The 108,194-nt window shown below is 71.3% G+C and carries 106 protein-coding genes and 2 pseudogenes; 40 read left to right on the forward strand and 68 right to left on the reverse strand.

The window, feature by feature from the left end; all coding sequences use genetic code 11:
- Window positions 1-92 precede the first annotated feature (92 nt).
- Genes ACWEOE_RS29585 through mmsB form a run of 5 tightly spaced genes read left to right on the forward strand, consistent with a single transcriptional unit; the run spans window position 93 to window position 6,158 of the window.
- Window positions 93-770 (forward strand): L-ribulose-5-phosphate 4-epimerase, encoded by a 678-nt coding sequence (locus ACWEOE_RS29585; RefSeq protein ID WP_452014834.1) that lies wholly within the window; start codon window positions 93-95, stop codon window positions 768-770.
- A gap of 29 nt (window positions 771-799) precedes the next feature.
- Complete coding sequence (gene araA / locus ACWEOE_RS29590; protein ID WP_452014836.1) at window positions 800-2,305, forward strand: L-arabinose isomerase; 1,506 nt, start codon at window positions 800-802, stop codon at window positions 2,303-2,305.
- A 15-nt stretch (window positions 2,306-2,320) separates the two neighbouring features.
- On the forward strand, window positions 2,321-3,421 hold the full coding sequence (gene chvE / locus ACWEOE_RS29595) for a multiple monosaccharide ABC transporter substrate-binding protein (RefSeq protein ID WP_452014838.1): 1,101 nt from the start codon (window positions 2,321-2,323) through the stop codon (window positions 3,419-3,421).
- Window positions 3,418-4,938 carry a multiple monosaccharide ABC transporter ATP-binding protein gene (gene mmsA / locus ACWEOE_RS29600; RefSeq protein ID WP_452014840.1) on the forward strand — a complete coding sequence of 507 codons (1,521 nt, stop codon included), beginning with the start codon at window positions 3,418-3,420 and terminating at the stop codon, window positions 4,936-4,938. Before chvE ends, mmsA begins: the two co-directional genes overlap by 4 nt.
- Window positions 4,935-6,158, forward strand: a complete 1,224-nt coding sequence (gene mmsB / locus ACWEOE_RS29605) for a multiple monosaccharide ABC transporter permease (protein ID WP_452014842.1) — start codon at window positions 4,935-4,937, stop codon at window positions 6,156-6,158. The genes mmsA and mmsB overlap by 4 nt, the downstream gene beginning before the upstream one ends.
- A 547-nt stretch (window positions 6,159-6,705) precedes the next feature.
- Here the strand turns inward: mmsB and ACWEOE_RS29610 are convergent.
- The gene (locus tag ACWEOE_RS29610; protein WP_452014844.1) at window positions 6,706-8,367 is read right to left on the reverse strand and encodes a phospholipid carrier-dependent glycosyltransferase; all 1,662 of its coding nucleotides are present in this window, start codon (window positions 8,365-8,367) and stop codon (window positions 6,706-6,708) included.
- 294 nt (window positions 8,368-8,661) lie between these two features.
- A complete protein-coding gene (locus ACWEOE_RS29615; protein WP_452014846.1) occupies window positions 8,662-8,901 on the reverse strand; it encodes a hypothetical protein in 240 nt (79 codons plus the stop codon).
- A gap of 141 nt (window positions 8,902-9,042) precedes the next feature.
- Between ACWEOE_RS29615 and ACWEOE_RS29620 the strand changes: the two genes are divergently transcribed.
- Window positions 9,043-10,251 (forward strand): GNAT family N-acetyltransferase, encoded by a 1,209-nt coding sequence (locus ACWEOE_RS29620; protein ID WP_452014848.1) that lies wholly within the window; start codon window positions 9,043-9,045, stop codon window positions 10,249-10,251.
- A gap of 165 nt (window positions 10,252-10,416) precedes the next feature.
- Here ACWEOE_RS29620 and ACWEOE_RS29625 read toward each other — a convergent pair whose 3' ends face one another.
- From ACWEOE_RS29625 to ACWEOE_RS29650, 6 genes are all read right to left on the reverse strand, one after another.
- The gene (locus ACWEOE_RS29625) at window positions 10,417-11,319 is read right to left on the reverse strand and encodes a universal stress protein (RefSeq protein ID WP_452014850.1); all 903 of its coding nucleotides are present in this window, start codon (window positions 11,317-11,319) and stop codon (window positions 10,417-10,419) included.
- A 145-nt stretch (window positions 11,320-11,464) separates the two neighbouring features.
- Window positions 11,465-11,692: a hypothetical protein gene (locus tag ACWEOE_RS29630; RefSeq protein WP_452014852.1), complete on the reverse strand. Its 228-nt coding sequence runs from the start codon at window positions 11,690-11,692 to the stop codon at window positions 11,465-11,467.
- The gene (locus ACWEOE_RS29635; protein ID WP_452014854.1) at window positions 11,689-11,988 is read right to left on the reverse strand and encodes a hypothetical protein; all 300 of its coding nucleotides are present in this window, start codon (window positions 11,986-11,988) and stop codon (window positions 11,689-11,691) included. Before ACWEOE_RS29635 ends, ACWEOE_RS29630 begins: the two co-directional genes overlap by 4 nt.
- Window positions 11,989-12,072: 84 nt before the next feature.
- The gene (locus tag ACWEOE_RS29640; protein ID WP_452014856.1) at window positions 12,073-14,352 is read right to left on the reverse strand and encodes a GH92 family glycosyl hydrolase; all 2,280 of its coding nucleotides are present in this window, start codon (window positions 14,350-14,352) and stop codon (window positions 12,073-12,075) included.
- A gap of 175 nt (window positions 14,353-14,527) precedes the next feature.
- Window positions 14,528-15,421, reverse strand: coding sequence for an LLM class flavin-dependent oxidoreductase (locus ACWEOE_RS29645; RefSeq protein ID WP_452014858.1), 894 nt, complete (start codon window positions 15,419-15,421; stop codon window positions 14,528-14,530).
- 173 nt (window positions 15,422-15,594) lie between these two features.
- Complete coding sequence (locus ACWEOE_RS29650) at window positions 15,595-17,118, reverse strand: aldehyde dehydrogenase family protein (protein WP_452014860.1); 1,524 nt, start codon at window positions 17,116-17,118, stop codon at window positions 15,595-15,597.
- A gap of 165 nt (window positions 17,119-17,283) precedes the next feature.
- On the opposite strand from ACWEOE_RS29650, the gene ACWEOE_RS29655 reads away from it, so the two are divergent.
- Window positions 17,284-18,648, forward strand: coding sequence for an amidohydrolase family protein (locus tag ACWEOE_RS29655; protein ID WP_452014862.1), 1,365 nt, complete (start codon window positions 17,284-17,286; stop codon window positions 18,646-18,648).
- 149 nt (window positions 18,649-18,797) lie between these two features.
- Here the strand turns inward: ACWEOE_RS29655 and ACWEOE_RS29660 are convergent, their stop codons facing one another.
- From ACWEOE_RS29660 to ACWEOE_RS29675, 4 genes are read right to left on the reverse strand one after another with little or no spacing between them, the layout of a single operon-like run.
- Complete coding sequence (locus ACWEOE_RS29660) at window positions 18,798-19,802, reverse strand: LacI family DNA-binding transcriptional regulator (protein WP_452014864.1); 1,005 nt, start codon at window positions 19,800-19,802, stop codon at window positions 18,798-18,800.
- Between the two features lie 25 nt (window positions 19,803-19,827).
- Window positions 19,828-21,261, reverse strand: coding sequence for an NAD-dependent succinate-semialdehyde dehydrogenase (locus tag ACWEOE_RS29665; RefSeq protein ID WP_452014866.1), 1,434 nt, complete (start codon window positions 21,259-21,261; stop codon window positions 19,828-19,830).
- Between the two features lie 10 nt (window positions 21,262-21,271).
- On the reverse strand, window positions 21,272-22,516 hold the full coding sequence (locus ACWEOE_RS29670) for a M24 family metallopeptidase (protein ID WP_452014868.1): 1,245 nt from the start codon (window positions 22,514-22,516) through the stop codon (window positions 21,272-21,274).
- Window positions 22,509-23,456, reverse strand: a complete 948-nt coding sequence (locus ACWEOE_RS29675) for an NAD(P)-dependent oxidoreductase (RefSeq protein ID WP_452014870.1) — start codon at window positions 23,454-23,456, stop codon at window positions 22,509-22,511. The genes ACWEOE_RS29670 and ACWEOE_RS29675 overlap by 8 nt, the downstream gene beginning before the upstream one ends.
- A gap of 168 nt (window positions 23,457-23,624) precedes the next feature.
- On the opposite strand from ACWEOE_RS29675, the gene ACWEOE_RS29680 reads away from it, so the two are divergent.
- Both ACWEOE_RS29680 and ACWEOE_RS29685 read left to right on the forward strand, forming a co-directional pair.
- A complete protein-coding gene (locus tag ACWEOE_RS29680) occupies window positions 23,625-24,545 on the forward strand; it encodes an ABC transporter substrate-binding protein (protein ID WP_452014872.1) in 921 nt (306 codons plus the stop codon).
- Between the two features lie 195 nt (window positions 24,546-24,740).
- The gene (locus tag ACWEOE_RS29685; RefSeq protein WP_452014874.1) at window positions 24,741-26,000 is read left to right on the forward strand and encodes an MFS transporter; all 1,260 of its coding nucleotides are present in this window, start codon (window positions 24,741-24,743) and stop codon (window positions 25,998-26,000) included.
- 78 nt (window positions 26,001-26,078) lie between these two features.
- On the opposite strand, the gene ACWEOE_RS29690 is transcribed toward ACWEOE_RS29685, so the two are convergent.
- From ACWEOE_RS29690 to ACWEOE_RS29725, 8 genes are all read right to left on the reverse strand, one after another.
- Window positions 26,079-26,690, reverse strand: coding sequence for a hypothetical protein (locus ACWEOE_RS29690; protein ID WP_452014876.1), 612 nt, complete (start codon window positions 26,688-26,690; stop codon window positions 26,079-26,081).
- A 59-nt stretch (window positions 26,691-26,749) separates the two neighbouring features.
- Window positions 26,750-27,658 (reverse strand): LLM class flavin-dependent oxidoreductase, encoded by a 909-nt coding sequence (locus ACWEOE_RS29695; protein WP_452014878.1) that lies wholly within the window; start codon window positions 27,656-27,658, stop codon window positions 26,750-26,752.
- Entirely contained in the window at window positions 27,655-28,554 is a 900-nt protein-coding gene (locus tag ACWEOE_RS29700; RefSeq protein ID WP_452014880.1) for an alpha/beta hydrolase fold domain-containing protein, read from the reverse strand. Before ACWEOE_RS29700 ends, ACWEOE_RS29695 begins: the two co-directional genes overlap by 4 nt.
- On the reverse strand, window positions 28,551-29,678 hold the full coding sequence (locus tag ACWEOE_RS29705; RefSeq protein ID WP_452014882.1) for an NAD(P)-dependent alcohol dehydrogenase: 1,128 nt from the start codon (window positions 29,676-29,678) through the stop codon (window positions 28,551-28,553). Before ACWEOE_RS29705 ends, ACWEOE_RS29700 begins: the two co-directional genes overlap by 4 nt.
- Window positions 29,678-30,226 (reverse strand): YceI family protein, encoded by a 549-nt coding sequence (locus tag ACWEOE_RS29710; RefSeq protein ID WP_452014883.1) that lies wholly within the window; start codon window positions 30,224-30,226, stop codon window positions 29,678-29,680. The genes ACWEOE_RS29705 and ACWEOE_RS29710 overlap by 1 nt, the downstream gene beginning before the upstream one ends.
- Before the next feature lie 51 nt (window positions 30,227-30,277).
- Window positions 30,278-31,216 (reverse strand): VOC family protein, encoded by a 939-nt coding sequence (locus ACWEOE_RS29715; RefSeq protein WP_452014885.1) that lies wholly within the window; start codon window positions 31,214-31,216, stop codon window positions 30,278-30,280.
- 24 nt (window positions 31,217-31,240) lie between these two features.
- Window positions 31,241-31,867, reverse strand: a complete 627-nt coding sequence (locus tag ACWEOE_RS29720) for an isochorismatase family protein (RefSeq protein WP_452014887.1) — start codon at window positions 31,865-31,867, stop codon at window positions 31,241-31,243.
- A 61-nt stretch (window positions 31,868-31,928) separates the two neighbouring features.
- Window positions 31,929-32,939 carry an SLAC1 family transporter gene (locus tag ACWEOE_RS29725; RefSeq protein ID WP_452014889.1) on the reverse strand — a complete coding sequence of 337 codons (1,011 nt, stop codon included), beginning with the start codon at window positions 32,937-32,939 and terminating at the stop codon, window positions 31,929-31,931.
- Between the two features lie 333 nt (window positions 32,940-33,272).
- Here ACWEOE_RS29725 and ACWEOE_RS29730 point away from each other — a divergent pair, with 333 nt between their 5' ends.
- Window positions 33,273-34,130, forward strand: coding sequence for a hypothetical protein (locus tag ACWEOE_RS29730; RefSeq protein WP_452014891.1), 858 nt, complete (start codon window positions 33,273-33,275; stop codon window positions 34,128-34,130).
- Here the strand turns inward: ACWEOE_RS29730 and ACWEOE_RS29735 are convergent.
- From ACWEOE_RS29735 to ACWEOE_RS29745, 3 genes are read right to left on the reverse strand one after another with little or no spacing between them, the layout of a single operon-like run.
- Complete coding sequence (locus ACWEOE_RS29735; RefSeq protein WP_452014893.1) at window positions 34,121-35,500, reverse strand: hypothetical protein; 1,380 nt, start codon at window positions 35,498-35,500, stop codon at window positions 34,121-34,123. The two genes, ACWEOE_RS29730 and ACWEOE_RS29735, sit on opposite strands and share 10 nt — an antisense overlap.
- Before the next feature lie 22 nt (window positions 35,501-35,522).
- On the reverse strand, window positions 35,523-35,981 hold the full coding sequence (locus ACWEOE_RS29740) for a hypothetical protein (protein ID WP_452014895.1): 459 nt from the start codon (window positions 35,979-35,981) through the stop codon (window positions 35,523-35,525).
- A 39-nt stretch (window positions 35,982-36,020) separates the two neighbouring features.
- Entirely contained in the window at window positions 36,021-38,783 is a 2,763-nt protein-coding gene (locus tag ACWEOE_RS29745) for a helix-turn-helix transcriptional regulator (RefSeq protein WP_452014897.1), read from the reverse strand.
- A 697-nt stretch (window positions 38,784-39,480) separates the two neighbouring features.
- Between ACWEOE_RS29745 and ACWEOE_RS29750 the strand changes: the two genes are divergently transcribed.
- Together ACWEOE_RS29750 and ACWEOE_RS29755 are read left to right on the forward strand one after the other, a co-directional pair.
- The gene (locus tag ACWEOE_RS29750; RefSeq protein ID WP_452014899.1) at window positions 39,481-40,371 is read left to right on the forward strand and encodes a cupin domain-containing protein; all 891 of its coding nucleotides are present in this window, start codon (window positions 39,481-39,483) and stop codon (window positions 40,369-40,371) included.
- A 144-nt stretch (window positions 40,372-40,515) separates the two neighbouring features.
- Window positions 40,516-41,694, forward strand: a complete 1,179-nt coding sequence (locus ACWEOE_RS29755) for an alpha/beta fold hydrolase (RefSeq protein ID WP_452014901.1) — start codon at window positions 40,516-40,518, stop codon at window positions 41,692-41,694.
- A gap of 71 nt (window positions 41,695-41,765) precedes the next feature.
- On the opposite strand, the gene ACWEOE_RS29760 is transcribed toward ACWEOE_RS29755, so the two are convergent.
- From ACWEOE_RS29760 to ACWEOE_RS29790, 7 genes are read right to left on the reverse strand one after another with little or no spacing between them, the layout of a single operon-like run.
- Complete coding sequence (locus ACWEOE_RS29760) at window positions 41,766-42,275, reverse strand: ester cyclase (RefSeq protein WP_452014903.1); 510 nt, start codon at window positions 42,273-42,275, stop codon at window positions 41,766-41,768.
- Between the two features lie 21 nt (window positions 42,276-42,296).
- Entirely contained in the window at window positions 42,297-42,848 is a 552-nt protein-coding gene (locus ACWEOE_RS29765) for a YceI family protein (RefSeq protein ID WP_452014905.1), read from the reverse strand.
- On the reverse strand, window positions 42,845-43,930 hold the full coding sequence (locus ACWEOE_RS29770) for an LLM class flavin-dependent oxidoreductase (RefSeq protein ID WP_452014907.1): 1,086 nt from the start codon (window positions 43,928-43,930) through the stop codon (window positions 42,845-42,847). The genes ACWEOE_RS29765 and ACWEOE_RS29770 overlap by 4 nt, the downstream gene beginning before the upstream one ends.
- Before the next feature lie 50 nt (window positions 43,931-43,980).
- Window positions 43,981-44,817: an ABC transporter ATP-binding protein gene (locus ACWEOE_RS29775; protein ID WP_452014909.1), complete on the reverse strand. Its 837-nt coding sequence runs from the start codon at window positions 44,815-44,817 to the stop codon at window positions 43,981-43,983.
- Between the two features lie 31 nt (window positions 44,818-44,848).
- Complete coding sequence (locus ACWEOE_RS29780; RefSeq protein ID WP_452014911.1) at window positions 44,849-45,694, reverse strand: ABC transporter permease; 846 nt, start codon at window positions 45,692-45,694, stop codon at window positions 44,849-44,851.
- Window positions 45,691-46,503: an ABC transporter permease gene (locus tag ACWEOE_RS29785; protein WP_452014913.1), complete on the reverse strand. Its 813-nt coding sequence runs from the start codon at window positions 46,501-46,503 to the stop codon at window positions 45,691-45,693. Before ACWEOE_RS29785 ends, ACWEOE_RS29780 begins: the two co-directional genes overlap by 4 nt.
- A gap of 22 nt (window positions 46,504-46,525) precedes the next feature.
- On the reverse strand, window positions 46,526-47,554 hold the full coding sequence (locus tag ACWEOE_RS29790; protein WP_452014915.1) for an ABC transporter substrate-binding protein: 1,029 nt from the start codon (window positions 47,552-47,554) through the stop codon (window positions 46,526-46,528).
- A gap of 137 nt (window positions 47,555-47,691) precedes the next feature.
- Here ACWEOE_RS29790 and ACWEOE_RS29795 point away from each other — a divergent pair, with 137 nt between their 5' ends.
- Window positions 47,692-48,252, forward strand: coding sequence for a flavin reductase family protein (locus tag ACWEOE_RS29795; RefSeq protein ID WP_452014917.1), 561 nt, complete (start codon window positions 47,692-47,694; stop codon window positions 48,250-48,252).
- Window positions 48,253-48,299: 47 nt separating this feature from the next.
- Here ACWEOE_RS29795 and ACWEOE_RS29800 read toward each other — a convergent pair whose 3' ends face one another.
- The 3 genes from ACWEOE_RS29800 to ACWEOE_RS29810 all read right to left on the reverse strand — a co-directional run bounded on the left by ACWEOE_RS29800 (window position 48,300) and on the right by ACWEOE_RS29810 (window position 51,490).
- Entirely contained in the window at window positions 48,300-49,022 is a 723-nt protein-coding gene (locus tag ACWEOE_RS29800; RefSeq protein ID WP_452014919.1) for a Crp/Fnr family transcriptional regulator, read from the reverse strand.
- A 40-nt stretch (window positions 49,023-49,062) separates the two neighbouring features.
- On the reverse strand, window positions 49,063-49,953 hold the full coding sequence (locus ACWEOE_RS29805; RefSeq protein ID WP_452014921.1) for an SAM-dependent methyltransferase: 891 nt from the start codon (window positions 49,951-49,953) through the stop codon (window positions 49,063-49,065).
- 154 nt (window positions 49,954-50,107) lie between these two features.
- Window positions 50,108-51,490 (reverse strand): FAD-dependent oxidoreductase, encoded by a 1,383-nt coding sequence (locus ACWEOE_RS29810; RefSeq protein ID WP_452014923.1) that lies wholly within the window; start codon window positions 51,488-51,490, stop codon window positions 50,108-50,110.
- Between the two features lie 172 nt (window positions 51,491-51,662).
- On the opposite strand from ACWEOE_RS29810, the gene ACWEOE_RS29815 reads away from it, so the two are divergent.
- Window positions 51,663-52,127 carry a MarR family winged helix-turn-helix transcriptional regulator gene (locus ACWEOE_RS29815; protein ID WP_452014925.1) on the forward strand — a complete coding sequence of 155 codons (465 nt, stop codon included), beginning with the start codon at window positions 51,663-51,665 and terminating at the stop codon, window positions 52,125-52,127.
- A gap of 63 nt (window positions 52,128-52,190) precedes the next feature.
- On the opposite strand, the gene ACWEOE_RS29820 is transcribed toward ACWEOE_RS29815, so the two are convergent.
- From ACWEOE_RS29820 to ACWEOE_RS29845, 6 genes are read right to left on the reverse strand one after another with little or no spacing between them, the layout of a single operon-like run.
- Window positions 52,191-53,237 carry a HoxN/HupN/NixA family nickel/cobalt transporter gene (locus ACWEOE_RS29820; protein WP_452014927.1) on the reverse strand — a complete coding sequence of 349 codons (1,047 nt, stop codon included), beginning with the start codon at window positions 53,235-53,237 and terminating at the stop codon, window positions 52,191-52,193.
- Window positions 53,234-53,548 (reverse strand): hypothetical protein, encoded by a 315-nt coding sequence (locus ACWEOE_RS29825; protein ID WP_452014928.1) that lies wholly within the window; start codon window positions 53,546-53,548, stop codon window positions 53,234-53,236. Before ACWEOE_RS29825 ends, ACWEOE_RS29820 begins: the two co-directional genes overlap by 4 nt.
- A gap of 2 nt (window positions 53,549-53,550) precedes the next feature.
- Window positions 53,551-54,330 (reverse strand): MIP/aquaporin family protein, encoded by a 780-nt coding sequence (locus ACWEOE_RS29830; protein WP_452014930.1) that lies wholly within the window; start codon window positions 54,328-54,330, stop codon window positions 53,551-53,553.
- Complete coding sequence (gene nthA, locus ACWEOE_RS29835; protein WP_452014932.1) at window positions 54,327-54,971, reverse strand: nitrile hydratase subunit alpha; 645 nt, start codon at window positions 54,969-54,971, stop codon at window positions 54,327-54,329. Before nthA ends, ACWEOE_RS29830 begins: the two co-directional genes overlap by 4 nt.
- Before the next feature lie 2 nt (window positions 54,972-54,973).
- Window positions 54,974-55,297, reverse strand: a complete 324-nt coding sequence (locus tag ACWEOE_RS29840) for an SH3-like domain-containing protein (protein ID WP_452014934.1) — start codon at window positions 55,295-55,297, stop codon at window positions 54,974-54,976.
- Window positions 55,294-55,608, reverse strand: a complete 315-nt coding sequence (locus ACWEOE_RS29845; RefSeq protein ID WP_452015036.1) for a hypothetical protein — start codon at window positions 55,606-55,608, stop codon at window positions 55,294-55,296. Before ACWEOE_RS29845 ends, ACWEOE_RS29840 begins: the two co-directional genes overlap by 4 nt.
- 173 nt (window positions 55,609-55,781) lie before the next feature.
- Between ACWEOE_RS29845 and ACWEOE_RS29850 the strand changes: the two genes are divergently transcribed.
- From ACWEOE_RS29850 to ACWEOE_RS29875, 6 genes are all read left to right on the forward strand, one after another.
- Window positions 55,782-56,684, forward strand: coding sequence for an alpha/beta fold hydrolase (locus ACWEOE_RS29850; RefSeq protein ID WP_452014936.1), 903 nt, complete (start codon window positions 55,782-55,784; stop codon window positions 56,682-56,684).
- A gap of 578 nt (window positions 56,685-57,262) precedes the next feature.
- Window positions 57,263-58,978 carry a lectin gene (locus tag ACWEOE_RS29855; RefSeq protein ID WP_452014938.1) on the forward strand — a complete coding sequence of 572 codons (1,716 nt, stop codon included), beginning with the start codon at window positions 57,263-57,265 and terminating at the stop codon, window positions 58,976-58,978.
- A gap of 178 nt (window positions 58,979-59,156) precedes the next feature.
- On the forward strand, window positions 59,157-59,681 hold the full coding sequence (locus ACWEOE_RS29860; RefSeq protein WP_452014940.1) for a SigE family RNA polymerase sigma factor: 525 nt from the start codon (window positions 59,157-59,159) through the stop codon (window positions 59,679-59,681).
- Window positions 59,678-60,079, forward strand: coding sequence for a hypothetical protein (locus tag ACWEOE_RS29865; protein ID WP_452014942.1), 402 nt, complete (start codon window positions 59,678-59,680; stop codon window positions 60,077-60,079). Before ACWEOE_RS29860 ends, ACWEOE_RS29865 begins: the two co-directional genes overlap by 4 nt.
- Before the next feature lie 180 nt (window positions 60,080-60,259).
- Window positions 60,260-61,444: a hypothetical protein gene (locus ACWEOE_RS29870; RefSeq protein WP_452014944.1), complete on the forward strand. Its 1,185-nt coding sequence runs from the start codon at window positions 60,260-60,262 to the stop codon at window positions 61,442-61,444.
- A 290-nt stretch (window positions 61,445-61,734) separates the two neighbouring features.
- Window positions 61,735-62,979 carry a cytochrome P450 gene (locus tag ACWEOE_RS29875; RefSeq protein ID WP_452014946.1) on the forward strand — a complete coding sequence of 415 codons (1,245 nt, stop codon included), beginning with the start codon at window positions 61,735-61,737 and terminating at the stop codon, window positions 62,977-62,979.
- Between the two features lie 2 nt (window positions 62,980-62,981).
- Here ACWEOE_RS29875 and ACWEOE_RS29880 read toward each other — a convergent pair whose 3' ends face one another.
- From ACWEOE_RS29880 to ACWEOE_RS29890, 3 genes are all read right to left on the reverse strand, one after another.
- Entirely contained in the window at window positions 62,982-64,634 is a 1,653-nt protein-coding gene (locus tag ACWEOE_RS29880) for an MDR family MFS transporter (protein ID WP_452014948.1), read from the reverse strand.
- 35 nt (window positions 64,635-64,669) lie between these two features.
- The gene (locus tag ACWEOE_RS29885) at window positions 64,670-65,677 is read right to left on the reverse strand and encodes an NADPH:quinone reductase (RefSeq protein ID WP_452014950.1); all 1,008 of its coding nucleotides are present in this window, start codon (window positions 65,675-65,677) and stop codon (window positions 64,670-64,672) included.
- A 108-nt stretch (window positions 65,678-65,785) separates the two neighbouring features.
- Window positions 65,786-66,616, reverse strand: coding sequence for an alpha/beta fold hydrolase (locus ACWEOE_RS29890; RefSeq protein WP_452014952.1), 831 nt, complete (start codon window positions 66,614-66,616; stop codon window positions 65,786-65,788).
- 285 nt (window positions 66,617-66,901) lie between these two features.
- Between ACWEOE_RS29890 and ACWEOE_RS29895 the strand changes: the two genes are divergently transcribed.
- Window positions 66,902-67,264 (forward strand): VOC family protein, encoded by a 363-nt coding sequence (locus ACWEOE_RS29895; protein WP_452014954.1) that lies wholly within the window; start codon window positions 66,902-66,904, stop codon window positions 67,262-67,264.
- A 61-nt stretch (window positions 67,265-67,325) separates the two neighbouring features.
- On the opposite strand, the gene cynS is transcribed toward ACWEOE_RS29895, so the two are convergent.
- Together cynS and ACWEOE_RS29905 are read right to left on the reverse strand one after the other, a co-directional pair.
- Window positions 67,326-67,772, reverse strand: coding sequence for a cyanase (gene cynS / locus ACWEOE_RS29900; RefSeq protein ID WP_452014956.1), 447 nt, complete (start codon window positions 67,770-67,772; stop codon window positions 67,326-67,328).
- Between the two features lie 119 nt (window positions 67,773-67,891).
- A complete protein-coding gene (locus tag ACWEOE_RS29905) occupies window positions 67,892-68,788 on the reverse strand; it encodes a LysR family transcriptional regulator (protein WP_452014958.1) in 897 nt (298 codons plus the stop codon).
- 106 nt (window positions 68,789-68,894) lie between these two features.
- Here ACWEOE_RS29905 and ACWEOE_RS29910 point away from each other — a divergent pair, with 106 nt between their 5' ends.
- The 4 genes from ACWEOE_RS29910 to ACWEOE_RS29925 all read left to right on the forward strand — a co-directional run bounded on the left by ACWEOE_RS29910 (window position 68,895) and on the right by ACWEOE_RS29925 (window position 73,935).
- On the forward strand, window positions 68,895-69,713 hold the full coding sequence (locus ACWEOE_RS29910) for an SDR family oxidoreductase (protein WP_452014960.1): 819 nt from the start codon (window positions 68,895-68,897) through the stop codon (window positions 69,711-69,713).
- 235 nt (window positions 69,714-69,948) lie between these two features.
- On the forward strand, window positions 69,949-71,691 hold the full coding sequence (locus ACWEOE_RS29915; protein WP_452014962.1) for a thiamine pyrophosphate-dependent enzyme: 1,743 nt from the start codon (window positions 69,949-69,951) through the stop codon (window positions 71,689-71,691).
- Between the two features lie 90 nt (window positions 71,692-71,781).
- Complete coding sequence (locus ACWEOE_RS29920) at window positions 71,782-73,206, forward strand: UbiD family decarboxylase (protein ID WP_452014964.1); 1,425 nt, start codon at window positions 71,782-71,784, stop codon at window positions 73,204-73,206.
- A gap of 153 nt (window positions 73,207-73,359) precedes the next feature.
- Window positions 73,360-73,935, forward strand: coding sequence for a hypothetical protein (locus ACWEOE_RS29925; RefSeq protein WP_452014966.1), 576 nt, complete (start codon window positions 73,360-73,362; stop codon window positions 73,933-73,935).
- A gap of 821 nt (window positions 73,936-74,756) precedes the next feature.
- On the opposite strand, the gene ACWEOE_RS29930 is transcribed toward ACWEOE_RS29925, so the two are convergent.
- The 7 genes and pseudogenes from ACWEOE_RS29930 to ACWEOE_RS29960 all read right to left on the reverse strand — a co-directional run.
- Entirely contained in the window at window positions 74,757-75,533 is a 777-nt protein-coding gene (locus tag ACWEOE_RS29930) for an IclR family transcriptional regulator (protein WP_452014968.1), read from the reverse strand.
- Between the two features lie 14 nt (window positions 75,534-75,547).
- Complete coding sequence (locus ACWEOE_RS29935; RefSeq protein WP_452014970.1) at window positions 75,548-76,435, reverse strand: SRPBCC family protein; 888 nt, start codon at window positions 76,433-76,435, stop codon at window positions 75,548-75,550.
- Window positions 76,436-76,445: 10 nt separating this feature from the next.
- Complete coding sequence (locus ACWEOE_RS29940) at window positions 76,446-77,933, reverse strand: CoA-acylating methylmalonate-semialdehyde dehydrogenase (RefSeq protein ID WP_452014972.1); 1,488 nt, start codon at window positions 77,931-77,933, stop codon at window positions 76,446-76,448.
- Window positions 77,930-80,356, reverse strand: coding sequence for a xanthine dehydrogenase family protein molybdopterin-binding subunit (locus tag ACWEOE_RS29945; protein ID WP_452014974.1), 2,427 nt, complete (start codon window positions 80,354-80,356; stop codon window positions 77,930-77,932). Before ACWEOE_RS29945 ends, ACWEOE_RS29940 begins: the two co-directional genes overlap by 4 nt.
- Window positions 80,353-80,859, reverse strand: a complete 507-nt coding sequence (locus tag ACWEOE_RS29950; protein ID WP_452014976.1) for a (2Fe-2S)-binding protein — start codon at window positions 80,857-80,859, stop codon at window positions 80,353-80,355. The genes ACWEOE_RS29945 and ACWEOE_RS29950 overlap by 4 nt, the downstream gene beginning before the upstream one ends.
- A complete protein-coding gene (locus tag ACWEOE_RS29955) occupies window positions 80,852-81,745 on the reverse strand; it encodes an FAD binding domain-containing protein (RefSeq protein WP_452015038.1) in 894 nt (297 codons plus the stop codon). Before ACWEOE_RS29955 ends, ACWEOE_RS29950 begins: the two co-directional genes overlap by 8 nt.
- A gap of 89 nt (window positions 81,746-81,834) precedes the next feature.
- Window positions 81,835-82,332: pseudogene (locus tag ACWEOE_RS29960) on the reverse strand (amidohydrolase family protein); the annotation flags it as partial.
- A 47-nt stretch (window positions 82,333-82,379) separates the two neighbouring features.
- Here ACWEOE_RS29960 and ACWEOE_RS29965 point away from each other — a divergent pair.
- Complete coding sequence (locus ACWEOE_RS29965) at window positions 82,380-82,541, forward strand: hypothetical protein (protein WP_452015042.1); 162 nt, start codon at window positions 82,380-82,382, stop codon at window positions 82,539-82,541.
- Here the strand turns inward: ACWEOE_RS29965 and ACWEOE_RS29970 are convergent.
- Window positions 82,463-82,969 (reverse strand): annotated as a pseudogene (locus ACWEOE_RS29970) (CaiB/BaiF CoA transferase family protein); the annotation flags it as partial. The gene ACWEOE_RS29965 and the pseudogene ACWEOE_RS29970 sit on opposite strands and share 79 nt — an antisense overlap.
- 2 nt (window positions 82,970-82,971) lie before the next feature.
- The gene (locus ACWEOE_RS29975; RefSeq protein WP_452014978.1) at window positions 82,972-83,700 is read right to left on the reverse strand and encodes an enoyl-CoA hydratase/isomerase family protein; all 729 of its coding nucleotides are present in this window, start codon (window positions 83,698-83,700) and stop codon (window positions 82,972-82,974) included.
- Between the two features lie 121 nt (window positions 83,701-83,821).
- Here ACWEOE_RS29975 and ACWEOE_RS29980 point away from each other — a divergent pair, with 121 nt between their 5' ends.
- Window positions 83,822-84,703 carry a fumarylacetoacetate hydrolase family protein gene (locus ACWEOE_RS29980; protein ID WP_452014980.1) on the forward strand — a complete coding sequence of 294 codons (882 nt, stop codon included), beginning with the start codon at window positions 83,822-83,824 and terminating at the stop codon, window positions 84,701-84,703.
- A 45-nt stretch (window positions 84,704-84,748) separates the two neighbouring features.
- On the opposite strand, the gene ACWEOE_RS29985 is transcribed toward ACWEOE_RS29980, so the two are convergent.
- Window positions 84,749-85,639, reverse strand: a complete 891-nt coding sequence (locus tag ACWEOE_RS29985) for a hypothetical protein (protein WP_452014982.1) — start codon at window positions 85,637-85,639, stop codon at window positions 84,749-84,751.
- Between ACWEOE_RS29985 and ACWEOE_RS29990 the strand changes: the two genes are divergently transcribed.
- The 3 genes from ACWEOE_RS29990 to ACWEOE_RS30000 all read left to right on the forward strand — a co-directional run bounded on the left by ACWEOE_RS29990 (window position 85,610) and on the right by ACWEOE_RS30000 (window position 87,322).
- Window positions 85,610-85,885 (forward strand): aldo/keto reductase, encoded by a 276-nt coding sequence (locus tag ACWEOE_RS29990; protein WP_452014984.1) that lies wholly within the window; start codon window positions 85,610-85,612, stop codon window positions 85,883-85,885. The genes ACWEOE_RS29985 and ACWEOE_RS29990 overlap by 30 nt on opposite strands.
- Before the next feature lie 92 nt (window positions 85,886-85,977).
- Window positions 85,978-86,790: an alpha/beta hydrolase gene (locus ACWEOE_RS29995; protein WP_452014986.1), complete on the forward strand. Its 813-nt coding sequence runs from the start codon at window positions 85,978-85,980 to the stop codon at window positions 86,788-86,790.
- Window positions 86,791-87,130: 340 nt separating this feature from the next.
- Window positions 87,131-87,322, forward strand: coding sequence for a hypothetical protein (locus ACWEOE_RS30000; RefSeq protein ID WP_452014988.1), 192 nt, complete (start codon window positions 87,131-87,133; stop codon window positions 87,320-87,322).
- A gap of 66 nt (window positions 87,323-87,388) precedes the next feature.
- On the opposite strand, the gene ACWEOE_RS30005 is transcribed toward ACWEOE_RS30000, so the two are convergent.
- Window positions 87,389-87,760 carry a PASTA domain-containing protein gene (locus tag ACWEOE_RS30005; RefSeq protein ID WP_452014990.1) on the reverse strand — a complete coding sequence of 124 codons (372 nt, stop codon included), beginning with the start codon at window positions 87,758-87,760 and terminating at the stop codon, window positions 87,389-87,391.
- 36 nt (window positions 87,761-87,796) lie between these two features.
- Window positions 87,797-88,705 carry a LysR substrate-binding domain-containing protein gene (locus ACWEOE_RS30010; RefSeq protein ID WP_452014992.1) on the reverse strand — a complete coding sequence of 303 codons (909 nt, stop codon included), beginning with the start codon at window positions 88,703-88,705 and terminating at the stop codon, window positions 87,797-87,799.
- Window positions 88,706-88,790: 85 nt separating this feature from the next.
- On the opposite strand from ACWEOE_RS30010, the gene ACWEOE_RS30015 reads away from it, so the two are divergent.
- Window positions 88,791-90,128: an aspartate aminotransferase family protein gene (locus tag ACWEOE_RS30015; protein WP_452014994.1), complete on the forward strand. Its 1,338-nt coding sequence runs from the start codon at window positions 88,791-88,793 to the stop codon at window positions 90,126-90,128.
- Window positions 90,129-90,263: 135 nt separating this feature from the next.
- Here ACWEOE_RS30015 and ACWEOE_RS30020 read toward each other — a convergent pair whose 3' ends face one another.
- Window positions 90,264-90,743: a nitroreductase family deazaflavin-dependent oxidoreductase gene (locus tag ACWEOE_RS30020; protein WP_452014996.1), complete on the reverse strand. Its 480-nt coding sequence runs from the start codon at window positions 90,741-90,743 to the stop codon at window positions 90,264-90,266.
- A gap of 145 nt (window positions 90,744-90,888) precedes the next feature.
- Between ACWEOE_RS30020 and ACWEOE_RS30025 the strand changes: the two genes are divergently transcribed.
- On the forward strand, window positions 90,889-91,647 hold the full coding sequence (locus ACWEOE_RS30025; RefSeq protein ID WP_452014998.1) for a hypothetical protein: 759 nt from the start codon (window positions 90,889-90,891) through the stop codon (window positions 91,645-91,647).
- 68 nt (window positions 91,648-91,715) lie between these two features.
- Here ACWEOE_RS30025 and ACWEOE_RS30030 read toward each other — a convergent pair whose 3' ends face one another.
- The gene (locus ACWEOE_RS30030) at window positions 91,716-92,105 is read right to left on the reverse strand and encodes a hypothetical protein (protein WP_452015000.1); all 390 of its coding nucleotides are present in this window, start codon (window positions 92,103-92,105) and stop codon (window positions 91,716-91,718) included.
- A 139-nt stretch (window positions 92,106-92,244) separates the two neighbouring features.
- Between ACWEOE_RS30030 and ACWEOE_RS30035 the strand changes: the two genes are divergently transcribed.
- Entirely contained in the window at window positions 92,245-93,657 is a 1,413-nt protein-coding gene (locus tag ACWEOE_RS30035) for a lamin tail domain-containing protein (RefSeq protein ID WP_452015002.1), read from the forward strand.
- Window positions 93,658-93,699: 42 nt separating this feature from the next.
- Here the strand turns inward: ACWEOE_RS30035 and ACWEOE_RS30040 are convergent, their stop codons facing one another.
- Window positions 93,700-94,317: a class I SAM-dependent methyltransferase gene (locus ACWEOE_RS30040; protein ID WP_452015004.1), complete on the reverse strand. Its 618-nt coding sequence runs from the start codon at window positions 94,315-94,317 to the stop codon at window positions 93,700-93,702.
- A gap of 153 nt (window positions 94,318-94,470) precedes the next feature.
- Here ACWEOE_RS30040 and ACWEOE_RS30045 point away from each other — a divergent pair, with 153 nt between their 5' ends.
- Complete coding sequence (locus ACWEOE_RS30045; protein ID WP_452015006.1) at window positions 94,471-96,123, forward strand: ABC transporter substrate-binding protein; 1,653 nt, start codon at window positions 94,471-94,473, stop codon at window positions 96,121-96,123.
- A gap of 8 nt (window positions 96,124-96,131) precedes the next feature.
- Here ACWEOE_RS30045 and ACWEOE_RS30050 read toward each other — a convergent pair whose 3' ends face one another.
- From ACWEOE_RS30050 to ACWEOE_RS30070, 5 genes are read right to left on the reverse strand one after another with little or no spacing between them, the layout of a single operon-like run.
- The gene (locus ACWEOE_RS30050) at window positions 96,132-96,848 is read right to left on the reverse strand and encodes an SDR family NAD(P)-dependent oxidoreductase (RefSeq protein WP_452015008.1); all 717 of its coding nucleotides are present in this window, start codon (window positions 96,846-96,848) and stop codon (window positions 96,132-96,134) included.
- Window positions 96,849-96,850: 2 nt separating this feature from the next.
- Window positions 96,851-97,684: a polysaccharide deacetylase family protein gene (locus tag ACWEOE_RS30055; RefSeq protein ID WP_452015010.1), complete on the reverse strand. Its 834-nt coding sequence runs from the start codon at window positions 97,682-97,684 to the stop codon at window positions 96,851-96,853.
- Window positions 97,681-98,820 carry a C45 family autoproteolytic acyltransferase/hydolase gene (locus ACWEOE_RS30060; protein WP_452015012.1) on the reverse strand — a complete coding sequence of 380 codons (1,140 nt, stop codon included), beginning with the start codon at window positions 98,818-98,820 and terminating at the stop codon, window positions 97,681-97,683. The genes ACWEOE_RS30055 and ACWEOE_RS30060 overlap by 4 nt, the downstream gene beginning before the upstream one ends.
- A gap of 8 nt (window positions 98,821-98,828) precedes the next feature.
- Complete coding sequence (locus ACWEOE_RS30065; RefSeq protein WP_452015014.1) at window positions 98,829-100,130, reverse strand: MFS transporter; 1,302 nt, start codon at window positions 100,128-100,130, stop codon at window positions 98,829-98,831.
- A 22-nt stretch (window positions 100,131-100,152) separates the two neighbouring features.
- Window positions 100,153-100,872, reverse strand: a complete 720-nt coding sequence (locus ACWEOE_RS30070; RefSeq protein WP_452015016.1) for an SDR family NAD(P)-dependent oxidoreductase — start codon at window positions 100,870-100,872, stop codon at window positions 100,153-100,155.
- Window positions 100,873-101,005: 133 nt separating this feature from the next.
- On the opposite strand from ACWEOE_RS30070, the gene ACWEOE_RS30075 reads away from it, so the two are divergent.
- Genes ACWEOE_RS30075 through ACWEOE_RS30085 form a run of 3 tightly spaced genes read left to right on the forward strand, consistent with a single transcriptional unit; the run spans window position 101,006 to window position 102,546 of the window.
- The gene (locus ACWEOE_RS30075) at window positions 101,006-101,581 is read left to right on the forward strand and encodes a hypothetical protein (protein WP_452015018.1); all 576 of its coding nucleotides are present in this window, start codon (window positions 101,006-101,008) and stop codon (window positions 101,579-101,581) included.
- A 9-nt stretch (window positions 101,582-101,590) separates the two neighbouring features.
- Window positions 101,591-102,370 carry a methyltransferase domain-containing protein gene (locus ACWEOE_RS30080; RefSeq protein ID WP_452015020.1) on the forward strand — a complete coding sequence of 260 codons (780 nt, stop codon included), beginning with the start codon at window positions 101,591-101,593 and terminating at the stop codon, window positions 102,368-102,370.
- Window positions 102,367-102,546 (forward strand): DUF1345 domain-containing protein, encoded by a 180-nt coding sequence (locus ACWEOE_RS30085; protein ID WP_452015022.1) that lies wholly within the window; start codon window positions 102,367-102,369, stop codon window positions 102,544-102,546. Before ACWEOE_RS30080 ends, ACWEOE_RS30085 begins: the two co-directional genes overlap by 4 nt.
- Before the next feature lie 8 nt (window positions 102,547-102,554).
- Here ACWEOE_RS30085 and ACWEOE_RS30090 read toward each other — a convergent pair whose 3' ends face one another.
- Entirely contained in the window at window positions 102,555-103,139 is a 585-nt protein-coding gene (locus ACWEOE_RS30090; RefSeq protein WP_452015024.1) for a hypothetical protein, read from the reverse strand.
- A gap of 42 nt (window positions 103,140-103,181) precedes the next feature.
- Window positions 103,182-103,721 carry an ABC transporter substrate-binding protein gene (locus tag ACWEOE_RS30095; RefSeq protein ID WP_452015026.1) on the reverse strand — a complete coding sequence of 180 codons (540 nt, stop codon included), beginning with the start codon at window positions 103,719-103,721 and terminating at the stop codon, window positions 103,182-103,184.
- Window positions 103,722-103,811: 90 nt separating this feature from the next.
- Between ACWEOE_RS30095 and ACWEOE_RS30100 the strand changes: the two genes are divergently transcribed.
- Window positions 103,812-104,000: an isocitrate/isopropylmalate family dehydrogenase gene (locus ACWEOE_RS30100; protein ID WP_452015040.1), complete on the forward strand. Its 189-nt coding sequence runs from the start codon at window positions 103,812-103,814 to the stop codon at window positions 103,998-104,000.
- A gap of 425 nt (window positions 104,001-104,425) precedes the next feature.
- Window positions 104,426-105,217: a S1 family peptidase gene (locus ACWEOE_RS30105; RefSeq protein WP_452015028.1), complete on the forward strand. Its 792-nt coding sequence runs from the start codon at window positions 104,426-104,428 to the stop codon at window positions 105,215-105,217.
- 81 nt (window positions 105,218-105,298) lie between these two features.
- Here the strand turns inward: ACWEOE_RS30105 and ACWEOE_RS30110 are convergent, their stop codons facing one another.
- Window positions 105,299-106,498, reverse strand: a complete 1,200-nt coding sequence (locus tag ACWEOE_RS30110) for a hypothetical protein (RefSeq protein ID WP_452015030.1) — start codon at window positions 106,496-106,498, stop codon at window positions 105,299-105,301.
- Window positions 106,499-106,736: 238 nt separating this feature from the next.
- On the opposite strand from ACWEOE_RS30110, the gene ACWEOE_RS30115 reads away from it, so the two are divergent.
- Window positions 106,737-107,381 carry a DUF2716 domain-containing protein gene (locus ACWEOE_RS30115; protein WP_452015032.1) on the forward strand — a complete coding sequence of 215 codons (645 nt, stop codon included), beginning with the start codon at window positions 106,737-106,739 and terminating at the stop codon, window positions 107,379-107,381.
- On the opposite strand, the gene ACWEOE_RS30120 is transcribed toward ACWEOE_RS30115, so the two are convergent.
- Window positions 107,364-107,942, reverse strand: a complete 579-nt coding sequence (locus ACWEOE_RS30120; RefSeq protein ID WP_452015034.1) for a TetR/AcrR family transcriptional regulator — start codon at window positions 107,940-107,942, stop codon at window positions 107,364-107,366. The genes ACWEOE_RS30115 and ACWEOE_RS30120 overlap by 18 nt on opposite strands.
- Between the last annotated feature and the right edge of the window lie 252 nt (window positions 107,943-108,194).

Raw genomic sequence — 108,194 nt, forward strand, 5'->3', positions numbered from 1 at the left:
CGGCTCAGTCATGACAGCCATACCCGAAACCCCCGGGTCCTCCGATCCTACGAACGACCAGATCAAACCCGTACTCGAAAGGTAGGACAGTCATGTCGCTGACCGACGAACTGCTCGGCACCGTCGCCGAACTGCGCCAGACGGTGGCCGACCTGCACGGCGAGCTCACCCGTTACGAGCTGGTCGCCTGGACCGCGGGCAACGTCTCGGCGCGCGTGCCGGGGCGCGAGCTGATGGTGATCAAGCCGTCGGGCGTCTCCTACGACGAGCTCTCGGCCGACACGATGGTCGTGACCGACCTGCACGGGCGGCTGCGGCACGGGGATCTCGCGCCCTCGTCCGACACCGCCGCCCACGCCTACGTCTACCGGCATCTGCCCGAGGTCGGCGGGGTCGTGCACACGCACTCCACCTACGCCACCGCGTGGGCGGCGCGCGGTGAGCCGATCCCTTGTGTGCTCACGATGATCGCCGACGAGTTCGGCGGCGAGATCCCGGTCGGGCCGTTCGCGTTGATCGGCGACGACTCCATCGGCCGCGGCATCGTCGAGACCCTCAAGGCCAGCCGTTCACCGGCGGTGCTGATGCGCAACCACGGCCCGTTCACCGTCGGGCGCACCGCGCGCGACGCGGTGAAGGCGGCCGTGCTGGTGGAGGACGTCGCCCGGACCGTCCACAAGGCCTTCGAGCTGGGTGCGCCCACGCCACTGCCGCCCGAGGACGTCGACCGGCTCCACGCGCGCTACCAGAACGTCTACGGCCAGCGCTGAGCCACCCCGCGCAGGACACGAGGAGAAAAATGGCTTCACAGAACAAACCCCAGGTCTGGTTCCTCACGGGAAGCCAGGCGCTCTACGGCGAGGAGACCCTCGAGCAGGTCGCCGGGCAGTCGCTGGAGATCCAGCGGCTGCTGGCCTCGACCGGACGGCTGTCGGCCGAGCTCGTCGGCAAACCGGTGCTGACCGAGGCGGCGGCGATCCGCCGGCTGTTGCTCGAGGCCAACGCCGACTCCGAGTGCGTCGGCGTGATCGCCTGGATGCACACCTTCTCCCCCGCCAAGATGTGGATCGGCGGGCTCGACGCACTGCGCAAACCGTTGCTGCACCTGCACACCCAGCTCAACGAAGCGCTGCCGTGGCGCAGCATCGACATGGACTTCATGAACCTCAACCAGGCCGCGCACGGCGACCGCGAGTTCGGGCACGTGCTCACGCGGCTGTCCGTGCCGCGCAAGACCGTGGCCGGGCACGCGGGCGACCCGCTCGTCGTGGACCGGATCGACGCGTGGGCCCGCGCCGCGATCGGCGCGGACCACCTGCGTGAGCTGCGGCTGGCCCGCTTCGGCGACAACATGCGCGACGTCGCCGTGACCGAAGGCGACAAGGTCGAGGCCCAGCTGCGCTTCGGCGTCTCGGTCAACACCTACGGCGTGAACGACCTGGTCGCGCTCGTCGACGCCGTGTCCGAAAAGGACACCGACGAGCTGGTGGCCGAGTACGCCGAGGCCTACGCGGTGGTGCCCGAGCTCGCCGAAGCCGGCGCGCGCCACGACGCCTTGCGCTACGCCGCCAAGGTCGAGCTGGGGCTGCGGCGGTTCCTCGGCGACGGCGGCTTCGGCGCGTTCACCACGAACTTCGAGGACCTCGGCGGCCTGCGCCAGCTCCCGGGCCTGGCCGTGCAGCGGCTGATGGCCGACGGTTTCGGCTTCGGTGGCGAAGGCGACTGGAAGACCTCGGCGCTGCTCGCCGCGGTGAAGGCGATGGGCACCGGCACCGGCCGCGGCACGTCGTTCATGGAGGACTACACCTACCACTTCGGCCCCGGGGCGCCGAAGATCCTCGGCGCGCACATGCTGGAGGTCTGCCCGAGCATCGCCGCCGCCCGTCCGTCGTGCGAGATCCACCCGCTCGGCATCGGCGGCCGGGAAGACCCGGTGCGGCTGGTGTTCGACGCCGCGCCCGGCCCCGGCGTGGTGCTCGGCCTCGCCGATCTCGGCGACCGCTTCCGCCTGGTGGCCAACGAGATCGAGGTCGTCCCGCCCGACGAACCGCTCCCCCGGCTGCCGGTCGCCCGCGCGGTGTGGCGGCCCGCGCCTTCGCTCGCCACCTCGGCCGAATCGTGGATCACCGCCGGCGCACCCCACCACACGGTGCTGACCCAGGCCGCGCCGATCGAGACGCTGCGCGATTTCGCGGACCTGCTCGGCGTCGAGCTGCTGACCATCGACGCCGACACCACCCCGTCGGCCTTCGCCGACCGCATTCGCTGGAACCAGGCCTACCACCGGCTCGCCCAGGGCTTCTAGGAAGGAGCACGAACAATGAAGTTCAGCCGAGGGATCCGAGTTACTTTCGCTGCCGCGCTGGCCTTGACGCTGGCCGCGTGCGGGTCGAGCGTCAAGACGGCCGACCAGGCGCCGGCCGCCGGCTCGTCGGCCGGCGCGCTCGTCGGCGTCACGATGCCGACGAAGTCGTCGGAACGCTGGATCCACGACGGGGACAACATCAAGTCCGCGTTGGAAAAGCTGGGGTACAAGGTCGATCTGCAGTACGCCGAGAACGACATCCCCACGCAGGTCAACCAGATCGAGAACCAGATCACCAAGGGCGCGAAGCTGCTCGTGATCGCCTCCATCGACGGCACCGCGATCACCACACAGCTGCAGGAAGCCGCCGACCACAAGATCCCCGTGATCGCCTACGACCGACTCCTGCTCAACAGCCCGAACGTGGACTACTACGCCACGTTCGACAACTACAAGGTCGGGGTCGAGCAGGCGAACTCGCTGCTGAAGGGCCTGGGCACCGGACCGGGTCCGTTCACCATCGAGCTGTTCGGCGGTTCGCCGGACGACAACAACGCCACGTTCTTCTTCAACGGCGCCATGTCCGTGCTCAAGCCCCTCATGGACAGCGGCAAACTCGTGGTGAAGAGCGGCCAGACGACGTTCGCGCCGACCGCGATCCTGCGCTGGGACCCGGCCACCGCGCAGCGGCGCATGGAGGACCTGCTCACCAAGACCTACGGCGGTGGCGCGAAGGTCGACGGCGTGCTGTCGCCCTACGACGGCCTCTCGATCGGCATCCTCTCGGCGCTCAAGAGCAACGGCTACGGCTCCGCCGGCCAGCCCTACCCGGTCGTCACCGGGCAGGACGCCGAGGTGGCGTCGGTGAAGTCCATCATCGCCGGCGAGCAGTACTCCACGGTCTTCAAGGACACCCGCAAGCTCGCCGATGTCACCGTGAAGATGGCCGACTCCGTGCTCAAGGGCGGCAAGGCCGAGGTCAACAACACCACCGACTACGACAACGGCAAGAAGGTCGTGCCCTCCTACCTGCTGCAGCCCGTGGTCGTGGACAAGAGCAACTACCAGAAGGAGCTGCTCGACTCCGGCTACTACACCGCGGGGCAGCTGAAGTGACGGAACTGCTCGGCATGCGCGGGATCACCAAGACCTTCCCCGGGGTCACCGCGCTCGCCGACGTCACCCTTTCCGTGCGCGCCGGGGAGATCCACGCGATCTGCGGGGAGAACGGCGCCGGGAAGTCGACGCTGATGAAGGTGCTCTCCGGCGTGCACCCGCACGGCAGCTACGACGGCGAGATCCGGTTCGACGGTGAAGAGTGCGCGTTCGGCTCGGTGCGCGACAGCGAGCGCCGCGGCATCGTGATCATCCACCAGGAGCTCGCCTTGTGCGGGCAGCTGTCGATCGCGGAGAACATCTTCCTCGGCAACGAGCGGGCGCGGCGCGGGTTCATCGACTGGAACCGCACCAACCACGAGGCCGGCGAGCTGCTGCGGCGCGTCGGCCTCGCGGAGAACCCCGTGACGCCGGTGCGCGACCTCGGCGTCGGCAAGCAGCAGCTCGTGGAGATCGCCAAGGCGCTGTCGAAGCAGGTGAAGCTGCTCATCCTCGACGAGCCGACCGCCGCGCTCAACGACGACGACTCGGCGCACCTGCTCGACCTGCTGCGCGGGCTGCGCGACGAGGGCGTGACGTCGGTGATCATCTCGCACAAGCTCGGCGAGGTGATCGCGATCGCCGACACCGTCACGATCCTGCGCGACGGGCGCACGATCGAAACGCTCGACGCGGCCGGGCTCACCGAGGAGCGGCTGATCACCGGAATGGTCGGGCGCGACCTGGAGCACCGGTTCCCGCCGCGGGAGCCGGACATCGGCGAGGAGGTGCTGCGGATCGAGGACTGGACCGTGCACAGCCCCACCCAGCCGGGCCGGGTCGTGGTCGAGGGCGCCAACCTCTCGCTGCGGCGCGGCGAGGTGGTCGGCCTGGCCGGGCTGATGGGCGCGGGCCGGACGGAGCTCGCGATGAGCGTGTTCGGGCGCTCCTACGGCACCGGCATCTCGGGTCGGCTGATCAAGGACGGCGTGCCGATCGAGGTGCACTCGGTCCGCGACGCCGTGCGGCACGGCATCGCCTACGCCACCGAAGACCGCAAGCGCTACGGGCTCAACCTGATCGAGGACATCCAGCGCAACGTCTCCGCGGCCGGGCTGGGCAAGCTGGCGCCCCGCGGCTGGGTGAACGAACACGCCGAGCACGACACCGCCGCGCGCTTCCGGCGCGACCTGCGGATCAAGGCGCCGACCGTGCGCAGCGTGACCGGGAAGCTCTCGGGCGGCAACCAGCAGAAGGTGGTGCTGGCCAAGTGGATCTTCACCGACCCGGACGTGCTGATCCTCGACGAACCGACCCGAGGCATCGACGTCGGGGCGAAGTTCGAGATCTACACGATCATCAACTCCCTTGCCGCACAAGGGAAGGCGGTCCTGGTCATCAGCTCCGAGCTGCCGGAGCTGCTCGGCCTGTGCGACCGGATCTACGCGCTGTCCGCGGGCCGGGTGACCGGTGAGGTCACCCGGGCGGACGCGACCCAGGAGCTGCTGATGCAGTACATGACGAAGGAACGCCCATGACCACAACGGACACGGCCCGGCCCGCCACTGCACCGGCCGCGCCCGCGGGCCGCCGGATCTCGATCAACCCGCGCCAGAGCGGGATCTACGTGGCCTTCGCGCTGATCGTGGTGCTGTTCGAGGTGCTCACCGGCGGCGCGCTGCTGGAGCCGCAGAACATCTCCAACATCATCGTGCAGAACTCCTACGTGCTGATCCTCGCGATCGGCATGATCCTGGTGATCATCTCCGGCCACATCGACCTCTCGGCCGGGTCGGTGGTCGCGATGACCGGCGCGGTGTCCGCGGTGCTGATGGTGAACCTGCATGTGCCGTGGCCGCTCGCCGTGCTCATCACGCTGGTGACCGGCGCGGTGATCGGGGCGTGGCAAGGCTATTGGGTCGCCTACTTCGGCATCCCGGCGTTCATCGTGACGCTGGCCGGGATGCTGGCGTTCCGCGCGCTGACCCTGACCGTGCTGGGCAACCAGGGCATCGGCCCGTTCCCCGACGCGATCCGCACGCTGTCCAACGGCTTCACCGACGGCTACCTGGGCAACATCGGGCTCGGCCCGCTCGGCGGCGCCGACCTGGTGAGCCTCATCGTCGGGGTGCTCACGGTCGCCGCGATCGCGGTCACCCAGCAGCGCAAGCGTTCCGCGCGGCTCGGGTACGGGCAGGACGTGGACCCGTACCCGGTGTTCGTCGCGAAGGTGGCCGGGGCCGCCGTGCTGGTGCTCGCCGTGGTGGTGCAGCTCGCGCGGTTCAAGAACCTGCCGTGGGTGCTGATCCTGCTGGCCGTGCTGGTGGTCGGCTACTCGCTCGTCGCCGGGCGTTCGGTGTTCGGCCGGCACATCTACGCGGTGGGCGGCAACCTCCAGGCCGCGACCCTCTCGGGCGTCAAGGTCAAGTCGGTGGCGTTCTGGATCTTCGTGAACATGGGCGTGCTGGCGGCGCTCGCGGGGATCATCTTCGCCGGGCGCCTCAACCAGGCCGGCCCGACCGCCGGCGTGAACTTCGAGCTGGACGCGATCGCGGCGGCGTTCATCGGCGGCGCCGCGGTGCAAGGCGGTGTGGGCAAGGTCGTCGGCGCGATCACCGGTGGCCTGATCATGGCGGTGATCAACAACGGGATGTCCTTGATCGGCGCGCCGAGCGAGCGGGTGATGCTGGTCAAGGGCGTGGTGCTGCTGGCGGCGGTCGCGTACGACATCTGGACGAAACGCCGGGGCACGGCCTAGCGTCCTCAAAGCCAGATGAGCAGGGCGGCCGGGTCGAGCATGCCGTGGGGGCAGGTGGCGGTCCTGCCGAATCGGGTGACCATGGCGCGGGATTCGCTCGAGACGGTTTACGCAGCGTTCGACGATGTTGCGGCGTTTGCGGGCGAGGAGGCCGGACCGGTGGGCGCCCACCGGTCCGGCCGCGGCGTCGGTTGGCCTGCGGGTCATGGCGCTCGGGGATGGTCGCCGGGATGTGCCGTCGGTGCAGGGAGGAGCGAATAGCGCGGCTGGGGTAGCCCTTGCCGCATCCGGCTCGCTGTGCCCGCCGCACGACCCGGCCACCACCTCGGTTCGGCCTTGAACAACCTCCCGTCGAGCACCCGACGGTCATCAACCCGCGGACGCCCCGTCGCACCCGACACGGGAAGCAACGGCGCGATCGTCTGCCACCGCTCATCGGTCAACTCATGGCTACGCACCACAACCCAAGAGCAAAGCAGCTCACCCTCACCCACTTTGAGGACACGGCCTGGGGCCGGTAGCGGCCAGGCGACAGGGCGCTTGGCCGCTACCGCCGGAAGAGCGTGATGGAGTGGCCGACCTCGTCGATCGGGGTGCTGGTGGCGAGAAGTGCCTTCAGGTGGGCGTCGGCCTTGGCGATCGAGGAGTCGGACACGGCGAGGAGGCCGTGGACCTGATCCGATGGCACGCGCAGCGGGTCGGCGGCGGTGATCCCGTAGGCCGCGGGCACGCCGCTGCCCTTGTAGATCAGCCACACACGCTCTCCCGGGTGGCGGGTGCGCAGGCGCTCGGCGAGGCGGCCGAGGTCCTGGCCCCAGTCGACGTTCGAATCGTGCAAGCGCAGGTGCGTTTCGGCCGGGCCGCCGAAGGCCTCGTTCGAATAGGGCAGGTAGTACGGGAACGTGAGCAGCGAGCTGACGGCGGTGAACGCGACGAGCGCGGCGGCGCCGATGCGGGCCCAGTGGCGCCGCAGCACGACCAGGCCGGCCGCCGCGACGGCGAGGAACATCGGGAGGAACACCGTGTAGCGGACGCCGAAGTCGCGGCTGCCGGTCATGGCGGCGGCGAGCAGCACGGCGGACGGGATCAGCAGGTACGGCGCCGCGGGGCGCAGGCGGGGAATCGCGAGGAGCCCGGCGATGCCCGCGAGCCACAGCGCCAGCGTGGCGAGCGGGGTCTTCACCAGGATCGCGGCCGGGAGGTAGTACCAGAGCGCACCGAAGTACAGGCGGCCGAACAAGAAGCCGCTCCACACCTGGTCCTCGAAGCCGAACTGCAGGTGCATGCCGTCGAGGTACGGCCGCGGCAGCGGGAGCCAGTCGGCGAGCGCGCGCACACCGTTCAAGGCCGGGAGACCCGGCGGGGCCGACCAGCGCAGCCGCGGATCCACGGCGAGGTAGGCGGCCCACACCACGGCCACGGCGACCACCGCCACCCCCACGACCGCGGCGACGAGGCGCAGCGGCTTCGCGGCTGCGTCGCGGGTCCGGTCGTACCGCCACACGGACCACGCGGCCAGCAGCAGCACCACCGGTACGGCGGGCAGGGCACTCATCTTCGTCGCAACGGCCGCGCCGAGCGCGAGTCCCGCGAGCGGCAGGTACCCGGCGGGCCGGCGCCGGGCGCGCCACACGAGCCAGGCGGAGGTGAGCAGGAACCCGGCCATCGGCACGTCGAGCGTGGCGAGCGACCCGTAGGCGATGACGTCGGGCGAGAACGCGTAGAGCGCGAGCGCCATCAGCCCGCCGACCGGGCCGGCGAGGTCCCGCGCGAACGCGAACACGACGAGGCCGAACAGCAGCGTGAGCACGATCATCGGCAACCGCGCCAGGAGCATCACCTCGCCGGGGTCGGCACCCGACTCGTAGACCACCTGACGGCCGAGCTGGGTCTCGTCACCGGCGAACGCGGGGTCGAGGTGCACGCCCGCGAACGCCACGCCCGAGGCAATGATCAGCTTGCCCAGCGGCGGGTGCTCGGGGTTGTAGCGCAGGCTGTGCTGGTCGAGGTACACGACGGCCGCACCGACGTACACGGGCTCGTCGATGGTCGGCGTCTGCTCGACGGCCGTGGTGACCATCGCGAAGGCCATCTGGGCCAGCAACACGAAGCCGATGAGCGCCAGTGCCCACCGCCGCCACGGGGACCTGGCCGGGCTCCCGGGGGTCACCTCGGCCACGCTCGTCAGCGGGCTCGTCGGCGGCGGCACCCCGGTTTCCTTCCGTGCGAGAGAGCAGGTCAGGAGCCATGCTACGTCTCGTGCGATGGCACGACCGGGGTGCTGACGCACGACGAAGCCGAGGCCTGGCGTGAGCAAGAGCGCTACGGCCGGGATCACGACACCGGCGGTGAGATTTCGTCCGGGCAGGCGAACCCGATCCGTGCGCGCTACCGCCCGAGTTCCCCCGCCCGGAGACAGCGCGACCGCCGCAATGGCCCCTTCCCGCCACCCCAACCCCGCTCCGATGCCGAGCACGGCCCACACCGAGAGGCCAGGGCGGCCCTACAGAAGCAACAGCACCTGATGTTCGCCCCAAGGCGGTCGGCCGTGCTCCCAGTCAGGCGCGCCACGACCAACCCGGCGGCCACGATCGCGACCGGTGACGGCCGCGAGCGCGACGGCCGGCACCGACGGCAGGTGCTCCAGCCCATGCGCGACGAGCCCGCCCGCGACGGCCGCCACCCCGGCGGCGATCAGCACGAACAGCCAACCCACGACCTCGGCCCGGGGACGGTCCGCCATCGTGACCCCCTGTTCGTGCTGACGCCGAGGCGGACGTCAGCGCCGCGGCGCCGGGACCGGTCCCGGTAATTCGGTTGACCCGGCTTCGTTCCCCCGATGCAGTGTGGCGCGACGAGCCACCGACCCGAGGAGCCGACTGCAGTGGAGATCCGCGCGACGACCGAGCAGGACTTCGACGTGTTCGTCGCCACCGTGCACACCGCGTTCGCGCGCTTCCCGGGCACGCCCGACGAAGACGGAGGCGGGACGTGGTTGTCGTCGCTCGAGCCCGATCGCGGTTTGCTGGCCAGCCTGGACCAACGGCCCGTCGGCACGGCGGCGGCGCATTCGTTCGAGCTGACGCTGCCCGGGGACGTCGTGGTGCCGGCGCCCGGGGTGACGGCCGTCGGGGTGCTGCCGACGCATCGGCGCCGGGGTGTGCTCAGCGCGATGATGCGTCACCAGCTCACCGATCTGCGGGCGCGCGGGGAGGTGCTGGCGGTGCTGCTGGCGTCGGAGGCCCCGATCTACGGCCGGTTCGGCTACGGGCCCGCGACCTGCACCGGCCGGCTGACGGTGCCGAGCCGCCACCCCCTCGCCGTGACCCGTGGGGGTGCGGCGGCCGACACCGGGTCGATCGAGGTCCTGCGCAGGGCCGACTGCCTCGAGATCCTGGAAGACGTCTACGACCGCTACCGCCGCGCCCAGCCGGGTGCGCTGTCGCGGCCGCACTGGTGGTGGGCCCTGCGCGCCGGACAGCCGCCGATCGCGCCGGCGCCCCGCTACATCGCCGTGCACCGCGGTGCCGACGGTGTCCCGGACGGCTACGCGAGCTACTCGCTCGACGAGCCCGACACGCTGACGGTCGACGAGACCATCACGTCCGATGACACCGTTTTCACGGCCCTGGCCCGGTTTCTGCTCGACCACGACCTCATGGCCCGGGTCGTGTTCAAGCATGTACCGCCGTCGCACCCCTTGCGCTGGCAGCTCGCCGACTTCCGCGCGGGCGAGGTGAGCGGTGACACCGACTGGCTGTGGGTGCGGCTGCTGGACGTCCCGCGCGCGCTGACCGCCCGCGGCTGGTTCGCCGACGGGGAGCTCGTGCTCGACGTCACCGACCCGTTCCTCGACGAGCACCACCGCCACCGGCTGACCGTGCGCGACGGCCGGGCCGAGTGCGTGCCGACGGATCAGGTGCCCGACCTGTCACTGGACGTGCGGGACCTCGGCTCGCTCTACCTCGGGGGCACTGCGCCGAGCACGCTCGTGCGGGCCGGGCACATCCGCGCCCACCACCCGGGCGCGGCCGCTGCCGCCGACGCGGTTTTCCGGACCGAGCGCGAGCCGCACTGTCTGCACTGGTTCTGATCATCGCGGGCGGGCCAGGCACGCGGGCTGCTCGGCCGCCCCTGTCCTCGGGGCTGTGGTGTGGCGGACCGGGTGCAGCATCGCCCGCGCCCGGCTGGTTCTACAGTGGACACTCCAGGCCCGGACGTAGCCACTGGCGTCGCCGGGTGCGGTGCTTCGGCGAAATCAGTCCTGCAGGTCGGGGTTGCGCACGACGAGGACCGGGCACAGCGCGTAGGAGATCACGCTCTGGCTGGTGGAGCCCAGCGCCAGCCCGGCCAGCCCGCCGCGGCCGCGGGTGCCGACCACCAGCAGCTGCGCGCGGTCGGCGAAGTCGAGCAGGCCGTCGGCCGGGCGTTGCTTCACGACCACGCGCTGGACGGGCACGTCGGGGTATTTGGCCTGCCAGCCGGCGAGGCGTTGCGCGAGCAGTTCACGTTCGTGGGCCTCGATGGCGTCGGCGTCGCCGGAGGACCCGGCCTCCTCCATCACCGCGGCGAGGAACCCTTCTTTCCAGCAGTGCACGGCGATCAGCGGCGCCCCACGCCACGACGCCTCCTCGAACGCGGCGGCGATCGCCACTTCGCCCACGGGCGTCCCGTCCACGCCGACCACGACCGGCCCCTCGGTCGGCGGCTCGTCCTCGGCGGTGTGCGCCCGCACGAACGCCACCGGGCACTCCGCGTGCGCCGCCAGCGAAACCGACACGGACCCCAGCACGACCCTGCGCAGCCGGTGCAGGCCCTGCGTGCCCAGCACCAGCAGCCCCGCACCGGCCGACTCGGCCCGCAACGCCGCCGCCGGCTGCTCCGGCCGCAGCACGGCCTGCACCGCCACGTCGGGCGCCACCTCCGCGGCCGCCGCCCGGGCCCGCTCGAGCACCCGGTCCCCGCGCGCGCCCACGAACCGCTGCGCGTCCTCATACGTGGGCGCCGCGTGCGGATACGTCTCCGGAATCTCGTCCACGGCGTGCACCAGCCGCAACCCGAGGCGCCTCTCCCGCGCCACCCGGGCCCCCCACCGCACCGCCATCACCGACGACTCCCCCTCGTCGATCCCGACGACGACATCGGTGGGCGTGGAGGTCATGGCGTGCCTGCCTTCGGGTCGGCTGGGGGGTGGTTCGGACTGTAATCGGCGGGGGATGGCGGCGGAGGTGGCCAAGGGACCCTCGTCCGGGTGACTTTCGGCCGGGGTGTGTCGGGCCGGCTGCAGGGGAGGCAGCCGCGCCGGGTCACGCCAGCGGCACCGCCGGATCCCCGAGCACCACCAGTATCCGGGACGGCTCTTCTCCGCCGTCGCCGTAGATCGACACCCGGTTCAGCACCCGTTCGACCGGCAGCTCGAGCCGAAGCTGTCCGTTCGGGTCGTAGATCGCCAGGGATTGGCGAGGTAGTTCGATTTCCCCACGATGCGGGAGTTCGAGGCCGCTGCTGTCCGCGGGCTCTTCGACGCACGTCACGCCGATCGCCCGTTCGCCGCCTCGCGTACTCCCAGGTAGAGCGAGTCCTCGCCGACGTGAACGTTCTGTGCCGCGGCGTCCCACCCGGGGTGCTCGTTCTCGCTGTCAGGCGCCGAGATCACCACAAGTCCGAAGGCGAACCGGGCGATTCCGCCGCCGTGGAAGCCTTCGCCGGCCACGTCGACGGCTGTCACATCGATCATCACCGCAGCGCCTGCATCGGTCCGTTCACCACCACGGGAGGCGGGCGCCCGCCGCCGCACCGCGCAGCCGCGATGCCCGCCCCGGTCCACCACCCCACGAGGGCCGTTGTTCACAGTGGACCGGAGCGGCACCGGATCAGCGGCGATCCGGGAGCACAACCACGACAGTCAGCGAGCTCACGCCGGCGTGAGTGACGGCGGCAGTGCGCCGGCGCCCCACGTGCGGTTCGGCGTGGCGCTCATGCGCAGCACCAGCTCACCGCCGCGCACCACTTCGTCGTGGGTGAGCCACGCGCGGCGCAGCGGCTTTCCGTTGAGCGTCGCCGACGAGATGTAGACGTTCGTGGCCGAGTTGCCGACGGCCCGCACCGTGAAGGTCCTCCCCCGGCCGGTCGCGAACCGGGCGCGGTCGAACACCGGGCTGCCGATGATGTACACGCCGCTGGCGGGCGAGACGGGGTAGAAGCCCGCCGCCGCCAGTACGTACCAGGCCGACATCTGGCCGGCGTCGTCGTTGCCCGCGAGACCGGTGGCGCCGGTGCGGTAGGCGTGCTCGCAGACGTACCGCGACCACTTCTGAGTGAGCCACGGTGCACCCGCGTAGGTGAACATGAAGGGCATCTGCTGAACGGGTTCGTTGCTGTGGTTGTAGAACTCGTTCCACTTCATCATCACGTCCGGCGGCGTGTTCTCGAAGATGCCGTTGAGCCGGTCGACGAAAGCCTGACGCCCGCCGACGAGCTTGACGATCCCGCCGACGTCGTGGGGCACGAACCAGCCCTGCTGCTCGGGGTTGCTCTCGATGCACCCGTCGCCGTCGCCCATCCAGGTGCCGTCGGCGTTGCGGCCGCGGAACCAGCCGGCGTCGGTGTTGAAGAGGTTGCGGTAGTTCTGCGAAGTCGCATACAGGCGCTTCGCGTCGTCCTTCTTGCCCAGTGCTTCGGCGAACCGCGCGAGCGCGTAGTCAGAGTACGCGTTTTCCACTGTCGAGGAGAGGCTGTAGGTCACGCAGTACCCGAGCGAGGTCCAGTTCGCGAAGTCGGTGCGGTTGGACCGGTCGGCCGGACCGAGCGCGACCTCACGGCAGAAGCGGTAGGCCTTCTCGACGTCGAACCCGCGCAGCCCCTTGAGATACGCCTCGGCGATCACGTTGATCGCGGCGTCGCCGAGCATCGTGTCGGTGTCCTTGCCCAGCAGCTCCCACCTGGCCAGCCCCTTCGCGAGGCCGCGGTCGGTCAGCGACACCAGCGAGGAGATGGTCTCCTGCACCACGTCGGGGTCGATGATGGTGAGCAGCGGGAACTGCGCGCGGAACACGTCCCAGCCGCTGAAGAGCGTGCGGTGCGTGACGCCGTCGCGCACCGGCGCGGTGTCGCCCACGCGGTGGCGGCCGTCGACGTCGCCGAACAGGCGCGGGTCGATCATCGAGTGGTACAGCGCGGTTTCGAAGATCTTGCGCTGCTCGGCCGTGCCACCTTCGACAGCCACCTTGCCCAGTGCGTCGGACCACGTGCGGCGCGCCCCGGCCGCCACGGTGTCGAAGTTCCAGCTCGCCACGTCGTGGCGGAGGTTCCGGCGCGAGCCGTCGAGGTCGACGAACGACACGCCCGCGCGCACGGGCACCTGCTGGCCGGCGTGGACGGGGAACTCGACGAAGAACCCGAGCTGCGTACCGTCGCGCCGGCCGAGGTCGGTGCGCACGTCGGTGCCGTCCCAGGTGCCGAACACGGAGATCGGCTGGTGGAACTCCATCGTGAAGTACACGGTGTACGCGGGGCTCTGCGCGCCGCAGCCCCAGCCGCCACCTGTGTGGTCGCAGCGGATCCAGCCTTCGATCGTGGTGGCATCGACCTTGCGCACGTGCTGCGCGATCGAGTGCGAGCCGTCCGGCCCGATGCGGCGCGTGAGGTCGACCTTGACGCGGCCGGTGCCGGCGTCGTGGAAGGTGAAGCGCAGGAGCCCGGCGCGCTCGGCGGCGGTGAGCTCGGCGCGCACGCGGTAGCGGTCGAGCTCCACGGCGTAGTAGCCGGCGCGCGCGATCTCGGTTTCCTTGCGGTACGGGCTTTTCGCCTCGTCACGGCCGATCACCAGGGGGCCGGTCTGCGGCAGCACCTGGAGGTTGCCGAGGTCGCCGTAGCAGCCGACGCCCGACATGTGCAGGAAGCTGAAGCCCTCGATCGTGGTCATCTCGGCCGAGTAGCCGCTGCCGTTGTCCCCACCGGAGACGGTGTCCGGGCTCAGCTGCACCAGGCCGAACGGCGCGACCGCGCCGGGGAACGTCTTACCGCACGCCGTGTCGGCGGCGGTCGTCACAGATCCGATCATCGGGTCGACGGAATCCACCGGTTGGGGCGGGGCTGCGGCTGCGACGGCCGCACGGGGCAGCGCCGCCACGGCGACCACTCCGCCCGTGCCGACCATAAATCCGCGTCTGGACAGAGAACCCGCGTCGCTCATGCTTCGTTGCCTTCCGGAGGCTCGTGCAGTTGACGCCGACCACACTGGGCGACAAGACGAGCTGGGTCAAGCAAACATCGGATGTGTGATGTTTTCTGTCCACTCGTTTGTCCGCCACACACCACCCCGGTCCTCCACAGTGGACTTCGCGCCGACCGCACTACGGACCGCGCGGTCACCACCGCTGCCGGACCTGTGGGACGACATCCCGCGCGAACACGGCCACCTGGGCCGCGGAATTGTCCTCGGGCATGAACACGAAGCCGGTGAACGGATGCTTCGCGGCCACGTCCACCAGCAGCTCGGCCCACTCCGCGGCGGTCCCGCGCACGGGCTCGGCCCCTTGCTCGACCTGCGGCCGGCCCGGGGTCTCCGTGACAGTGCCGACGAGCTGGACGAGCCGGCGCACGGCGCGCGGGTCCCGGCCCGCCACCACGGCCGCGTCGTCGAGGGTCCGATGGGCCTCGGCCCACTTCTCATAGGGGAGGTACGAGGCGATCGGCGCCGCCCAGCCGTCGGCGATCCGGCCGGTCAACCCGAGCGATTTCGGGCCCTGTGCACCGATCCAGATCTCGATCGGGTGCGCGGGCGCCGGCCCCGGACTTGCTCCGGACAGCGAGTAGTACTGCCCGTCGAACCGGATCGGCGCACCACCGGGCGCCCACAGCGCCCGCAGCACGGTGACCGCTTCCTCGAGCGCGCCGTTCGCCTCGAGCGGACTGCGGCGGGCCACCCCAAGCTGGGTGATGGCGTCCCAGTACCCACCGGCACCCAGCGCCAGCTCGAAGCGGCCCCCCGACACGAGATCCAGCGCCGCGGCGGTCTTCGCGAGCAGCGCCGGCGGCCTCAGCGGCAGGCTCGCCACGTCGGGGAACACGGAGATCCGGCCCGTGGCCGCCAGCAGGTCGCCGGCCAGCACGAAGGTGTCCAGCTGGTCGGGTGCGAACGGCGCGTCCTGGATGCCGACGAGGTCGAGGCCGCCGTCGTCCGCGGCCGCGGCGAAGGCCCGGTTGGCCGCCAGGTCGGTGCTCGGCGTCAGCGCGACACCGAACACCAGGTCGTCACGCACGAGCTGCTCCGTCGAAGTCAACAGTCATTACCGTCAAGGACTATGCCCACAGCCGAGGGCACCTCGCTATTCGGCGGAGCGTCAATTTTTGTCGCGATCGGATCAGGGAGGCCCGGCGCCGCCGGACCTCCCCGTCGATCACCACCTGCGGCTACGCTCGGATCCGATCGGCGTCAGTCGACCGGCGGCCACACCGGGATCGGCCCACGGCCCGACGGGAACCGCACGTTCTTGGCCCGCACGAACTCGTGCAGGGTCTCGGCGGCGTTCTCCCGGCCGAACCCACTGCCCTTCACGCCGCCGAACGGCGAGCCGAGGAAGGAGCGGCGGACGTAGTTGTTCACGAACACCATGCCGGCCTGCAGGTCACGCGCGAGGTTCGAGGCGCGGAAGTGATCGCGCGTGATGAGCGCGGCCGTGAGCCCGTACGCGGTGCCGTTGGCGATGCGCACGGCTTCCTCGTCGGTGTCGTGGACCATGATCGACGCGACGGGGCCGAAGATCTCCTCCTGCGCGACGGTGTGGTCCGGTTCCACGCCGGTGAGCACCGTCGGCGGGACCCAGAAACCGCCGGCCAGGCGCTCGTCGTCCGGCAGCTCGGCCTGGAAGACGATCTTCGCGCCTTCCTTCACGGCCGTGTCGATGTAGCCGAGCACCTTCTGCTGCTGGCGGGCGTCGACCATCGCGCCGATGTCCGTGCCCTTGTCGAGCCCGTCGCCGACCTGCAGCTTCGCGGTGGCGGCCACGAACCGCTCCACGAACTCCTCGTGCAGCGACCGGTGCACCACGATCCGCGCGGTGGACGTGCAGGCCTCACCCTGGTTGTAGAACATGCCCTCGATCGCGACCGCGACGGCGACTTCCAGGTCGGCGTCGTCGAGCACGATCAGCGCGTTCTTGCCGCCGAGCTCCATCGTGGCGAACGTGAGGTTCTCCGCGGCGGTGCGCAGCACGGCCTGGCCCGTCTTGGTGGCACCGGTGAACGTGATCCGCTCGACGATCGGATGGCCGGCGAGCGCGGGGCCGGCCGACATGCCCGACACGGCGTTCACGACCCCCGCCGGCAGGACCTGGTTCACGAGCTCGACGAGCCGCAGCACGGCGAGCGGCGCCTGCTCCCCCGGCTTGATGACCACGGTGTTGCCCGCGGCAAGCGCCGGCGCGGTCTTCTTCGTGAAGTGCATCGGCGGCCAGTTGAACGGCAGGATCGCGGCCACCACCCCGTAGGGCTCGTAGTGCACACGCGCCTCGATGGGTCCCTGGTCGAGCACCTCGCCGTGGAGCGTCTCGGCCAGGCCGCTGAAGTAGTCGAACCCGGCGGAGCTGAACGCCACGTCGAATCGCTTCGCGTCGCGCAGCGGCTTGCCGACCTCCCGCGCCTCGAGCTCGGCCAGTTCGTCGGCGTGCTCGCGGATGAGGGACGCGACCTTGCGCAGCAGACCACTGCGCTCACGCGGGGTCAGCCGGCCCCACTCCCCCTCGTACGCCCGGCGCGCGTCGCGCACAGCCTGGTCGACGACGTCGTCGCTCGCTTCCACCACGTCGGCCAGGTGGCCGCCCGTGGCCGGTTCGAGCACGGCGAACGACGGCGCGCCCTCCGGCGTCACCCAGCTGCCGCCGATGAACGAGCCCCAGCGGGTGCGCGGCAGCGGGCCACGGCCGTCGGCCGGAAGGACGGGTTCCAGGGCGTCGGACATCGTGAGATCCCTTCGGTGGGCTGTGAACGTTTGCGGTGCTTCGCAGCCGAAGCCGCCATTGACCACAGCGTACTCAGCTCTTACGATATTGCAATCGTTTGCGGCCCGGTTGCTTCTTCGAGGCCGCGTTCGCACTGAGGCAACAGTTCGGCAGGAGGCAGTCGGATGAGGACTTTGCTCAGCGGGGGCGCCGTGGTGGCGCCGGGCCGTCCGGAACTTCTCGGCGGAGGCGACCTCCTGATCGACGGGACGACCATCGCCGAGCTCGGCCCGGCGGAAACCCTGAGCCGCGAAGGGGTCGACCGGGTCGTCGACACGACCGGCTCGATCGTGCTGCCGGGGCTGATCAACGCCCACCAGCACGACTGGTACCTCTACGGCAAGGGGCTCGGTTGCGACGTGCTGCTGGAGCAGTGGATCGCCGGCTGCCTCGTGCCGCTCAAGGACAACCTCGACGTGGACGACCTGCGGGTGGCCAGTGAGCTCGCCGCGCTGGACATGCTGCGCGGCGGCACCACCAGTTCGGTGAACCACCTCGTGAACGAGACGACGATCGCCGACGAGGAAGCCATCCTCGGGCCGGTGGCCGACACCGGCGTCCGGCAGTTCTTCGCGAAGGTCATCCGGCCGCACGACGCCCGCGACGGCTACGCGAGCGCGCGCGAGTCGTTCGAGAAGTGGGACGGTGCCGCCGAGGGTCGCATCCGCGTCGGGTTCGTGCTGGAGGCGACGGCCCACTGGGTCGCGCTGGGCACGAGCTCCGAGGAAATGGTGCTGGGCGGGCACGAGCTCGCGGTGGAGAAGGACACGTTCGTGACCTCGCACATCGCGGGCGGCACCATGTCCCGCAACGAGGGCTACCTCAAGTGGGTGCTGGAGACCGGCCGCACCGACGTGCAGTTCCTGCACCGCCTCGGCGTGCTCGACGACCGCTGGATCCTCGCCCACACCATCCACCCGCGCGGCAACGACCTCGATCTCATCGCGGCTTCGGCCAGCACCGTCGCGCACACCCCGAGCTCCGAAGCCGCCCGCGGCGCCGGCATCACGCCGGTGAAACACATGCTGGACAACGGCATCCGCGTCGCGCTCGGCACCGACGGCCCCATGGTCGACCTCACCAACGACATGGTCGAGCAGATCAAGTGGACGCGCCTGCTGCAGAACCAGCTCCACGAGCACCCGGGCTCGGTCGGCCTCGGCAAGCTCGTGACCATGGCCACGGCCGACAGCGCCCACGCCGTCCGCGCCGGTGGGCACCTCGGCAGCCTGGAGCCCGGCTACGCGGCCGACATCGCGGTCTTCGACCTCGCGACGCTGCACGCGGGCCCCGTGCACAACCCGCTCACGACCTTCGTCCACGCGGCGCGCGGCACGGACGCCAAGCACGTGTTCGTGAACGGCGAACAGTTGCTGGACGACGGCCGGTTCACCCGCGTCGACGAGCTGCACGTGACGGATCTGATGAAGCGCGCCGGCGACCGGGCGAAGGCATTGGGACGCCGGGCCGGGCTGCTGCCCAAGGAGTGACACCCGACATCGAAAGCCCTGGCTCGCATCGGTTGCGGGCCAGGGCTTTCGCAAGTGGAGATGCGGTCCGACCGCGGTTTCCTTTTCCGTCCCCGGGGCCGGGAAACCGAACCGTGGCACCGCCGGCATTTTCCGTGGTGCAGCGGGCGCTAACCCGGCACGGCCGCCGTCGAGTCGCGGCTGACCAGCTCGACCGGCAGCACCACACGTTTCGCGGGCGCGGCCGGGGAAGCGATGCGCTCCAGCAACAGCCGGGCGGCTTCACGGCCGATCTCGTAGTGCGGGATGCGCACGGTGGTCAGCGAGGGGCGCTGGCGGTCGACGAAGGGCATGTCGTTGAACCCCGTGACGGAGACGTCGCCGGGGACCGAGCGGCCGAGGTCGGCAAGTGCGGAGTAGCAGCCGAGGGCGATGAGGTCGTTGCCGGCCAGGATCGCGGTCAGGGTGGGGTGCGCGGCGAGCAGCCGCTGGGTCGCGGCGTGGCCCGCGGTCTCGGTGAAGGCGTCGGCGAACTCGACGGCCGCCTCCAGGCCCAGTGCCGTCGTGGCGTCGAGGTAGGCGCGGTAACGCTCCCAGCCCGTGGAGAGCTCGCGCGGGCCGGCGATGTGGCCGAGGCGCGTGTGGCCGAGGTCCGCGAGGTGTCGCACGAGCAGGTGGATGCCCGCGGCGTTGTCGGCCGTCACCGACGGGATGCCGCCGTTGTCGGTGCGCCGGTTGACGAGCACCGTGGGCACCGGCACGTCGCCGGCGAACGCGGCGGAGCGGCTGCTGGTGGCCAGGATGAACCCGTCGATCTGGCGGCCGCGCATGGCGGTGACGAGCTCGCGTTCGCGCTCGGGATCGCCGTCGGTGTTGCCGACCAGCGCCATGTACCCGGCGTCCCGCAGACCGTCCTCGATGCCGCGGACGATCGGCGGGAACACCGGGTTGCGCAGGTCCGGCACGAGGACACCGGCGACCGAGGACGTGCGCGTGCGCAAGCTGCGCGCGGCGGAGTTGGGCGCGTAGCCCAGGGCGCGGGCCGCCTCGGTGACCCGGCTCGCCGTGCGCGCGTTGACCATTCCGCGCGTGGCGGGGTTGAGCGCGCGGCTCGCGGTCGCGGCGTGCACCCCCGCCCGCTCGGCGACGTCCTTGATCGTCGGCGGCCTGTTCATCGTGCCAGCATAGAGCGGCCGGAGGTCACCAGGAGACGGCGACGTACTTGGACTCCGTGTACTCCAGCAGCCCTTCGTGGCCGCCCTCGCGGCCCAGCCCGCTCTGCTTCACCCCGCCGAACGGCGCGGCCGGCTCGGACACGAGGCCGCGGTTGAGCCCGACCATGCCGGACTCCAGTGCCTCCGAAAGCCGCAGGCCCCGCGCGAGGTCGCTGGTGTACACGTAGGACACGAGGCCGTGCTCGGTGTCGTTCGCGAGCGCGACGACCTCCTCCTCGGTGTCGAAGGTGACGATCGGCGCCACCGGCCCGAAGATCTCCTCCGCGAGCACGGGTGCGCCCGCCGGTACGTCGGCCAGCACGGTCGCCGGGTAGTAGAACCCGGTGCCCTCCGGGCGTTTCCCGCCGACGAGCACGCGGGCGCCGGCCTGGACCGTGCCCTCGACCAGCTCGGTCACCTTGTCCACGGCGGCCTCGTTGACGAGCGGGCCGAGCTCGATGCCGGCCTCGGTGCCCGGGCCGACGCGCAGCGCGCCCATCCGCCCGGCGAGCCGGCGCGCGAACTCGGGCGCCACCCCGCGCTGCACGAAGAACCGGTTGGCCGCCGTGCACGCCTGGCCGCCGTTGCGCATCTTGGCGACCATCGCGCCGTCCACGGCCGCGTCGAGGTCGGCGTCGTCGAACACGAGGAACGGCGCGTTGCCGCCGAGCTCCATCGACGTGCTGACCACGGTGTCCGCGGCCGTGTGCAGCAGGGCGCGGCCGACCTCCGTCGACCCCGTGAACGACAGCTTCCGCACGCGCGGGTCGGTCACCATGGCCGCGACGACCTTGCCCGACCGCGTGGAGGGCACCACGTTCACCGTGCCCGCGGGCGCACCGGCCTCTTCGAGGATCGCGGCGATCGCGAGCGCGGTCAGCGGCGTCTCCGACGCCGGCTTGAGGATCACGGTGCAGCCGGCCCCGAGCGCGGGCGCGATCTTGCGCGTGGCCATCGCCGCCGGGAAGTTCCACGGCGTGACGAGCACGCTCACCCCGATCGGCTGCCGCAGCACCAGGATGCGGTTCGCCCCGCCCGGCGCGGTCTGCACGGTGCCCGCCACGCGCACGGTTTCCTCGGCGTACCACCGGAAGAACTCGGCCGCGTAGTTCACCTCGCCCAGTGCGTCCGGCAGCGCCTTGCCGTTCTCGCGCACGATCAGCTCGGCGAGCTCGTCGGCGCGTTCGTGCATGAGCGTGAACGCCCGCTGCAGCACGTCGGCCCGCGCGCGGGGCGCGGTCGCACCCCACTCGGGCAGGGCCGCGGCGGCAGCGTCGACGGCGGCCAGACCGTCTTCGACACTGCCGTTGGCGACCGTGGTGATGGGTCCGGCCGTGGCCGGGTCGCTCACGGTGATGCGGGACCCGTCGGACGAGGACCGCCACTCACCGCCGATGAACAGTTCTTCGGGGACCTTCACGGGTGGCTCCTCAGTAGGGGTTGGCGACGAACAGGTCCTGCGCGGGGAACTTCGTGAGCACCTCGACGCCGGTCTCGGTGACCACGACCTCCTCCTCGATGCGCGCGGCGGAGAAGCCGTCGGTCGCCGGGCAGTACGTCTCGAGCGCGAACACCATCCCGGGCTTGATCTCGACGGGGTTGTCGATGCTGTTGAGCCGCGAGATGATCGGCCGCTCGTGCAGGCCCAGGCCGAGCCCGTGCCCGAACTGCAGCCCGAAGGCCGCCATCTCGTTCGCGAACCCGAACTCGGTGGCCGCGGGCCAGACCCGGGCGACGTCGTCGGTCCCGATGCCCGGCTTCACGGCCTCGATCGCCGCGTCCATCCACTCGCGCGCCTGCCGGTACGCCCCGCGCTGCACGTCGGTCGCGCTGCCGACGCTGAACGTGCGGTAGTAGCAGGTGCGGTAGCCGTTGTAGGACTGGATGATGTCGAAGAACGCCTGGTCACCCGGGCGGATGAGGCGGTCGGAGAAGTTGTGCGGGTGCGGGTTGCACCGCTCCCCCGACACCGCGTTGATCGCCTCGACCTGGTCGGAACCCATTTCGTAGAGCTGTTTGTTGGCCAGCGCCACGATCTCGTTCTCGCGCACGCCGGGCTTGAGCGCCTCGACGATGTCCTGGTACACCCCGTCGACCATCGCCGCGGCCTGCGACAGCAACGTGATCTCGTCCGACGACTTGATCTCGCGCGCGTCGAGCATCGCCTGCTGCGCGTCGACCACCGTGAGCCCCTGGCGCTGCATCTCGAACAGGAACGGCGGCTCCACGATGTCCACACCCACCGGCGAATCCGCGACACCGGCCTGCGTGAGCAGGTCCTTGATCTGCGTCACGGCGTCGCGCATCAAGCCGGCCTCGGGGGAGATCGCGCCCCGCAGGCCCAGCATGCCGGCGCGGCAGTTCTCCGGCTCGAGCCACGGCGAGTACAGCTGGTGGTGCTTGGCCGCGGAACCGAAGTCCCACAGCATGGGCTCACCGTCGCGGGTGAGCAGCGCGTAACGGGTCATCTTGTCGCCGAGCGCGCCGCCGATCCACGTCTGCGTGGTGTAGCGGATGTTGTAGAAGTCGAACAGCAGGAACGCGCCGCACTCCCCCGCGTCGAGCGAGGCCCGGGCTCGCGCGAGCCGGTAGTCGCGCAGCCGCGCGAAGTCCACGCGCTCCTCGAAGTCGACCGCGTTGTGTCCCGGGGCCGGGATCGGGCGACCGTCAGGCATTCTCGGGCTCCAGACCGTCGGTGACGTCGGCGTTCTCCGACACCAGCGTGATGCCCGAACGCCGCGCCTGCTCCTCGATCAGCACGGCGAAGTCCTGCTCCACCAGCCCGGCGCCGATCGCCTGCGCCACCAGCTGCGCGGTCGCCGCGGCCACCGGCATCGGCGCCTCGAGCTCGCGAGCGGCGGCCAGGCCGAGATCGAAGTCCTTGCGCAGCAACGGCATCGTGAACGTCGGGGTGAAGTCGAGGTTCACCAGCGCCGGCGTCTTGTACTGGCTGAAGACCGACCCCATCACGGAATCGTTGAGGAAGGCCATGAACGCCTCGCGCGTGACGCCGCCCTTCTCGGCCAGCACCGTGATCTCGGCCAGCGACTGGATCACCACACCGAGGAAGACGTTGTGGCAGATCTTCACCAGGCGCGCCACCTCGTCGTCGCCGACGTAGGTCACGCCGCGGCCGAGGGTGTCGAGGATCGGCTGCACCGCGTCGAACACCTCGCGCGGACCCGACACGGCGAGCGTCAGCTTGCCCGACGTGACCACCTTCGGGTTGCCGCTCACCGGCGCGGCCAGCAGTTCGGTGCCACGCTTGGCGGCCTCCACGCGGACGGCGGCCGAGGCCTCGGCCGACACGGTGGACGAGTCGATCACGACCTTCGGCGCCCGGTCCGGGTCGGTGAGCAGCCCGCCGTCGCCCGAGGTCACGTGCTGGAGGTCGGCCGAGGCCGACACCATGCTGAACACCACGTCGCGCCCGGCGAGGTCCACCGGCCGGTCGACGACCGTCGCGCCGTCGGCGACGAGCTCTTCGGCCTTGGCGCGCGTGCGGTTGCAGACGGCGACGTCGTAACCGGCCGCGAGCAACCGGCGCACGAGCGCCGCACCCATGCGGCCGGTGCCGATCCAGCCGATCGTGGGCCGGTCCGTGAGGGTCACCATGACATCTACCTCCGAGTACGCCAAAGCAGCTGCAGCCCGAGCAGCTGCAATCGATTGCAACCATCATGCGGTGCCAGCTAGGATCCGTCAAGTAGCCGAGGGAAAGCCGCGCTGCGAACGTCCGCAACGCCGGCACCCCCGTTCGACGTCCCCGAAAGGCGGCACCCCGTGCACTCGATCCAGCTGGGCACGTTCAGCCCCTCGGTCCTCCTGACGGTCGCCGCCGTCACCGGCACCCTGGCCGAGGCCGGGCTCGAGGTCACCGAGGTGCCGGCGAAAACATCGGCCCACCAGTTCGCGGACCTGTTCGACGGCCGCCTCGACGCCGCCTTCACGAACCCCGACAACGTGCTCGCGTACCGCTGTGTCGCCGGCAATCCCCTGGGCCGCACGGGTGATGTGCGAGTGCTCGGCGCGGTCGATCGCGGCCTCGGCCTGGGCCTGTTCACCGCGCCCGACGTCGCCGGACCCGACGTCGCCGGACCCGCGCGCGGCGGGCGGCTCGGCGTCGACGTGCCCGGCTCGGGGTTCGCGTTCATCGCCTTCGAACTGCTCGCGCGCGCCGGGCTGGTCCGCGACACCGACTACGAGGTGCTCAGCCTCGGCTCCACACCGAAACGCGCGCAGGCCCTCGTCGAGGGCGCGGTGGACACTACCGTGCTCAACGCCGGCTACGACTTGTTCGCCGAAGCCCGCGGGGCGCACCGCATCGCGTCGGTGACCGAGATCGGCCCCTACGCCGGGACCGTCCTGTGCGCCACCGCCGACGGGATCGCGGCCCACGGCGACGCACTGGCCGCCCTGCTCAGGGTCACCTCGACCGTGGCGTGGGAGCTGGCCGCGGGCCGGCACCGGGAAGTGGCCCTGGCCGCGGTGACCGACCGCCTCGGCCTCACCGGCCCCAGCGCCGAACGGCACCTGGCGACCCTGACCGATCCCGCGCAGGGGCTGGTGCCGGACGGCCGGCTGACCCGCGAAGAGCTCGACACCGTGGTCTACCTGCGCAATCGTCACTCCCGGTCCGACACCCCGGTCACCGCGGAAAAGGCGCTGGACAGCGGTCTCGTCGACACCTCGCTGCTGTCCTGAAAGCCGGCGAGGCGCAGGAATACTGCGATCGTTTGTCGCGCGAAACTTCACTGAAATCCCGGCTTTTCCGCGCTCAAACAGCTGGGTCACGCGGCAAAACCGCTGACCGCCATTGACCACGAGCTTTTCGGCGCCTACATTACTGCAATCGTTCGCAGCTGTGACGCCCGTCTCCGGCGCCCGGGAAGGCTCCCCATGAACACCTCACCGAGAACCACCGCGCCCCACGTTCCGGCGGTCACCCGCCGGGTTCCGCTCACCGTGTCGATCACCGGGTGGACGCTGCTCGTCCTGTCGTACCTGATCAACGCCATGGACCGGCAGGTCTTCTACCCGCTCCTGCCCGAGATCAGCGCCGAGCACGGCTTCAGCCTCTCCCAGGGCGGGCTTCTCGCGACCGGCTTCACCCTCGGTATCGCGCTGGCGGGCCTGCCGGCCGGGTACCTCGTCGAGAAGCTGCCCCGCAAGACGGTGCTGGTGATCAGCGTCTTCTTCTACTCGGCGGGCACGCTGGCGACGCCGCTCGCTTCCGGCTTCGCCGACATGGCCGTGTACCGGCTGATCTCCGGTGCCGGCGAAGGCATGCAGGCGACCGCGTTGTACGCGGTGGTCGGCTCGTTCTTCGTGCTGCGCCGCTCGTTCGCGTTCGGTGTGCTCGGCGCGGTGTTCGGCACCGGCGTGTTCCTCGGTCCCCTGGTGGGCACGGCGATCGCGCAGGACCTGGGCGGCTGGCACACGCCGTTCCTGTTCTACGGCATCGCGGGCCTGGTGATCACCGTCCTCATCGGACTGCTGGTCCGGCGCGGCGTGACCGACCTCGACGGCGGCGTGGTGCGCGGCGCCGAGCTGCCGACCGACCACGTGCCGAGCTCACCGTTCAACCGCAACACCGCGATGCTGTGCCTCGCCTGCATCGCCGGCGGGCTCGTGTTCTACGGCTACCTCGGCCTGTACCCGACATACCTGCGCCAGCAGCTGCACTACACCGCGGCCGAAGCCGCGCTCGCCACGAGTGTGGTCGGCGCCGGGGCGGCGACGTCGATCCTCACCGGCTGGCTCGCCGACCGGTTCAACCCGCGCACGATCTTACTCGTCACCTACGCCGGCGTGGCCGTGAGCGCGTGGCTCGTCTTCCACGGTTCCACCAGCCACGCGTGGCAGTACACGTGGTCCTTCATCTTCGCGGTGTTCGTGGCGGGCTCGCTGTTCACCACCCTCAACGCCACCATGCAGCGCGCGGTGCGCCCGCGCTACGTCGGTCGCGCGGCCGGGATGTTCGTGTCCTTCTACTACGTGGCGGCCGCGTTCTCCGGGCTGCTGTTCGCCCAGCTGGTCCAGGCGCTCGGCTGGACGGACGCGGCGCTGTGGCAGCTGACGATCCTGCCGCTGGCGACGCTGATCCCCTTGTGGTTCCTCGACTCCCGCAAGATGCTCGACCCGCGCCGCGACCGCTGACCCGACACGACCCGACCCGACGCGCGAACCCGAAAGGCCGGTCACGATTCCCGTGACCGGCCTTTCGGGTTCGTGCGCTCAGCGGCGCACGAGCTTGCGCCCGAGCTGCTTTTCCAGGTGCACCTCGATGAACACCCGCAGGTACGGGTCGTTTTCGTACATGTTGAAGGCTTCGGCCAGCTTCGGCTGCGGCTCGTCGGTCAGGAAGACGATGCGCCACATGTTGAGCGGGTCCTCCTCCGTGCCGCCCACGGAGTGCTCGACGTGGAAGATCGGCTGTCCGGTGCCGGCGGTGAACTCGCGGCCGTCGGGTGCGGTGAAGTGCTCCGCGCCGACGAAAAACGCCCGCTGGCTCTCGTGGTCGAGCCGGACGTGCTCGATGATCAGGTCGTAGTTGTCCGGGTCGGCCCAGCGGCGCTGCTGCGACACGCGGGTGAAGTCCTCGATCTGCCCATTGTGGACACTCGGGAACTTCTCGGCGCTGCCGGGCTTCACGACCGTCGGGATGTAGATGTCCGGTGCGGCCGCCTTGCGCTTCTCCATGTCCCACAGGTCGGTGCGGGTGTAGCTGAACGGCGGGGTCACCTCGTAGCGCTCGCGCAGCACGTCGTTGACGCGCACGGGGGTGAGCTCGGCCGTCGTGCTGCCCGCGGCGTCCCAGGCTTCCTTGATGATCGCCTCGTGGTCCATCGTTTTCCTTTCTCGTGCGGGGTGTCGTGCAGGGGGTTGTCTTCTCGAGCAGCGAACTCTCAACCCGAGTGCGCGGCGAGCTGCCGCCGCACCTCGGGCACCACTTCGCGGGCGAAGGCCTCGACCTGGTCGATCGCCTGTTCCTCGGGCCAGAACACGAACGTCGTGAACGGTTGTTCCCGGCCGAGACGGGCCAGGTGATCCGCCCACTGACGGGCCGTGCCGCGCACCGGGTCGGCACCGGAGTCCACCCGGAGCCGGCCCTTGTTCGCGGTGATCGTGCCGACCACCTGCGCGATCCGGCGCACCGCGCCCGGGTCGCGTCCGGCGCCCTCGGCCGCTTCGTCGATGATGCGGTTGGCCTCGCCCCACTTCTCGTACGGCAGGTACGACGCGATCGGCGCCGCCCACCCGTCGGCGATGCGGCCCGTGAGCGCGAGTGCCTTGGGGCCCTGCGACCCGGTCCAGATCTCGATCGGGTGCGCCGGGGCCGGGCCCGGCTGCGCGCCGTGGAGCGAGTAGTACTCGCCCTCGAACCGGATCGGCGCGCCGCCGTGGCGCCACAGCGCGCGCATCAGCACGATCGCCTCCTCCAGCGCGACGTTGGCCTCGGCCGGGCTGCGCCGCGCCACCCCGAGCCGGGTGATCGCGTCCCAGTAGCCCCCGGCCCCGAGCGCGAGCTCGAACCGGCCGCCCGACACCAGATCCAGTGCCGCGGCGGTTTTGGCCAGCAGGGCCGGTGGCCGCAGCGGCAGGTTCGCCACGTCGGGGAACACACTGATCTTCTCCGTGGCCGCCAGCAGATCACCGGCGAGCACGAACGTGTCGAGGTAACTCGGCACGTACGGGTGGTCCTGGATCCCGATCAGGTCCAGCCCCGCCTCGTCGGCGGCCCGGGCGAACCGCCGGTTGCCCGCCACGTCCTCGACCGGGGTCAGCGAGACCCCGAACTTCAGGTCCTTGCTCATGCCACGTGCTCCCGGACGAACGCGCCGATGCGGTCGACCGACGCCGCCGCCTCGGGCAGGAATGATGCGAAATGCTGCCAGATGTGCGGGGCGCCGTCAGTCTCGACCAGCTCCGAGTCCACACCCGCCGCCAGCGCGCGCTCGTGGAAGCGGCGCGAGTCGTCGATCATGACCTCCTCGGTGCCGACCTCGAGGTGGATCGGCGGCAGCCCGGTCAGGTCGCCGAACAGCGGCGACACGAACGGGTCTCGGGGGTCGTGGTCACCGAGGTAGCCGGCCGCGAACGCCTTCAGCGCGGCGGCGCTCACGAACGGATCTCGCTCGGCCCGCTCGGTGAACGACGGCGCCGACACCGTCAGGTCCGTCCACGGCGACACGGGCACCGCGGCCGCGGGCAGCGCCACGCCGAGTGCCTTGAGCTTCAGCAGCAACGCCAGCGACAGCCCGCCGCCGGCCGAGTCGCCGCCGGTGGCGATGCCGGTCGCCGGCAGCGTCTCCAGCAGCACCCGGTACGCCGCCACGGCCGCGTCGAGTGCCGCGGGGAAGCGGTACTCGGGTGCCAGCGGGTAGTCCGGCAGGTACACCGTGGTGTGGGTGGCGGTCGCGAGCCGGGCCCCGATCTCGCGGTGGTTGTAAGCCGCGCCCTCGGTGTAGGCACCGCCGTGGAAGTACAGCAGCGCCCGGCCGGGCTCCGACGCCGGCGTGCGCACCACGAGACCGGGGAAACCCGGGGCCTCGGTCACCAGCGCATCGTCGGGCACCGGGAACTGCTCGCTCCAGCGCCGGTAGGCGTCGCGGTGGCGGACGTGCTCGGGTCGTTCGTCGACGGGCATGTGGTCACCCATCGTGGCCAGCAGGTGGTGCGCCTTGGCCAGCTGGGCGCTGAGCGATCTCATGCGCTCACCTGCGGCAGCAGCACGGGCTTGGTCGCGGTGCCGTCCTTCATGGCCTCGGCGGCGCGTTCGACCTCCTCCAGCGGGAACGTGGTCACGATCCGCTCCACCGGCAGCTGCCCGGTGGCCGTGAGCGTGGCCAGCACCGGCAGGAAGGTCGGCGGGTTGCTCTGCCCCTCCACCACACCGATCACGCGCTTGCTGTTGTTGACCACGTCGGCCACGTCGATCGGCGCGGTGACGCCGAACGGCGGCACGCCGACCACGGCGGCCGTGCCGCCCACGCGCAGGCTCGTGATGGCCTGCACCAGCACAGCGGGCACGCCACTGCTCTCCACGACGTAGCCGGCGCCACCCCCGGTGAGGTCCCGGATCGCCTCGATCGGGTCGGCCTCGCGGGAGTTGACCACGGCCGTCGCGCCCAGCTCACGGGCCAGCTCGAGCCGCGAGTCCAGCACGTCGACCACGATCAGCTGCTCGATCGGCAGCAGCGCGGCGGCCATGACCGCCGACAGCCCGACCACGCCGGCCCCGAACACGGCCACCGCGGACGCCGCGCCCGGCTGCAGCACGTTGAGCACCGCGCCCGCGCCGGTCTGGATGCCGCAGCCCAGCGGCGCGAGCACCGACGAGGGCACGTCGGCGGCGGCCGCGGGCACCGGCACGGTGTTTCGCACCCGGGCGAGGGCGTAGGTGGCGAACGACGACTGCCCGAAGAAGTTGCCGTGCACGACCTCGGCGCCGTCGTGCAGGCTCGGGCTGCCGTCGGGCCGCGCGCCGTTGGTGAAGTTGCGCGGCAGGAACTCCGAGCACTGCGACGGCAGGCCGGAGACGCAGCCGGCGCAGTGGCCGCAGGAGTCGAAGGTCAGCATGACCCGGTCACCCGGGCGCACCGACGTGACGGCCGAGCCGACCTCCTCGACGATCCCGGCGCCCTCGTGGCCGACGACCCCGGGCAGCGGGAACGGGAACTCGCCCGCCCGCGCCGCGATGTCGGCGTGGCACATGCCCACCGCCTCGACCCGCACGAGCACCTCGTCCGGGGCGGGGTCGGCCAGCTCCAGTGACTTTCTCGTGAACCGCTCCCCCGCCGAGGCGACGGTCATCGCGGACGTGGTCGTGGGCATCAGGCTTCCTCGCCGGCCGGGGCGGTCGCCTGGATCTGCAGCGTCAGCTCGGTCGTGTCGCCCATGAGCAGCGGGCCGCCCGGCGTCGAGACGTTGCCCGCCACGCCGAAGGCCGACCGCGACACCCGCGTGGTCGCGCGGAACCCGACGCGGAAGTTGCCGTAGTGGTCCACACCGTCGCCGGTGAAGTACAGGTCCAGCTCGACCGGCAGCGTCGTGCCGCGGATCGTGAGGTCGCCACGCAGGGCGTAGCGGTCGCCGTCGGCTTCCAGGCCCGTGGAGGTGAAGGTGGCCTGCGGGTGGTTGGCGACGTCGAAGTAGTCCGCGGTGCGCAGGTGCTCGTCGCGGGCCTCGGTGCCGGTGTAGAGCGACGTGGTCTCGATGGCCGCCGTGACCGACGACTTGGCCAGGTCCTCGGCGACCTCGACGGTGCCGGAGAACGCGCCGAACGTGCCGCGCACGCGGGCCGCGACGAACCGCGTGGAGAAGGTGATCGACGAGTGCACCGGGTCGATCTCGTACCGGCCGGGCTTGATCTCGATGCTCATGGTTCCTCGAATTCGGGTGCAGGGAAGGGAAGGAAGGGTGGGACGGGGTGATCAGTGGAACGTGCCGTCGTGGACCTCGGCGATGTACCCGCCGGGGAACTGCAGGACCACGCTGGTGCGGTCGGAGCTCTTGTACGGTCCGGAAAGGACGGTGGCGCCGTTGGCCTCGGCCTTCGCGACCGTGGCGGCCACGTCGGACACGGTGTAACCGGTGGTGTCGCGGCCGTAGGGGTAAGCCCAGTCACCGTTGTTCGCCAGCACGACCGTGTTGCCGAACGGGGTCGCGATCCGGATCCGGTGGTAGGTGGTGCCCGGCGCGCCGACCTCGCCGCCGTCGGCCTTGCGCACGTCGGAAATCACGCTGCCGCCCGTGAACTTCAGGTACGACGCGAGGAACGCATTCACCGTCGACTCGGTGAGGTACACGCGGAACTCCGGCTGCGTCTTCAGCGGCGTGAAGCCCGACATGTCGTACTGCAGCCAGATCTGGGAGGCGAACCCGCCCGGGAACTTGACCACGGCCTCACGGCCGACCGGCCCGGTCCACGGGGTCACCGTCACCTCTGCCCCGCTGCGCAGCGCCGCGTCCGCGCCGAGATCGGGGTCGTGCACGCCGAACCCGGTCTGCTCCGCACCGAACGGGTACGGCACCGGGGTCTGGTAGTCGTAGGCCGCCAGCAGACCGACCGGCGAGTGGATGATCGACGCCAGGGCCTTGCTCGGGGTCGGGGTGATCTGGAAGGTGTTCTGGCCGTTGTCCGTCCCACCGAACGTGCCCTCCCAGCTCTTGATGAAGGCCGGCAGCGTGCCGTGCTGCAGGTAGACGTGCGACGCGTCGTACTGCACACCCCACGCCTTGACCGGGGTTCGCCACCCCGCCGCGTCGGGCGTGCCCTCGGCGCTGCCCGCGGACACCGCCACCACGACACCCGCCACGGCCGCGGCCACGACACCCAGGATACCGGTTCGCTTCGCGATCTTGCTCTTCATGACGTTGTCCTCCTCGGGAACGGATCAGTTCTTGGCGTAGCCGGCGGCGATCTGGCCGACCAGCGTGGCGAACGGCATGTCCAGCGCGGCGTACAGGTCGCCCGCCAGCGGGTCGGCGTTGTCGGCGAGGATCTCCACCATCGCCGTCGCGTAGTCGATCGGGATGACACCCGCCTGCTGCATGCGCAGGAGGCCCGCTTCACGCTTGGCGTGCCAGAAGGTGCCGGACGCGTCGACGGCCGCGTAGGCGTCGAACCCGTCGGCGGTGGCCGCGATGGCCGGGAACGCGAGGCACACCTCGGTGGACACGCCCGCGATGATCAGCTTCTTGCGGCCGGTCGCGCGAATCGCGCCCTGCACGTCCGCGTTGTCCCAGGCGTTCACGGTCGAGCGGTCGATCACGGTGAGATCGGCGGGCAGGACCTCGGTCAGCTCGGGGATCAGCGGGCCCCACATGCTGTCCTGGCCCGTGGTCGTGACGATGACCGGCACGCCCATCACCTGGGCCGCCTTGGCGAGGCCCACCACGTTGTGCTTGAGCTCGCCGACCGAGATGTCGCGGACCCCGCTGTAAAGCCCGACCTGGTGGTCGATCAGCACGACCGCCGCGTTGTCGCGGGTCAGCCGTTCGGAGAACCTGGTGTCAGCCATGGGAAACTCACTTTCGTCGATGGGGAACGTGATCACTGTATCGGATAGTAAATATATTTGACTACTTTGCGGGTCCCTCTTTGGGGTGAAACAACACCGGGCGCAGCGAGAACGCGCCGATCACCGCGATGAACACGGTGAACGCGATCGCGAGCACACCGGTCCAAGCACGCCACCCCGCGGGGGCGAGCAGCTGCAGCCATTTCTCGGTCAACGACACCGAGGCGGCCAGGGGGAAGGTGAAGGACCAGAAGCCCAGCGTGAAGGGCAGCCGCCGGTAGCGCGGCAGCAACGCCACCTGCACCAGCAGCATGAGCACGACGATGCCGGCGATCCCCTGACCGACCGGGTCCGTGGCGAACCCGTGCACGGTGAACCACGCCAGGCCCGCCACGGGCGGTGGCGCGAGCAGCATGGCGCTGGTGGGCAGCAGCGGCTCGGGCAGCGGGTTGTGGAACCCGAGGCGCTGGATGATCAGCGGGGTCATCAGCAGCGTGAAGAGCACGCCGATCGCGAACAGCCCCCAGGACAACCCCGGGTGGCCCAGCGAACGGGCGACGTCGCCGCCGATCAGTCCCGGCGCGACCGTCGGCAGGATGTAGCCGGCGTGCACGGCGTCGGGACCCAGCCGCCCTTCCAGCCACCAGGCGAGGATCCAGGCGGCGAACACCGCCGAGGTCACCAGCGCCAGGAAGAACAGCATCCGCCCGGCCACGTGCGAGAAGGGGAACAGGTCGTTGGCCAGCAGCATCGCGACGACCGGCGCCAGCGAGGCGAGCGGCCCCTGCGCGGGGTGGCGCAGCTGCGCGACCAGCGGTTGCCCGCTCTTGCGCCCCCGCACCGTGTGCGCCACGAGCAGCCACACCCACGAGACGGCCGCGATGACCCAGAACACCTGCGGCACCACGCGGGGCAGGCCCAGTGCCGGTGCCGCCCGTGTCCACACCCCGGCCAGCCCGACGAGACCGAAGGCGATGGCGAACGTGGTCAACGGGAAGCGGCCCGGCGCGGTTCTCGCCGGCGGGGTGCCGGCCGGCTCGGCCGACGGCGTCGGGGCGGCGGTGCTCGTCAACTTCTGCTCCTGAACGGGTGGGATTCCGGACCGCACGTCGACGGTCCTCAGCGCGCCGGAACCGGTGTCGTGGTGCCGGTCCGGTCTTCGTTCGTGCTGACGACGTCATCGTGCTCGTCCGCGACCGCGCTCAGTGCCCGTCAGATGACGGGTCCGGAGACGGTCACCGGTCGCCGTTGATCGACTGGCCTCGATCCGATGGCCCCCGGACGGGTGACAGACGCACCCGGACGGCGGGCACCGTCGTCCGCACCGTCGTGTGACGGTTCACCGCCGGGCACCGGCCGCGGTTGGCTTCGCCGAGCACGACCGCGACACCCGATGGAGACGACCATGACCGCTGCGCCGACCGAGTGCGCTCCCCGCGCCCTGTCCCCCGCGACCGAGGTGGCGGTCGACCCGATCCGCCTCCTGGCCCGGGTCGGCGGCGCCGCGAGCTGGCGTGACGTGCTCACCGCGACCGCGAAGTACGGCCTCGTACCCGTCACCGGCCCGGTGCTGGACGCCGGCGTCATCGCGGACACGCTCGGCGCCGGCCTCAGCCCCGTGCTGGGCCGGCGCCACGGGTACGCGGCGGACCAGGTGCGCCTCGTCGAGACCGTGACCGCGGACGGGATCCGCCGCAGGGTGACCGTCGAGCGCGACCCGGACTTGTTCTGGGCCCTGTGCCACGGCGCCGTGGACGTCGTCGTCACGGCGATGGTGTTCACCCTGTTCCCCTACCGCGAGTTCCACGGCGGAGTCCTGCGGTTCGCCGGCACCCGCCCGGGTGAGGTGCTGCACGCGTGGCGCGACTGGGCCCCGTCGTTACCGGACGAGTCGACCACGTCGGTCCTCGTGCGGTGGGTCGCGCGGGACCTGTTCGTCACCGACGTGCGCTTCGCCCACCTCGGCACCGCCGGCGAAGCGCGCCGGCTGCTCACTCCGATCCGCGCCCGTGGACCGGTCGTGTCGGACTCGACGGGCCGGAAACCGATGACGGCGATCGGGGAGCTGCACACCGGCCGGCCCGGCCCGGCCACCGGGTTGCGCGAACTGAGTGCGGCGACCGTCGACGAGCTGGTGCGGCCCGGCCAGACCTGGACCGGCGTGGAACTGCACGCCCTCGGCGGCGCCTACGACCGGGCGCCGCGGGTGCCCGACGCCGTGCCCGGACGTGGGGCGGCGTTCCGGTTGAACACCTACTCCTGAACCAGGCGTCCGCCGCCGCCCAACCCACCCGCCGTCCCGCCCGGCAGCCGAATGGCCCGGAACCCGAGCCCAGCCGGCCGGGCCGGGGATGGCAACAGCCGGAACACCGGACCGTCGGCGGGAGCGCCGGGATGGGCGGTGAGGCCCGCGCGCGCCGGCACCGCGCATTCGGCGACCCGGCCCTCGGCGGTGCCGACCAGCAGCCGCCCGGGCCCGGCGAGCGCCAGCGCGAGCGCCGTGGACGGAATGCCGGCCACGACGAGCGGCTCCGTCCACAGGAGACCGCCGGTGCGCGCGTCCAGCGCCACCAGCAGACCGTTGGCCAGGCTCAGGTGGACCACCGCGTCGGCAGCGTCGACCGCCATGGACAGCACCTGCTGCCCGGCCACGAACTCCCAGGCGACTTCGCCACCGGGCATCCCGCGGCGGGTGATCAGCTCGGCGGTCAGCCGGGCATCGCGAAGCGGTTGCGGGTCGGCGCCCACGAAACCGATCCGGGAATGGGAAACCGCGGAGATCACCGCGGGCCCGAGGTCGTCGGTGACGGCGACGGCCGGGCCGGGCTTGGTCAGCTCGGGGACGTGCGGCGGGGTCACCGGGAACGGCAGGTCCACCGGCCGGACGTCGGGCGCGTCGACGACACCGATCGTCGGCTCCCCCGAAGCCGACCAGCTGCGCGGTGCTCCGAACTCGGAGGACGCGAGCACCGCACCGTCTGCGAGGTGCGCGACGCTCCACACGGCACCGTGTTCGGTCCAGCGTGGACTCAAGCTCGCGACGTGTTCGCGCGCACGGGTTTCGTCGCGGGGATCGTCGCTTTCGCGGCACGGTCCGTCCAGCTCCCGCCAGCCGATCTCGCCGTCGCTCACCGCGAGCCAGTCTTCGCGGGTGATCATCGCGTCGTAGCCGACGGTGTGCGAGTCACGCCCGAGCTCGTCGTCGTGCAGCGGCGCGACCGCCACGTCCAATACGCGGCCTTCGCGCCACCGGCGCCACCGCACCGCCCGGATCTCGCGCGTGTCGGCGAGCGCCGACACCACTCGGCCGGCCGCGAAGTGCCACAACAGCAGTTCGCCGTAGTACTCGAAGCCGCCGCTGTAGCGCCCGGACCCGACCGCCAGCAACGGCAGGCTCGGGTGGAAGTCCACGGCGCGCACGGGCCAGGCGCAGCGCAGGATCGCACGGCAGGTCAGGTCGCGCCGGTGGTAGACGCCGACCACGTGCGGGGACAGCCGCGTCCGCGCTTCCCACTGCCGCCCGCCCTGCCGTCCGGCCACGGCGAGCAGGCCGTGGTGTTCGCTGTCGGCGACGACGACCGGCCGGCCGATCTCGGCGAACGGGCCATCGTCGAAGACCCGTTGCACGGTCACCACGCGCCGGCCTCCGGGGCCGTCAGGAGTCGGCGGGCTTCAGTGCGTCGAGCCACGCGCGCGTGAGCTCGGCGCGGTCCGACGTGCGCAACAGCGCCGACGGCCCACGCGCAGCCTCGTGGAAGATCGTGCGGGTGCCACCGCGCGGCGCGTCGAGCAGGAGCCACGACTGGTAGAAGCTCAGCCCGTCGCTCACCGCGGCCCAGCCGAACCGGCTCGGCACGACGAGCTCGCCGACGATGCCGTCGAGCGGGTGCGGCGTCGTCACCACGACGAACCGCCCACCCACGACGAGGTCCTCGAGGCACTCGACCCGCTCCACCCCACGCTGCCACGTCGGCCACTGCGCCACCGCGACGAGCCGGGTGAACAGGGCCTCGGCCGGCGCCGCCACGAACCGTTCGTGGCTGACGAAGCTGTCGCACCGGTCGGGTCCCCAGCCCGGCGGCCAGTGGACATCCGGGTGCACTCCTGAGCTCATGGCCCCGAGAGTGGACTTCGGCGCCCGGCACAGCACCCGTCACATGACTGGCCTGTCCGACCGGTCGCGGTCGTCGTACGCGGTGAGTGCGTCTCTCAGTGCGGCGCGTGACGTGATGCCCAGTTTGGGGAAGATCTTGTACAGGTGATCTCCCACGGTCCGGTGCGAGATGAACAGCTTCTGCCCGATCTGCTTGTTGGTCAGCCCGGCCCCGGCCAGCTCCGCGATCTCGCGCTCCTGCGGCGTCAGCGGCGACTTGGCGTCGGGCGCCGACTGGCGCGTGAGCCCGGTCGCGCGCAGCTCGTTGGCGGCGCGGTCCCGCCACGGCACGGCCCCCAGCGCGGCCAGCGTGTCGTGGGCGATCGTGAGCTGCTCCCGCGCGGCGCTCGTGCTGCGCAGGCGGCGCAGCCGCTCGCCGTACGCCAGGCGCACGCGGGCCACGTCGAACGGCCACCGGTCCAGCGTGGGTCCGGACAACGCGGCCTCGAACCGTTCCCGTGCGGTGTCGTCGTCGGCGGTGATCGCGGCGGCGGCCGCGGTGATCAGCCGCAGGCGGGGCGAGAGCTTGCCGAGCCTGGCCTCGCGCAGCGCCCCCGCGTGGGCACTCGCCTCGGCGCGGCGGCCGGTCGACAGGGCGGCCTCGACGAGGTCCGGGGCCGCCCACAGCGCGACCGGCCGGTACCGCGCGAACTCGCCCGCGGGGCTCACCCGCGTGGCGTGGTGGTAGGCCGCGTCGTAGTCGCCGGCGCCGATCTCGGCCAGAGCCCGGGCCTGCCACGCGAAGTGCGTGATGCCGGCGGCCTGGTGCGCGACGGCCCAGCGCGTCATGTCGTCGGTCAGCTGCCGCGCGGCCTCCACCTCGCCGCGCCCGGCGGCCACGAGCGACTGCACCCAGTGGAAGTACCAGTGGAAGAAGCGGAAGCCGTGTTCGACGCAGACGGCGATGCCCTCGTCGGCGTACTGCCAGGCCTCGTCCCAGCGGCCCGCCTGGAACCCCTCGATCCCCAGGTGCATGAGCGCGCCCAGGTGCCGGCGGGCCGGGCCCTGCCCCGCGCGGCGCGACTGCGCCAGGTGGCGTTCCGCCTCGCGCAGCCGGGGGAGGCGGTCGGCGAACACCGCGGCGGTGCCGATGCGGATGAGCCGGGTCGGGTCCTCGTCGTCGCCCACGGTGTCGATCAGCTCGTCGAGCGCCGTCACGTCGTCGTCGCCGGCGCGGGCCGGGTCGGAGAACACGGCGGCGTTCACGCGCAGCAGCGGGGGCGCCTCCGGCTCGAGCCGCCCGACCAGGCCGTGGAAGGTCTCCCACGCCTGCTCGGTGCCGACGTACCAGCTGATGAGCAGCAGGTTGAGCAGCGCTTCGACGAGCACGGGATCCTGGGCGTCGAAGCCGTGGTCGCCGGCCTCGATGGCACCCGCCAGCAGGCGGTGGGCGGTGGTGACGTCGCCGTCGGAGTTGATCAGCAGGTGGGCCGCGGCGGCCGCGCCCGGCAGCGAGTGGGTGGGCAGCGCCCCGGAGCGCCGGGCGTCGCCGAGCAGCCGGCTCGCGGTGGCGAGCTCACCGCCGGCGTCGGCGCCGACGTAGGCGGCTTCGGCGAGCCGCCGGCCGCGCTCGGCCGGGTCGGGGCTGAGCTCGGCGGCGCGGGTGAGCGCCGCGACCGCGCCGAGCGCGTCACCGTGGCGCAGCAGGGCCTGGGCCGACTCGTCGAGCTGCGCGGCGATCCCGGCGTCGACCCCGACGGCCGATTCGGCGAGGTGCCGCACGCGGCGCTCGGGCGTGGCGACGACAGCAGCCAGGGCGCCGTGGGCCCAGCGCCGTTCGCGTTCGGTGGAGGCCTCGACCACCGCGGCGCCGATCAGCGGGTGCCGGAAGCCGAGCCGGGTGCCGCTCACGTGCACGAGCCGCGCGTCCTCGGCCGGGGCCAGGTCGTCGACGTCGCAGGTGGTGCCGCCCGCCGTGCGCAACCGGGCCACTTCGATGCTCCCGCCGAGCGCGCCGAGCAGCATCATCAGCCGACAGCGCTCCGGCAGCCCGCGCACCCGCGCGGTGAACAGCTCCTGCAGCCGGTCCGACAGCGGCAGGACCTCGGGCAACGTCGTGAAGTCCGAGCGCTGGTCCCCGTCCAGCGCCGACGGCAGCTCCAGCAGCGCCAGGGGGTTGCCCGCCGCCTCCGTCAGCAGCCGGTGGCGCACCGCGGGCGCCAGGTCCGGGAAGTGCCGGTCGACGAGCGTGCGCGCCGCCCGGGCCGGCAGCGGCGGCAGCACCACCTCGGCCAGGCCGCTGTCCTGGAAGAACCCGCGGTCTGCCGAGCGGCAGGCGGCCAGGAAGACGATCGGGCTGCCCACCAAGCGCCGGGCGACGAAGCCCAGCACCTCGGCGCTGGCCCGGTCGAGCCAGTGCAGGTCGTCGATCACGATCAGCAGCGAGGTCTCGGCCGCGACCGAGCGCAGCCACAGCAGCGCCGCGTTCGACACCACGAGCCGGTCGGGAGCCGAGCCGATCTCGAAGCCGAGGGCGCAGCGCAGCGCCGTGCGGTGGGTGTCGGCCAGCGCGGCCATGTCCTCGCCGAGCGGGAACAGCAGCTGGTTCAGCGCGGAGTAGTTGACCTCGGCCTCGAACTGCACACCGGCGGCCCGCAGGACCCGCGTGCCGCGCTCGGTCTCGCCGTCGGCGAACTCGTCGAGCACGGCGCTCTTGCCGACCCCGGCCTCGCCCACCACGAGCAGGGCGCCACCGCGCACGCCGGCGCCGTCGAAGAACGAGCGGATCGAGGCGATCTCGTCGTCACGTCCGATCAGCGGCACTACAGGGCCCTCCCGAGCTTCCGGGGCTCCGGGGCGCGCCGACCTGAGCCGATACCTGAACCGGAGCCGTCCTGCCGGGTGACCCGTGGAACAGCCGGTCCGCCGAGGCGGTCGGGGCCGTAGGCCGCCGCGCGGCGGGCCGAGCCGCCGCGCCGGTGTCCGAAGCCGTGGATCCGCACTCTTTCCTTCTTCAGGGCCACCGCATTGGCCGTCCGAGCCGATGAAATATCCACGACAAGTCGGAACGGAGCTGAAGCGGCAGAGACAACTGTGGATTCGGGCACCCGTCGGCCGACGATACGGCCAACGGTCGTGATCGGCGCCCGGTACCCTTGCTCGACGAAAGTCATCTTAATGTACCAAGTGAAATCACTCTCACTCGGTCAGCCGAAGATCCAGTAGCAGCAACGAAATCCAGCCTCGGCCACACCGGCCGAACGGCCTCGCTCCGCCGCGAGCGACTACCAGTCCATCCCGCTCCGACAGCGACCGAACGCCGACAGCGATTCCCCGCGGAATAAGGTGCACGGAACGACGGTTACGGAGAGGCCCGCCGCGACACCTTCGGCGGAAGACGTGTTCGACATGAACGCCTTTCGGTTGATACTCATTCTCCGTTGACACATGATGGACCGCATGGCGAGAGGGGACTACGGATGAGCGGCTCATTTTCTGTCGGGATCGGTTCATGGACGGAGTGAGCAGGCTCATCCGGCTGGCCCACCTCGAGGGCCGCCTCGACGTGCGGTGCCTGATGGCCGGACAGTTCACTTTGGACCACGAGGCCGCGCCGCCGGGCCACGTGCAGTTCCACATCGTGCTGCAGGGCCGCTGCACTGTGACCACGAGCACGTCCACAGTCGACCTCGGCCCGGGTGATTTCCTGCTGCTCCCCCACGGCGAAGCCCACACCGTCACGGCCGCGTCGGGCCGGCGGCGCCGGTTCGAGGAGGAAGAGGGTGCGACGTTCACCACCCGCAAGACCCTCGGCGCCGAACACGAGCTCGACCTGTTCTGCGGCCACTACCGCTTCGACTCGGCGGCCGGCGCGCTGCTGTTCCGCCTGCTGCCGGCGATGGTGCACGTGACGATGGACCGGCCCGCCCTCACGCTGGCCGAGGTCCTGCGCGGCGAAGCCGATGTCGACGGCCCCGGCACGGGCGCCGTCGTGTGTTCCCTCTGCGACGCGCTGCTGGCCATGTCGCTGCGCAGCCGCCCCGACCAGCGGCTCGACACCCCCGCGCTGTGGACCGCCATGGGCGACGACGTGCTGGGCCAGGTGATCGCCCAGGTCGTGGAGCGCCCCGGCGAGGCCTGGACCATCGACCGTATGGCCGGCGAGGCCCGGATGTCGCGCGCCACGTTCCTGCGCCGCTTCACCGCGCGCACCGGCATCACCGTCGCGACGCTGCTGACCTCGATCCGGATGATGGTGGCGGCGGACCTGCTCACGCACTCGGACCTGTCGGTGGCCCGGGTGGCCGGCGAGGTGGGGTACCGCTCGGAATCGGCGTTCGCCCAAGCGTTCCGGGCCACTGTGGGCACACCGCCTGCCCGGTTCCGCAAGCACGCGGTGACGAGCCGGTGACCGCGGCGGTACGCTGTGGTCACGACCATTGACGGTAATGATTCATGACCAGTCGGAAAGTCTCCGGTGTGCCCGGCCGGCCGCGGGTCTCCCCGGCACCGAGCCACCGAGCCACCGAACGAGAACCAGGAGCAGGAGCAGACGATGTCCGTCGTCGAAATGACCACCTTCACGGTGGCCGAGGACAAGACCGAGGCGATGCTGGCCGCGCGCCCCGCGATGGTGGAGGCGTTCCGCGCGGACCGGCGCGGCTTCCTCTCCGCCCGGCTGGTGCGGGTGGCCGAGAACACGTGGCTCGACTTCGTCGAGTGGTCCGACGACGCCGCGTGGGACGAGTCCAAGGCCAAGGGCGCGAACCAGCCGGCGATCGCCGCGTTCTTCGCCACGATCGACTCGCTGGTCAGCGCCGAACGCGGCGTGCGCTACGACGACGCGCAGGAGACGCCGGCCGTCGCGCGCCGCGTCCGCACCATCGCCTACGGACCGGCCCCCTCGCAGGTCGGTGAGCTGTACCTGCCCGAGGGCGAGGGCCCGTTCCCGGTCGTGGTCGTGGTGCACGGCGGCTACTGGACCGCGATGTGGGACCGCCGTCAGATCACCGACGTCGTCGACGACTTCCTCGGCCGCGGGTACGCGGTGTGGAACATCGAGTACCGCCGAGTCGGCGAGCCCGGCGGCGGCTGGCCCGGCACCTTCCTCGACATCGCGGCGGCCATCGACGCGGTCGAGGACATGGACCCCGCGCTCGACACCGGTCGCGTGGTGATCGTCGGCCACTCGGCCGGCGGGCACCTCACCACCTGGGCCGCCCACCGCGGCGCGTTGCCCGCCGAGGCCCCGGGCGCGAACCCGAAGGTCACGCCGCTCGGCATCGTGTCGCTCGCGGGCGCGCTCGACCTCAAGACCGCCGACGCCACCCGGTTCGGCACCGTCCTCGCCGATCCCGACGCGGAGCCGCCGAAGGACGCGCCCGACGCCGCCCGCCCGGAGGCGTTCCCCGTCGTCGCCGCGCAGGTCGGCGAGGGCATCGTGAAGATCCTCGTGGGTGCGCGATTCGCTGAGAACCCCGAGCGCTACACCTGGACCTCGCCGCTCGAGCTGGCCAACCCGGGCGTGCCCGTGCTGGCCGTGCACGGCACCGCCGACGAAGCCGTGCCCGCCGACTGGAGCCGGCGCTACGCGGAGAAGACCAACGCCGAGGGCGGCACCGCCCGCTACGTCGAGGTCGAGGGCGCCACCCACTTCGACGTGGTGCACCCGCACCACCCCGTGTGGCCGACCGTCACCGCCTGGATCGACGAGACGTTCACCAACGCCAAGTGAGAACCGGCGGGGCACTCTCGCGGGTGCCCCGCCGTTCGTCATCCGGCCGGATTCCGGTTCACTCTGCCGTGTCACTCTGCCGTGCGCCAGCGGCCCCGGGTCAGCTCGGCGTAATCGGTGAACTCCGGCAGCGCGCCCAGCTGCCGCAGCAGGGCGAAGTCGTCGGCGAAGTACCAGTGCTCGGCGACGAGCCCGTTCTCGAACCGCCAGATCGCCATCTCCGTGATGTCGATGCGGTTCCCGGTCGCGGGGAACCCGTAGAGCTCTCCCGTGTGCGTGGCGGTCAGCGACCACACCGCCCACACGCGGTCGCCCTTGGCGACGATGTCCTCGATCACGTCGTGCCGGTCCGGCAGGGAGTCCTTGCGGTAGCCGCCCATGCCGAGGCCGGAGAGCTCGGCCAGCGACGCCATGCCGACGCGGTTCACGGTCGCGCCGGGTTTGAGGAACTGCGCGCGCTCTTCGAGCCCGACGGTGCGGAACTTCCGGACGAGGTCGATGTTGCGGCGTTCCTCCTCGGTGTACTCGGCTTCGGAGTAGTCGGCGCCGACGAGCGTCGTCACGAGGCTGCGGGTGTGCATACGATGTCCTTTCGGGAACGGTCAGGCGCGGACGAGCTCGGCTTCGATCACCACGTCGACACGGTTCGACACCACCGCGCCGCCGCCGGCGAGCAGCCCGTCGAACCGCACCCCGAACTCGCGCCGGTCGAGCGAGGTCCGGGCAGAGAACCCGGCGCGCGTGGCACCGCGGTGGTCGATCACTCCCCCGGTGCGAACCTCCAGCTCCACCGGCCGGGCCACGCCGCGGATGGTCAGCCGGCCGGGCAACACCCAGTCGACGGCGGGCAGTCGCTCACACGCAGCGGTGAACTCCATCTCGGGAAACCGTTCGCTGTCGAGGAAATCGGGCGAGCGGATCAGCTCGTCGCGCTTCGGGTGGCCCGAGGAGATGCTCCCGGTCGCGACGCGAACGCCCAGCGAGGCACCCCGCTCGGTCACCTCCACCGCGCCGTCGAGCACGTCGAACCGGCCCGTGACCCGGGCGATCGTCATGTGCACCACGGAAAACGCGACCAGGCTGTGCGCGGCGTCCACCGTCCAGGTGCCGGTCAGCGCGTCGAGAGCGAGCGCTTGCTGATCCACTGTGGTCACGACGCCACCCCCACCGGAACGGCACCTTCAGCATCCGCGAAGCGGGGCATCACGTGGTCGATGAACCGCTGCAACGAGCGGTTGGCCAGTGCCGGATCCATCTGTCCGTACAGGAAAACCAGAGCGAGGTGCCCGATGCCGCGCTCGGCGTGGGCCGCGATCTCGCGGGCCACGGTGTCGACGCTGCCGACGATCATCGCCTTGCGCAGGAACGCGTCGCGGTCGCTGGCCGCCACGCCGACCACGCTGTTCTGGAACTTCGCCGCACCTGCCGCGCCCTGGAAGGCCTTGGCCGTCGACGCGTCGAGGTAGTCCAGCGCCGGTGTGACCTCCCGCAGCGCGGACTCGTCGGTCTCGCCGATGTAGACCATCTTCTGCACGAGCGACCAGTCGGCGGCGTCCTTCACGGTCTGCGCGTCGTGGCCCGACCGTTCGAGCGCGTCGTGGTAGAGCGCCCACTTGCGGGCGGTCTCGCCGAGCTCGTCGCGCGCGGTCTGCAGCGCCCACCCACGCCCGGCCGCGTCGAGGATGCCCTGGTCCGACAGCGCGGCGCGGGCGAAGCGGATCGACGGGCGGAAGCTGGCGGGCATGATGCGCCGCGTGAGCAGCCCGCTCGAGTGCGTGGTGGCGAAGTCGATCTCCACGCCGTCGTCGTCGGTCTTCGCGAGAGCGCGGAAGGCGACGTCGAGCACCTCGTCCATCAGCTCCGCGCGGTGGGCGGTGTCGCGGCCGAGGCCCTGGTACTCGCGCGGCGAACCGCCCGTGCCCACGCCGATGGTGCAGCGGCCGCGGGTGAGCAGGTCGAGCGTGGTGCAAGCCTCGGCGAAGTTCAGCGGGTTCCACAGCGCCGGCACGGCCACCGACACGATCGTGTGCAGGTTCTTCAGCTGCGGCGCGAGGTAGGCGCCGAAGGTGAACGGGTTGCCGTAGGTGTTGTAGCCGGTGAAGTGGTGCTCGGTGAGGCAGACGCCGGCGAAGCCGCTGCGGTCGGCGATGAGCGCCTGCTCGGTCACGGCCTCGACCACTTCGAGGTCGTGCGCGCCGTCGGGCGACTGGGCGTTGAGGTAGATCGAGAACTTCATGTCTCCCCTGGGTTTCTGTGAGGTTCGGGTACGGGGTCAGGCCGCGGACGTCATGCCGCCGCGTCGCCGCGGATGTGCGCGGCGACGTCGGCACGCAGGTGCACGAACTTCGGGTCCGCGCGGGTGGTGATCTGGTCGCGGGGTGCGGTGAGGTCCACCGTCACCAGCTCGGCGACCGTCGCCGGGGGCCGGCTCAGCACGATCACGCGATCGGAGAGGTACACGCTCTCGTCGATGTCGTGCGTGACCACGAGGATCGTCATGCCGAAGCGGTCGCGCACCGACAGCGTGAGGTCTTCGAGGTCGGCGCGGGTCTGGGCGTCGACGCTCGCGAACGGCTCGTCCATGAGCAGGATCCGGGGCCGGCACGCCAGCGCGCGGGCGATGGCCACACGCTGCTGCATGCCACCCGAGAGCTGCCACGGGTACTTGCGCCGCGCGTCCCCGAGCCCCACGGCCGCCAGCGACTCGGCGGTGCGCTCGCGGCGCTCGGCCGCCGGCACCCCGCCGGCCCGCAACGGGAACTCGACGTTGCGGCCCACGCGCATCCACGGGAACAGCGACCGGTTGTAGTCCTGGAACACCATCGACAGCCCGGCGGGCACGCCGGCCACGGGCTCGCCGAGCACGCACACCTCGCCCTGGGCGGGGTGCAGCAGCCCGGCGAGGCACCGCAGCAGGGTCGACTTGCCGGTACCGGACGGCCCGACGATCGTGAGCAGCTCCCCGTCGGCCGCGGTGAACGACACGTCGTGCAGCACCGGCTGCGGCTGCCCGGGGTAGCTGTGGCCGAGGCCCGTGACCCGCACTGCCGGCTCGCGCGGCGCGGCCGGATCGGGCGCGGCCGGGCGGGCCGCGGTGTGGACCGGGTTCTGCATGGAGGTCATCACCATCTCCTGGAGAGTGTTCTTCGGGGGATCAGTCGTGCCGGGCACGGCTGTGGCGGTGCCAGCGCAGAGCGCGGCGTTCGAGTGCGGTGAACACGGTGTTGAAGACGTAGCCGAGCACGCCGAGCGCGACCATCGCCGCCCACATGCCGGCGAACTCGAAGTGGCGCTGGGAGTCGACGAGGAAGAACCCGAGCCCGCTCGTGGCGACGACCCACTCCGACAGCACCATCAGCACCAGCGCGAGGGCGAGCCCCACGCGCATGCCGGCGAAGATCGCCGGGGTCGCGTAGCAGAGGTCCACCTGCAGGAGCCGGCGCAGCGGGCCCAGGCGCAGGGTGCGGGCCGTGTCCCGCGCGACGGGGTCGATCGCGCCGGTCGCCTGCATCGCGTTGAGCAGCACGGGCCACGTGCAGCCGAACGCGATCACGAGCACGCGCATCACGTCGCTGGCGCCGAAGACGATGAGGAACACCGGCAGGATCGCCGGCGTCGGCAGCGCGCGCAGGAACTGCGCCGCCGGGTCGACCATGCGCCGCACCGTGGGGAACGCGCCCGCCGACACGCCGATCGCCGCGCCGATCAGCGAGCCGCCCAGCCAGCCCGCCAGCATCCGCACGAGGCTCGGGGCCACGTCCGTCCACAAGGGAGCCGAGGTCCACAGGTGGCTCGCCGGGCCGGCGAACCACAGGGCCCGCATCTTGCGGAGGATCTCCAGCGGCGTCGGGAAGTACGGGTTCGCCGCGGCAGCCGCGGCCCGCTGCCAGATCCAGCACAACAGGGCCAGCAACCCGAACCGCAGCACGAACAGGCCGACGACCGCGGCCGCGGTGCGGAAAGTACGGGTGGAAGCCGGCGCGATCGCCACGGCGCTCATCGTGATTCTCCTTCGCCCCACGGCAGAAGCCGTCGTTCCACTGCCCGGGCGGCCCCGTTCACGACCAGCCCCAGCAGCCCGGCCGCGCACACCGCCGCGAACGCGTAGTCGGTGTGGCTGCCGCCCTGCGTCGCGGCGAGGAGGTAGGCCCCCACACCGGTGTCGGTGCCGATGAGCAGCTCGGCCGCCACCGCGATCACGAGCGCGAGCCCGGTCGACACCCGGATCCCGGCCGCGATCACCGGCGCGGCTGAAGGCAGCACGATCTCGCCCAGCCGGCGCGGCAGCCGCGCGCCGTAGACCCGCGCCGTCTGCAACGCGACCCCGTCGACGTCGCGCGCGCCGTGGATCGTGTTGAGCAGCACCGGCCACACGGTGGCGCTGACGATCGTGATCACCACGGACGCGCGGCCCGTGCCGCTCACGAGCACCAGCAGCGGCACGATCGCCACCGCGGGCACTGGCCGCAGCAGGTCCACGACGATGCGCGTCGCGGTGTGCACGGCCGGCACCAGCCCGAGGACCAGGCCCAGGACCAGGCCGGCCGGGACGGCGATCAGCAGGCCGAGCAGCGCTGAGCCCGCGGTGGCACCGAGATCGGCGAGGAACGGCGTGTTGGTGAGCAGTTCGCCCAGCCGCACGAGGATCACGCTCGCGGGCGGCAGGTACTGCGTGCTCACCAGTCCCGAGCGGGCCACGATCTCCTCGGCCGCGGCGAGCACGACCAGGCCGGCCAGCCCGAGCGCGAACGTGGAGAACGCGGGGCGCCTCCGGGCGGCACCGCGCCGGGCCAGGACGTCGATCGACATGAGGCTGGTTTCCTTTCCGGCGTCAGCGGTCCGCGACCATCACGTCGGCCGGCAGCTGCGTGCTGGTGAGCATCCCGGCCTGCTGCATCACCCCGGCCAGCTTCTGCAGCGGGGCCAGGTCGGTCACGTTCGTGGCGAAGCCGGGCATCTTCATGCCCGCGGCCAGCGCCGCGTCGACCTTCGTAAACGTGGGCACGGCCTTGCGCAGCGCGTCGGGATCGGCGTTGAGTGCGGCGTTCTCGGCCGCGAGGCCCTTGCGGAACGCCGCGATCACGTCCGGGTGCTGCTGCGCGTAGCTCGTGGTCGTCACGTAGACGCCGACGAGGGTGTCGGTGAGCGGCCCCGTGAACTGTGCGGAGACGCTGCGCGTGCCCACGGTCTTGCGGATCGTGGACAGGAACGGTTCCGGCGTGCAGACGGCGTCGACGATCCCGCGCTGCAGTGCGCTGCCCTGGTCGGGCAACGCGACCGGGACGAGCTTGACCGACTTCGGGTCCACGCCCGCGGCCCGCAGCTGCGCGGGGAGCGTGACGGCGCAGCTGGAGGTGGTGCCGGGGATGGCGACGCTGTGGCCGGCCAGGTCGCGCACGGTGCGCAGCGGCGAACCGGCCTTGGCCAGCACGTCGAGCTGTCCCGGGCGGCCGAGGTCGCTGAGCCCCACGACCGTGACGGGGAGCTTCTTCTGCACGGCGAGCAGGTAGTCGGCCGCGCTGTCCCAGACGATCGGGTACGCGTTGCCGAGCAGGCCGACCAGCGGCGAGTCCGAGCTCGTGTGGTTGTGCGCCTGCACCGTGACGCCGGCCTTGGCGAACCCGCCGTTGCGGGCGCCGAGGTAGACCGCGGCCGACGACGTGGTGGCCGGCGCGTCGACGACTACCGCCGCGCCGCTCGAGGCCTGGCCCGCCTGGCCCGAACCCGAGCCGGGCGCGGCCGTGGTGTCCGTGGCCGAGCACGCCGAGGTGGCCGCGAGCGCCGCGACGCCGAGCAGGGCCGCCGCGACGGGCCGCCGAGATTTCCGGGATTTCCCGGCCTGTCCAGTGTGGTGCGCCATGCCGATTCCGCCTTCCGCAGTACCGCGCTGTGCGATGAGAGGCATGGAAGACCGGGCGGTGTGACGCGGACAACTCCCCTGTGCAAGTTTCCACATCCGGTTGCCGCGGACGGGCTCTCGGCGGCGCCATGGAAACCATGAACACTCCGACTCCGCCCGCGGCCGGCGACGCGCTCGGCTCCGCACGGTCGATGTCCGCCCCCGTCCACCTCGCCGGGTACGGCGTCGACGCCGACCTCTTCCGGGGTCTGGCCGCCTCGCTGCCGACGTCGGTCAGCGTCATCACCACGACCGCCGAAGACGGCTCGCCGATCGGCATGACGTCGGGCACGGTGTGCAGCCTGTCGTGCGAACCGCCGCTGTTGCTGGTGTGCCTGGGGAAGGGTTCCCGAACGCTGCAGGCCATTCGCGAGCGCGGCCGCTTCGGTGTGAACGTGCTCGACAGCCTCGGTTCCGCGATCTCGGCCCACTTCGCGAGCCGCGTCGAGGACAAGTTCGCCACGATCGGCTGGCGGCGCGGCCGCCACGGCTCACCGGTGCTCGAGGACTCCGTGGTGGCGTTCCTCGAGTGCGAGCTCTACCAGGTGGTCGACGGCGGGGACCACACGATCGTCGTCGGGCTCATCATGGACGGCGCCCACACGGACGCCGCGCCGTTGGTGTATTTCCGGCGCAGCTACGCAGGCTTCGGTGAATGACACAGCGGTGAATGACACAGCGGTGAGTGACACAGCGGTGCGTGAGGTCAGCGTCCGGCCTTGCGCCGCAACCGTTCCTCGTCGTGGATCACGAGCTCCCGCGACTCCAGCGTGATCACGCCGAGCCGGGTCATGTCCTTGAGCGCCTTGTTCACGCTCTCGCGCGAAGCACCCACGTAGTGCGCCCACTGTTCCTGGGTGAGGTCGTGGCGCACCCGGACGCCGTCGGGCCCGCGCACGCCGATGCGGTCCGCGAGCTGGATGATCCCGCCCGCGACGCGCGCGCTGATGTCGGGGTTGAGCAGCGAACCCACGGTCTCGTTGATCCGCCGCACCTGCGCCGAGAGGAACCGCACCGCGGCCGCGCCGATCCGCGGGTCGCTGAGCACCCACTCGCGCAACCGGGCCGCCGGCAGGGCGATCACGTCGGCGTCGCTGATCGCCACGGCATCGGACACGCGCGCGTTGCCCTCGAAGACGCTGGTGATGCCGAACGGGTCGCCGGGCAGGAAGATCGTCATCATCCGTTCGCGGCCGGTGACGGTCGTGCGGCCCATGGCGACCTTGCCGGACACGACGAGGTAGCCGAAGGCCGCGTGCTCACCGGTGTGGAAGATGACCTCACCACGCGGATGGTGGCGCACGGCCCCGCTGTCCAGCAGTCCGGCCACCAGCTCCGCCGGCATCCCGGCGAAGAACGGGCTCGCGACGGCACCGCCCGCCGCGGAGCGAAAACGCTCCGCGGGCGGGAGGGCGCCGGCCGGGTTCATCCGAGCAGTGTAAGCACTTCGCCGCGTGTCGCGGGTGAGCTCAGTCCAGGGTCGCGGCGAACAGACCCAGCCGCAGCGGGTCCGGTTTGCCCGCGTCGAGCAGGGCCGGGATCGGGCGGCCGGCCGCGGACAGCTCGTCGACGAGGTCGGGGCCGTCGCCAGTCCAGCCGTGCGCGGCGAGCCACGTGGCCGGGGGCCACTGCGCCGGGCCGCCGCGGTCCACGGACACGAAGATCTCCGCCATCGCGCGGTCGCCGTCCTCCGGCGTCGGGATGTCGCTCATCCTGGTCCGCCGGTTGAGGTACTCCCCCGCCAGCGTGCTTCCCGGTGTGGACACCTCGCCCAGCTCGTCGAGGAACGCATCGGCCTGGCCGGGCTCGAAGTACATAAGCAACCCCTCGGCCACCCACGCGACGGGCGCGTGCGGGTCGAAGCCGGCGGCAAGCAGCTCGCGGCGCCAGCCCTCCCGCAGGTCCGCGGCCACGGGCACGCGCTTCACGGCCGCCTCGGCGCCGACGTCGGCGACCAGACGTTCCTTGAAACCCAGCACCTGCGCGGAATCGAGTTCGTAGACCACCGTGTCGGCGGGGAAGGCGAGCCGGTAGGCCCGGCCGTCGAGCCCGGCGCCGAGCAGGACGACCTGGCGGCAGCCCGCCGCCAGGCGCTCGGCGACGTAGCGGTCGTAGAACCCCGTGCGGCCCGCGAACAGAGCGGACAGGCCCAGCCACAGCTCCGACGGCCGGTCTTCGCGGGCCGGTCCGAACGCCGGCAGCACGCCGGCCGACACGTCGACGTCGAGCATACGGGCCACGAACCGCTCGGCCGGCACGTCGGCGAACAGCCGATCAGCGCGACGGGACTCCTGCGCGCGGGCGTACGCCGTGATCAGGGCGGTGAGCCCGACGCCTTCGGGAAGCCTGGGTGTACTCACGATCGGGCCCTTCGTCCGTGGTGTCGGTGCGCAAGTCGATCATGACGCGGCGGGCACGAGCGTGCGGGGCGAAAGGACCGGATCCGGCGTGAACCGGATCACCCGGCACCACTATCCGAAGAAACTGTCCGAAGTGGCCGTCCGAAGAGGACCGTCAGTGGGTGCGCACCGGCGGGGTGCCGAGGACCTCGTTGAACGCCTCGGTGGACGACGGGTGCGTGTAGACACTGTCGCGCAGTTCGGTCGCGGTCAGGTCGTGGCGCATCGCGAGGGTGACGAGGTTGATCAGCTCTTGCGAGTCGACGCTCAGCAGCGTGGCCCCCAGGATCAGGTCGGTCTCGCGGTCGATCACGAACTTCATCAGCCCACGGGTCTCACCGACGATCTTGGACCGCGGCATGGCCGCGATGTCGGCGATGTGCTTCTCCACGACCTTGACCGGCAGCCCGCGGTCCAGGGCCTCGCGCTCGGTGATGCCCACGCGCGAGAGCGCCGGGCTCATGAACACCGTGTAGGGCACGAACCGGCGGTCGTTTGTGGACCGCTTGCCCTGCCCGATCAGCTGGTCGGCGACGATGCGGTAGTCGTCGAGGGAGATGTAGGTGAACTGCGGGCCGCCGTTGACGTCGCCGATCGCGAAGATGTGCGGCTGGCTGGTGCGCAGGAACTCGTCGACCTCGACGGTGCCGTTCGCCCGGGTGCGTACGCCGGCGAGGTCGAGGCCCAGGCCCTCGGTCGCGGGCCGACGGCCGGTCGCGGCCACCACGTCGTCGGCCGCGAGCGTGTGGGTCTGCCCCTCGACGTCGTAGGTGATCTCGACGCCGTTGTCGAGGTCGCGGACCCCGGTCACGTGGGCGTCGGGCACGAACGTGACGCCGGCGCCGCTCAGGATGCCCGTGGCCGCCTGGGCGATGTCCTCGTCCTCGCGCGGCATGATCCGCGGCGCGGCGTCGAGCACGACCACCTCGCTGCCGAACTGCGCGTACGTGGAGGCGAACTCGACGCCGACGTACCCGCCGCCGAGGATCGCCAGCCGCTTGGGCAGGTGGTCGAGGTCGATGAGGTCGGTGCTGGTCCGCAGCCGGCTGCTCGCGCGCAGGCCCGGGATGTCGGGGACCGTCGGCACGGCGCCGGTGTTGATCACGATCGTGTCGGCGGTGACCCGCAGCAGGTCGGACCCCGCGGTGACCTGCACCGTCTTGGGGTCGAGGAACGTGGCCTTGCCGGTGATCACCGTGACGGTGTCGATCGTGTCGAGCATGGCGAAGTTCTTGCCGCGCATGGCCGTGGTGAGCGCGCGCGTGGCCTCGACCGCCTTGCGGTGGCGCTCCGGCGCGGTGCCCGCACCGGGGTTCTCGGCGTGGTGGACGAGCGACTTCGTGGGGACGCAGCCGATGTTGATGCAGGTCCCGCCGTACATCTGCGAGGACTGCTCGATCATCGCGACGCGCTTGCCGAGGCGCCCCAGCGCGGCCGCGAGCGTCTTGCCGCCCTTCCCGAACCCGATGACCACCAGATCGAAGTGCATGTCGTCCATGAGACCCCAGCATGCGCCTCCTCGAGCGGTTCGACTACGCTCGAAAAGATCATTTTTCGACGAGATCGGATCAGCACCGGCGGCGCGCCGCCCGGTACCGGTCCCGGCGGAGCAATTATGATCGGCCCTCGCGCGGTGGTGGTCGACGGCCGCGTGTCGAAGGAGGCGGTGGGTGGTTACCCGGGCTGAGCGGAACGCGACGAATCCAGACCTCGGGGTGCTCTCGGCGAGGCTGCTGTTCGCCGTCCAACGTGAACTCTTCACGAAGCTCGTCACCCAGGGTTTCGACGATCTGCACCCCCGGCACGGGGTGGTCCTCGCCTACCTCGATCCCGGCGGGCTGCGGGCGACCGAGCTCGCCCGGCTCTCGGGCCAGGCCAAACAGGCGATCGGCCTGCTCGTGGACGAGCTGGAGGCGCTGGGCTACGTGTACCGCAAGCCCGACCCCGGCGACCGCAGGGCCAAGCTCGTCTGCCCGACCGAGCGCGGTCTCGACCAGATGCGCACGGCCGACCGCATCATGGCGACCATGCAGGACCGCCACGCCCGCCGCGTCGGGCGTGAGGCGTACGCCGAGTTCAAGCGCGTGTTCATGGATGTCGCGGAGCACCAGCGGCGCACCGTCGCGACCGACTGAGCCCACGCACCGAGGCCCGCGCACCGAGCCCCACTCAGCGAGGCCCGCTCAGCGAAGTACCGGTCACCGGCTGGTCCCGGGCATTGGATCACGGCCCGCGCGCACGCGGCGCAAGCCCATCGCGACCGCCCAGAACACGAGGAACAAGGCGACGACCACGTACCCCAGGTCGCCGAGGTCGAGCGAGGCGAACCACGACGTGACCGAGTCGTGCAGCTTGAAGCTGTCGTGGGTCAGGCCGACCAGCTCGACCACGCCGAGGGACAGCGCGACCGCGACCGAGAGCCACGTGATGGTCATCGTGTAGCGCAGCGTGCGCAGCGGGTCGGTCGCCGCCCACCCGTAGACGGCGGTCATGAACACGCCGTCGAGCGTGTCGAACAAGGTCATCCCGCACGCGAACAGCGCCGGCAGGATCACCACCGAGTACCACGGCACGCCGGCGGCGGCCTTGGTGCCCGCCACCGCCAGCAGCGTGACCTCCGTGGCGGTGTCGAAGCCGACCCCGAACAGCAGGCCGACGGGGAACATCTGCCGCGCGCTGTGCAGGGAGCGGGTGAACCGCCGCAGGAGGCGGGCGATCGCGCCCCGGTTCTCCAGCACGCGCTCGAGCTCGCCGTCTTCGAGCTCGCCCAGGCGGGCCTGCCGGTAGACCCTGCGGGTGCCGATCGCCGAGGTGAGGTTCAGCAGACCGACGAAACACAGGAACAGTGCCGAAGCACTCGTGCTCACGGTGGCGAGCACCTGGTGCGTGACCGAGGAGTCGCTCGTCATCGTGGCCGCGAACCGCGCGCCGGCGGCGACCACCAGCGTCAGCAGCAGCACCACGGTGGAGTGCCCCAGGGCGAACCAGAAGCCGACCATCGAGGACGCGCGCCGGTTGGCCGAGAGCCGCCTCGCCGTGTTGTCGATCGCCGCGATGTGGTCGACGTCGAACGCGTGGCGGGCGCCGAGCGCGAACGCGGCGAGCCCGACCCCGATCCCGAGGCCCCCGTGGTCGCCCACGACCCAGAGCCCGGCGACCAGCACCAGGGTCAGCGCGACGATCGCGGTCAACAGCACGACCAGGAACCGGTGGGCGCCCAGGAAGGCGAGCACGGTGTTTCTCACGCAACCCCCGTCTTGTCCGCGACCCGGACCGAGAAGGACTCACCCAGGGGTTCCGCCGTGAACCCCAGGTGCTCCAGCACTCGCAGCAGCGCGCCGGCCATGGTCTTCTCGACCGCGGTCACGCGCTCGTCGATCGGCTGGAACGCGGCGTCGTCGGGCGCCCAGCTGACGAGCACGCCACCGCCGTGGTCGGGCGGGCACTCCCGCACCTCGACACCGCCGGCCGGGCCCGTGGCGTAGATCGCGAACCCCGCGAGCTCCAGCTCGCGGCAGACCTCGCGCCGCAACGGCGAACCGATCGGCTCCGCCACCGTCACCCCACCGCTTCGAAGGCCGGCCCGCAGAGCTTGCAGGTCCGGGGTTTCCACGCCCGGCGGGCCAGGAACAGACCGCCCGCGGCGATCAGGGCACCGACCATGGGGGCGAGCATGTAGACCCAGAAGTAGCTGAAGTCCGAACCGAGCACGTACGGACCGAAGTCACGCGCCGGGTTGAAGCTGCCCCCGGTCGTGGTGCCGGTCAGCACGATCATGACGACGATAAGCACGCCGATCACCCACGGCGTCTCGCGCGGGCGCGGTTTGGACACCAGCCACGACAGCACGAGCAGCAGCACGATGGTGCTGAGCCCCTCGGCGAGCACCGTGGCCGCCCCGCTCACGCCGGGGGCCGGCTTGATCACGCCGTCGGAGATGTCGCGCATCCAGTGGCCCCACACGAGCCGGGCCACCAGTACGCCGACCACGGACCCGGCCAGCTGCGCCACCGCGTACGCGATCGTGTCGCGCACCGACAGCACCCCGCGGAGAGCCATGAACAAGCTCACCGCGGGGCTGAGGTGCGCGCCCGAGCGCTTGCCCGGCGGAGTCACGGCGAAGACGGCAACGGTGCCGCCGACCGCGATCCCGATCAGGAGGATCCGCAGCTGGACCGGCCAGCCGTGCAGGAGCGACGCCGGGGCCATCGTCAGCGCGATGGCGCTGAGCGCGTCGAACACCAGCAGCGCCGTGCCGAGCAGTTCGGTCAGCCACGCCGCCGGCGGCCACTCGCGGGCCTTCGGGTCCGCGTTCGGGCCGATCTCTTCCTGTGTCACGGCGTGCGAGCCGCGGACACGCCGATCATCGAGTCCCGGGTGACCAGTTCGGCGAGATCTTCTTCGCTCCAGTCCTCGGTGCCCTCGGGGCGCATCGGCAGGATCAGGTAGCGCATGTTGGCGGTGCTGTCGTGAACGCGGATCTTCACGTCCTCGGGCACGTCGGTGCCGAACTCCGCGAGCAGCGCGCGCGGTTCGCGCACGGCGCGGGCGCGGTACGGGCGGCTCTTGTACCAGTCCGGCGGCAGCCCCAGGACCGGGCGCGGGTAGCACGAGCACAAGGTGCAGACCACGAGGTTGTGCGTGTCGGGCGTCTGCTCGAGCACGATGAGGTTCGTGCCGTCGTAGTTGTCGATCCCGAACTCCTCGATGGCGGCCGTGCCGTCGGCGAGGAGGCGCTCCTTGAACGCGGGGTCGGCCCAGGCGTGCGCCACGAGGGCGGCGCCGCGCGAGGGTTCGTGCGCGTCGAGCGTCTCGATCATCTCGCGGACCTCGCCCGCACCGATGAGGCCCTTCTCGACCATGAGCTCGCGGATCGCCATCTGCAGGACGTCGAAGTAGTCCGGCTCCCCCGGCGCCGACTCGATCGGCGCGTGCGGGTCGGTGTGGGGATCGGCGTGGGGGTGTGCGTGTTCGGCCACGGTCATTCCTTGTCGTTCGAAGCGGCGGCGGCGTTCGGGGCGATCGGTTCGAGCCAGTGCTCGTAGATCTCGATCTCGACGACGTCGGCCGGGCGGCCGTCGTAGTCGGGCCACAGCGAGCTCTGGTCCAGCCGCACGCGGTAGAGCTGGACCTCGGTGCCCTCGTTGACGCCGTACCCCTCGAGCTCCGGGTTGATGAAGCGCGGCAGCACGCGCTCGATGGTGCCTTCCTTGCCGCGCACGTACACCGGCGTGCGGACGTGGCCGGGCGCGTAGCGCTCGGAGATCCGCACCGGGTCGCCCTCGCGGAAGCGGGTCTCGCTCACGCGTCCTCCAGCAGGCGTTCGCGGATCTCGGCCATTTTCTTGCCCAGCTCTTCGCTGGTGATGATCTTCTTCTCGATGAGAACCTTCGACGCGGAAACGGCCCACCGCTCGTAGTAGGTCAGTTTCCCGATGATCTCCGCACCGAGGTCTTCGACGCCACGTCGCTTTTCCTCGGTGTTCACCAACTGGTGCACGGCGAGCACATTGAGCAGGGCGTGGCAGCTCTTTTCGAAGGGGGTCATGTCATGTTCCGACCGGACCAACGGACCTTCGGGAAGCCCCCCGAGGTCGTGCGCCGGCCGGATGATCATCTTGCTTTTTTCCGACACTCGCTGCTCCTCTCCGATGTGCTCGATTTTTCGGTTCGGGCACCCGGGATCGTGGTGAATGAGCGTGACTGTACAACAGCTTCGGCGACATTCGCACCGGCCCGCACCAGCGTCGACGCGTGATCCGAAACCGACGGAAACTGATTCGATCGCACATGGTTTCCGTGCTCCGCACGGTGCAGAATCGTGCGGTTGTGGAGGAAAAAACAACGGCGGACGCGCCGCTCGTTCTGCTCAACGGCTTCTACCACGGCTCGTGGGCGTGGGCGGACCTGATCACGCGGCTCGCCGCCCGCGGACGGGGTGCCGTGGCCGTGGACCTCGCGGCCCACGGGCTGCTCGCGGCGTCGCCTGCCGCGGCCACCCGCCGGCCCTTCGACGCCGCCGCGTACGCCACCGAGGCGTCGCCGGTCGCCGGGATCGGGCTCGAGGCGGGCGCCGATCTGCTGATCGACCAGGTCAAGGTGATCGGGGGCGGCCGGGCGGTTTCCGTGGTCGCCCACAGCATGGGCGGCGCGGTGCTGACCCGGGCGGCCGAGCGCGAACCCGGCCTGTTCGCGCACCTCTACTACCTCGCGGCCTACATGCCCGCCTCGGACACGCCGTGCCTGGTGTACCCGTCGCTGCCGGAGGGGCAGGGCAACCGGTTCCTGCAGTTACTGGTCGGCGATCCCGAAGCCACGGGGGCGCTGCGCATCGATCCCGGCAATCCGGACCCGGCCGTCCAAGCGGGCATCCGCGACGCCTTCTACGGCGACGTGGCGGAAGAAAAAGCGGCGGCCGCGATCGCACTGCTGAGCTGTGACGCGCCGACGGCGATGGTCGTGGAAACGACCACACTCACGGCATCGGGCTGGGGTTCGGTTCCGCGCACGTACCTCCTCTGCACGCAGGACAACACCATTCCGATCGAACTGCAGCGGCTTTTCATACGCCAGGCGGACTCCGCGTTTCCCGGGAACCCGACAAACGTCGTCGAACTCACCGCTTCGCATTCGGCATTCCTGTCCGCGCCCGACCGGGTGGCGGATGTCCTCATCGATTCCCCGAAATGCTGACAGAACGGCAGCCGGCGCACCTGTCGGCGAAGTGACGCGAAGCGATCGGCGTGTTTCGGAAAATTGCCTCACCCGATCGCGCGCTGATTCCTGCCATCCGACGCCTGTGCCCGGACGCCCGGTTCCCGCGGCGAGCCGGCCCGGACGACGCCGGCATCCGGTCCACTGGTGAGCTGCCCACACTCGCACGGTGGTCCGGCGGGCTCCCGCGGCCCGGCGCACCGGGCGAGGAACCGTCATCCGGCGCCTTGACACCCTTCGTAAGGGAAATTTACCATTGCCGGACCGTCGGCCGGGAATCTCCGGCCGGCGACCGGCCTCACCCTCGAGGCGCCGGAACGAACTGCCTGACAGCCGCCACTGTCGCAGGAGACGAGCCGCTCCCCCGAGCGTGCTCGGCGATCCCGCAAAGGAGCGGAAATGACAGGTACCGCACTACGTCCGAGATCGGCGCGGGCCCGCTGGCGGATCACGGCCGCGGCCGTCGTCGCCACCGCGAGCGCCGGCGCCTACCTCGCCGCCCCGGCGCCTACCTCGCCGCCCCGGCACCGGCCGCGCACGCGGCCACCACCGCGAGCGTGTGGCTCACCACGCCCGACCACCAGAACCTGTTGAAGCAGCAGGGGAACGTGTCGTTCGGCTCCGGCGGCAGCGGCTCCACGATCACGGTGAACCCCAACACCACCTACCAGTCGATGGTGGGCTTCGGCGCGGCTTTCACCGACTCGTCGGCGTGGAACATCTCCACCTCGTCGCGGCGGGACGAGATCATGAACGCGCTGTTCAACACCTCGAACGGCATCGGGCTGAGCTTCCTGCGCCAGCCCATCGGGGCTTCGGACTACTCGCGCGGCTTCTACACCTACGACGACGGCGGGTCGGACCCGAGCCTGTCGCGCTTCTCGGTCTCCCACGACAACGCCTACATCCTGCCGCTGGTCAAGCAAGCCAAGAGCCTGAACCCGCAGCTGTCGGTGATGGCCACGCCGTGGAGCGGGCCGGCGTGGATGAAGGACAACAACAACCTCATCGGCGGCTCGCTGCGCAGCGACCAGAACGGTGTCTTCGCCGACTACCTCGTGAAGTTCGCGCAGGCCTACGGCGCGGCGGGCGTGCCGATCGACTACCTGAGCGTGCAGAACGAGCCGCGGTTCTCCGCGCCCGGCTACCCGAGCATGTACATGGAGCCGAACCAGCAGGCGAACATCATCAACACCCTCGCGCCGAAGCTGCGCGCGGCCGGCCTGTCGACGAAGATCCTGAGCTACGACCACAACTGGGACGTCACGGACTTCGCCGAGCAGGTGAACAACCAGGCCGGCAGCAACGTCGCCGGATCGGCCTGGCACTGCTACGGCGGTGACCCGTCGGCGCAGTCCCGGGTCTGGAACGACCAGCACAAGGACATCTTCTTCACCGAGTGCTCGGGCCACGAGTCCGACAACACCGCGAACACCTTCGCCGACACGCTGCGGTGGCAGGGCATGAACCTCGCGGTCGGCGCCACGCGCAACCACGCCCGCACGGTCGCGCTGTGGAACATGGCCCTGGACTTCAACCACGGCCCGGTGATCGGCAGCTGCGGCAACTGCACCGGCGTCGTCACGGCCAGCGGCGGCAGCCTGTCCTACAACGCCGAGTACTACGTGCTGGGGCACCTGAGCAAGTTCGTGAAGCCGGGCGCGGTGCGGATCGACTCGACCGGCTACGGCGAGGGCGGCGTCGAGAACGTCGCGTTCAAGAACCCGGACGGAACGATCGTGCTCGTCGCCGTGAACACCGGTGGCACGCAGAACTTCCAGGTCTCCTACGGCGGCCAGTCGTTCGGCTACTCGCTGCCCGGGGGCTCGATGGCCACGTTCACCTGGCCCGGCACCGGCGGCGGCACCACCACTCCCCCGCCCACCGGCCGCACCGGCCCGATCTCGGGCCTCGGCGGCAAGTGTCTCGACGTCACCGGCGGTTCGACCGTGAACGGCAACCAGCCGCAGCTGTGGGACTGCACCGGAGGCCCGAACCAGCAGTGGACGCTGGCCAGTGATGGCACCGTGCGCGGTCTGGGCAAGTGCCTCGACGTCACCGGCAACAGCACCGCCGACGGCACCGCGGTACAGCTGTGGGACTGCTTCGGCGCACCCAACCAGAAGTGGTCGACCGGGGCGAACGGCTCGCTGGTCAACGCCGGCAGCAACAAGTGCCTGGACGTGAAGGACGGCGGCACGGCCAACGGCACCAAACTGCAGATCTGGACCTGCTCCGGCGGTCCGAACCAGCGCTGGACGGTACCGGCGTAAGGAGTCCACACCGGACGTTCTCCACCCGACGCCCGTGACCGCAGCCACCGCTGTGGTCACGGGCGTCGCGCTGTGCACGGACTAGAGTGACGCCCGTCACCTCGTGCAACCGCCGCGTTGCCTCGTGGCCTTTGTGGAGTGAGGGCCATTGAACGACGGGCCCCGGCAAGGAGCACCAGTGGGTCACCCGGACTGGGAGGCGGACTACACCGCCTTCGTGCACAGTCGTGCCTCGGCGCTGCGGACCACGGCCTACGTGCTCAGCGGTGAATGGCACCGCGCCGACGACCTGGTGCAGACCACCCTGGTCAAGCTCTACGTGATCTGGCCCCGGCTGGTGCGCCAGGGTGGCCTCGACGCCTACGCGCGCACCGTGCTGGTGCGCACCTTCGTCCGCGAGAACCGGCGCAAGTGGCGGCAGCTCGAACTGACTTCGGCCGCCCCGCCCGACGTCGCCGCACTGCCCGAGGACGACCACGCCGGCCGCCTCGCCGTGCGCGCCGCGCTGACCCAGGTCCCGCCCCGGCAGCGGGCCGTGCTCGTGCTGCGCTTCTGGAACGACTTCAGCGTCGAGGAGACGGCGACCGCCCTCGGTTGCAGCGAAGGCACCGTGAAGAGCCAGACTGCCCGCGGCCTCGCCGCCCTCAAACGCGCGCTCGGCGAACCGGCCGGCACCCCGTCCCCGGAGGAGAGCGACCGATGAACGACGACGAGGCCCGCGCCCTCATCCACCTCGCCGGTCCCGACACCCCGGGCCCCGGCCACGGCGTCTCCGTCGACGCGGCCCTGCGCACGGGCCGCCGCCGGCGCGCCGCCCGCCGCGGCGCGGCGATCTCGGGCAGTGCGCTGGCCACGGCCACCCTCGTGCTGCTTCCGCTGCTCCTGCGCACGCCGCCGGCCGGCCACCTCGGCCCGGCCGCGCCGCCCCCGCCGCCGCCCACGTCGACGTCCACCACCGCGCCCACCCCCGCCGGCGGGCCGGCCACCAGGGACTCCCACTTCACCGAGCCCCCGCCCTCCACGACCGTGCGAGCGGCGACCGGGACCCACACCTCGCACGGGCCGCCGAGCACGGGCATGTCACCGATCTCGACCCCCTGACGGCCCGACCCGCCGGTCATCACCGACCCCGCACCCGCGGACCAGGCGACCGGCACGCCGTCCCGCCGACCACCACGGCCTGGCCACACCACCCCGCCGAGCCCCGGCCGCCCGTGTGCCGCCCGGCCGGCACCACCGCATGACCACCACCCCGGCACCACCCCGAACGGAACCCGCGCCATGACGACCTTGCTCTCCACCCCCGCCTCCGCGCCCACCACCCGGATCTCGACGCGCCTCGGCTACCTGCGCGCCGCCGGGGTCTACCTGGGCGTCCGGGTCGTCGGCGTGGTGGTGCTGGCTCTCTTCGCGTCCGGCAACAACCAGCCGCTGCTGGACCGGCTCACCGCGTGGGACGGGCAGTGGTACCTCGCGATCGCCGACGACGGCTACGGCGGCATCACCCACGGTCTCGTCGACGCCGCGGGGCACTTCGCACCGCACACGCCGCTGGCGTTTTTCCCGCTGTACCCCTTTCTGATGCACGCTTTGGCGACCGGGACCGGTCTGGACAGCACGACGGCCGGGCTGCTGATCAGCGTGATCGCCGGGATCGCGGCGGCGCTGGGTGTGTACCGGCTCGGCAAGGCGGCCGGGGACCAGCTCAGGGCGCAACGCCGCGGGCTGCTGCTCGTGGCGCTGTGGGCGGGCGCACCGCTGTCGATCACGCTGTCGATGGTCTACACGGAGGCCCTGTTCACGGCGCTGGCCGCGTGGGCGCTGGTGGGGCTGGTCGAGCAGCGGTGGGCGCTGGCGGCACTGTGCTGCGTCGGTGCGGGGCTGACGCGGCCCACGGCGGTGGTGCTGGTGGCGGTTGTCGTGTTCGCCGGGGTCGTGGCGTTCGCGCGGCAGCCGCGACCGGGGCCGGCGCTCGCGGCGCTGGCCGCGCCCGTCGGGCTGGTGGGGTACTGGCTGTGGGTGGCCCAGCAGACGGGGAGCCTGTTCGGCTGGTTCGACCTCGAGTGGAACGGCTGGCGCACGCGGTTCGACTTCGGTCAGGAGACGTTCGGCTTCGTCGGCCGGCAGCTGGTGCAGGGCCGGTCGGTGATGGAGGTCGGGAACGTCTTCGTGGTGTTCCTCGGGCTCGCCGCGGCCGTACTGCTGGCGCTGCGGCTGCGGGAACGGCCCCACTGGTGGCCGCTGATCCTCTTCGGCGTGGGAATGATCGTGCTCGTGGCGGGCACGGCGGGCATCCCGTTCGCGAAGGCGCGGTTCCTGCTGCCCGGTTTCGTCCTGCTGCTGCCTGTGGCCCAGGGCTTGTCCGGTCGCCTCCGCAGCACCTCCGTGGTGGCGACGGCGGGCTTCGTCCTCGTCGGGTGCTGGTTCAGCGCCTACGCCCTCACCGGCTGGCACTACGCGATCTGACCCGGTGGTGTCCACAGTGGATGATCACTGTGGACACCAGGACGTCGGGCCCCACCGGCGCGACCGCGTGTTCGTACACCGTGCGGCCGCGTGAACGACCGCTCGCGCTATGTGTGCCGGGGTATGGCACAGGGCGGTTTAGGCATTGGCTGGGCATGGCTCGCCGGGCATGACCTCGGTTCACCCCGCCCGACCGGTGCCCTCCGCGGCCGCCGAGTAACCCAACGAAAGGCCCGGGCGCCGACCCCACGCACTCGTGGACCGCCCACAATGGAGGGATCGGAGAACCCATGACGAGCACGTCCGGCTGTCCCGTCGCCCACGACTTCGACCCGCTCGCCGACCGTTACCTGAGCAGCCCCTACCCCGAGCTGAACCTCCTGCGCGAGCAGGCGCCGGTGCACTACGTGCCGTCGCTCGACCACTGGCTCGTCACGCGCTACGCCGACATCGCGGCGATCCTCGCCGAGCCGGCCACGTTCTGCGCCGCCAACGCCCAGGCGCCGCTCTCGGTCCTCGCCGACCAGGCCTGCGACATCCTCCACAAGGGACTGCGCAACACCCCGGTGCTCTCGAACTTCGACCCGCCGGGCCATTCCCGCGTCCGGCGTCTGCTGGCCCCGTTGTTCTCGCCGCGCCGCATCGCCCAGCTGCAGCCGCGGATCGAGCAGTTCACGACCGAGCTCGTCGACGCGTTCGCGGGCCTCGGCCGCGTGGACATCGTCGAGGCTCTCACGTTTCCCTTGCCCGCCTTGCCCCTCTTCCGCCTGCCCGGGTTCACGGACGAGGACGTCGAGCAGCTCAAGGCCTGGTGCGGCGAGAAGCTCGAGATCAACTGGGGCCGGCCCGACGCGGAGTACCAGCTGCGGGCGACCACCCACATCTCGCGGTTCTGGGACTACTGCGAGTCCTACGTCGAAGCCCGCAAGCACCGGCTGGGTGACGATCTCACCAGCGCCCTGCTGCGCCAGCGGGAAACCAACCCCGACGCGCTCGACGACCGCGAGGTGGCCGGCGTCGTGTTCGCCCTGAGCTTCGCCGGGCACGAGACCACGACCAACCTCATCGGCAACGCCGTGCGCCACCTGCTCTCCCGGCCCGGGCTGTGGCAGGAGATCGGCCGCGACCCCGAAGCCATCGCCGGTGCCGTGCTGGAAACCCTGCGCTACGACTCGTCGGTGATCGCCTGGCGGCGCATCACCACCCGGCAGGTCACGATCGGCGACACCGTGGTGCCCGAAGGCGCCCGGCTGATGCTGGGCCTCGGCGCCGCCAACCACGACCCCGCCGTGTTCCCCGAGCCCGCGGAGTTCGAGATCCACCGCGCCAACGCGAAGGTGCAGCTTTCCTTCGGCCGTGGCATCCACTACTGCCTCGGCCAGGCACTGGCCCGCGTCGAGACGGAGATCGTGCTGCGGCAGCGGTCGCAGCGGTTCCCGGACCTGCGGCTCGTGCCCGGGCAGGACGTGCGCTACCCGCGCAACATCTCCTTCCGCGGCCCGGTCGGCCTGTACGTCGAGTGGTCCGCGCGCTGAGGTCACACGGCGGGCTCGGCAGCGGCGGCTCCTTCCGCTTCCGTGGTCCGCCGCTCCATCGCGGACTTGTCCGACAGGGGCTTCTCCTCGAGCAGCCACACCACGGCGAACGCCACCGCGGCCACGATGCCGCCGATGAGGAACACCAGGCGCATCGAGCTCGCGAAGCCGTCGAGGATCGGGTGGGCCAGCACGGGGTCGAGGTTCTTCAGGAACGACGTGTCGTTCACGTCGACACCGCCGCTCATCTGCTGCGCGAACTCCGGGTGCCGGGCCAGCGCCGCGACGTAGGCCGGTGAATCCGCGGCCGAGCGCAGCGCCGAGGCGATGCGGTCGCCGACCGTGCTGAACAGGATCGAGAGGAACACCGCGGCGCCCACCGTGCCGCCGATCTGGCGGAAGAAGGTCGACGCCGAGGTCGCCACGCCGATGTCCCCGGGCAGCACGTCGTTGGTCGCGGCCAGGGTGAGCGTCTGCATCGCCGCACCGAGCCCGAGCCCGATCACGAACGCGATACCCATGACGACGGCGACCGGGGTGTCGACGCCGATCGTGGCGAGCCCGAACATCGAAGCGGTCAGCAGCCCGATCCCGACGACCGCAAACACCTTGTACCGTCCGGTTTTCGTGGTGATCAGGCCGCAGACGGTGCTGGAGATCATCATGCCCGCGGTGAGCGTGAGCATCTGCAGGCCGGCCGCCGTCGGCGTCGAGCCCTTCACGATCTGCAGGTACAGCGGCAGCGACAACATGGCACCGAACATCCCGATGCCCACGATCACCGTGACCACGGTGGCCACGCGGAACTCCGAACACGAGAAGAGTCGCAGCGGCAGCAGGGCCGAGTCCCCCATCCGGCGTTCCTGCAGCACGAACACCACCACCCCGATCGCGCCGACCACGAACATCGCGATCGACGCGGGCGAGCCCCAGCCCCACTCGCGCCCCTGCTCGGCCACGAGCAGCAGCGGCACGATGCCGAGCACGAGCGCGCCGGCACCGGCGAAGTCGATGCGCTGGTGCACCTTCGTCGTCGGGAGGTTGAGCACCCGGTTGACCACGACGAGCGCGACGAGTCCGATCGGGACGTTGACCAGGAACACCCAGCGCCAGCCCGTGATCCCGGCGACCGTGCCCGCGCCGGCGAAGAACCCGCCGACCACGGGACCGGCCACGCTCGAGATGCCGAAGACCGCCGTGAAGTAGCCCTGGTACTTGCTGCGCTCACGCGGCGAGGTGATGTCCGTGATGATCGCCAACCCCAGGGACATCAGCCCACCGGCACCGAGGCCCTGCACGGCGCGGAACGCGGCCAGCTCGTACATCGACGTCGCCGTTCCGCTGGCGAGCGAGCCCGCCAGGAAGATGGAGATCGACGTGAGGTACATGGGCTTGCGCCCGAACAGGTCCGACAGCTTGCCGTACAGCGGCGTCGAAAGCGTCGCGGTGATCAGGTACGCGGTCGTCGCCCACGCCTGCAGGCTCTGCCCGTGCAGCTCGTCCGCGATCGTCTTCATCGCCGACGACACGATCGTCTGGTCGAGCGCCGCCAGCAGCATGCCGAGCATCAGCCCGGACAGCACGGTCAGGATCTGGCGCTGTGAAAGGTGTTCACCGGACACGGCGCTGCTCGCCGTGCTGACTGAGTGGTCCATGGTCTCTCCCTCGGTGGCTCCCGGGTCTCGGGAAGTCAGATGTCGAGCACGATCCGTCCGCTCGCGCCGGCCTTCTCGGTGGCGTCCTGGGCGTCGGCCACGCTCTCGAGCGGGAAGCGCCCGGCGATCGGGTAGCGAAGGTCGCCCGCCGCGACGGCAGCGGTCAGGTCAGCAGCGGCGGCTGCGTTCGCGGGTTCCGGGAAATCGTCGTTGCTGAGGAACCGGACGGTGATGTTCTTGAACGCGGCGGGCCAGTACGGCAGCGGCGCGTCGGCGTTGCTCGTCGCGTACGTGGCGATCGAGCCGTTGTACTTCAGCACTTCGACATCGAGCGTCGCGTTGCCGGCCAGGTCCGTTTCGGCGATCCGGTCGACACCTTCCGGCGCCACGGCCCGAATGTGCTCGGCAGCATTGCCCTCGCGCACGTTGACAACGTGGTGGGCGCCTGCTTCCACCACGGCGGCGACTTGGTCGGCGTGGCGCACGGTCGCGATCACGGTGGCGCCGCCGCGGCGGGCCACGGCCAGCGCGGCCCGGCCGACTCCACCCAGGGGCGCGGTGACGAGCACGGTCAGGCCGGCGACGGGCCCGCCGGCGAACACGGCGCGGTGCCCGGTGATGCCGGGGATGCCGAGCAGGGCGCCCTGTGCCAGGTCGACCTCGTCCGGCAGCACGACGGCGTGCGCGGCGGGCACGACCGTGTACTCGGCCGCCGTGCCGAACGGCCGGTAGGACTGCGCGAGGTACACCCACACGCGTTCGCCGATGCGGGCCGGGTCGACGTCCGGGCCGACCGCGTCGATCACGCCGGCGCCATCACCGTGGGGAATCACGCGCGGGTAGGCCATGGTGGAGCCCCAGTAGCCGCGCCGCTTGCCCACGTCACCGACGTGGATGCCCGAGACGACCACGCGCACGCGGACCTCGGCCGGCCCGGGCTCGGGCACCGGCACCTCGCCCACCTGCAGCACTTCGTGGGCCGGGCCTTGCTTTTCGTAGTAAGCCGCGCGCATCGTCGCGCCGGGTCTGCCGGTCGAGCTCATGGGTGCCTCCGCTGGTCGTGGTGATCACCATGATCAGCGGAGGCGGCCCGGGCCAGCGCCCGTCAGATGACTGGGCGACCGACGGTCACCGGCCCGGGCCGGGTGGAACTAGGAGCGGAAGAACTCGAGCAGGTCGGCGTTGATCGTCTCGGCGTGCGTGGTCGGCATGCCGTGCGGGAAGCCCGGGTAGATCTTGAGCGTGCCGTTCTGCAGCAGCTTGACCGACAGCAGCGCGGCGTCCTCGTAGGGCACGACCTGGTCATCGTCGCCGTGCATGACGATGGTCGGCACGGAGATCTTCTTCAGCTGCTCGGTCTGGTCGGTCTGGGAGAAGGCCACGATGCCGTCGTAGTGGGCCTTCGCGGAGCCGGTCATGCCCTGGAGCCACCACTTCTGGATGTTGGGCTCGGACGGCTCGGCACCGGGGCGGTTGTAGCCGTAGAACGGGCCGGACGCGACGGCGCGGTAGAACTCGGACCGGTTCGCGGCCAGCTGCTTCTGGAAGTCGTCGAACACGCTCTTGGGCAGGCCGCCCGGGTTGGACTCGGTCTTCACCATCAGCGGCGGGATCGCGGACAGCAGCGCCGCCTTGGCCACGCGGGACTCGCCGTGGTTGGCGAGGTAGGCGACGACCTCGCCGCCGCCGGTGGAGTGCCCGACGTGGATGGCCTCGCGCAGGTCGAGGTGCTCGGTGACCGCGGCCAGGTCGGCGCCGTAGTGGTCGAGGTCGTGGCCCTCGGAGACCTGGGCCGAGCGGCCGTGGCCACGCCGGTCGTGGGCGATCACGCGGTAGCCCTCGTTCAGGAAGAACAGCATCTGGGTGTCCCAGTCGTCCGACGAGAGCGGCCAGCCGTGGCTGAACACGATCGGTTGACCGTCGCGGGGGCCCCAGTCCTTGAAGAAGATCTCGACACCGTCGGCGGTGGTGATCGTCGGCATGGTGTGGTCTCCGTTTCGCGCGAGCGAGGTGTCTCCTCGCTCCTGGTTACGGCGGGCCCGGCGCGGGCCCGTCCTGGTTGACGAAGCCCATCTTGCCGGGTGCTCCGGCCGCCAGTGCCCGACAGATGACTGTCGGGTGACGGTGTCACCCGCCCGGGGGGTACGGAGGTGCAGATCGGTCGCACCCGGCCGGATGTTCACCTGCCGGCTCTGGACGCTGGGCGTTTTTGTCGGTATTGGGGCGCACAATGACCGGCACCTCGTCCGCCGGCCGAAAGGACCGCCATGGCTTCGTCGCACCACCGCCTCGACTACACCGAATTCACCGTGACCGATCTCGACCGGGCCACGCGCTTCTACGGCGACGCGTTCGGCTGGGCGTTCAACGACTACGGGCCCGGGTACGCCGGCATCCGGGCCGACCCGGCCGAGCAGTACCCGGAGGTCGGCGGGTTCGTCGTCGCCGACGAGGTGACCGCGGGCGGTCCACTGTCGATTCTGTACTCGGACGACCTGGGGGCGAGTGAGGCGGCCGTCGTCGCGGCCGGCGGGACGGTCGTGGAGCCGGCGTACGCCTTCCCGGGCGGCCGGCGGTTCCACTTCCGGGATCCGGAGGGCAACGTGCTCGCCGTGTGGTCGGCGTCGTGACGCGACCGGGCCGCCTGCAGCGGGGGCGGCCCGGTCAGCCCGGCCGGCCCGGTCACGCAGGCTAATCCCATTGGTACTTCAGGAACTTCCCGTCGAGGGTCACGACCACGCGCTCGCCACCCGGGTCCTCGCGGCGGCCGACGTCGAGCTTGAAGTTGATGGCGCTCATGATGCCGTCGCCGAACTGCTCGTGGATCAGTTCCTTGATCGTGGGGCCGTAGACCTGGAGGACCTCGTAGAACCGGTAGATCGTCGGGTCGGTCGGCACGGGCGCGTCGAGCGCGCCGCGCGTCGGCTGGAGCCGCAGGGCGTTCTCGACGTCCTGGCCGAGTTCCAGGACCGCGGCGGCCTTCGCGGCCTTGTCTGCGGGGATCGGGTGCTGCCCGAGCAGTGCCGACGTCGTCCACGCCAGGGGTGCCTCGATCGCCTCGGCGAGTTCGGCCCACGTGAGTCCCAGTCGGCCCTTGGCGGCGAGCACCGCGTCGGCGGCCTGCTTTTTCGTAGTCATGCGCGAAAGCGTAAGGGCCGCATCACGCGGGGGGCCATCAATTCCGATTCAGGCGTTCACTGTCTTTCCCCTCAGCCCAGAGAAGCGATCCATCAAGCGGGAAAGCAATTCCGACCCGATCAGGCAGCGAGATTTTCACCGGCCCACCGCAGAGCGGCGACCACCCCGTCGGCTTCCGCGCCGCGATCCGCGCGCGTCAGGGCGACGGTCCGGCGCCCCGGCCAGCCCGGATCGGCCACGGCGACGGTGACCACCCCCGCGGGCACGGACCGCGCGGCGACCTCGGGCACCACGCACACGCCCAGCCCCGCCGCGACCAGGCCGAGCCGCGCGGGCCACCCGCGAACGGCGTGGCCGAGCACGGGCTCGGCGAGTGTGGGCCAGGCCCGGAACTGGGGGGCGTCACCGCCACCGACGACCCACGTCTCGCCCGCCAGCTCGGCCACCGGCACCACACCCGCACCGGCCAGCCGGTGCCCGGCGGGCACCGCGACGCACAGGCCGCCGGCCGACACCACCTCCTGGTCGAGCCCGGCGAGGTCGTAATCCGGCAGGCCGGCCCCGACGCCGATCACGGCCACGTCCAGCCGCCGGGCGCGCACCTGGCGCACCAACGTGGGTGTGGCCGCTTCGGTCAGGGCGACCTCCAGCCCCGGGTGCTCGGTCCGCAGGTGCGCCAGGGCCTGGGGAACGAGCACGGCCGTCGCCGAGGGGAAGGCGCCCAGCCGGATCCGGCCGGCGAGCCGGTCGTCGAGGCCCGCGAGGTCCTGCTCCAGCGCCCGCATCCCCGCCAGGATCCGCCCCGCGTGCTCGACCACGACGGCGCCGGCCGCGCTGAGCCGCACCCCGCGGCCCTCGCGGACGAACAGCGGCCGCCCGGCCGCCGTCTCCATCGCGGCCACCTGCCGTGAGATGGCCGGCTGCGAGTACCCGAGCAGCCGCGCCGCCGCGGTGAACGATCCGCTCAGGGCGATCTCGCGCACGGCCCGCAGGCCGGCCACCGTCAGCTCACTCATCAGTGAAGCGTATCGATCCGATCCGGAACTCTCATCCTTCGCATGGATTTTTTCCCTCCACACGAAGGTATTCAAGAAGGGAGACCCCGATTCGAGGAGGACAACCATGACGAAGACCTGGTTCGTGACCGGCGCGTCTCGCGGGATGGGCCGCGAGCTCGTGGAGCAGGTGCTGGCCCGCGGCGACCGCGTCGCGGCCACGCTGCGCCGACCCGAGCAGCTCGACGATCTCGTGGCCCGCCACGGCGAGCGGCTGTGGGTGCGCGCGCTGGACGTGACGGACACCCCGCGGCTGCGGGCCGTGGTCGACGAGGCGTTCGCCTTCCTCGGCCGCATCGACGTCGTCGTGTCCAACGCGGGCCTCGGCGTGTTCGCCACCGCCGAGGACCTGACCGACGCCCAGATCGACCGCGTGATCGCCACCAACCTGACCGGGTCGATCCAGCTCGCCCGCGCGGTGGTGCCCCACCTGCGCGCACAGGGCGGCGGGCGGCTGCTGCAGATGTCGAGCATGGGCGGGCAGCTCTCGTTCCCGGCGTTCTCGCTCTACCACGCGACGAAGTGGGGCATCGAAGGCTTCTTCGACGCGCTGGCCGACGAGGTCGCGCCGTTCGGCATCCGCACCACCCTGATCGAGCCGGGCATGGTGCGCACGGGCTTCTTCGACGCCGCCGACCGCGTCGCGGTGAGCGAGCCGTACCGCGGCGGGCCGGCCGACCGCGAGCCGATCCCGGCCGAGGAGATGACCGACAGCCAGGAGAACACGATCGCGGCCGTCGTGCGGGCGGCCGGCTCACCCAACCCGCCCCGCCGGCTCGTGCTGGGTTCGGACGCCTGGTCGCTCATGATCAAGGCCCTGCGGGAACGTCTGGCCGACGTCGAGGCACAGCGGGCCAACGCGGCCACGGCCGACGTGGGGGCGTGAGCCCGGTCAGGCGCGCGGGATCGCCGGCGAACGGCAAGAACCCCAGCCCGCCCGAATTCCGATCGGGTGACCGGATTCCCGCGTCCTGTGTGGACCCGCGACTGGTCCGCGTTCCGGAAAGTCATCGAATCATTTCCACGCGTGTTCACGCCGGCTCGGGTGGCGGCGGCCAGTACGCTCGGCACGGGATTTCCCCGTTGGACGACCCCGAGTACCGCTGAGAGGCTGGCTGCTGATGACCACTGTCGGGAAGATGCTCGTGCAGAGCCTGGCCGATCACGGCGTGTCCGCGATGTGGGGTGTGGTCGGCGACGCGCTGAACCCGATCACCGACGCGCTGCGCCAGGAGCCCCGCATCCGCTGGATCGGGGTGCGCCACGAGGAGGCCGGCGCGTTCGCCGCGGGTGCGCAGTCGCAGCTCACCGGGCGGATCGGCGTGTGCATGGGCACCGTGGGACCGGGTTCGCTGCACCTGCTCAACGGCCTGTACGACGCGAAGAAGTCGCACACCCCCGTGCTCGCGATCTGCGGCCAGGTGCCGAGCTCCGAGATGGGCAGCGACTACCACCAGGAAGTCGACAACGACGCCGTGTTCCGCGACGTGTCGGTGTTCTCCCGCACGATCACGGACCCGGCGCAGTTCCCGTACCTGCTGGAGCTGGCGGTGAACGCGGCGTACGCGCGCAACGGTGTGGCCGTGCTGACCCTGCCGGGTGACGTCGCGGGCCGCGAGCTGCCGCACGGCACGCAGGAGCCGCGGTTCGTGAGCCAGCACCCGCCGGTGACCCCGGCGGCCGAGGCGCTCGGCGAGATCGCGGCCGTGCTCAACGGCGCGGACACCGTGACCATGCTCGTGGGCTCCGGCGCCAAGACAGCCCGCGCCGAAGTGCTGGCGACGGCGGAAACCCTTGCCGCGCCGATGGTCCTGTCCCTCAAGGGCAAGGAAGCCCTCGAACGGGACAACGACTTCCAGGTCGGGCAAACCGGTCTGATCGGCAACCCCGCGGCGCAGCACGCGCTGACCCACGGCGACGTGCTGCTCATGGTGGGCACCGACTTCCCGTACCGCGACTGGTACCCGAAGGGCAAGACCGTGGTGCAGATCGACCACGAGGGCGACCGCATCGGCCGGCGCGTGCACGTGGACCACGCGCTCGTCGGCGACGCCGGCACCACGCTGGCCGCGCTGCTGCCGCTGTTGGAGGCGAAGCCTTCGCGCGAGCACCTCACCGCGTCGCGCGAGCGGTACACGCACTGGCGCGACCGCCAGCGCCACCTCGCCGAGCCCGGGTACGACTCGAGCGCCCTCGGGCGCGTGCGCAAGCACTTCGACAACACCGACCGCGCGATCCGCCCCGAGGTGCTGGCCGCCGCGATCGACCGCCACGCCGCCGCCGACGCGGTGTTCACCTCCGACACCGGCATGTCCACGGTGTGGCTCGCCCGCTTCGTCACCCTGAACGGAACCCGGCAGCTGCTCGGCTCGTACAACCTGGGCTCCATGGCCAACGCCCTGCCCCACGCCCTCGGTGCCGCCCAGCTCGACCCCACCCGCCAGACCATCGCCTTCTGCGGCGACGGCGGCCTCACCATGCTCATGGGCGAACTGCTCACCGTCGCAGCCTACGAGCTGCCGGTGAAGATCTTCGTGTTCGACAACTCCCGCCTCGGCATGGTCAAGCTGGAGCAGGAACAGGGCGGCATCCCCGAGTTCGGCACCAAGCTCAAGAACCCGGACCTCGCCGGCGTCGCCCGCGCCTGCGGCATCCACGCCGTGCGCGTCGAAGATCCCGACCAGGTCGACACCACGGTCCGCGACGCACTGGCCCACCCCGGCCCGGTCCTGCTCGACGTGGTCACCAACGCCGAGGAGATCGTGATCCCGCCGAAGCCCACGGTCAGCCAGGCCTGGGGCTTCGCGATCGCCAAGATCGAGGAGACCCTGATTTCGGCGCACGACGTGGACGGGAAGGCGTAGCCGCGGCCGACCAGTTCGTGGGAAGGCTTGTCGGGCCCCGCGGGGCTTCCTATAGTGCGTCAGACGTCTGACGTCTTTGGGAGGCTCACGGTGAAGGATCTGCGGTCGTTTCTCGCGGAGGTGATCTCGGCCGGCGCGGGCGAGGTCAAGCACGTGTCGAAGCAGGTGGATCCGCGGTTCGGGGTCACCGCCTACGGTGCGTGGTACGACAAGCGCGGCGACTACCCGGCGTTGCTGTTCACCGACGTCGCGGGCAGTGAGCTGCCGTGCCTGACCAACCTGGTCGCCACGCACGAACGGATGGCGCTGGCCCTGGGCGTCGACACGGAGACGCTCACGCGCTCGTCGGTGGCGGGCCAGGGGCGGGCGCCGCACCCGCCGGTGCCGTTCGAGGGTGCCGCGCCGGTACAGGAGGTGGTGTGGCGCGGTGCCGACGCCGACCTCACCCGTCTGCCGATCCCGACCCACAACGAGCTCGACGGCGGCCCCTTCCTGACCGCGGCCGTCGGTGTGACGCGTGACCCGGACACGGGTGCCGTGAACGCCGGCATCTACCGCCACCACATCTACGGTCCGCGGCGCCTCGGTGTCTGGTTCTTCGGCTCCCACGACGGCGGCACCATCCACCGCCGCTACGCCGAGCGCGGCGAGCCGACGCCCATCGCGCTCGTGATCGGGCACCACCCCGCGTTCCTCATGGGGGCCGTCTCGCGCGTGCCGGGCATCGGCGGCGAGTACGACGCCGCCGGGGCCTACCTCGGCGAGTCGGTGCAGACCGTGCCCGCGGTGACGTCGGGCATCCCGGTGCCGGCGCACGCCGAGATCGTGATCGAGGGCCACATCCTGCCCGACGAGCTGGAAGAAGAGGGCCCCTTCGCGGAGTGGCCCGGGCACTACGTCGGCGGCGGCCGCAAGCCCGTGATCGAGGTCGACGCCATCACCATGCGCCGCGACGCCATCTTCCAGGACATCCAGGCCTCCGGCCGCGAGCACCGGCTCATGGGTGCGCTGCCGCGGATCGCCAGCATCCACGAGACCGTGCAGCAGAAGGTGCCGGGCCTGCAGGCGGTCAACATCCCGCTGCACGCCCGCATGCACTGCTACCTCTCGATCCGCAAGACCTCGGACACCGACCCCACCCGCGCCGCCTTCGCCGCGCTCAACACCGAACCCGAGAACCTGCGCGCCATCGTCATCGTCGACGACGACATCGACGTCTACGACGAACGCGAGGTCGCCTGGGCCATCGGCACCCGCTTCGACGCCTCTCAGGACCTGCAGATCATCCCCCGCTGGAACGGCCCCGGCGGCCTCCTGCCCACCAACTGGTCCTACGACGAATCCGGCGGCCGCACCCCGCAGCGGTCGTCGGCCGTGATCGTGGACGCGACGAAACCCGCACCCCCGGTGGTGTTCCCGGCTCGGGCCCGAGTGCCGGAGGACGCGATGGACGCCGTGGACGTCGACGCGGTGGAAACGATCACGGACGCTTCGCGGCTGCCTGGGTTGTCTTGACCTTGTGGACTCAGCTGGGGGCTGGCTCGGTGCAGCTGTGCGGTCATGGCCGCGCCGAGCCGCTTCTGCCGGCAAACCGGCGCACTCCGCGGCCCACCCACCTACTCGGGCGGACGAGCCGCCGGTGTGCCCGCTCGCACCTGAACGTCCTGTGTGGACCCAAGTCAGAGCGGCTCGGCGCAGCTGCGCAGTGACGTCTTCGCCGAGCCGCTCCGCCAGACCGTCGAGCAGCTCGCCGATGTGTGCCACCTGGTCGGGCGAGGGGCGGGTGAACGCGCTGCTGTCGGCGCGCCAGGCGGCCAGGTCGCGCCACGCTTCGTCCGCCAGGGGTTCCTCGGGACTACCGAGGAGCCAGAGGTCGACGGCGAGACGCGACCAGCGGCTCGACGCGCGCAGCAGCGCGACGGCGCCGCGGCGGACGTGCGGCGGACGGTCGGGCCGGGCGAGGTCCAGCAGGTACGGGCGGTCGGCGGGGCCGAGCCGGCCGGCCACCAGAGCCACGGCCTCGCGGGCCACGCAGGGCGAGGGGTCCGCGAGGAGGGCGCGGCCGTACTCGGCGGCGCGTGGGTCGGTCGGGCTCGCCAGCAGCCGGCGCAGTCCGCGGATTGCGGCGGCGCGGGCGCGGGGTTGCCCGGCATGCAGCTGCGAACGCAGGAGGTCGACGTCGTCGATGGTGCCGGTCTCGCCGAGGCCGGCCACCGTCGCGCGGGTGACCGTGCCCGCCCGTAGCGCGGCGCGGTAGTGAGCCGCTGGGTCGTCACCCGCGTGCCGCACGAGGGCTTGTGCCATGGATCGCACCAGCGAAGAATTCTCCGCCAGCCGGCCGCGGGCGGCCTCGGTGCCGAGCCGCTGCAACGCCCGTGCTCGCACTCGCGGCGGGCCGCCGTCGAGCAGCGGGCAGACGAAGCGCGGGTCGCCGTGGTCGAGCACCAGGTGGCCGCAGCGGGTGCGGATCACGGCGTCGCGGTCGTGCACCGCGATCTCCGTCAGCCGTTCATCCGACAGGACGCCGGCGCGGATGGCCGATTCGTGGACGCCGCGCCGGGTTCGGAGGTCGGGGGTGCGCAACGCGGCGTCGAGCAGGTCGGCCGATCGAAGCATCGGTTGCAGGAGCAGCTCTTCCACCCGGTCGTCCACGGCACGGCGGGTCAGCGCGATCACCAGCGGCAGCAGGGTCGCCCGATCCGCCCGGGCCCACCGGTCCAGCACCGCCGCACGCGCGATCGCCCGCACCTGCGGCACCCAGTCCACGAAGCGCACCAGCAGCAGCGACAGCGCCTCCGGTCCCTCACTGCGGCACAGCCGGCGCACGGCTCGCTCGCGAACGCGCCCCTCGGGGTGGCACACCGCCTCCACCAGCTCGACCCGGCCCAGCGACGCCCGCCGCGACAAAGCCCGCCGGTGGCGGGCGTCGTAGTGGCCGGACGACCGCCGCAGGGAAAGGTCGAACGCGAGCCACTCGCCCGCGGTCAGTGCGGCGAGGTCCGCTTCCGGCACCATCGGGCCATCCTGCCGGTCGCGAACGGGGCGGCGCCGGCGAATTCAGGGGCTCACAACCCGCCCAGGTGTTCGGTCAGCACGGCGCTCAGGTGCAGGATCGCGGAGATCGAGCGGTCGAGCCGTTCGGCGTCCACTGTGGACTTCACCATGCTCACCGACAGGGCGCCCACCGGCTGGCCGCCACGGCCGGCGACGGCGGCGCCGACGCACATCATGCCGGGCGCGGTCTCCTCGTCGTCGATCGCGTAGCCGCGGGAGCGGGTGTGGGTGAGCTCGCTGCGCAGCTGGGGCATGCGGGAAATGCTGTGCGGTGTCAGGGTTTCGAAGCGGCCGTCGGCGTAGCGGCGGGCGATCTCGTCGTCGGTGAGGGAGGCGAGCAGTGCTTTGCCGCCGGCCGTGCAGTGGGCGGGCAGCCGCAGGCCGATTTCGTACGACATCGCGAGGGTACGCAGGCCCGGGCGGGTCTCGACGTAGACGACGTGACGTCCGTCCAGCAGCGACAGCACGATCGTGTCCTCGGGCAGCAGCCCGAGCTCCTGGTCGACGCGCCGGAACTCCAGCACGAAACCCGATTTCGCGAGGTACGCCCGCCCGAGCGGCACGACCTTCCACCCGAGCCGATACTGCCCGGCGGGCGTGCGCGTGAGCAGGCCGGTGGTGACGAGCGTGGTGCACACGGCGAGACAGCTGCTCTTGGGCGCGCCGACGGTCCGCGCGAGCTCGCTCAGCGACAGCCCGTCGGGGGCGGCGGCGAGCGCGTCGAGCACGTACGCGGCACGGGCGACCGAGGGCACCGGCAGCCCGGACGGAGACGGCGAACTGGACATCGCGGGCGATTCTGTCATCGACGCAGCCGCCGGGCGAGGACAATCACCGCGACGACCGCCGCCACGACCGGGACCACACGTTTCGCGACCGGAACGGCGATCGCACGCAGCAAAACGGCGGCCGCGGCGCGGGTGGCCGGGGCTGCGGCGTCGCGAGGACGCACGGTGGTGTGTCTGTGCCGGTTCACCTCGGCTGATTCAGCGTCGCGTCGGCGCACAGCGGTGTCTCCGTCGCCGTTGGACTGGGCATCAGCCCGTGAGGCAGCGACCTCGCGATGGGCCGCGGCGCCCACCGGGTTCGAATCGGCAGCACCGGAAAGCACCGCCGGAGAGCCGCCGGCAGGTTCATCGTCCGGCCAGTCCTGCGCCGCCAAGTCCACGACCGTAACTGCCGAGCCCGTCCCCACCACCGCCTCGGCAGCGGGTGAACCCGCCCGAACCGCAGCCGGCCGCGATCGCGACCCGGACACCTCCTCCGCCGGCGCCCGCGCGAACTCGGCCGCCAGCCGCCCGGTCACCTCCCCCAGCACCCCGCGCCCGAACTGCGCCCGCCGCCCCGTCAGGGCGAGGTCCGTGGCCAGGTCCACGCGCGTGCCCCCCGGCGCGGGCGCCAGGCGCAGCGCGACCGTCGCCGACACCGATCCCCGGCCGCGCGCCTCGCGCCCGGACGCCACCACGACCACAACCCCCGCGCCTTCAGCTCGGGAACGGAACTGAGCGAGACCCGAGCGCTCGGCGGGGATCGGCCCGACCTTCACGCGCAGGCCGCCGCGAACGTCGTCGCCGTCGACCTCTCGCAGGTGCACGCCGGGCGGGCACGGCGCCACGCGCCGAGGGTCGGTGAGCACTGCCCACGCCTGCGCGGGCGGCAGGCCCACGGTGAAACTGTTCTCCAGCCGCACGAACCGGCCCCTAGCCCGGGAAGCGCAGGTCGACGCGCGAACCGGCCGACGGCGCCCACCGGCTCGTGACGACCTTGCGCCGCGTGAAGAACCGGATGCCGTCCTCGCCGTACTGGCCCGAGTCGCCGAAGAGCGAGTGCTTCCAGCCGCCGAACGGGAAGTACGGCACCGGCACGGGAATCGGCACGTTGAGCCCGACCATGCCGGCCTGCACGGTGTGCTGGAACTGCCGCGCGGCCACGCCGTCGCGGGTGTAGAGGGACACGCCGTTGCCGTACTCGCTGCCGTTGATCAGCGCGATCGCCTCCTCCAGGCTGTCCACGCGCAGCATCGACAGCACCGGGCCGAAGATCTCGTCGGTGTACACGGTCATCTCCGGGCGCACGTGGTCGAGCAGCGTCGGCGCGAGGAAGAACCCGTTCTCCCGACCGGGGACCCGCACCTCGCGGCCGTCGACGACGAGGTCCGCGCCCGCGTCGGCGCCGGCCTGCACGTAGCCGCTCACCCGGCGCAGGTGGTCGGCGGTCACGAGCGGGCCCATGTCGGTGCCCTCGTCGTGACCGTCCGCGGTGGACAGCCGGGCGATCCGCTCGACGAGCCGCTCGCGCAGCGCGTCGCCGACCCCGCCCACGGCCACCGCGACCGAGATCGCCATGCACCGCTCCCCTGCCGAGCCGTAGGCGGCGGACACCAGCGCGTCGGCGGCCGCGTCGAGGTCGGCGTCGGGCAGCACCACGAGGTGGTTCTTGGCGCCACCCAGCGCCTGCACCCGCTTGCCGTGCTTGGCCGCGGTCTCGTACACGTGCCGGGCCACCGGCGTCGACCCGACGAAGCTCACCGCGGCGACGTCGGGGTGAGCCAGCAGCGCGTCCACAGCCGGGGCACCGCCGTGCACGACGTTCAACACTCCAGCGGGCAGCCCGGCCTCCAGCGCCAGCTCCGCCAGCCGGTTGGCGGCCGACGGGTCCTTCTCACTCGGCTTGAGCACGAAGGCGTTGCCGCACGCGAGGGCGATCGGCGCCATCCACATCGGCACCATCACAGGAAAGTTGAACGGCGTGATGCCGGCGACGACACCGAGCGGCTGGCGGATCGAGTACGTGTCGACCCCGCGTGAGACGTTCTCGCTGAAGTCGCCCTTGAGCAGGTGCGGGATTCCGGCGGCGAACTTGGCGACGTCCAGGCCCGCGTTGACCTCCGCGCGGGCGTCGGCGAGCGTCTTGCCGTGTTCCCCGGTCACCAGCGCGGCCAGTTCGTCGCGCGAGCGCTCGACGAGCCGGATGAGCTCCAGCAGCACCTGCTGGCGCCCGCCGAGCGACTCCTCCGCCCACGCGGCCTGCGCGTCGAGCGCCACCTTCACGGCCTCGTCCACGGCCACGGCGCCGCCGAGCGCGACCCGGCCCGACACACTGCCCCGGGCGGGGTCGTGCACGTCGGCCCACGCGGGCGGCTCGCCCTCGGCGTAGGTACCACCGACGAAGTGCTGGATGGCGTTCACGAGTGTCCTTTCGCGACAGTCGAGCCGAGGTCCGGGAGGGCCGGGACGGGCGGGGTGTCGGGTGGTTCGGGCCAGCTCTCGCCGGCGGCTTCGTCGAGCGCCCGCACCACGCGTTCGGGCGTGATCGGCTCGTGCCACACGCGGGCGCCGAGCGGGGCGAGCGCGTCGTTGACCGCGTTGTGCACGGCCGCGGGCGCACCGGCGGCCCCGGCTTCACCGGCGCCCTTGACGCCCAGCATCGTGATGGGACTGGGGGTCTCGAGGTGGGTGATGCGCACGTCGGGCAGCTCCGGGCCGGTCGGCATCAGGTAGTCGAGCAGCGTGGAGGTGAGCAGCTGACCGTTCTCGTCGTAGTGCAGCCGCTCGTACAGCGCGCCGCCGATGCCCTGCGCGATGCCGCCGCGGATCTGCCCGTCCACGATCTCCGGGTTGATCAGCACCCCGCAGTCCTCCACGCACGCGTAGTCGACGAGGTGCACGAGACCGCTGTCCGGCTCGATCTCGACGACCGCGGCGTGGGCACCGTTGTTGAACGTGACGTTGGGGCCGCTGTACTCCCCCACCACCGACAGGCCGATGCGCAGCTCGGGGGGCAGCCGGTGCGTGCGGAAGTGCGCGACCTCCGCGAGCTCAGAAACTCCCAAGTGGACGTTCGGCGCGCCCGCGACCTGCACCACGCCGTTGCCGATCTCGAGATCGGCCGGATCGACCTCCAGCAGGTGCCCGGCGATCGCGAGCAACCGTTCCTTCACCTCACGGGCGGCCGAGGCCGCCGCGCCGCTGCTGACCACGGCCGAGCGGCTGGCCCACACGCCCGTGCCGTGCGGCACCACGGCCGTGTCGCCGCTGACCACGCTGATCCGGTCGAACGGCACCCCGAGGTGGTCGGCCACCACCTGCGCGGCGGTCGTCTGCAGGCCCTGGCCCTGGCCGGGCGTGCCGAGCAGCACGGTGACCGAACCGTCGGCCTCCATCCGGACCTCGACCTGATCGTGCGCGGTGATGGGAGCACCGCGTTTGCCGTAGAACATCACGCCGGGCGCGGTGACCTCGACGAAACAGGCGAGCCCGACGCCGAACAGCCGCCCGCGTTCGCGCGCTTCGGCCCTGCGGCGCTCCAGATCGGGCAGCATCGCGAGCAGCTTCTCGAGCGACTCCTGGTGCGAGCCACTGTCGTAGACCTGGCCGGTCACCGACGTGTAGGGCAGCTCCTCGGGCGCGATCAGGTTGCGGCGGCGCAGCTCGGCCGGATCGAGTCCGAGGCGGCGCGCGGTCTCGTCGAGCAGCGTCTCCATCGCGAGGATCGCGACCGGGTGCCCGACCCCGCGGTACACCGCCAGCGGCGCCTTGTTCGTGATCGCAACCCGCAGGTGTCCACTGTAGACCGGGATCCGGTACGGGCCCGGCATGATCGTCGCAACCTGGATGCCTTCGGTGACCATGCTGCGCGGGTAGACCGAGTAAGCGCCGCCGTCGCTCACGACCTCCGAGCGCAGGCCCAGGATCCGTCCGTCGGCCGCGACCGCCAGCGCGGCGGAGACCCGCTCGTCACGCGCCTGCGTGTCGGACTGCAGTGACTCCACGCGGTCCTGGATCCACTTGACCGGGCGGCGCAGCAGGATGCTGGCCGCGCACGTGGCGACCTCGTCGGAGTACACGTGGGCCTTCATGCCGAACGCGCCGCCGACCTCGTCGGTGATCACGCGGATGTTGCTCTCGCGCAGGCCCAGCAGCTCGGCGAACACCGACTGCAGCATGTGCGGCGCCTGTGTGGACAGCCGCACGGTGAGCGCCTTCGCCGACGGGTCGTACTCCGCGACCACCCCGCGCCCCTCCAGTGCGACGGCCGTGTGCCTCGCCGTGCTGATCGAGGTCTCCACGACCACCGCGGCCTGGGCGAAGGCCGCCTCGACGTCGCCGGTGCCGAACGTGCCCTCGAAGGCGAGGTTCGACGCGAGCTCCTCGTGCACCTTCGCCGCGGAACCGTCGAGCGCGGCGATCGAGTCGACGACCGGGTCGAGCTCCTCGAAGTCGAGCGTGATCAGCTCGAGCGCGTCCTCGGCGACCGCGCGGCTCTCGGCCACGACCATCACCACGGGTTCGCCGACGTAGTGCATCTTGCCGGTCGCCAGGGGGCGCTGGTCGCCGCCGACGAGACCCGGCCAGTCGAGCAGGCCCTTCCACGAGCGGCACATCGGGTTGAAGTCCTCGGCGGTGAACACCGCGGCCACCCCCGGCGCACCCTTCGCGGCCTCGGTGTCGATCGCCGTGATGCGTGCGTGGGCGACGGGCGCGCGGACGAACGCGGCGTGCAGACAGCGGGCCGGGGTCACGTCGTCGGCGTAGCGGCCGCGGCCCAGCAGGATCTTCGGGTCCTCCACGCGCTTGACGCGCCGGCCCACCCAGCCCTCGGTGATGCTCACGCGCGCGCCTCCCGCACCTGCTCGGCGTATTCGGCCACGGCGTCGATGATCGGCGCGTACCCCGTGCAGCGGCAGAGGTTCCCGGACAGCCGCTCGCGGATCTCGTCGCGGGTGAGATCCGGGTTCTCCTCGATCGCGGTGACGGCCGCCATGAGGAAGCCCGGGGTGCAGAAGCCGCACTGCAACGCCTGGTGTTCCCAGAACTTCTGCTGCAGCGGGTGCAGCACGTCCTCGGTGCCCGCCGTCTCACCGAGACCCTCGACTGTGTCCACTGTGGACCCGTGAGCCTGCACGGCGAGGGTGAGGCAGCTGCGCACGGCCGCGCCGTCGAGGCGGACGGTGCAGGCGCCGCACACGCCGTGCTCGCAGCCGAGGTGCGTGCCCGTGAGGCCGAGGTCGTGGCGCAGGAAATCGGCGAGCGTGGTGCGCGGGGTGGTGCGGGCCGACTCGGGTTTCCCGTTTACGGTCAGGGAAACCTGCGTGGTCTCATGGGCGTCAAGCACGGGCTTTCTCCACTTCGGACCGGCTGCGGGCGGCGGCTTCGGCGAGCGAGACGGCGACCAGCCGGGTGCCCGCGCGGCGGCGGTAGGTCACGGAGCCGTGCAGGTCACCGAGCACGTCGATGTCGTCGAACGCGTGCGCCGCGGCTTCGGCGAGTACGGCGTCTTCGAGGACCTCACCGGTGAGGATGCCTTCGGCCGCGGTGGCGCGGCGCGGGGTGCCGGCGATGCCGAAGAGGGCGATGCGCGCGTCGGTGCAGCGCCGGTCGGTGTCGGTGTCGATGACGCAGATCACGCCGACGAGGGCGAAGTCGCCGCTGCGGCGGGTGATCTCGCGGATCGACCAGCCGGCGGTTTCAGGAAGCAGGGGCAGTTCGGCGCCGGCGAGGATTTCGCCTTCGTCGAGTGCGGTCGAGTAGGGGCCGTCGAAGAAGTCGTGGGCCGCGATCCGCCGTCGCCGTGGGGCTCCGGCCACGCGCACGGCGCCGTCGAGGGCGAGCAGGAGCGCGGGGAGTTCGGCGGCCGGGTCGGCGTGGGCGAGTGAGCCGCAGACGGTGCCTCGGTTGCGGATCTCGGGGTGTCCGACCTGGGCGAGCGTCTCGGCGACCAGCGGGTGCCGTTGGCGTGTCCCGGGATCGGTCTCGAGCGCGCGGGTGGTGACGGCGGCGGAGACGACGAGGCCGTCGGAGTCGCGGAAAGCGTGGCCCTGGAGGTCTTTCGCCGTGGTGATGTCGACGAGGACCGTCGGGTTCGCCATGCGCAGGGCCATGACCGGGAGGAGGCTTTGGCCGCCGCCGAGGATCCGGGCGTCGGGGCCGTGTTCGGTCAGTGCGGACACCGCGTCGTCCAGCGTTTCGGCTCGGTGGTAGCCGAAAGCAGGCAGTTTCACCCGACTCGTCCCCTTTGTCGTTCCGGTGTTCGAAATGCTGAACGCTGTTCGAGTTCCAGAACGATGGTTGTGGAGCGCCGGGGTGGCTGTCAAGTCGAGCCGACGGGGAGGCGGTAGACGCGTTCGGCGGTGCCGGAGAAGAGGGCGGTGCGTTCGGAAGGGGTGAGGTGGGCGGTGAGGAGGTCGGTGGCGGCGAAGGTTTCGGCGTAGGTGCCGGCGAGGAGGGAGACGGGCCAGTCGGAGCCGTACATGAGGCGGTGGGGGCCGAAGGTGGCCAGGGCTGTGTCGATGTAGGGGCGGAGGTCGGAGAGTGTCCATTGTGGGCGGGCGGTGGTGGTGAGGCCGGAGAGTTTGGCTACGACGTTGGGTTCTCGGGCGAGGTTTTTGAGGCTTTTGGCCCATTGTTTGTGGTCGTTGTTCGAAATTTTGGGGTTGCCCAGGTGGTCGAGGATGAAGGTCAGTTCGGGGATGGCGCGGATGGTTTGCAGGGCCTGGGGGAATTGGTGGGAGTGGATGAGGAGGTCGAAGGTGAGGCCGGCTCGGGCGATGGTGTGGAGGCTGCGGTGGATCGAGGGGCGGAGGAGCCAGGTGGGGCCTGGTTCGGAGTGGCGTAGGCCGAGGAGGTTGGTGTGGGTTGAGGGGGCTGGGGCGAGGAGGGCGTTCGCGGTGCAGGAGCGCGGCCAGCGCGCCTTCGAACGCGCTGTACGCCGTGATCGCGTCGATCGCGTACGTCCCCGCGGGCAACGGTGGGTCGGCGGCGCGCCCGACGCTGTACATCGCGCCGCTCATCGCCTGAAGCAACAGGTCCTGCCCCGGCCGTAACGCATACGGCCCGGTCTCGCCGTAGCCCGAGATCGACACGTACACGATGCCCGGGTTGAGCTCGTGCACCGTCTCGTAGTCCAGCCCGAGCCGCTGCGCCACGCCCGGACGGTAGTTCTGCAGCACGACGTCCGCGGTCTTGATCAGGTCGTGCACGGCCTCGCGGCCGGCCGGCGCCTTGAGGTCCACCGCGAGGCTGCGCTTGTTGCGGTTGAGCGAGAGGAACGACGGGTTCACCGCCACCCCGGGCGCCCCGCCCGCCGGGGCGTGGCGCTGCCACTCGCCGCCCGGCGGCTCGACCTTCACCACGTCGGCACCGAGGTCGCCCAGCCGCATCGCGGCCAGCGGCCCGGCCATCGCGATCGACACGTCGACCACGCGGTATCCGTCCAGTACTCCCATCGTCACTCCCTTGTGAACCGCGGTTCGCGGCGCTGCGCGAAGGCCGCCCGGCCTTCCGCGGCGTCCGCTGTGGACAGACACGCCGTCTGCAGGTCGCGCTCGTAGCGGATGGCCTGCTCGAGCGGCATCGAGTACGCCGCCCGCAGGTTCGCCTTGGCGGTCTGCGCGGCGATCGGAGCGCGCGCCGCGATCCGCTCGGCCAGGGCCAACGTCCGCTGCAGCAGATCCGCCGGCTCCACGACCTCGCTGACCAGCCCCCAGGCAAGCGCTTGCGCCGCGTCGATCGGGTCGCCGGTCAGCAGCATGGTGGCCGCGTTGCCCGGCCCGATGCTGTGGGCGAGCAACGCCGTCTGGCCGCTGCCGCCGATCCAGCCGAGCTTGATCTCCGGCGCGGCGAAGGTCGCCGTCGTCGCGGCGAGGCGGATGTCGCACGCCAGCGCCAGTTCCAGGCCGCCGCCGAAGGCGAACCCGTTGACCGCGGCGAGCACCGGTGTGCGCAGCGCCCGGATCGTGTCGCCGTAGTCGTCGCGGTTGCGGAAGTCCCACGGGGTCGCGTAGCGGTCGATCTCGCCGACGTCGCTGCCCGCGCAGAACGCCCGGTCACCCGCACCGGTGAGCACGATCGCGCGCACGTGCGGGTCGGCGTCGAGCGCCGCCGCGTGGGCGCGCAGGGCCGTCGCCATCTCCGGCGTGATCGCGTTGCGCTTCGCCGGCCGGCTCAGCGTCAGCACCGCGACCCGCCCGCTCCGCGCACAGTCCACTTCGGACGAAAGACTTGCGTCCGTGCCGTTGTCCCGCCTAGGTTCCTGCTCATCCCGAGAACGGGGTTCCCCACTAGGATCGAGGTCGGCCTTGCTCATCGTTCGTTTCCTTTCCCCGGGCGCCACCCGCCCGGCCGTCGGTGTCCGCAGCGCGGACACCGTCATCGAGCTGCCGGTGGAATCCATCGGCGAGCTGCTCGCCGCTTCGCTGCACGAGCTGCGGGACGTGTGCGCCGGCGCGTCCGGGCTGACGCACGACGCCGCCGGTCTCCGGTTCCTGCCGCCGGTCGACCGCCGCACGGAGGTCTGGGCGGCCGGCGTGACCTACCAGCGTTCCCGCGAGGCGCGGATCACCGAGAGCGAGTCCGCCGCCGACGTCTACGACCTCGTCTACGATGCTCCGCGCCCGGAGCTGTTCTTCAAATCCGCCGCCTGGCGCGTGACCGGCGACGGTGAGTCCGTGGCCATCCGCACCGACTCCGACATCGACGTGCCGGAACCGGAGCTGGGACTCGTCGTCAACGCGCGAGCCGAGGTCGTCGGCTACACCGTGGTCAACGACATGAGCTCCCGCAGCATCGAGGGCGTCAACCCGCTCTACCTCCCCCAGGCCAAGATCTACCTGGGTGGCTGCGCCGTCGGCCCCGGTATCCGCCCGGCCTGGGAGGTCGCCGACGCGCGTAACCTCCCGATCGAACTGGAGATCCACCGCGCCGGCGAGCTCGCCTGGTCCGGCGAGACCAGCACCTCACTGCTGCGCCGCACGTTCAGCGAACTGGTCGAGCACCTGTTCCGCGCCGACGTGTTCCCCGACGGCGCCGTGCTCGCCACCGGCACGGCGCTGGTGCCGGACCTGCCTTTCACCCTCGCCGCCGGCGACCGGGTCGCGATCACCGTCGGCGAGGTCGGCACGCTCACGAGCACCGTGGTGTCCGGGAAGGAAGAAGTGGCGAAAGTCCTGCAGAACCGCTGAACCACTGAACCGCGGGGGCCGGGTGCGAGCCCGGCCCCCGTCGGCTCACTTCGTGGGCGACACCGTGGCCGGCGGCCGCGGGTACGGGAACGCCGCGGTCACGCCGATCTTGTCGTACTGCATGCGCGACGCGTCGAACCCGGTGGCCCAGTTGGCGTTGGTCACCGTGTTGCAGTCGTAGCTCTGGTACTTGTCGTCGGTGACCTTGCCGACCTCGATGTCGGTGAAGGAGAACCCGCACCCACCCGCGTCCATGTGCACGCCGCGGGTGCCGCTGTCGGGCATCGACGCGTCGGGGATGACGTCGCCGATCACCACCTGGGACACGTAGTTGTCCAGCGTGTGCGGCTCGAAGTTGTCGACCCCGTAGGTGTAGAACGCACCCATGTCACCGCTGTCGAGCCCGGCTTCCTGCAGCATCTCCACCTGGCGGTCGTACTGCGGGTACTGGTGCACGTCACCCGAGTCGCCGTCGTTGATCCAGCCGTTGCGGTACCACTCGACGTAGTCGGAGTACTGCACGCCGACCCCGTCGAAGGTGATGTCGTGGGCGCGGTGCTCCGGCGAGCTGCCGGCCACGTCGAGCACGGTCTGCACGGTCGGGCGGATCACCGAGCTGTTCGTCGGCTGCGCGCCGTTCTTCGGCCAGTAGTAGACCTCGCCGTTCTTGTAGTCCACGTAGAACTCGCCGGGCTGGTCGAGGAAGCTCAGCGAGTTCTGCAGGAAGTACCGTGACCCGCCGCCGCTGTTGTGCAGCGCGTAGCGCGTGTTGTACTTCATCGTCAGCTGGTTCTTGGTGAAGTTCACGTCGAGGATCGGCACGGTGTCGGTGAACCAGCTCCAGCTGCCGCCCGACCAGATCGTGAGCGAGGCCTGCGAGAGGTCCCAGCTCGGGTTCCAGTCGCCGTGCTCGCCGATCCCGGCCCCGACGCGCACTTCGACTACCTCCCCGTGCCGCCGGAGGTGCGGGCGAAGGTCGGCGCGCTCGCCGCGGCCTGCGCCGGCCACGGCGTCGCCCTGCCTGCGGCCGCGCTGCAGTTCCCGTTGCTGCACAAGGCAGTCAGCTCGCTGGTGCTCGGCGCGCGGACACCGGCCGAGGTCGAGCAGAACGCCCGCCACCTCACCACGCCGATCCCCGACGAGCTCTGGTCCGAACTCGACGCACTCGCCGCCAGTTGGTGATCTTTTCCCGCCGGTGCCGAAAGTGCCCCGGGGAACGGCCCGAACGTCCCCGCGTGGGCAACACCGGTGCGTTCGCTCGATACCGTGGAAAAGTGAGTACTGACAACGAGATCATCGACGGCGCGAAGACCGAGCGGGTCGTGCGGGGGGTCGCGCTGACGGAGTACGCGGCCTCGGGTGAGCGCAAGCCCCACCCCGTGGTGTTCGTGCACGGCGGCTGCCACGGATCCTGGCAGTGGGCCGGCTGGCAGAGCTGGTTCGCCGAACACGGGCGGGATTCGGCCGCCATCGACTGGTACTCCCACGGGCGGTCGCGGCAGCTGCCGGGCGAGGAGTGGCTGGGCCGGGAAATCCTGGAGGTGGAAGAGGAGATCGACGTCGCCGTGACCGAAGCCGACGGCACACCGATCCTCGTCGGCCACAGCATGGGCGGGCTGGCGGCGCTGCACTACGCCGCGACGACCCGGCGCGACTTCGCAGCCGTGGTGCTGCTGGCGCCGGTGGTGCCGGCACAGCACGCGACCGTGGTGATCGAACTGCCGGTGGACCCGGCGGCGCCGTGGGGACCGCCGGACCCGGAGACGGCGCGGACGCTGTTCTACTCCGGCGTCGACGACGAAACCGCCGCCGCCCTCTACCCGCGGCTGCAGCCGGAGTCGCCGGCCGCGGTGTGGCAGGCGACGCGGTGGACGGCCGAGGTGGACGTCTCCGCCGTGCGCGCCCCCGTGCTGGTGGTGGCGGCTGAAAAGGACCTGCTGACGCCGGCGGACTACGTCCTCGCGCTGGGCGAAGAGCTGGGCGCGGAGCGGATCCTGCTGCCCGACGTGGGCCACGGCGTCACGCTCGACCCCGGGTGGCCGCAGCTCGCCGAGCGGATCGAGACCTGGCTCGCCGAAGTGCTGTGAGGCGCGTGCCGGCCGCTCCGCGCGTTCGACGGCCGGTCCGAAGTGGACACTGCGGACGAACAGGACGGCCGGGTGCCACCCGCGGCCAGGATCCGCTTCATCAGCTCGGCGCGGGTGCGGACATCCGTCTTCGCGAACATCGATGGTCGGCGGTGACGGGCCGTGGCTCGCCCGCACACATGTGATCCACGGTGAGTGGCTGCGACGTGCCCAACCGGCGCGGCGCCGCCGAGCTGCGCGGCCGGATCGGCGCGGAAACCTTCGCCGCCCGAACTGCGAGAGTGTCGGACCCGGCGAAGTTTCTGGTGCGAGATCGGGTACGGCTCTGGCAGAGTGGATCATGAACCGACGAGAGGGGCTGGCCCGGATGAGCGTCCACCGCCGCACCATGACCCGCTGGTGGCGCGTGAAACCGGTTGGCGGGTCCGCGCGACGCAAGCGCACGGCCCCGTTCGTGCTCGGCCTCCGGCGCACGTCGCCGGCGTGGTCGACCCGGCTCGACGAAGTGCTCGAGTTCAACGCCAGCCGCTGAGCCGCCGCCCGGGGGGATCGACTCCCGCGCGCCCGACCGGGGAGGGGCGGGCGCGCGGGCCCGGGCTCAGCACTTGTCGGCGTAGAGGGTGACGACGGTGCCCGCGCCGACCTCGGCGCCGGGCTTCGGGTCCTGCCCGGTCTGGCACCAGTCGCGGTCGAGGATCATCGCGCGGTGCTGCCCGGAGGAGTCCACTTCACGCAGGTTGTAAAGCCCCGCGGCCTGCATCGCGTCCTGCGCGGCCTGGTGGTTCATGCCGGAGACGTCGGGCACGGTGATCGACGCGGGTTTCGCGGAGGTCCGCGGCGCGGTGGTCGGCGTGTCGGAGGACGTAGTGGCCGTGGTCGACGTGCCGCCACCGGGCTGCGCGCCGCAGGCGGTGGTGAGCAGTACGAGGACCCCGGCGATCGGCAGAACGGCTTTCGCGAGCTTGTCCACAGTCGGTCGCCTTCCTCGCGGGTGATCGACCCAGCGTCACACACCCTCACCCGGCGCACCCGCCGGAATCTCGCGCAACGCGTCGAGAACCACCCGTACGGCCGCGCGCTGCGGCGAGCCCCGCCGGATCGCGGCGGTGATCGAGCGGGTGACCGGTGACGCGAGCTCGCGGGTGGTCACCCGGTACCGGGGATCGACCGCCAGCCCCGGCAGCAGCGTGATCGACAGCCCGGCCTCCACGTGCTGCAGTGCCAGCATGTAGTTGCTGAATCGGCACACCGCGCGCGGTTCGAAGCCCGACTGCCGGCACAGCCGCAGCGTCAGGTTGGCCATGTAGGACTGGGGCAGGTCCAGCGACCACGATTCGTCCGCGAATGCCGCGAGGTCGACGGCGCCGCGGCGGGTCGCGGGGTGCTCGGGCGGCACGACCAGCACGATCGGGTCGGTCGTGAGCGGCACGAGGTCCACGTCGGGGTCGAGCGGCTGCTCGACGAAGTCCGTGGTCGTGATGATGAGGTCCGCGTCGCCGACGCGCAGGGCGGGCATGCTCTCGTGCGGTTCGAGCTGCAGCACCTCGACCTGCAGGTCCGGGTGCGCCGCGGCCAGCCTCGTCACGGCCGGTACGGCCAGCGCGTGCACGGCGCTCTGGAACGCGCCCAGCCGGACGAGGCCCGCGGGTTCTTCGCCGAGGCCGCGCAGCTCGGCCTCGACCGTGTCCAGGTGGTCGAGGATCACCCGGGCCCGGCGGGCGAGGATCAGCCCGGCCGGGGTGAGGCGCACGTGGCGGCCGGTGCGTTCGAGCAGCTTCGTGCGCGTTTCGTTCTCCAGCACGGAAAGCTGCTGCGACACGCTCGACGCGCTCAGGTTCGAGGCGCTCGCCACCGCGCGGATCGTGCCGAGGGTGTCGAGCCGGCTCAGCAGGCGCAGGCGCCAGGGGTTCAGCACGCCGTCCATTGTGCGGTTTCGCCGAACAGAACGTGCGGAACTGTGAGCTGGACGTGATGCTCGGGGCCCACCTACCGTCGGGACCATGGCTGCTCCGACCACATCTGAGACCGCTGCCCCGCTGTCCACGGACCGCTTCTGGACCGACGCCGAAACCCACCTCGTGCGCTACGGCGGCGAGTTCACCCGCGAGATCGTCGAGCGCGCCGCCGGCAGCTTCCTCCACACCGCCGGCGGCCGGAAGATCCTCGACTTCACCTCCGGTCAGATGAGCGCGATCCTGGGTCATTCGCACCCCGAGATCGTCGAGACCGTGCGGCGCCAGATCGGCACGCTCGACCACTTGTTCAGCGGCATGCTGAGCCGTCCGGTCGTCGACCTGGCGCGGCGGCTGGCCGAGACCCTGCCGGCGCCGCTGGAGAAGGCGCTGTTGCTCACCACGGGCGCCGAGTCCAACGAGGCCGCGATCCGCATGGCCAAGCTCGTGACGGGCCGGCACGAGATCGTGTCGTTCGCACGGTCGTGGCACGGCATGACCGCGGCCGCCGCGGCCGCCACCTACAGCGCCGGGCGCAAGGGCTACGGCCCGGTGGCGCCCGGCAACTTCGCCATCCCCGCCCCGAACGCCTACCGCCCCGACTTCACCCACCCCGACGGCACACTCGACTGGCGGCGTCAGCTCGACTTCGCGTTCGACCTCATTGACGCCCAGTCCGTCGGCAGCCTCGCCGCGTGTCTCGTGGAGCCGATCCTCAGCTCGGGCGGCATCATCGAGCCACCGCCGGGATACTTCGCCGCGCTGCGCGACAAGTGCCGTGAGCGCGGCATGCTGCTGATCCTCGACGAGGCCCAGACCGGCCTGTGCCGCACCGGCACGTGGTACGCCTTCGAGCGCGACGGCGTGGTGCCCGACATCCTCACCGTGTCCAAGACGCTCGGCGCCGGGCTGCCGCTCGCGGCCGTGCTGACCAGCGCGGAGATCGAGCAGGAGGCGCACGAGCGCGGGTTCCTGTTCTTCACCACCCACGTGTCCGACCCGCTGGTGGCGGCCGTCGGCAACACCGTGCTCGACGTGCTGCAGCGCGACCGGCTCGACGAACGCGCCCGCACGCTCGGCGCGTTCCTCCGCCGGGGCCTCGAAGAGATCGCCGCCCGCCACGACGTCGTCGGCGACATCCGCGGCCGCGGCCTGCTGGTCGGCCTCGAACTCGTGACGGACCGCGAGACGAAGGCAAGCTCCGACGAACTGGGCACACTCGTCACGCGGCGGTGCCTGGAACTGGGGCTGCACATGAACATCGTGCAGCTCCCCGGGATGGGCGGGGTGTTCCGCATCGCGCCCCCGCTCACCGCGACGGAGGAGGAGATCAGCCTCGGATTGGCTATTTTGGACGAGTCGATCGGTGACGCGCGGAAGGGGTGAGCTACGAGCGCTTGTCGAGCACCACGAACTCGAACGTCGGGCCGGCGGTGGTCCCACCGTCGCCCGGCGGCATCGACATGAGTCCACAATGGACTGTTCGGTGTCGCCAGTGAGGAGGGCCCCTCCTCACTGACCTCAGGGCTCTTCCCGCCTCGGTGAGAAGGCGACGCCGTGAACCCGGGCCGTCGCTTCCGTCCATCGTGGATCGTCGAGGTCCGGCGGGAAGCCCAGGAGCGGGCCGATTTTCCGCCAGGCGCGGGGGTGGGCGGCGCGGTAGGCGCGCAGGACGTCGTCGAGTTCGGTGTGGGAAAGCAAGCGCGTGGTCGGCGCGCGCCAGTGGTGGCGGCCGCAGCGGATTTCGAGGGCGGGGGCGGCCGTGAGGTTGCGGTACCACTGGGGTACGCCGCCCCACGCGGCGACAACCGTCAGTTCCCGGTCGTGCCGCCGGACGACCTCGACGATCGTCTCACGGCGTGCGCCGGAGCGGCGGCCGCGGTGGGCGAGGTAAAGGAGGCGGTGGCCGAACAGGCGGCCCAACCCCCAGCGGTACAACGGAATCGGCGCCCGCAGGAACCACCGCAGCAGGCCGGTGGGTGGACGATCGGTGATCGGCATGCGCACCTCCCCGGGTGCGTATCACCATAGCCGCTCCACTTCGGTCGGAAAAACTCCGGAACCGGTGAACCGCACGAGATCCGGCAGCCGTGTCCTCGTCGAGTCGCTCGGACGGACCGGGCACGAAGGACAACGGGGAGTTCTCATGTTCCGCAAGCAGGCGATGTTCCTGGCCGCGTTCGTGGCAGCCGGTGCCGCGGTGCTGTCGGCGTGTGGTGCCGGCAACGACGGCGCGGCGACGGCGCCCACCGGGGCCGACAACCTGCGTGGAGCCGCGCCCGCGTCGGCCGCCACGGTGACCGCGACCAGCGCGATCTTGTTCGACGACGCCGCGTTCTCGGACAACGGTGCGTCGCAAGGGATTTCCGGCAAGGGGTGCCAGCCGGTGGCGCGGCCGAAGGTCACGTCGTCGCTGCGGACGACCGGCACGCTCAAGCTGTGGAGCGGCGAGAACTGCACCGGCAAGTCGGTCTCGGTGACCGGTAACGTGAGCAACCTGGCGAAGTTCCGGTTCGACAACAAGGTCGTGTCGGTGAAGCTGGCCGGCAACGACAACTCCGGCAACGACAACACCGGAACCGGCAACAACGGCGGCGTCAACAACGGCGGGAGCAAGGGCGGCACCGGCAACGGCGGCGACGACGTCACGCTGACCTCCACCTTCGCCCTCCTCGACAGCGGCAAGAACTTCTCCGAGCCCGACGGCTCCCAGGTCGCCGCCGACAAGGGCTGCAACGACGTGCAGAACCCCGAACTCGTCCGCTCCATCGACGCCGACGGCACCTACAAGATCTGGACCGGCGCCGGTTGCACCGGCAAGTCGCTGCTGGTCAAGGGCGACGCGCCCGACCTCGAGAAGCTCGGCTTCGACCGCCAGGTCGCCTCGATCAAGCTCGCCGGCTGATCACCGTCACGAACCACCAGAAAGATCCCGGGTCACTCCGGGATCTCTCTCGTTTCACGGCTGACGGCTCAGCCCAGCACCGCGTCGTATTGCGCGCGGTCGAACCGGAACGGCCCCAGCCCCGTGTACCTCTCGAAGAACACCGCGGGGTCGTAGTCGGTCTGCCGGCCGAAGTCGCGCCAGACGACCTCGTCGGCGGTGCGCTCGATCACGGCCGTCACCGCGCCGCAACCGAGGTCTCCGCACTCCGGGCAGACGTAGAGCGGCACGCGGCCGTCGGGAAACGGCGGCAGGGTGAAGCCGGCGTCGGCGATGACGTCGTCGCCGAGGGCGCGCAGGCGTTCGCCCAGCGGCGCGCCGTCGACGGCGAAGTCGAGGTACTCACGGCGCGTCCGGCCGCCGCCCGTGGCGAATACCTCACCCGGCCGAACAGCGGGCACCAGACGGATGACGTTCACACCTCCAGGTAACCACACCGTGAAAGCGGGTTTACGCGTTCGCCGAGCGTTCACACCGCGATCATCCCCGGGAGGGCGCGCGTTCGGCCCGGGTCGGAACTGTCGGGTGGCCCTGTTCCCCGATCTCAGGACGGATTCCGTGACCGATTCACGCGTTCGCCGCCTGCGCCGCCCCCTCGTCGCCCTCGCCGGACCGGTGCTGGCGCTCGAAGTGCTCACCGCGCCCGCCGCCGGTGCCGCCCCCGCCGACGACATCCGCATCAACGAGGTGGTGACGACCGGCGACGTCAACGACTCGATCGAGCTCTACAACAAGGGCACCTCGACCGTCGACGTCTCGGGCTGGATCCTCAAGGACGACGACAACGGCTCGAAGTACAAGATCGCGTCCGGCACCACGCTGGCGCCCGGCGCGTTCCGCGCGTTCGACGTGCACTCCTCGTTCGGCCTCGGCTCCGACGACGAAGCACGCCTCTACCTCGCCAACGGCAGCACGCTCGTCGACAGCTTCAGCTGGAACGACCACTCAGACCCGTCGTGGTCGCGCTGCCCCGACGGCACGGGGTCGTTCCGCCAGGCCTCCACGCTCACGCTGGGCGCCCCGAACGCGTGCGGCGGCTCCGGCCAGAGCACCTCGCCGGTCGCGTGGCCGGGCAGCGGCTCGGTGTCGACGGCCGACGCATCGAACGTCTTCGGCGAGGACCTTTCCGGTCTGTACCAGGAAGGCGGCGTGCTCTGGGCCGCGCAGAACTCGGGCGAGCTCTGGCGGCTCGTGTCCAACGGCTCGGGCGGCTGGAAGCCGGACACCGCGTCCGGTTGGGCGTCGGGCAAGAAACTGCACTTCCCGAACGGCTCCGGCACCCCCGACGACGAGGGTGTCACGGTCACCGGCGCGGGCTCGTCGGCCGGCGTGTTCGTGGCCACCGAGCGCGACGACGACACGTCCGGCACCAGCCGCCTTTCGGTGCTGCGCTACGACGTCGGCGGCACCGCGACCACGCTCACCGCGGCGAAGGAGTGGAACCTGACGTCGGACCTGCCGTCCGTCGACTCCAACTCGGGCTTCGAGGGCGTCACCTGGGTCCCCGACTCGGCGTTGACCGCCGCCGGCTTCAGGGACTCCTCCACGGGCGCGGCCTACTCCCCCAGCCACTACGGCTCCCACACCGGCGGCGTGTTCTTCGTCGGCGTCGAGGGCACCGGCATGATCCACGGCTACGTCCTGCAGGACTCCGGGGCGTTCACCCAGGTGGCCTCCTTCAGCAGCGGCATGGCCGGCGTGATGGAACTCCAGTGGGACCCCCAGGGCTCCCGCCTGTGGGCCGTCTGCGACGACACGTGCGACGGGCAGCACCGCACGTTCCAGGTGACCTCCGGCGCCTTCACCACGGCCGCGGTCTACAACCGTCCGAGCGGGATGTCGAACTACAACAACGAGGGCTTCTCCGTGGCCCCCGCGAGCGAGTGCTCGGGCGGCTCGAAGCCGGTGTACTGGTCCGACGACAGCAACGACGGTGGGCACGCGTTGCGGAAGGGCAGCATCAACTGCTGACCTGAGCGGCGGCTGTGGTCCTGGATCGGGGCCACAGCCGTTTCAGCCCGGCTTGCGAGCCGCGAGTCGTTCTACCGTACCGAGTTTCCGCCGTTCGGCTCGCGTGATCTCGAAGCCGGCCGCGGTCACCAGGGGCAGGGGGCGGCGGGTCTGGTAGTCGCCGAGGGTGCGGAGGGTGAAGCGTTCCAAGACGCCCTGGGCCCAGCGCAGCGGGCGGTGGTGGCTGCCCACGTGGTCGAGCAGCAGCAGCGCGCCGCCGGGGCGCAGGACGCGGTGCATCTCGGCGATGGCGGCGCGGTCGTCGGGGAAGCCGCACAGGCCGAGGGTGCAGACGACGGTGTCGAACGACGCGTCGGGGAACGGCAGCGCTTCGGCGCTGCCCTCACGCAGCGTCACGGACCGGCCCAGAGCGTCCGCGCGTTGCTGCGCCAGCCGCAGCATGGCGGGGCTGAGGTCGAGGCCGGTGAGCCGGATGTCGGGCGGGTAGTGGCCCAGGTTGAGCCCCGTGCCGACCGCGACCTCCAGCACCTCGCCGCCCGCCTGGGCGCACACCCACTCGCGGCCGCCGCCGAACTGCAGGCGCTCCAGCGGGCGCATGGCGCGGTCGTACCGCGGGGCGTACTTGTCCCACTGGGTGCGGAGCCAGGCCGGGTCACTCACGGAACGTCGGGAAGGACGCGGGTGCACCGGCGATCAGCAATCTACGCATACCGCCGACTCTGCCCGATCCGGGCACCGCACACCACCGACGACAGCGCCAACCCACCCTCTGTTTGGGATACTCCTCATCTGCCCAGCGAAGGGAGACGGCTGGTGACGCACGCACACGACGTCACGGCGCGGCGGTGGCTGCAGCCGGAAACCGGGGTCGGCCACGGTAGTGACCAGGGGTTCTTCGCAACCCGAAGCGACCTCGTCGCGGTGGCGCGGCGGGCCGTGAACCAGCTGCGCGGCCAGGTGGTGCAGTACCTCGACGTCGCGGACGGGGTGGTGCGGCGAGTCGTCGTGGACGTGACCGACGGGGACGAGCGCCTGGCGCGCCTGGACGTGGTCGACACCACCGCGCCGTTCGGGCTGACGGTGCGGGAGCTGCAGGTCGCGACGGGGGTCGCGGGTGGGCTGGGCAACCAGGAGATCGCGCAGGCGCTGGACTGCGCGCGCAGGACCGTCGCGACGCACCTCGAGCACATCTTCACCAAGACCGGCACCCAGTCGCGGGCGGGGGTGGCGACGTTGGTGGCCGAGCACGACGCGTATGCGGCCCCACTGCCGAAAGGCGAGCTGGTGCTCCCGGCGGCCGTGCGAACGCTGCTCACGAGCCGCCCGAAAGCCACCGGCGGCAAGCCCCGGCCCACCAAGCCCCGTCCGGCGCTCATCGGGGCGGTGTACGCGGCGGCGGCCGGGCCGGAGGTCGTGGCGATGCGGCGCGGCGACAAGCTGGCGGTGGCCGAGCTCAACGCGCGCGGGGGCGTCGCGGGGCGGCAGGTGGCGCACCTCGCGCTCGGGGCGACGCCCGAGGGGCTGCTCGACGCCGTGAACGAGCTCACCCAGCGCGGGGTGGACGCCGTGGTGCTGGGCAACTTCCCGCTCAAGCACGCGCGCCAGGCCATCGCGACGGCGGCCGCGGCCGGGGCGCCCGTGCTGCACAGCATGACGGGCCCCGCGTTGTCCGACGACGTGCACGCCGACCCGCGCGGGCTCGGCGCCGTGTTCCAGGTCTGTTCCACCGAGGCCGCGTACGTGCCGGGCCTTCTGCGCACGCTCCCGCCAAGAGGGCGCAAGAGGCGGCTGGCCGTGGTGGCCCGCGAAAGCACGTTCGACGCGGCGATCCCCGAGCAGATCGCGCGCCACGCCGAGGAAGCCGGCTGGGAGCTGGTGTTCGCCGAAGCGGTGCCCGACCGCACGCGCGACTTCGGCGCCGTCGTGCGGCAGCTCGACCAGACCAGGCCTGACGCCGTTTCCCTGTCGAGCTTCCCCGAGCCGACGCTGCGCGCGTTCCTCACCGCCGCCGAGCCGCTGCGCGAACGCACGCTCGTGCACGTCGCCTGGTCACCGGCCGCCCCCGGCTTCACCGACCGCTTCCGCTCGCTCAGCGACGGGCTGCTGTGGTCCACGGTCATCGGCCACGTCGGCAGCCCCGCGTGCCACGCGTTCGAGCAGCGCTACCGCGCGGCCTACGGCGGCGAGCCCGGCCTCGGCGCCGCGGCGGTGCACTTCGACATGGTCAACGTGCTTGCCCAGGTGTGGAGCCAGGTCAGCCGCCCGTGGGACTTCGCCGCGGTGCGCAAACAGCTGCGCTCGGTCGCGTCATTCGGCGTCACGGGCGCGCACCAGTTCCTCGGCCGCGGGCAGCGCGGCCTTTCCTACCCCGACGACACCGGCGACCCGACGCTCGGCCACCCGCATCTGGTCTACCGCATCGAGGGCGGCACCCACCGCCGTCTGGCGCCGGCGCTGCTCAGCTGAGCCACGAGTCAACTCAACCACGAAGGCGCCGTCACCGACCCGATGCCGTCGCCGCCGTCCACGGGCAGCGACCGCCCGTTGACCCACGACGCATCCTCGCTCAGCAGCCACGCGACCGCGGCGGCGATCTCGTCCGGCCGCCCCAGCCGCCCGCTCACGCTCGCCGCCTCGACACCCTCGACGTACGAGCGCGGCACCGGGTTCACCCGCGAACCCACGTCGATGAACCCGGGCGCGACGGCGTTGCAGCGGATGCCGTCCCGCCCGTGTTCCAGCGCGAACGCCCGCACCAGCGCGTTCAGGGCCGCCTTCGACGCCGCGTACACGGCCGTACCCGGTCGTGCGCGCGTGGCCGCGCCGCTGCTGACGAACACCATCGCGCCCGGCCGCCCGTCCGCCAGGCAGCTCCGCACGAACTGCGCCCCCGCGGCGAACGCCGAGCGCGTGTTCACCGTCAGAACCCGGTCGAACAGCGCCTCGTCGCCGTTCGCCACAGGTGCCGCCGGATAGAGCCCGGCGGCGTGCACGAGCCCGTCGAACCCGCCGTGCTCCTCGTGCAACCGCGCCACGGCGGAAGCCACGACGTCGCGCTCCGCCAGGTCAAGCTCGGGCAGGTCCGCGCCGACGACCGCCCAGCCGTCGGCGGTCAGCCGCGTGGCCACGGCTCGCCCGAGCCCACCACGGGAACCCAGCAGCAGCACGGATTTCCGTATAGGAGCAGGCACGGTCACCGTCCTTCGAGGACCGGCCGGAACCGCCGCGCCACGTCGATGCAGCGTTCGAACTCCACGCCCAGCCCACGACAGCCGAGCACGAACTGCTCCAGCGCCGCCATCCGCGCACCCCGGCCGACGACCTGCGGGTGCAGCGTCACGGTGGTCACGCCGCCGGGCACAATCTCGGTCATGTACCGCACATCGCGCAGGAACCGGTCGAACATCGCGTCGGCGTCCTGCAGCCCCGGCATCACCCCCTGGGGCAGGCGCAGGTACTCCAGGTGCGGGTAGTCGTCGAGCGTCCACGACACGGGCAGTTCCACGATCGCCGACTCCGCCCCGAACCGGTACGGACCGTCGGCGGCGCAGACATCACCCGAGCGTGCGAAGTACGGCTCGAAATCCGTGCCCATCAGCGAAGAGTCGTACTCGACGCCCAGCTCGCCCAGGATCTCGATCGTGTTGTCGGTGAAGTCCCAGCTGGGCGTGCGGTGCCCGGCCGGCGGCGCGCCCGTGAGCTTCTCGATCAACGCGGCCGAGCGCCGGTTCACCGCCAGCTCGGCGTTCCGATCCAAAGTGGACACGGGTTCGTGCGCGTACCCGTGCAGCGCGATCTCGTGCCCGGCCGCGGTGATCGCCTCGCACTGCGCCGGATACGTCTCCAGCGTGTGACCGGGGATGAAAAACGTGGCCGGCACGGTGTGGCGGCCCAGCAGGTCGAGGATCCGGCCGATGGCGTACGCGCCGAACTCGCCGCGCGACACCGGCCCGGGCGTCACCTGGCCGCGCGCGATCCACAGCGAGATGGCGTCGAAGTCGAAGGTCAGACACACGGTCGGCGTCATGCGACGGCGGCCTCCTCGGGCTCGAACTCGGTGCGGGGAACGGGATTTCCGTCGAAGAGCCGGTCGAGGTCCCACCGCGTGTAGGCGTGGCGGCTCGGCGGACCGGGCGCGATCCACAGCACCCGGTCGGTGAGGTCCATGACCAGCGAGTACACGGTGCAGAAGTGCTCCGCCGCGGGCACGTCCGGATCCGGGTGGCGGCAGATGCCGTCGGGGAACGACCACTCGTCGCGCAGCGTCGCGACGATGTCGGCCACGCGCACGCGCCGCTCCTCCAGCGCGGGCTCCAGCAGGTGCCGGGCGCGCGCGGGCCGCAGCTGCGTCAACGCGCTCGTGGCGGCTTTCTTGTCCTGCAATGGAAGTGGCGCCTGGAAGTGGTTCGAGTGCGTGATCAGTCCCTGCTCCGGCAGCAAGGTCCCGAAGACGCCGGGCGCGAGCTCGAAGTCGATCGACTCGCCGCCCGCGTCGGCGAGCAGCACGTTGCCCGACGAGATGCGCTCGACCGGCAGCAACCGCTTGTGCGCCACCGACATCGTGCGCGACTGCAACGCCCCGCGCAGCAGGTAGTGGTACGGCACCCCGCGGCCACCGCGGTCGAGGTCGGAGATCAGCAGGTTCGCGCACACCCCCAGGCCCGCCGAGTTCAGGCCGCTCTTGGCGAGCATGCCCGCCTCGGTCAGCGACAGCACCGAGAACCCGGACTCGTCGCGCGTGGCCAGCAGGAACGTGACCTCGGCCTGTTCCGGGTGCCAGTCCCAGTTCTGGGCGAGCAGCGTGTGCCCGTCGGCCGTGTAGCGCGGCAGCACGGACACCGACGTGCAGCCCTCGTCACGGTAACCGGTGCCGTAGAGCATCTCGGTGCGCGCGTTGAGGGCGGCCAGGCGGTGCGCCGGGTGCCCGGAGCCCTCGGCCATGCCGTGCAGCATCGCGGCGATCTCGGGCACGTAGGACTCGGCGACGTCGAGGTACACGTGGCCCCAACGGTCGATGTCGGCGTCGGACAGTCCGGCGTCGTCGTGGAAGCGGCCGACGTAGGTGGCGAGGCTGCGCTCGATGAGCTCGGCCGTCACCGCGCCCAGCTGCTCCCCCATCTGCCGGTAGCTGCCCTGCACCACGATCAGGCGCGGCTCGGTCATGTCACCCCTCATTTCAGTTCGGTGCGGTAGGTCTCGGGCATCATCAGCACGGTCACGAACGTGATGATCGCCGCGGCCGTCGGGAGCGCGGCCACCACCAGCGCGTTGCCGGTGGCGTCGATCAGCGCGGTGGCGATGAACCCGGCGGTGCCGCCGAAGGCCATCACCGAGAAGTTGTAACCGATGCCCAGAGCCGAATAGCGGACGTTGGTGGGGAACAGTTCGGCCAGTGCCGCCGGGCCCGGGCCGGAGAACGCAGCCAGGACCAGCGCGATCAGGATCTGCCCGAGGTACGCCCCGAGCGCGCTGCCGGTGCCGAACAGCCACATTACCGGGAACGTGAGCACGATGAACCCGCCGGACCCGATGAGCAGCAACGGTTTGCGCCCGATCCGGTCCGACAGCACACCGAAGAACCAGATGGCGACCGTCAGCACGGCCAGCGCCACGAGGTTCGAGGTCTGCGTGGTGCCCGCGTCGAGCTTCACCTGCGTTTTCAGGTGCGTGGGCAGATAAGTCAGGAAGAAGAAGTACGCGACGGTCCAGCTCACGGTGAAGAAGAACCCCAGCGCCATCGCGCGCTTCTGCGTGCGGAACGCCAGGCGCAGCGGGTTCTCGCTCACCTCACCCGCCGCCTTCTCCGCCTGGTACGCCGGGGTGTCCTCGAGCCCGAAGCGCAGCACGAGCGCCACCACCGCCGTGAGCGCGCCGACGAGGAACGGCACGCGCCAGCCGAAGTCGTGCATGCCCTGGCTGGTCCAGAACAGCGAGTTCAGCGCCACGACGCCCGCGGCCACGAGGAACCCGGCGGCGGTGCTGACCTGGTTGAGGCTGCCGTAGCGGCCGCGCTTCTCCTTCTCGGCGTACTCGACGAGCATCGTCGCCGACCCCGCCCACTCGCCGGCGACCGCGAAGCCCTGGAACAACCGCAGCACCACCAGGAGGATCGGCGCGGCCAGACCAATCGTCGAATATCCGGGCAGCAGGCCGACGAGCACCGTCGCGGCGCCCATCAGCACCACACTCAGGATCAACGCCGGACGGCGGCCGACCTTGTCGCCGATGTGGCCGAACACCACCGTGCCCAGCGGCCGGGCGAGGAAGCCGACCGCGAACACCGCGAACGTCGACAGCAGGCCGGAGACCGAGCCACCGGTGAAGAAGGTCGCGGACAGGTACACGGCCGAATAGGCGTAGACGAGGTTGTCGTACTGCTCCAGCAGGTTGCCGATGCTGCTCGAGACGAGCGCGCGGAGCTGGAGTCTCGGGGTGCCGGATTCGGTCGCGGACCGGGCGCTGCGCGTGGTCATGGGTTTCTCCTCGGGGACGGGGTCAGGACGCCGCCAGGTACCCGCCGTCCACGGGCACCAGCGCACCCGTGACGAACGAGGACTCCGGACCGGCGAGGAAGGCGAGGACGTCGGCGAGCTCACCGAGCTCACCAGCGCGCGCCATCGGGGCGCCGTCGACGCGGGCACGCAGCGCGCCGGGCGGCAGGTCTTCGAGCAGGGCCGTGCGGAACACCCCGGGCAGCACGGCGTTGACGCGGATCCCCCGCGCCGCGAGCTCCACGGCGGCGACCTTGGTCAGCTGGTGCACGGCGGCCTTGCTCATCTGGTAGGCCACGGACGAAGGCACGGTCCCGGCACCGCCGGGCGGCGTGGTGACGCCGTAGATCGAGCCGACGTTCACGACGGCGCCGCGGGTGGCGGCGAGGTCGTCGGCGAAGGTCTTGATGCCGCGCCACGGACCGAACGCGTTGACGGCCAGCACGCGGGAGAAGTCGTCGTCGGAGGTGGAGAGCAGGTCGTCGCGCGCGCTGACGCCCGCGTTGTTCACCAGCACGCCGACCGTCCCGTAGTGCTCGTGCACGTGGTCGCGCAGCCGGTCCCACGACGCCGGGTCGGTCACGTCGAGGTGCACCCGGTCGGGCTGCGCGCCGTCGAACCGCAGGTCGGCGCGCACGACGGTCGCGCCCGCCCGCGCCAGCCGGTCCGCGAACCCCGCGCCGAGCCCGCCCGCCGCCCCGGTCACCACCGCCAGCGTGTCCACCTGTGTCTCCTCCCGATCGACCACGGTGCCGGGGAAGGTAGGCGGACGGGCGCGGCGGGGCATCGGTCGTTTGACCGATGCGCGCCGGCGTCTGCCAGGATCGGCCCCGGCTGACCGACCGCTGGGGGTTCGGATGTGGGATCTGCTGCACGCGTGGCACGAGTGGCTCGCCGGGCACGACACGGCGCAGCTGCGGGTGTTCGGCGTGACGGTGCTGTGGTGGGGGCGGCTGGGCAAGACCCTGGAGTTCCTCGGTGGGCTGACCGTGGTGATCGACCTGCTGGGCCGGCAGCGGATGACGGTCGTGCACGCCGCCCTGCGCGACCGCCGGCAGCGCCTGGTCGACCGGCTGCGGCGGCGCCCGGTGCCGGCCCGGCCGGCTCGGGAAGAGGGACTGCGGGTCGCCTGGTGGGTCGGCACGATCGTCATGGGGCTGTTCATCTTCGTCGCCACGCACTACGCGTACGCGCCGCCGGGTGATCCGATGCCCGCGGGTGTCGTCGTGCTGTTCATCGCGGTCGCCGCGCCCACGCTGGGCGGCTTCGTCGTGGGCGGCGGCGGGTACCTCGTCGGGTTGCTGCTGGTCGAGGGCTTCGTGGTCACCACGCTCGGGCAGCTGCCCACCCGCGAGGGCCTCGAATCCCGGTTGAAGTGGATCGGGCTGGTCGTCTTCGTGTTCGGGTTCTCGCTGGACCTGCTGTCGTCGTAGGGTCGGGGCATGGCGATGCTGCGGTTCGACGACGAGGGCGCCCGGCGCACCGACCGGCTCTACGCGAGCCCGGACGTCGTGGCGCAGCGCAACGCCGTGCTGGCCCTGCTGGCACCGCGCCCCGGTGAGCGGGTGCTGGACGTCGGGTCCGGACCGGGGTACCTGCTCGAGTCCATCGCCCGTGCGGTCGGCGAGACCGGCGCGGCCTGCGGCGTGGACCCGAGCGCGGCCATGAACACCCTCGCGGCGGGCCGCACCGCGGACCTGCCGTGGGTGACCCTCGACGAAGGCGACGCGATCGCCCTGCCCCACCCCGACGATTCCTTCGACGCGGCCGTCTCCACCCAGGTCTACGAGTACGTGCCCGATGTGCCCGCCGCTCTCGCCGAACTCCGGCGCGTGCTCCGGCCCGGCGGCCGCGTGCTGATCCTCGACACCGACGCCGACTCGCTCGTGTGGCACACCGGCGACCGCGAGCTGCACCGCCGGGTCCTCGCCGCGTGGGACGAACACCTCGCCCACCCCCGTCTTCCGAGGGTGCTGCCTTCGTTGTTGCGGCGCGCGGGTTTCCGCGTGACCGGGCACCACGTGCACCCGATCCTCAACCCGGACCTGACGCCGGACGCCTTCAGCGCCACGCAGATGCACATCGTCGCCGAGTTCGTGTCCGGCCGCGGCGTCACGGCGGACGAGGCCCAGGCGTGGCTGGCGGACCTGCGGGAGCGGGCCGCCCGAGGGGAGTACTTCTACTGCCTGAACCGGTACCTCTTCACCGCCAGTTCGGATTGACGCGGCGGTATGACTTCGCCTACTTCTCGTTCACCGTCGGGTCGTCCTTCGCGGCGTCCGATGTGAAGGCCCAGGACCGGCAGCTCCACCACCCGGTCCTGGTCCACGGCGTGGTCTCGTTCTTCCACAACACGGCCATCCTGAGCACCGCGATCGGCGTGCTCACCCAGATCTGACCGCGGCGTCACGCGCCGAAGATCAAGGCCACCGTCCACACCAGAGCGATCACCACGAGCGCCGCGACCACCAGGAGGGCGGCGCCGAGGTACACCCACGCCACCGTCGTCACCAGGCTCAGGTGCAGCACCCCGAACGCGCCCAGCAGCGCCAGCACGGCCAGCCCGGCCGAGCCGAGCACGGCGACGGCGATCGGCACCACCGGCACCGGGTTCAGCGGCACGATCGAGTGCAGCTCCGCCGGAACCCGCGCGGTGCGCTCCAGCGCGATCAGCCCGGCCAGGAGCCCGCCGACCACCAGGGCCACGGCGAACAGCAGCAGGAACGCCGCCGGAGTTGCCGGTGGGCCGTCCGAGCCGGCGGAGACGATCTCGATGCCGCCCCACCCGGCCGCGCACAGGCCCGCCACCCCGGCGAAGCCCGTGAACAGGCTGCCGGTCTCGAAGCCGCGGGAACCCCACCGGCAGGCCAGCCGGTAGCAGGCCGTGCTCACCACGAACCCGAGCACCGCGACGGCGCTGCCCGCCACCAGCAGCCACCAGTGCACACCGTCGACAGCACCCTCCTGTACCACCGCCGGAATCCGCCCCATTTTCCCAAGCTATGGGCGTGCGCGGCTCGGGCACAAGCGGATTCAGCCCGCGATCTCCTGCTGCCACCGCGTGATCCAGCCCGACAGGTTCTTCGAAATGGCCTCGCTGTCGAGCTGGACCAGCGACGAGACCTCCTGCTGCCCGTACGGCACGTAGTTCGCGCTGAGGAACGGCTGCGGCAACGTGACCTTGCTGTTGGTGGGCCCCTCGGCGATCGCCTGCACGAACTTGCCGTTGACGGCGGAGGAGAGCTGGAAGTCGAGGTACGCGTGGGCGTCCTTGGCGCGGCTGGTGGCGGCGGGCAGGCACATCGCCGACAGGATGGCGGTGGCGCCCTCGTCCGGGCGCACGAACGCGACGGGCGCGCCGCTCGACTTCAGGGCGCTGGTGCGGTCGGCATACCAGACGCCGATGTCGGCTTCGCCGCTGGTGAGCAGCTTGCTCATCTCGTCGGAGGTGCTGTAGATGGCCGCGAGGCTCGGCTTGAGACCCAGACCGGTTTCCCCCGCGCCGGCCGGATCGCGCGCGGTCCAGAGCAGCTCGGCGTCAAGATCGAAGGTGAGCAGAACGGGGGTGGGCATCGGCGCTCCTAACGCGACGGGGACAGGGCGGACGCGGGCGGCAGGCGGAACACGCGGTCCTGGAACAGGGCGGCGTACGACGGCGACATCATCAGCGACCTCGGCGCGACCGTCCAAGGTGGACTCGGCGTCGCGGCCAGTGCCAACCACAACCCGACCGGCAGCGCGCCCGGCATGTTCGAACCCGTGCACGGCTCGGCCCCCGACATCGCCGGGCGGCTGGGCCAACCCGGCCGCCGCCGTCCTCTCGGCCGCCCTGTGCCTGGCCGCCCTCGGTGAGCGCGACGCTGCCCTCGCGCTCGAGGCCGCGGCCGCGTCGGCGCTCGCGGAGCTTCCCGCACTCGCCGGACCGGACATGGGCGCGACGACGGAGGAACTCGGTCACCGCATTGCCGAGCGGGTCGCCACGGCCGACCCGGCGAGCATCGGTGACCCGGCGAAGTCGCTGATCAACGCGCTGGCCTGAGCCGCCGCCACCTCGGGCGGACCGTCCTGCTGTGGGTCATGACGATGCAGGCGTCGTTGGGCGGACGTGGGCGTCAGGACGGCTGACGTCACTTGCGTGGCCGCCACGTGGCGAACGCGGACAAAAACCAACCATCCGTGCACATTTTTTGTTCAAGACTTTCGTAGCTAACCCACGCCGGGCGTCGTCTGGTCTGCTCGGGGGCGTGATCTTGCAGGTCCCCGGAGGGAGAAGGCGAATGAGGGCAGACGTGAGGCGCGTGGTGGCGGCGCTGGTGGGAGTGGTGGCGGCGGGTGTGGTCGCCGCGGCGGGAGCGCCCGCGGCGTCGGCCGGGCAGGAGCCGTTGATCGTGGGCGGGACCCCCGCCACGATCGACGACTTCCCGGCCACGGTGATCTTCAACGTCGGTGGTGCGCAGCACTGCGCGGGCAGTCTCGTGGCACCGAACAAGGTGCTCACGGCGGCGCACTGCACCGACGGCGTGAAGGCGGCCCAGATGCAGATCATCGGCGGGCAGACCAACTTCTCCGACACCACGGGCGAGAAGGCGGGTGTCACCGAGGTGTGGCAGAACCCCGACTTCACGATGTCCGGCATGCAGCACGACAACGCCGTGCTCACGCTCGACAAGAACCTGCCCTTCAAGCCCGCCACGCTGGTGCAGTCGGCCGCCGACCCAGCGTACAAGACGGGCGCGGACGTGACCGTGGTCGGCTGGGGCACGACGTCGGAGAACGGCGACGTGTCCGACGGGCTGCTGAAAATCACCGTGCCGGTGTCCGACAACGACTCGTGCGCGGCGGCGTACGAGAAGATCGGGGACAACTTCGACAAGGCGTCGATGTTCTGCGCGGGCGTGCCCGAAGGCGGCAAGGACTCGTGCCAGGGCGACTCGGGCGGCCCGGCCTACGTCGACGGCAAGCTCGCCGGCATCGTGTCCTGGGGCCAGGGCTGCGCCCGCGAGGGCTTCCCCGGGGTGTACACCAACGTGGGCAACGACTACCAGGTCATCAGCTCGCACCTCGGCTGAGCGCCGGCGGGCTGCCGCTCCGGGCCACCGTGGCTGGGCAGCGTCTGCAGGACACCGCCCAGCCTCGCGGGGTCTGAGACCTCAGGCGCCGTAGGTCGCCTGCGTGACCGCGAAGACGTTGCGGTTGCCCGCGCCCTCCTGCAGTGTCCACAAGAGATCCGCGTTGGTGGCGTCTTCCCAGTAAGAAAGGCTTTCACCGCTGGAGATCCACGTGTGCGTGGCCGCGCCCGTCGCCGGCGTCCAGTAGTACAGCTTCTTCGCGCCCGAGGAGTTGAACCACCAGCGGCTGTTGTGCGACGCGACGCCGTTGAGGTTGTACCAGGGCAACTGCAGGGCTTCGCTCGCCGTGGTGGTGGCGGCGAATGTCGTCGCGCCCGCTGCGAACGGGAACCGGACCGCCCGCGGCGCCCGGTTCGGATACGCGGTGCAGCCGGAGGCACAGGTGTACTCGGCCATCACGATCGACTTGCTCACGCGGTCGAGCGAGATCGACGACCACGAGAGGTTGGTGCCGGACGTGGTCTTCGAGGTGATCGTGCCGACCTGCGGCAGCACGTATGCGTAGTTGTGGGCGTAGTACGTGCTGCCGGTCTGGTGCCCGATCTGCCCGGCCGTGCCGCCGGTGTTGGTCTTGAGGATCTTGCGCATGTCGAACACGCGCATGCCGTGCCCGGTGTCGGCGACGTAGAGGTAGTCGCCGTACCAGGAGACCCCGCCCGCGTGGATCGGGATGTCCTTGAAGTCCGGCGCCGCCGCCGTGCCGGTCGGCTCGACGAGCAGGACCTTGCGGTACTTGTTCGGGTACGTCGCGTCCCAGTCGACGAGCGTGATCCGGCTGCGGGCCTGGGCGCCGTCGCAGCCGTCCTTGGTGTACCAGCTGACGAGCACGAGCTGGTGCCCGTCGTAGTTGCCGCTGTTCGCGGTCCCCACGGCGTCGCGGCTGGTGGTGATGCCCTGCGGGTAGTTGGCGCAGTCGGAGTTGTCCGCGCTGTCGAACCGGAACCCGTCGGTCAGCCCCGCCACCGAAACCGACGACGGCAGCGCCGTGCGATCGTGGTTCGCGTTGTCCATCACCGTGTGCACGGCGGCGGTCCCCAGCGTCGACACCAGCGCGGAGTTGACGGCGTCGAACTGGTGGTAATCCGCGGTGAGGGTGTACTGACTCGTGGGCAGGTTCGTGGGCACGCTCGCCGCCCACGCCGACGGCGACGCCGCCACCACTCCCCCGACCAGCACCGCGGCGGCCAGCACCACCCGTGAAAGACGACGACGCACCGACATGAGACCCCCAGGAAGTCGAAGCTGCGCTCGCGGCCACGGTAGGGGTGCGGGGCGGCGGTCGCAATACCCCCAATGTCGCAACGAGTCAGGGGTACACCGGGGTGTCACCCACTGTCCACTCGGTACTCATCTGCCGTCCTCGTGGTCTCGGCCGGCTTTCGGCACGGCCGCGAACCGGTCCGCTCCGAGCGGCCGGACGACGGCACCGACCCCGTCAGTCCGAGTCCTCCTGCTCGCGGTGCCGATCGGGGATCCGTTGACGCGGCAGGAAGTAGTGCACCTGCGTCAGGCGAAGGACCGCTCGTTCGTCGCGATGGCGCACGGGGCGAGCAGCCGAGCGCACGTGGCCGGTGCGTGTGCGCGGGCCGGGTTCGTGCCGCGCGTGACGGTGGAGGGCAGTGACCCGTTCGTGGTCGAGTCGATGGTCGGTGCGGGGCTGGGGGTTTCCGTGGTGCCGGGCCGGATGGCCGATCACCACCACCCGCTCGTGGTCCGGATCCCGCCGTCGGTGTGCTGGGCACTCGGTCCGGCGCCGATGCGGGACGTCGCCCAGCTCGTGTGCGACGTCCTGCGCGCCTGTACCGAATACTGGGATTCGGTGTTCCGGCACGACTCCGTGCACCCGTCGGCGCAGTACCGCCCGCACCGCGTCACGGACATCACCGAGCTGGACGGCTGGGAGTACACGCACTACCCGAACGGCGACTACCTCGTGTTCGTCTCCAAGGACCTGCCGTTCGGCATCGTGGGCAACCACCACGAGAAGAGCCTGTGCTTCTTCGGCGAACCGGCCGTGGCGGCGGTCACCGACCTGAACCGCGGGATCCTCGGCCCGCCGCTCCGCCGCGACAGCCTGGCAACCGGTTCAGCGACCGAACAGTGACGTCACCAGCGTCTCCGCGATCTCACGCAAGTCGCCCGGCTCGTAGTGCACGCGTTCCATCACCGCGAGGCCGCGGGTGGTGCTGACGACGAGCCGGGCGGCGGCGGCGAGGTCCACAGGGGACTCGACGCCGTCGTCCAAAGTGGACAATGCCGTGCGGACGAGGGTTTCCAGATCGTCCAGCAGGGCGCGCACGGCGGCCTCCGCGCGCGGCGACTCGGTGGCCGCCTCGATTGCGGTGCGGGTGGAGAGGCAGCCGCGGGCCGGGGTGCCGGCGGTGAAGGTGTCGATGCAGTAGTCGAAGAACGACAGGAGCGCCTCGCGTTTCGTCGGCCGCTGCAGGGCCGCGGTGGCGCCCGCGAGGAAGCCCGCGGTGTACTCGCCGAAGGCACGCAGGAAGATTTCTTTCTTGCCCCCGTACGCGTTGTACAGCGAGCCGCGCTGGACGCCGGTGCCCGCGGCCAGGTCCAGCATCGACGTGGCCCGGAAACCGCGGTCGGTGAACACGTCGAGGGCGCGTGAGAGGGCCTCGCGCTCGTCGAACTGGCGTACGCCCGCCATCGGACCCCTTTCCTTACCTGCCGACCACCCTAGCGGGTACGGCGAAGGTGCCGCGGCGCGTCAACCGCCCGGCCAGCCACCCGATCCCCGCCGCCACCAGGATCGGCGGCAGCAAGTCGAGACCACTCAGCTCCACCGCGAGCACCACGGCCGTGGCGGGGGGGGGGGGGGGGCCGGCCCGGGGCGCCCCCCCCCCCCCCCCCCAGCTTGAACCACGGGCACAACCGCAAGGTATTGATCTGCATCCGGAGG

The organism is Amycolatopsis sp. NPDC004368 (genome assembly GCF_053602515.1).

Excerpts from the sequence above, each read along its gene's own strand:
- ACWEOE_RS29585 (WP_452014834.1), top strand. The coding sequence starts at position 93 with ATGTCGCTGACCGACGAACTGCTCGGCACCGTCGCCGAACTGCGCCAG.
- araA (WP_452014836.1), top strand. The coding sequence starts at position 800 with ATGGCTTCACAGAACAAACCCCAGGTCTGGTTCCTCACGGGAAGCCAG.
- chvE (WP_452014838.1), top strand. The coding sequence starts at position 2,321 with ATGAAGTTCAGCCGAGGGATCCGAGTTACTTTCGCTGCCGCGCTGGCC.
- mmsB (WP_452014842.1), top strand. The coding sequence starts at position 4,935 with ATGACCACAACGGACACGGCCCGGCCCGCCACTGCACCGGCCGCGCCC.
- ACWEOE_RS29615 (WP_452014846.1), bottom strand. The coding sequence starts at position 8,901 with ATGGCGGACCGTCCCCGGGCCGAGGTCGTGGGTTGGCTGTTCGTGCTG.
- ACWEOE_RS29625 (WP_452014850.1), bottom strand. The coding sequence starts at position 11,319 with ATGACCTCCACGCCCACCGATGTCGTCGTCGGGATCGACGAGGGGGAG.
- ACWEOE_RS29640 (WP_452014856.1), bottom strand. The coding sequence starts at position 14,352 with ATGAGCGACGCGGGTTCTCTGTCCAGACGCGGATTTATGGTCGGCACG.
- ACWEOE_RS29650 (WP_452014860.1), bottom strand. The coding sequence starts at position 17,118 with ATGTCCGACGCCCTGGAACCCGTCCTTCCGGCCGACGGCCGTGGCCCG.
- ACWEOE_RS29655 (WP_452014862.1), top strand. The coding sequence starts at position 17,284 with ATGAGGACTTTGCTCAGCGGGGGCGCCGTGGTGGCGCCGGGCCGTCCG.
- ACWEOE_RS29660 (WP_452014864.1), bottom strand. The coding sequence starts at position 19,802 with ATGAACAGGCCGCCGACGATCAAGGACGTCGCCGAGCGGGCGGGGGTG.
- ACWEOE_RS29670 (WP_452014868.1), bottom strand. The coding sequence starts at position 22,516 with ATGCCTGACGGTCGCCCGATCCCGGCCCCGGGACACAACGCGGTCGAC.
- ACWEOE_RS29675 (WP_452014870.1), bottom strand. The coding sequence starts at position 23,456 with ATGGTGACCCTCACGGACCGGCCCACGATCGGCTGGATCGGCACCGGC.
- ACWEOE_RS29685 (WP_452014874.1), top strand. The coding sequence starts at position 24,741 with ATGAACACCTCACCGAGAACCACCGCGCCCCACGTTCCGGCGGTCACC.
- ACWEOE_RS29690 (WP_452014876.1), bottom strand. The coding sequence starts at position 26,690 with ATGGACCACGAGGCGATCATCAAGGAAGCCTGGGACGCCGCGGGCAGC.
- ACWEOE_RS29695 (WP_452014878.1), bottom strand. The coding sequence starts at position 27,658 with ATGAGCAAGGACCTGAAGTTCGGGGTCTCGCTGACCCCGGTCGAGGAC.
- ACWEOE_RS29700 (WP_452014880.1), bottom strand. The coding sequence starts at position 28,554 with ATGAGATCGCTCAGCGCCCAGCTGGCCAAGGCGCACCACCTGCTGGCC.
- ACWEOE_RS29705 (WP_452014882.1), bottom strand. The coding sequence starts at position 29,678 with ATGCCCACGACCACGTCCGCGATGACCGTCGCCTCGGCGGGGGAGCGG.
- ACWEOE_RS29710 (WP_452014883.1), bottom strand. The coding sequence starts at position 30,226 with ATGAGCATCGAGATCAAGCCCGGCCGGTACGAGATCGACCCGGTGCAC.
- ACWEOE_RS29715 (WP_452014885.1), bottom strand. The coding sequence starts at position 31,216 with ATGAAGAGCAAGATCGCGAAGCGAACCGGTATCCTGGGTGTCGTGGCC.
- ACWEOE_RS29720 (WP_452014887.1), bottom strand. The coding sequence starts at position 31,867 with ATGGCTGACACCAGGTTCTCCGAACGGCTGACCCGCGACAACGCGGCG.
- ACWEOE_RS29730 (WP_452014891.1), top strand. The coding sequence starts at position 33,273 with ATGACCGCTGCGCCGACCGAGTGCGCTCCCCGCGCCCTGTCCCCCGCG.
- ACWEOE_RS29740 (WP_452014895.1), bottom strand. The coding sequence starts at position 35,981 with ATGAGCTCAGGAGTGCACCCGGATGTCCACTGGCCGCCGGGCTGGGGA.
- ACWEOE_RS29755 (WP_452014901.1), top strand. The coding sequence starts at position 40,516 with ATGTCCGTCGTCGAAATGACCACCTTCACGGTGGCCGAGGACAAGACC.
- ACWEOE_RS29760 (WP_452014903.1), bottom strand. The coding sequence starts at position 42,275 with ATGCACACCCGCAGCCTCGTGACGACGCTCGTCGGCGCCGACTACTCC.
- ACWEOE_RS29770 (WP_452014907.1), bottom strand. The coding sequence starts at position 43,930 with ATGAAGTTCTCGATCTACCTCAACGCCCAGTCGCCCGACGGCGCGCAC.
- ACWEOE_RS29775 (WP_452014909.1), bottom strand. The coding sequence starts at position 44,817 with ATGACCTCCATGCAGAACCCGGTCCACACCGCGGCCCGCCCGGCCGCG.
- ACWEOE_RS29780 (WP_452014911.1), bottom strand. The coding sequence starts at position 45,694 with ATGAGCGCCGTGGCGATCGCGCCGGCTTCCACCCGTACTTTCCGCACC.
- ACWEOE_RS29785 (WP_452014913.1), bottom strand. The coding sequence starts at position 46,503 with ATGTCGATCGACGTCCTGGCCCGGCGCGGTGCCGCCCGGAGGCGCCCC.
- ACWEOE_RS29790 (WP_452014915.1), bottom strand. The coding sequence starts at position 47,554 with ATGGCGCACCACACTGGACAGGCCGGGAAATCCCGGAAATCTCGGCGG.
- ACWEOE_RS29795 (WP_452014917.1), top strand. The coding sequence starts at position 47,692 with ATGAACACTCCGACTCCGCCCGCGGCCGGCGACGCGCTCGGCTCCGCA.
- ACWEOE_RS29800 (WP_452014919.1), bottom strand. The coding sequence starts at position 49,022 with ATGAACCCGGCCGGCGCCCTCCCGCCCGCGGAGCGTTTTCGCTCCGCG.
- ACWEOE_RS29810 (WP_452014923.1), bottom strand. The coding sequence starts at position 51,490 with ATGGACGACATGCACTTCGATCTGGTGGTCATCGGGTTCGGGAAGGGC.
- ACWEOE_RS29845 (WP_452015036.1), bottom strand. The coding sequence starts at position 55,608 with ATGATCATCCGGCCGGCGCACGACCTCGGGGGGCTTCCCGAAGGTCCG.
- ACWEOE_RS29850 (WP_452014936.1), top strand. The coding sequence starts at position 55,782 with ATGGTTTCCGTGCTCCGCACGGTGCAGAATCGTGCGGTTGTGGAGGAA.
- ACWEOE_RS29865 (WP_452014942.1), top strand. The coding sequence starts at position 59,678 with ATGAACGACGACGAGGCCCGCGCCCTCATCCACCTCGCCGGTCCCGAC.
- ACWEOE_RS29870 (WP_452014944.1), top strand. The coding sequence starts at position 60,260 with ATGACGACCTTGCTCTCCACCCCCGCCTCCGCGCCCACCACCCGGATC.
- ACWEOE_RS29875 (WP_452014946.1), top strand. The coding sequence starts at position 61,735 with ATGACGAGCACGTCCGGCTGTCCCGTCGCCCACGACTTCGACCCGCTC.
- ACWEOE_RS29880 (WP_452014948.1), bottom strand. The coding sequence starts at position 64,634 with ATGGACCACTCAGTCAGCACGGCGAGCAGCGCCGTGTCCGGTGAACAC.
- ACWEOE_RS29885 (WP_452014950.1), bottom strand. The coding sequence starts at position 65,677 with ATGAGCTCGACCGGCAGACCCGGCGCGACGATGCGCGCGGCTTACTAC.
- ACWEOE_RS29890 (WP_452014952.1), bottom strand. The coding sequence starts at position 66,616 with ATGCCGACGATCACCACCGCCGACGGTGTCGAGATCTTCTTCAAGGAC.
- ACWEOE_RS29895 (WP_452014954.1), top strand. The coding sequence starts at position 66,902 with ATGGCTTCGTCGCACCACCGCCTCGACTACACCGAATTCACCGTGACC.
- cynS (WP_452014956.1), bottom strand. The coding sequence starts at position 67,772 with ATGACTACGAAAAAGCAGGCCGCCGACGCGGTGCTCGCCGCCAAGGGC.
- ACWEOE_RS29905 (WP_452014958.1), bottom strand. The coding sequence starts at position 68,788 with ATGAGTGAGCTGACGGTGGCCGGCCTGCGGGCCGTGCGCGAGATCGCC.
- ACWEOE_RS29910 (WP_452014960.1), top strand. The coding sequence starts at position 68,895 with ATGACGAAGACCTGGTTCGTGACCGGCGCGTCTCGCGGGATGGGCCGC.
- ACWEOE_RS29915 (WP_452014962.1), top strand. The coding sequence starts at position 69,949 with ATGACCACTGTCGGGAAGATGCTCGTGCAGAGCCTGGCCGATCACGGC.
- ACWEOE_RS29930 (WP_452014968.1), bottom strand. The coding sequence starts at position 75,533 with ATGTCCAGTTCGCCGTCTCCGTCCGGGCTGCCGGTGCCCTCGGTCGCC.
- ACWEOE_RS30000 (WP_452014988.1), top strand. The coding sequence starts at position 87,131 with ATGAACCGACGAGAGGGGCTGGCCCGGATGAGCGTCCACCGCCGCACC.
- ACWEOE_RS30015 (WP_452014994.1), top strand. The coding sequence starts at position 88,791 with ATGGCTGCTCCGACCACATCTGAGACCGCTGCCCCGCTGTCCACGGAC.
- ACWEOE_RS30020 (WP_452014996.1), bottom strand. The coding sequence starts at position 90,743 with ATGCCGATCACCGATCGTCCACCCACCGGCCTGCTGCGGTGGTTCCTG.
- ACWEOE_RS30025 (WP_452014998.1), top strand. The coding sequence starts at position 90,889 with ATGTTCCGCAAGCAGGCGATGTTCCTGGCCGCGTTCGTGGCAGCCGGT.
- ACWEOE_RS30055 (WP_452015010.1), bottom strand. The coding sequence starts at position 97,684 with ATGACGCCGACCGTGTGTCTGACCTTCGACTTCGACGCCATCTCGCTG.
- ACWEOE_RS30060 (WP_452015012.1), bottom strand. The coding sequence starts at position 98,820 with ATGACCGAGCCGCGCCTGATCGTGGTGCAGGGCAGCTACCGGCAGATG.
- ACWEOE_RS30065 (WP_452015014.1), bottom strand. The coding sequence starts at position 100,130 with ATGACCACGCGCAGCGCCCGGTCCGCGACCGAATCCGGCACCCCGAGA.
- ACWEOE_RS30075 (WP_452015018.1), top strand. The coding sequence starts at position 101,006 with ATGTGGGATCTGCTGCACGCGTGGCACGAGTGGCTCGCCGGGCACGAC.
- ACWEOE_RS30080 (WP_452015020.1), top strand. The coding sequence starts at position 101,591 with ATGGCGATGCTGCGGTTCGACGACGAGGGCGCCCGGCGCACCGACCGG.
- ACWEOE_RS30090 (WP_452015024.1), bottom strand. The coding sequence starts at position 103,139 with ATGGGGCGGATTCCGGCGGTGGTACAGGAGGGTGCTGTCGACGGTGTG.
- ACWEOE_RS30095 (WP_452015026.1), bottom strand. The coding sequence starts at position 103,721 with ATGCCCACCCCCGTTCTGCTCACCTTCGATCTTGACGCCGAGCTGCTC.
- ACWEOE_RS30105 (WP_452015028.1), top strand. The coding sequence starts at position 104,426 with ATGAGGGCAGACGTGAGGCGCGTGGTGGCGGCGCTGGTGGGAGTGGTG.
- ACWEOE_RS30110 (WP_452015030.1), bottom strand. The coding sequence starts at position 106,498 with ATGTCGGTGCGTCGTCGTCTTTCACGGGTGGTGCTGGCCGCCGCGGTG.
- ACWEOE_RS30120 (WP_452015034.1), bottom strand. The coding sequence starts at position 107,942 with ATGGCGGGCGTACGCCAGTTCGACGAGCGCGAGGCCCTCTCACGCGCC.